The following is a 115,343-nucleotide window of genomic DNA, read 5'->3' as shown; positions in this document are numbered from 1 at the left end:
ACAGTGGTCGTAATTGCGTGACTGCCTATTCCGAGTTAGATATTCAACAAAGCCAACCTCAAGATGATTCAATAGAGCTGTTTTAAGGTGTTGCAGCGCGCTTAGCTGTGTTAAAATTGCCCACTATTTTTAGAGCCACATGAGAAGGTAAGATGAAGTTTGTTCGTTGGTTGTTAGGCCGCATCATTTTGTTTTTTGATTTTGTATTCACACCACGCAGTAAAAAGCGTCCGGCAGCAGAGCAAGCAGCGCTTGACTCAGTGACGTCACAATTTAAGCTTTATCAATTTAAAGCCTGTCCATTTTGCGTGAAGGTACGTCGTGCTATTAAACGCCAAGGTCTATCAGTTGAAACCCGTGACGCTAAAGGTAACGAGCAATTTCGCCAAGAGCTATTAGAGCAGGGCGGCAAAGTGAAAGTGCCTTGTTTACGTATTGAAGAAAACGGCCAAGTAACTTGGTTGTATGAATCAAACGATATCATTGCTTATTTAGATAAAGTCGCTGCATAAAGCGGCTTTTCACTTCGATTATAGCCCGTGCTGTGCTAGCATTTGGGCAAATTTTTAATTGTCTTTTGAGAGATATAACCATGACAATTCGCACCCGTGTTGCTCCGTCACCGACTGGTGACCCGCACCTAGGTACTGCATACATCGCATTATTTAACTACTGTTTTGCTAAGCAGCAAGGCGGTGAGTTTGTGTTACGTATTGAAGATACAGACCAAGTTCGTAGTACGCCAGAATCAGAGCAAGCTATTATGGATAGCTTACAATGGTTAGGCTTAAACTGGGATCACGGTCCAGATGTAGGCGGTGAGTTTGGTCCATACCGTCAATCTGAGCGTAGCGATTTATATAAGAAATTTGCGCATCAGTTAGTTGAACAGGGTAAAGCTTTTTACTGTTTTGCTACGAGCGAAGAACTAGACCAAATGCGTGAAGAGCAAATGGCCGAAGGCCTACGCCCTAAATACGATGGTCGTGGTTTAAATCTTTCTGAAGATGAAATTAAAGCAAATCTTGAAGCAGGTAAGCCTTACGTAATCCGTATGAAGATCCCAAGCGAAGGCACGTTCAAGTTTAACGATTATCTACGTGGCGAAATTGAGATCCCATGGGAAAATGTAGACATGCAAGTGCTACTTAAAGCTGACGGTTTCCCAACTTACTTCCTTGCCAACGTTGTTGATGACCATCACATGCAAATTAGCCACATTTTCCGTGGTGAAGAGTGGATCAATTCAGCGCCTAAGCTATTAAAGTTATACGAAGACTTCGGTTGGGAAGCGCCAGTACTAGGTCACTTACCGTTACTTCGTAACCCAGATAAGTCAAAATTATCGAAGCGTAAAAACCCAACTTCAATCAACTACTACAAAGAAATGGGTTACCTACCAGAGGCACTATTAAACTATTTAGGCCGTATGGGTTGGTCAATGCCTGATGAGCGTGAAAAGTTCACGTTAGCAGAGATGATTGAACACTTTGATATGAAACGTGTGTCGCTTGGTGGCCCTATTTTCGACATCGATAAGCTTAGCTGGTTAAACGGTATGTGGATCCGTGAAAACTTATCTGATGCTGAACTAATGCAACGTTTTGTTGATTGGAAGTTTAATACTGAGCTATTCGCTAAAGTATTACCAGAAGCAAAAACGCGTATTAATACGCTTTCTGATATGGTTGACCTTGCCGGTCACTTTGTCGGTGGTATTCCAAGCTATGATCCTGCGCTATTAACAGCAGGTAAAGCTGATGAAGATGTAATCCGTCAAGCATTACAGTTCTTCATCTGGCAATTAGAAGGTTTACGCAGTTGGGAAAAGCCAGCGATTTTTGCTATCGCAAAAGAAGTGGCGACTTTCCATGAATTGAAGATTAAAGACTTCCTTGAGCCAATTTTTGTGGCTATCACAGGTAAGACATCTTCAACTTCAGTACTGGATGCGATGGAAATTTTAGGTTCTGACTTATCACGTGCTCGTTTACGTGTTGCACTAGCACACCTTGGTGTGTCTAAAAAGCAAGCGAAAAAAATTGAGCGTGCATACCGCGATTATCCACAAGCATAATCGTGATAAAACTTCCAAAAACCGAGCTCTATGCTCGGTTTTTTGTTTTTAGCTGTAGCTGTTAAAAGTGCCTGCTTAGTAATAAATAAAGCGAAATAGTCCTCAGTAACTATATGTCTTACCTTTAGTCACTGGTAAAGTCTTTACAGCTTTCAATCCAGTAGCCATTGCCACCTCTATTTACTACTTCAAGTTTTAGTTGCTCAATAGCAATACTATTTATCTCAGTCGGGCTGTAGCCACCAGATTGCACTGAGCGTTCACCAAGACAACTAAATCCTTCAACATCAGCTAAGTATTAAGCGCCACTTTTCTTTTATATTCAGTAATATTGTAAGAAAAAACGAAATATTGATGCTTCTGTAGTAACTTTAATGTTAACAGTGTGTACAAAACGCTACACGAATGTACGACATTTTTAAAACCTCTTGTGGTTATATTGTAGTCGCAAGCAGTGAAATGGATTTTCACGTAGCTTGAATAATTACTCTAACTAACTATCCAGGGGATACTTTATGCAAGTGAAAACACTCTCGATTGCTGTTGCCGCAGCTCTCTATAGTGCCAGTGCTGCTCATGCAGTGGGTGTAGATAACAACCAAGTTAAACACCAATTAAAAGCACCGAATATCACATTTGAAGAAGTAAAAGCGTTTAGCAAAGAGTTTAACCAAGGTGACTCTAGCAACATGCTACAAAACGATGGTCTAAATGTTCAGCTAAATAGCAAAGCAAATAAATTTGCTGAAGAAGGCATTGATGGCGAGCATGTTTATATTATTCGTTTACGTGATAACTCAGTGGCACTTGAAGCCCGCGATTTAACCTCGCCATTATCACAATCACTTCAAGCACAAGGCGTTTCAAAAGTATTTGAAAAAGGTCAAGCAGCGGTCTCTGCCGTAACTGATTATCAAAATAAACTACTTTCAAAACAACGTACTGTAATGCAAAACGTGACAGCGGTGACTGGTCGTACTGAGATGCGTCGTCAATTCACTAAAGCATTAAATGGTTTCTCTGTAAAAATGACTGAGCAAGAAGCGATGCGCGTTGCAGAGCTTGGTGCAGTTGTTTCTGTGATGCGTTCGAAAAACTATGATCTTCTTTCTGATGAAGGTCCTAAGCATATCGGTGCGGATCAAATTTGGGATGGCTCAAGCGTTCCAAGTGGCATCAAAGGTAAAGGTGAAGGCCAAATCGTTGGTATTATCGATACCGGTATTAACTCAGATCACCCTTCATTTGCAGCTGTAGGTGGTGATGGTTACGAGCATGAAAACCCGTTTGGTCCAGGTGTTTATGTAGGTGACTGTGTTGAAGAGCCTGAAGAAATCCAATGTAACAATAAATTAATCGGTGTGCGTTCTTATGATGTGATCACGGATGCGTTTGATGCCATGATCCCAGGCTGGCCTGCAATTGGTGAAGATTACCAAGGTCACGGATCACATGTAGCTTCAACAGCAGCTGGTAACGTGGTTAAAGATGTACCGTTTATGCTTCCGAGCTTTGGTGAAAACACCGATGGTAATATCTTAAAAGAAGGTTTATTCCCTGAAATCTCAGGTGTTGCACCGCACGCAAATATCATTGCTTATCAAGTATGTTACCCATCAAGTGACGAATACGCAGGCTGTCCTGGCGAAGCACTCGTAGCGGGTATTGAAGATGCTATTTCTGATGGTGTTGATGTAATCAACTTCTCAATTGGTGGAGCCGATTCAAATGTGTGGGCCGATCCAGTACAACTTGCATTCTTAGCAGCGCGTGAAGCGGGCATTAACGTTGCCGCGGCAGCAGGTAACAGTGGTCAAGCATGTGGCGCGGCTGAGTGTTTTGGTTATTTAGATAATTCATCACCTTGGCTTGCACAAGTTGCAGCAACAACGCATGGTCGCACTGTGGCTGTTGAAACGGCCGTTGAATTTGCTGGCTTTGCAGATGAAACTCTGGGTTCAGAAGTACCTAGCTGGTCAGAAACAGGCCTTGTTGGTGGTTCAATTAATAGCGAAGAAATTACCGGTGTTGTTGTTTGGGCTAAAGATTACGAAGACGTCAATGGCTTTAAAGATTACAACGGTTACTGTACAGCAGATTACCCAGAAAATACCTTCAACTTCTACAAAGATGGTACTGAAATCGCGGGCGCGGCTGATGGTAGCACCAATGTTATTGTTATCTGTCAACGTCACGATCCAAATGATTCAGCAGCCAATGCGCGTACTGCAAAAGTTGATCACGTAAAAGCTGGTGGTGCAGATGGTTTCATCATGTTTAACCGCAACAGAGACCAAGGTACTGTAGCAGAAGGTTATTCATTACCAGGTGTTCACTTTACCTATGACCAATGGAATGGCGTTTATCCAGAAGATGGCTTAGAAGATTGGGTAGATAGCTACTCAGAACTTGGTCACATGATCACTATTAAGCCAACAGTGATTGAACGTCGTGTTGATGCTGAAGATGCTGATTGGTTAGCGACATTCTCATCACGAGGCCCGTCTTATTCTAATGTTGAAGTACTTGCTCCAACGCTTGCAGCTCCAGGTGTTGATATTTACGCGGCTTACTCTGATGAGCATCCGTTTGTGACTCCGCATGGTCAAGATTACGCTGCAATTAGCGGCACATCGATGGCATCACCGCATGTTGCAGGTTCTATGGCGTTACTACGTCAAATTCACCCTGAGTGGACCGCAGCTGAAATTCAATCTGCATTATCAATGACTGCTGAAAACGTGGTTAAATATCACCGTTTAAACAGCGAAAGTGATGTTGTAGCTGATGCGAAAATCTATCGCTCTGGCGCAGGTCGTATCAATGTTGCTCTTGCTGCTAAAGCGGGTTTTGTAATGGATGAAACAGCTGATAACTTCTTAGCTGCTGATCCATACAATGGTGGTACGCCACATAAACTTAACTTACCAAACCTTGTTAATTTCTCATGTGCACCTGAATGTCAGTGGGTTCGTACCATTAAAGCAACAGAAGATGGTACTTGGACTGTAAGCCACGAAGATGTTGAAAACTGGGCATTTGATGTAAACACACAAACAGCACAAAATGGTGTGAACATCGATATCTTCCCGAAAACTTTCACACTGAAAAAAGGTGAAACACAAACAATCATTGTTAAAGCATCAATCATGGATACTCAAGATTGGTTCAGTAACTCTGAAGTTGAGTTGCATACAAACCTTGTTTTCCAAGCTGAAGAAGCAGATATCCCTGATGCGCATTGGCCTGTGGCGTTTAAATATGATCGTGGTAACTTACCATCATCATTAGAGACGATAGCTCATTCAAATGAAGGGACTTATGTTGCTAAAGGTATTGTATTACCTAGCGTTGAAGCACCTGTAGCTCGTGCATATGAGCCAGTTAAAGCAGATATCACTACGGTAACTTTACCAAAAGACGATGACCGTACTTTCCCTTGGGCTATGAATCGCACTGATGATGTAGATGCGGCAGATATTTTAGATGAAGCAACATTTACTAAGTTTGTTACTGTGCCAGCTAATTCTAAACGTTTTATTGCTGAAACAGTCGGTGTTGAGTCAGAACTTGAAGGCACCTTGAACGTAGGTAACCCTATTTTATACGTAGGTAAAGACTACAACGGTGATGGTATTGTTCAGCCACAAGATGAAATTTTATGTGTATCTAACCATAAGATTTATAAAAACTTCTGTAATATAAACAACCCTGAAGAAGGTGAGTATTGGGTTGTAGCTTATAATACGAATCAATCGTCTGTTGATGCAGTTGAAGAAACCTTTGAGCTTGCTACAGCGGTTGTGTCAGACCAAGTTGCATCAGGTATGACTGCAAGTCTGCCAGGAAGTGATGGTCAAAATACTGTTGAAATGACAGTCGACTGGGACATGGACCTTGATGCCGATAGCGTGTACTACTCATTATTAGATGTAGGTACATCGGCTGTGAACCATGGCAACCTAGGTTCTATTCCATTTAAGCTTAACCGTGGCAATGATGTTGCACACCTTGATGCGCCATACACAGGTGCAAAAGTGGGTGATATGGTGCCATACACATTTGAAGTGTTAGCGAATAATTCAGGTGTAGACCGTGAGTTCTCACTAGAGCTTGATATCCCTGCAGGTTTGGATATCAAAGCAGAAAATGTCATGGTTTCAACAGCATCAGAAATCAACGTTGAAATTGCTGACGGTAAAGTGATTGTAACAGGCACACAAGCGGATACTCGTGATGTTGAACCTGATTATATCGTGACAGATAACATCACTGATGAAATGTGTCGTACGCCTGATTTTGGTAACTCTAACCCAGGTGGTTATGTCGATTTATCAGAGTTTGGTATCACGCCAATTCTATCTGGTTTCGATGAGAACAACCTTTATAACTCTCGCAGTGGTTATTCATTACCAATCGCAAGCTTCTATAATGGCGCATATGACACATTTAGCCTTTATAACAATGCTGAAAATACTAATATCCAAAACTCGATTATTCAAATTCGTGGTATGGGTACAGTAAATACTAATGGTAGCCGTTACTTCTACCCAGTACATAACCCGTTCCCTTATAACTCATTCCCATATGAGAACATGGGTCCATTATGGCGTGGCTGGGAGTTCACTGATAATGGCTTATTACGCTCTGTAATGTCAGTTGGCTTATCGTCTAACGAAGGTATTTCACTAGCAAGTACAACAACTGGCTGGGGTATTATTGAGTGGGATAACGCATCAGACTACGATGATCCAGTGTATGACCGCACAACAGGTAAATACACTTACACTAAACGTGATAACTCATTTGACTTCCAAGTGTTATTTAATGCAAATACACGCTTCGGTAAAGGTGAGCATGAAATTTACTATGCATACGATAACCTAGACTATGGGTCTACACGTCCTGCCGGTAGTATTGGTCTGCAAGGTTTCCGTGGTGCACAGTATCAATATGGTCCACTTGAAAACTACCGTGGTATTCAAATCGCTTATAACAATCTAGATGAAGTTATCAGCGATGGTTACGTGGTGTGTATGGACTATGTAGGTCCAGAGTCATCACAATTTGAAGTGACTGCTTGGGCTGAAGTTACGCCGTCTGCAGCAGGTCAAACACTTGAAGTTGCAGCTAAAGCAGCAATCTCTGGTCTGAATGACATGACTTCAACAGCAACACTGGCCATTCCTGGCAACATCACAGTGGTAGCGCTTGATGACATGGTAACAACAGAAGAAACACCGATTAGCTTCGAAGTTCATCACATTGATGAAAAGAACTCGAAGAATGAAATCTCGGTAATTTCTGACGACGTAACCTATGAAGTTGATGGCGATACAGTAACGATTACACCAAATGATAACTTCTCTGGTGAGACCGAAGTAACTGTAATGGTATCTGATATTGAATACCCATCAGATGCTGCAAGTACAACCTTTATGTTAACGGTTGAAGCAGTTAACGATGCACCAGTCGTTGCCGTTGAGGCGAGTGCTCAACAAGTGACTGAGGGCAGCGTTATCACCCTAGATGCATCAGCATCACATGATTTAGATAACGATGAGTTAACTTTCTCATGGGAAGGCCCAGGTACAATCGCAAGTCCAACATCAGCAATCACTGAAGTATCAGGTTTAACGGCTGGTGAGCATCAGTTTACTGTAACGGTAAGTGATGGTGTTGAACCGATGGAACTAGGTGTAGCTGTGACGGTAACGGCACAAGAGACAACCGTTGTTCCTGAAGAAAAAGCGAAATCATCAAGTGGTTCACTTGCATGGTTAACAGTTCTATTAGCTGGTTTTGCAGGTGTTCGTCGCCGCGTAAAACGAGGCTAAGTACTCCCTAAGTATGTTATGTGACAAAGGGCCTTCGGGCCCTTTTTTTGGCCTAGAAAATCGTGTTGTATATTTTAATAACCAAAAAGAATAACTAACAACTGAAAACCTATGTAGCAAAATGTACAGGCTATTTTATATTTTTTTCAGTGTGTTAGTTTGAAGATAGGGCGTAAATTAACAGTCTACGCCGCTTTGTTGGTCAAAAAAATTATACAATAAAGCGCGCAAGCGATATGATCGTCCCGGATTAAGTAAAGACTAAAGACTCTTTGGTAGTATTAAGTTGTCATAGTAATTGTTATTTATGACATAAAGGTGAATTGCGTTAATGAAGAAATTGTTTGGCTTAGTATGTTGTTTAACTGCATCCACTGCGTTTGCGCAGGCTGATGTTAAACAACCTCAATTAATTAAAAAGTCGACAATACATGCCAGTATCACTGTGGGTTACGGGGGCATTGAAAACCCGGTACTTGATGCAGACGATGTCACTTCGCCAATTCTGCCAAGCTTTGCTTATTACGGTGATAACTGGTATTTCGATGATTTCTCTGTTGGCTACAGCCTCTATGAAACAGAGAACTTCTACGTTGATTTACTTGGGCGCTTTAATGATGATGGTTTTTTCTTTGAGCTGGATGGGGTAGATAAACTCTATGCCACCGGTGTTGTTCGTTCGAGCTCTGGGCGACCTACATTACCTACCGCATCACCGATTAACCTAACGCCTATAGAGCGTGACCTTTCTTACATGGCGGGGCTGTCATCGGCAGTAAACGTGTATGATAATATCTGGTTAAGTGCTGCGTATGTCCATGATGTAACCAATGTTCATAATGGTTATGAAATCTTGCTAAACGGCTATCAAGTATTTGAACTGTTTTCTGGTACTGCTGGCATTGAGGCGGGTATTAATTATAAAAATGAAGAGCTGATCGATTATTACTACACGGTTAATCCATCAGAAAGCAAAACGCGTTTACTAAGCTACAATTTAGAAAGTGCCACGAACTTCTACTTAAAAGTAAGTTACGAATATCCTATTAGCGACAGTTTCAGCCTTGACTTCAAACTTAAGCACACATGGCTTGATAGTAACTTAGCTAACTCACATATGATCAATAAAAACGGTTATTTCTCAGGTTTTACGGGAATTACTTACCACTTTTAGGCCAACTAATGGTGATCTCTGCACCGCCTGTTTGCGAACTGTTAGCCAAGCTAATTTTACCGCCATGCCAACTGGCAATACGATACACAATATAAAGTCCTAATCCATAACCACTCGCTAGTTTATCTCCTTCACCTTGTTTAAAAGGCTCAATTAACGCATCCGCATTAATTGGTAAGCCAGGTCCATCGTCTGTAATGCTTATACTGTAATAGCCCGCTTGTTCTGTGCTACTTATATGGATAGAGTGTTTTGCGTATTTTGTGGCGTTGATCAGTAAGTTTTGTACCGCGATTGCCATAAAGCTTGCTTCGCAATAGGCTGTGTCTACTTCAAGCGCAGGAATGAATTTGAGTTCTTTGTATAAATCAAATTTAGCAATTTCTGTGTTGATCAGTTTAGCTAAGTTAACTTTCTCCTGATTAAACACACTTTGTTGGTGCTCTAAGCGAGCGAACGATAAGTACTGCTCTAGACGTAATTCAATCTCATCGATATCGCGTTCTATTTGGCTACTTTCTTGAGATTCCAAATCGGCAATCGACAAAGCAAATCGCATACGGGTAAGGGGAGTGCGAATTTCATGAGAAATAATACGCGATAAGTCATTATGTAGCTGAACAAACTTATTGATGCGCTCAGACATATGAGTGAAGGTGCTGGCTAATGGCGCAATAGATGAATTTGGTTTTATATCAAGCTCTATGCGTTGCGGTTTTTTACTAAAGCGATGAGCTGCGCGTTGTAATAAGCTCAAATCGCGAAATACTGGGCGAATGAATAATAAGATCATCGAACCAAGTAAAAAGTAAAAGGCAAAAAAAGCAAGCCAGTCAGTTTTGGCTTGCGAAATCAAAGAAATGGGGCCAACTTTTTGGATGCTGCCGTTATTGCCTTTGAGGTATATATACTGCTGATTGTTTTCGGTGACGCTGATAATGCCATCTTTATCGAATTTAGCTTGTAATGAATCAGGTAAAACAAGCTCGTTTTGGTTAAAGGAGCTGATCCTCGTTTCTTTTTGCTCAGCTATTTGAGCAAGTTCAGCAACACTTATTTGCACACTCGGTATGTGCTCAGAAAAAAACTGATTATAAAGCTGGCCAAAAGCTAAAACTAAGGCAATTAAGCTTACCGTGATAATTAAGTACAGCTTAAAAAATTGTTGCTTCATATTTTTGAAATATCCAAGCTGTATCCTTTACCTCGTACAGACTTGATATCTAGCGTTTCTTTTTGCTCGCTAATGGTTTCTTTAAGCTTTTTACGTAAACGGCTAATTTTTAAATCAATCGCTCGGTCAAGTCCGTCATACTCACGGCCAATAACATGCTTGAATAATACCTCACGAGAAACCGGTTCAGGGGTGTTTTTCGCAAGGTAGGCAATGATCTCAAATTCACTTTCATTGAGATTCAATGCTGTGTTATGAAAATAGATATCGCGTTTTTTACTATCGATACGCAAAATATCAATTTGGTGCGAAAAGTTATCTTGGCCAACAGTGTGGGCGATAATCGTTTTAACTTTGGCGAGTAACAGTTCAGGCTTAATGGGTTTTACAAGGTAGTCGTAAGCACCTAGGTTTAAGCCCTTAATTTGTGATTGCACAGAATCCAGTGCCGTTAGAAAAATAACAGGGCAACTGTACTTTTCTTTCAATTGAGAAATTAGCTCAAAGCCATTGCCATCCGGTAGCATCACATCACAGATGATCAGTGAAGGCATGAAGGTGATTTCACTGCTACGGTACGCCTCGGCAGTATTAAATACATCTATGGTATAGCCATGCTTTAACAAAAACGTTTGTATTAAGCTTGCTAATTTCACATCATCTTCAATTAAAAAAATATGCTGCATTATAAACTCCAGCCAAAGCGCCGTTTTATTCGGTAATCTTTAGCTTCATAGCTTGCTATTGACAGTAGTTGTTGCTTAACAACTTGATTGCTCAATGGATCAATTAATTTCACTGTAAGCGGATGCTCAGTCTTAACCGTTAATTTCTCGATAATTAAACCACCTTGTTTGTAACACTGCGTATACTGAGGACGCTGAGTTATTTCTAAACAAAGTTCTTTAAAGGGAGCAACACGAAAATGAATCTGTATATTAAACTCACAGGCTTTTTGTTTTGCATCTGTCACACACACGGTGGGTGAGACTTTAAAAAAAGGTTGCTCGGGACTGTCATCGCTTAAACAAAGCGACGAAAAGCAAAGACAAAAAAACAGTAATAGCCAACTAAATCGGTTTATCATTTAACCAAGTCTCTGTTTTTTAGAAGTCTTTTCTTCAAAGTAACAATAACCATCGAAAGCTGATGTAACCTGCCCAACTCACTTTGAGTACTCATTTTTTTGCCGTTTATTATAATTATTATTTATGCAGCCTATGAGTGGCGATTACACGATAAAAAAGCGTGTCTATCATACCTCATTTATCGTTATAGCTACAAATAGGTGCTATGCAAAGCCAGTAATTTCAACCTATTGGCGTATTTTCTTTATATTCTAAAGTTAGCTTGTTGTTTTAAAAGGGAAACTGAATTTATATTTAGTTTTAGCTAATAGTTTTTCACTAAATTTAGTTGGGCCTTAGTCTTTACTATTCTGCGTTATTTGTTAATTGTTTCGTACAAATTGATACAATTTAAATTTAGCCTATCAAAACCACTATTTTAGCTCATGCATTTAAACATATGCTGAGCGCGTGATTAATAATTAACAGATTCGACCTCTATTTTCATTTTATCTGGTAGTATAGTCAGGTTATAAGTAGTTTAAGCAGTGAACAATTATGTTAAGTCCTTATTATCAGCAACATGCTGATTACGTTTCTATCTCACGTGAGCAAGGCTGTCGTTTTGCCAAGTTAGTGGCTGATGATTTCAATCCTTTACATGATAAAGATGCCAAAAAGTTTTGTGTGCCGGGCGATTTACTTTTTTCGCTGGTTTTAAACCGCTATGGCATCAGTGAAAAAATGGAATTCACGTTTGCAGGCATGGTTGATGAAAATTCAAAGCTGACTTTCCCTGAAGGGGCTGATGAGTTTGCGATCACCGATGGCGAAAAAGTCATGCTAAAAGTGAAACGAGAAGGGGCTATTAGCCAATGTCCTGAGTTAACAAATAGCTTAATCAAAAACTATGTTGAGTTCTCTGGCACGACTTTCCCGCACGTGATTATTCCATTGATGGGGAAGCAGGATGTGATGATCAACCCAGCCCGCCCAATGGTGATTTACGAATCAATGCTGATTAACCTTGATCGCCTTGATATCAGCGCACCTGAATTACAATTTGCTGAGCCTGATTTTGAGTTTACTGGCAAACGCGGCAAAATCACGCTTCGCTTCAACCTGTTAGAAAATGGCGAAAAAGTAGGGTCGGGTGAAAAACACATGCTTGTGTCTGGCATTCGTGATTATTGCCAAGCAACAGTTGATGACCTAATTAGTTTTTATAATCAACGTAAAGAATCACTTAAACCAGCGTAATCTTTACAATTGCTACAAAGGGCGCTCATTGCGCCTTTTTTGTTGCTGATGTTCCGCGTACAATAGCGCTTTTATAGCCAAATGTACTTCAGACTATGTCAGTAGCGACCTTTTCAGAATTAAATCTTGACCCTGCATTGCTAACAGCCTTGCAAGAAGAGAATTATCACACCCCCACAGCAATTCAAGCGCAAACAATCCCACTTATTTTAGCGGGTGCAGATGTAATGGGCAGTGCACAGACGGGAACGGGCAAAACCGCCGCGTTTGTTTTACCACTACTGCATAATTTGTTATCTGCTGAAGTACTCCCTGATGCCGTTAAAGTCCTAATTTTAACGCCGACCCGTGAGCTCGCTCAGCAAGTATTTGCAAGTGTAGAGCGTTATGCAGCGCATACTGAAATAAAAGCAGCACTGGCTTATGGCGGTGCTAGTATTGGCCCACAAATTAAAGCCATAAAAGGGGCGCAGATTGTAGTGGCAACACCAGGGCGTTTACTTGATCATGTGATCAAAGGCAGTATTAAACTTTCCAGCATTAACGCCTTGGTATTCGATGAAGCTGATCGCATGCTTGATATGGGCTTTATTGACGAAATTAAACGCATCTTGCGCCATGTGCCAAAAGAGCGCCAAACTTTACTTTTTTCAGCCACATTTGACGACAGCATCTTTAAACTCAGTAAGCAGTTATTAAATGATCCTAAATTAGTTGAAGTGAATAAACGCAACTCAGCAGCGGTTGAAGTTGAGCAGCTAGTATATGCGGTTGATGAAGACCGTAAACGCGAGCTGGTATCACACATGATTGGCATGAAAAATTGGCAGCAAGTACTGATATTCACTCGTACTAAACAAACCGCCGATGTGCTTGCTAAAGAAATGTGTAAAGACGGCTTAAAAACCGAATCTATTCATGGCGATAAAAGCCAAGGTGCGCGTGATAAAGCACTGCAAAATTTTAAATCAGGTGCGACAAGAGTACTGGTTGCGACAGATGTTGCTGCCCGAGGTCTTGATATTGCCTCACTCAAGTATGTGATTAACTATGAGTTGCCTTATGTGGCTGAGGACTACGTACACCGTATTGGTCGAACAGGGCGTGCTGGCGAGAAAGGGATGGCGATGTCGCTGGTTAGCATCGATGAGCAGTGGCTATTGGACGAAATAGATATCTTACTCGACACAAGGCTCACGCCGCAGTGGTTACCAGGGTATGAGCCTGATTTAACCAAAGAGCCAAAGCAAGTTCGTAAAAATACGAATAAGGCACGCCGCTCTCGTGATAAAAAACGTATTTTAGGGCAAAAAAGTAGGAGACGTTCCTAAATCTGGCATATATTTATACTATCCTCCGGCTAAAGTTGAGAGTTTAGTATGTTAGAAGAGAATAAATGGACGTTCCGCCGCGCTGATAAACAGTTCTCCTTAGAAAAGTGGCAGAAAACAATTGATCTCATGACCGAGTTGTTTTCTGCTCCCGCAGGCTTCATCGTTCATAAAACAGATGATGTCTATCGTATTATCGTCTCCAGTGAGCAACAAGAAAATCCCTATGATGCCGGGGCTGAATTAAGCGCCGACGATAATATCTTCTGCAAAAAAGTACTGCGTGACATGGCACCGCTTTATGTTGATCACGCCAGTCAAGATAGTCAATGGGATGACAGCCCACTGGTAAAAGATGGTTTTGAGTCTTATCTTGGGGTGCCAATTAGCTGGCCAAGTGGTGATCCGTTTGGCACCTTTTGTGTTATGGATTTTAAACAAACCCATTATCAACAGAGCTTTTTAGAACTAATCGAGCAGCTTCGCGATATGGTTGAAGATGACCTTGCACTGTTAGACAACTTTACGCAGATGCGTGAAATTGCCATGCTCGATTCACTCACTAATATTTATAACCGCCGTGCAATAGATCTGCTTTGCCAACATAAATTAAATATATCGAAACGTCTTGGTTTTGATATTAGTTGTTTATTTATCGATATAAATAGCTTTAAACCACTCAATGATACGTATGGCCATGAAGTGGGCGATCTCGCACTGATTTGTTTAGCTGACACGATGAAAGAATGCCTACGTGAAACCGATATTATCGGCCGCTTAGGGGGTGATGAGTTTATTGCGTTATTGCAAGTTCAGCCCGGTGATTGCGTAGACAGCATCGCTGATAAGCTAAACACCACTTTCCAAGTGAATTTAGAGAAGAGGGGCATTCCTGTCACGAGCTTAAGTATTGGTTCAGGGGTAATAGCTCAGCCAAAAGAAAACTTTGCTGAGCTATTAAAACGAGCAGATGAAGACATGTATGAGAAAAAGCAAGCCTCTAAGGCTGCACGTTAAGCTATTTGCTTCTCAGCTAGGTTTAATTCCATGGTTGCTTTAAGTAAACGATAAAGGTTAATTGACGCATCAATTTCTTCTTTACGATTGGTTAAGCTCTCAATATTTAAACCTAGCGGTACATCTAAATGTGCGCAGCTTTGTAAAATTAAGTCGAGATTCTCACGGCAAATACGCACTGATTCACTCAATGTATTTGCCGAATCTAACATACGGTACTTAGTTGCTTCTGGTACTGAGATACCTAACCATTCCATAAACTCTAAGGTTTTTTCACCACCACAAGGGGTAAACGTTAGAATAATGCGTTTTGGTGTTGTGCCTTGTGCTTTACAGCTACGCGCATAGCTAGTGATCAAATCAATCGTTGCTTGAGCATTGTAAACCGCTTGCGAGATGAAAAACTTACAACCTTGTGCTGTTTTTTCAACTAAACGCTCATGTTCATTGCGTTTGCTGGCATGACGCTCTGCAATAGTAACGCCACCTAAAAATACATCATTGTTCTGTTTTGCCAGCGTTTTATATGCATCAGGTAGGCTTAATTTGATATCGCCATGAGATGATGGACTACCCACTAACACTAAGTTTTTTAGTTCAAAGTCGTTACGTGTTTCGTTTAACCACTCGGTAAACTCTGCTTCTCCACGCTGGGCAACACTTTTATAAGTGATCACATCAAGTTGCGACAAGCTACGTAGTAACTGACTGTATTCACGGGGATCTACCGTTTCTTTAAACGGAAAAGGACGCGGCTTTGCAATACGGCTACTTTCATCTTGAATGTCGTAGATGATTACACCATCGTATTCAATTTCGTGTAAACGACCAAGTAGCTTCTGAGCAATGGTCTCAAGCTGTGCTTTATCAGTACCTGACTTTGGTGGTGTGGTACCAATTAGGTAGACGCCTTGATTGGTGTCTTCAATTTTCTCTTGTAATGATAAAGCCATAATCCTCATTCCAGCTCGTGCTAATGTCTATGACAAATAATATAGCAGCCATTTAGACGTCTAGATAGATTTTTTTCTTGAAAGTTTTTCAATGACTATGAATTTTACTCAAGTTTAAAGCTGAGCGTTTCGCAAAATTGACACACCTGTTTACATAAATTATTGCTCTGACCCTCATATTTTCAGGCGCTTTGATGCATAATCAAGCAGCAATGATTATGAGAAAAATAACTAACAAGGGAACATTATGAAATTTAGATTATTAGCAACCAGTGTTGCTGTAACACTTGCTTTAAGTGGCTGCGCAAGTAACTCACAGTCAACTATGGTTAAAGAAGTCGAAATTGAGCAGCAAGTAAGCCAAGATGATAACCGTGTATTTAGCCAAGATTATCTATTAGAAGAGCTTGAGAATGGCCTTCGCGTGATGGTCGTTAAAACAGATTACCCTGATGTTGTGTCACTGCAAATTCCAGTATCGGTTGGTTCACGTAATGAGGTTGAAGCAGGTAAAACCGGTTTTGCACACTTCTTTGAGCATATGATGTTTAAAGGCTCTGAAAAATTCCCACAAGATGTGTATTCAGATATTTTAAAAAACTCAGGTGTTGATAATCGCGCGTATACGACTAACGATTACACTAACTATCACTTAAACTTCTCAAAAGAGCACTTAGATAAAGTGCTCGAAATTGAAGCTGATATTTTCCAAAACCTGACTTACAGCGAAGAGCAGTTCCGTACTGAAGCGCTGACTGTAAAAGGTGAGTATTTAAAGAATAATGCTAGCCCAATTCGTAAGTTACTTTCTGCGGTTCGTAACGAAGCATTCGAAAAGCATACCTATAAGCACACCACCATGGGCTTTTTCGAAGACATTGAAGCCATGCCTGATCAAATGGCCTATGGTAAAGAGTTTTTCGCTAAATTTTATAAGCCTGAGTATGTATCTTTAGTCATCGTAGGTGATGTTGATCCACAAGAAACCATGGCAATGGTGAAAAAGCATTGGGGTAATTGGAAAAAAGGCGATTACCAAGCAGATATCCCTGTTGAACCAAAGCAACAAGCCGCAAAATATGTACATGAAAAAAATGATGGTTTACCAGGCCACTGGTTGCTTGTGTCATACAAAGGCACTGCATGGGATCCTACTCAAAAAGACCGTGCCGCTCTTGATTTGATCTCACAGCTGTATTTCTCTAACAACTCGGCACTTTATCAAGAGCTTGTTGTTGATAAACAAATTGCCAGCCAAATGTTTACCTATAACCCAGATACTAAAGATCCGGGTTTACTACATGTTTTTGTAAAAGTCGAAAACGAAGCGGACCTTGCGAAAGCCCGTGATGCGATTAACCGTACTTATGCGCAAGCACGTACTGAGTTAGTTGATGCACAAAAGTTAGCGGATTTAAAATCAAACCTAAAATACAGCTTTATTAATGGTCTTGATTCATCGCAGTCAATTGCGTCAACGCTTGCAAGCTACATGCATTTTGAACGCGACCCTGAGGTTATTAACCAACTGTACGCAACTGCTGATAGCATCACGCCAGAAGATATCAAAGCGGTAGCAAACAAATATTTTGTTGATCCGAGCCGTACCACGGTGACAATGTCGGCGCTTGATAAAGTGGCTGGTTTTGAGCAAGAAGTTGATTTAAATGCCTTGGTTGCCAGTATTGAGCAAGCCCCAACAGAGCGTCACTTTAAAGTACTTGATAAAACCAATAGCTCACCACTGGTTGATGTTAACTGGTTATTTAATACCGGCGCAGCGGCTGATCCACATGGTAAAAAAGGTTTAGCAGCACTCACTGCAGCGATGCTAGCGCAAGGTGGCTCAGAAACGATGAGCTACAAAGATATTCAAAAAGCGTTATATCCACTAGCGGGAAGCTTTGGCTATCAAATCGATAAAGAGATGATTTCACTACGCGGCCGTGTACATAAAGACAATGCCGCGCAGTGGTATGCACTTGTTAGCGACCAGTTGTTAAACCCTGGCTTTAGAGAAGATGATTTTAAACGCCTGAAAAAAGAGCTTATTGATAGCATTAAAGCAGGTCTGAAAGCGTCAAATGACGAAGAGTTAGGTAAAGAAGTGCTATATCATCAGCTTTATAAAGGCCATCCGTATGAAAGCTATAACTATGGTGATTTATCAGATCTTGAAGCACTGACACTTGACGATGTAAAAGCGTTTTATGCTAACCAGTTTACTCAATCTAAATTAACAGTGGGTCTAATTGGTGCGATTCCGAGTGATGTTAAATCGACTATGCTAAAAGATTTAACATCGCTTCCGCAAGGTAAAGAAAGCCGCTTAACGATCCCTGATGCGCCAGAACTTAAAGGTCATCATGCAACGATTGTTGAAAAATCAGCGCAATCTACCGCTGTGTCATTTGGTTTCCCAATCGATACAATTCGTAGTAGCGATGACTGGACAGCGCTTTGGTTAGTGCGTTCTTACTTTGGCGAACACCGCAGCTCAAACAGCTTCTTGTATCAGCGTATTCGTCAAACCCGTGGTATGAACTATGGTGACTATGCATACATTGAGTACTTCCCACGCGGTATGTTCCAAACTAAACCTGATGCTAACTTAGGTCGTTCAGAGCAAATTTTCCAAGTGTGGTTACGTCCGCTTCGTTCTAATAACGATGCGCACTTTGCAACGCGTACGGCATTATTTGAACTTGATAAGCTAATTAAAAATGGCATCAGCAAAGAAGATTTTGAAGCGACTCGTAACTTCTTAATTAACTTTGTGCCACAAATGGTTGCAAGCCAAGATCGCCAATTAGGTTATGCGCTTGATAGTGAGTTCTATAACACTGAGAGCTTTGTTGACTATGTGCGCGGCAAGCTTGAAAAGCTAACCCTTGATGATGTTAACCGTGTTATTCGCGATAACCTGCAAACAGAGAATATTCACTATGTGTTTATTACTGGTGACGGCAAAGACATGCAAAAACGTTTAGTTTCAGAGCAAACATCACCTATGGTGTATAATGCTGAAAAACCAGCAGAACTTGTTGCTGAAGACAAAGTGATTGCTGACTATAAACTTGCAATACCAGCGAAAAACATTTCAGTACTTGATGTCGAAAAAGTATTTCAGTAATAACTGGATAAAAAAGCTCTAATCAATGCCCCTAATTAGGGGCATTGTTCTAGGTTTAATGGCTCGATGTTATCAGCAATTACAAGCTGATTTCGGCCAGCTTCTTTTGCTTGATAAAGCGCGTTATCAGCCATTTCAATGAGTAACATGGCATCATCAATGCTACTAGGGTAGATAGTTGCTAAACCAATACTAACCGTTAAGGGATGACCGGCAAGCTCTGGTAGTTGAAGCGTATTTAGCGCTGCCATAAACCGCGTCACGAGTTTTTGTGCTTGATGGCTTTGCGTATTACCGAGTACCAGTACAAATTCTTCACCGCCGTATCTAGCGCACAAGTCACCAGGTCTGCGAGTATAATCTGGTAATAGTTTTGCCACTTCTTTTAAGCAAATATCACCCACCAGATGACCAAAGTTATCGTTAAGAGACTTAAAGTTATCAAGGTCAATCATGGCTAACGACAAGGGGTGTTTTAAACGTGCACAGCGACTCCACTCTTGCTTATAAAAATCATCAAAATGACGTCGGTTAGCTATTAGTGTGAGGCCATCGATACGGGCGAGTTCTTGTACTTGCTGCTCGGCGATTTTACGTTCGGTAATATTTATATGGCTGATGACGATAAAGCGTTTTGATGCATGCTCGAAGGGCACTGCTCGCATTAAAAACCAACGCTTGTCGGTATTGCTATGACATGGATATTCTAGGTAATACTCGGTTAGTTGTTGGTTTATAACCTGACTAATACCAGATAAAGCTTGTGCACCAAACTCATCACCTTGCTGTGCAGCTGATTGACATATTGCGAGGTAGTTTTGCTCTTCCCACTGGGTATTACACTGGCAATTATTTTCATCGCCAAAAGTTTGCCAACTGCGATTCACAAATTGAATATCACCTTTCTCATCAATTACAACAATATGTTTTGAGATCGTATCGAGTATTGATTTTAGAAACTCTTTTGATTCAACCACATTCGTTCCTAGCCACTATCACTTTTTTAAGATTAGCAATAAATGCTGGGTTTTCACCGTGGTTTACATAAAAAACAATTAATAAGGTATTTGTAGGTGCTGATATGAAAAAACTGCCAGCACCTAGCTCAACGCTCAGTTCTGACAGTTATATTTTATTTATATGCTTAGAAATGCTAAAGCATTGCGCCAATTTTAACTGCTAGCGCAAATAGCATGGTTGCTATTACAAAGCCGATAAGTGTAGCGTAGCCGCGTTGTTCTTTGGTCATCTATCACTCCTAAAAAATAACAAATACCGTTGCCATACCAAGGGCAAAACTGACAAACGAAGAAGCCGCTACGATTGCAGCGAGATTTTGCTTACTCACTGCATGTGTTGTGCTTTGTTCTGATACTTCGTCATCGAGCTTAATAAGCTCACCTTGGCGCACTTCAAAAACTGCGCATAGGCCCATGGTGGTTTCTTTTGATGCCGCACCTTCTTTTTCAACTCGTTGAATGGTACGTAGGCTTACATCACAGGCATCGGCTAGTTGCTGCTGCGTCCAATCGAATTTAAGTCTAAGTGCTTTTATTGTATTTGGGTTCAGTTGCATTACTTACTTCCCAAGAAATGGTTCAATAAAAGTAACAACTGCATAACCCGATATTGCCCCACCAATAAAACAGCCTAAGGTAACCAAAGCTACTTGTTTTGGATTATCAGTAAGTGAGGTTTGTGTGCTCTGTTTAACTAATTTGTCAGCTTTATAAAACGAACATTCAAGCTTGCCTGTCAGTATATTTTTCATCTCGAATTTGACTGCATAAGCATTACCTTGGTAGCTAAAGTCATGATGGCTTTTAAAACCGAAGCTGCGTTTTTCACTTACCAATTCGTCGTTTACATATACTTTTTCTTTACCGCTCATGATGTGACCAAAGCAAGCGATTTGGTTGTCACCATCTTGAAAGTAAAATTTATAACCTAGCTTGTGTGAGTTTAGTACGTCGTTTTTCATCATCGTTTCCTTGTTAAGTTGATGATGTAAATTTAATGATTATTTTTGTTTTTTACGCCGTCAGCGATATGTCAGTGCCTATTTTGGCATATGACAGACAAGATGTCATATCTGTCTTGTTATTGAAAAATAAGCACTTTAATTAATTTGCTCGGCTAGAGTCAGAATTTGCTACTGTCATATGCGGTTGGCAAAAAAGCACAGTAAAAAGAGTAAAAATAGGTGTTGTTACTCTGGTTATTAGATATAACCAGAACAAATAAACAGCGGGTTAGTACATCTTGCTACAAATCCGTTAAACTTAAGGCTTAGCAGTTAGGTACAACCAGAAAGGCAAAATTATGCGTCATGAAATTTGGCAAAAGCTTCGAGATGAAGCAAACGAAGTCGTTTCCCGTGAACCGCTTTTAGCAAGTCACGTTTATTCGTGTGTGTTAAATCATGAATGCTTAGGTTCGGCGCTGAGCTTTATTGTTGCAAATAAACTTGCAGATGCGGTGGTATCAGCATTTACTATCCGTGAATTATTCGACCAAGCCTTTGTTAAATGCGATCTAATGCTGACGCATGTGGCTCATGACATAAAAGCAGTTAAAGATCGCGACCCTGCGGCCGATAGTTACTTAACTGTTATTTTGAACCTTAAAGGCTTCCATGCAATACAAGCACACCGACTCGCAAATTGTTTATGGCAACAAAACCGAAAAGAGCTTGCTCGCTTCATTCAAAGCAGAACCTCAGAAGTATTTGGCGTTGACATCCATCCTGCTTGTAAAGTTGGTCATGGTATTATGTTTGACCATGCAACTGGGATTGTAATTGGTGAAACAGCGGTTATTGAAGATAACGTATCGATTCTACAATCTGTAACCTTAGGTGGTACAGGTAATGAGCAAGGTGACCGCCATCCAAAAATTCGCGCCGGTGTATTGATTGGTGCGGGTGCAAAAGTACTAGGTAACATCGAAGTGGGAGAGGGGGCACGTATTGGTGCAAACTCTGTCGTGTTAAGTGCGGTTCCAGCACACACAACTGTGGTTGGCGTGCCAGCTAAAGTGGTCGGCAAACCGAGCTGTCCCTGTCCAGCAGAGAGCATGAACCAAAACTTTTTAGATGATGGTACGACTACCGCTAGTAATGCCTCCCACACCAGTGCTATGTTGTAGTTTTACACTTTAAAAGAGCAATGGAATTGTCTAAGTTATCCTTCGGATTAGCTGTTACAGCGTCATTTATTTGTGGCGCTGTCGCTATGTCACTTTTTCAACCTACTCCACAACAGCCACACACTTATCAGCAAGAATTTGTTGAAGAACAAATAGTTCAAGCACCAGAGCAGCAAGTCACTGCCATAGCGCCTGTTATTAATAAACAAGTCGCTGAAGTTAATTCATATAGCTCAGCAGCTGTTAGCAAAAGTGAGCTTGAGCAACAAATAGCAGAGTTAAAGTTACAAGTCGAAAATCAACAAGCGGTGATTGCTAGTTACCGTTCAAGTGCGATACCTCCACAGCAAATCGACTCACACCTGGATGAACTTTATACCTTGTTAGAAGAGCAATCTCGGGATGAGGCTTGGGCCTACCAAGTTGAAACAGCTATGAGTGATTTTTTAATCATGGCCGATTTACCAGTGCAACCACAGCTTAGTGTCTCAACATGCAAAAGCTCTGTGTGTCAGTTTAAGCTATTGCAACCAGAGGATGTTGATGATTTGCCAAGCCATTATTGGCGCAACATGACCGATAAAATGATGGAGCAAACCTGGTGGAAGCAATTTAAATTTACCTCCACCACCTCAAGTGACGATAGTCTAACAATCATTGCAAGCACGGAGTAATTTTATACAACTTTTGATTGCAGTTGACCATCAGCAAGCTCGGTGGTTATAAGCTCACCTACGCTTACATCGTTAACCGATTTTACTACGCCACCTTGTTGGTTTTTAGTAATGCTGTAACCACGAGCTAACACACTAAGTGGACTCACAGAATCTAAACGACTCGCTTGTAAAGAAAGCTGGTTTCGAGAACTTGAAAGTTGCTGTTGCATCGCTTGTGTAAGACGGGCATGTAATTGCGTGAGCTGATGCTCGCTTTTCGCTAACTGCTTTTCGGGTGAGCGTTGCATCAAACGTGGTGTTAGGTTAGCAAGTACTCGCTCATATCGCTGGATTTTGCCACTCATTGCGCTGTGTAAGGCCAAACTAAGTTCATCGAGTTTTTGCGCTTGTTGATTGAGTTGATTACGGGGATGGCATAGCTGCAAGCGATGCTCAAATTGAGTGGCAGTACTGCGTTTTACAGCTAAAGAGTGTTTAAAGGCATGATTTAAGTGCCTAACTAACTGCGTAACTTTGTTATGTAGCTCTTCGGTATTTGGACTAACTAGCTCGGCGGCTGCAGAAGGTGTTGCGGCGCGAATATCGGCAACATAATCACTGATTGTGGTATCGACCTCGTGACCAACGGCGCTAACAATAGGTAAGCGACTTTCAAAAATAGCGCGAGCTAGTTGCTCATGGTTAAAACACCACAAATCTTCGAGTGAACCACCACCACGACCTAATATAAGCACATCTACTTCGTTGCGCTGATTGGCGATGTTTATTTTTTCTATTAATTGGCTGTGGGCATCTGCACCTTGCACCATAGCTGGGTAAATCACGACTTCAAGCTGCGGAGCACGGCGTTTAAGTACCGTTAGAATATCGCGTATAGCCGCACCTGTGGCTGAGGTGATTACCCCAACACGATTAATATTAGTTGGTAATGGTTTTTTATGGGCTGAGCTAAATAGACCTTCGGCAGCTAAGCGCATTTTTAGCGCATCAAATTCTTGTTTTAATAAGCCTTCACCTGCAGGGGCCATATGCTCAACAATCAGCTGATAATCACCACGAGGTTCATATAAAGATACGCGGGCACGCACAGTTACTTGTGCACCATTGCTCGGGCGAAAAGTTTGGCCGCGATTATTGCCACGCCACATTGCCGCTTTTACCTGTGCTCGGTCGTCTTTTAAAGTGAAGTACCAGTGTCCAGATGCAGGGGCTATAAAGTTAGAAATTTCACCATTTAAGATAAGCGATGAAAAGCCTTGTTCTAAAACATGGCGAATTTCCTTATTTAGGCGCGAGACCGTGTAAACAGGCTGTGTTGATTGCGTAAAAGCCATTAAAAACCCCAGTAAAAAATTCTCTGTGTACTTTAACACAAATAAATGAATAATTTTATTTACTCGTGCTCACAACGCTGATAAAATTTGGCCGCAATTCCTTATACTCAGATCCACATGTGAGAAGTTGCACTATGCTAAGAATCGCTAAAGAAGCTCTTACCTTTGACGACGTACTTTTAGTACCAGGTCATTCTACTGTTTTGCCACACACGGCAAATATTTCAACTCGCTTAACGCGTGGTATCAATCTTAACTTGCCGCTAGTTTCAGCATCTATGGATACTGTAACAGAAGCACGCTTAGCGATTGCTTTAGCGCAAGAGGGCGGTTTAGGTTTCATCCACAAAAACATGACAATTGAAGAGCAAGCTAAAAACGTTCGTAAAGTTAAAACTTACGAAGCGGGCATTGTTTCTTTCCCTGTTACTGTGACTGCGGATCTTACAATTGCTGATGCTATCGCGCTTTCAGAAGACAAAGGTTTTTCAGGTTTCCCTGTAACCGACGCTGACAATAACCTTGTTGGTATTGTGACAAGCCGTGATATGCGTTTTGAAACGAAACTTGAGCAACCTGTTTCTACAGTAATGACGAAAAAAGAATCGTTAGTGACTGTTAAAGAAGGTGCAGACCGTGATGAAATCTTAGGTCTAATGCACGAGCACCGTATCGAAAAAATTCTCGTAGTTGATGATGCATTTAAACTCAAAGGCATGATCACTGTAAAAGATTATCAAAAAGCACAAGACAAGCCGCATGCATGTAAAGACGAGCAAGGTCGTCTACGTGTAGGTGCAGCTGTTGGTGTTGGCGCGGGTACTGATGAGCGTATCGCAGCACTTGTTGAAGCAGGTGTTGACGTATTACTTATCGATACATCACATGGCCACTCACAAGGTGTTATCGACCGTGTTGCACAAACACGTCAAGCATACCCAGATCTACAAATCGTAGCAGGTAACGTTGCAACAGCTGAAGGCGCGATTGCCCTTGCTGATGCAGGTGTTGATGCTGTTAAAGTTGGTATCGGCCCTGGTTCTATCTGTACTACTCGTATCGTAACAGGTTGTGGTGTTCCACAAATTACTGCTATTTCTGACGCAGTTGAAGGCTTAAAAGGCCGTGATATTCCTGTTATTGCTGACGGTGGTATCCGTTTCTCTGGTGACATCGTAAAAGCACTTGTTGCTGGTGCATCATGTGTAATGGTGGGTTCAATGTTAGCCGGTACTGAAGAAGCACCGGGTGAAGTTGAGCTATATCAAGGTCGTTACTACAAATCATACCGTGGTATGGGTAGCCTTGGTGCTATGGACCAAAAAGAAGGTTCATCAGACCGTTACTTCCAAAAATCGAACGAAGCAGACAAGCTTGTTCCTGAAGGTATCGAAGGCCGTGTTGCTTATAAAGGTCCTATCGCGACAATCATTCACCAACAGGTGGGCGGTCTACGCAGTGCAATGGGCTTAACTGGCTGTGCAACAATTGAAGAGTTAAATACTAAACCTCAATTTGTTCGCGTAACTTCAGCTGGTATGGGTGAGTCACACGTTCACGACGTGCAAATCACTAAAGAAGCGCCAAACTACCGCTTAGGTTAATTACCTTAAGGTATTGAAATTACATGGGCTAGCATTTGCTAGCCCTAATTTATTGATCATCTCCCTTTGGGAGAGCAGTTCCTGACTAACGAGATACTCCATGAGCAAAGACATTCACGATTCACGAATTCTCATTTTAGATTTTGGTTCGCAATACACACAGTTAATCGCACGTCGTATACGTGAGATTGGTGTTTACTGTGAGCTATGGGCATGGGATGTAACTGAAGAGCAAATCCGCGAATTTAATCCACAAGGTATTATTTTGTCGGGTGGCCCTGAGTCTACAACACTTGAAAACAGCCCACGTGCTCCTGAGTATGTATTTAACGCAGGCGTTCCAGTACTTGGTATCTGTTACGGCATGCAAACAATGGCAACGCAACTAGGTGGTAGCGTACACAGCTCTGATAAGAAAGAGTTTGGTTATGCGCAAGTTGAAAAAGTAGGTAACTGTGCGTTATTCGATGCTATCGAAGACCACATTACTGACGGCGGTGCAGGCGTACTAGACGTTTGGATGAGCCATGGCGATAAAGTGATGGAAGTACCAGAGACTTTCAAAACAACTGCTAAAACTTCAACATGTCCACATGCAGCAATGTCTTGGGAAGAAAAACGTTTTTACGGCGTACAGTTCCACCCAGAAGTAACTCATACTCACCAAGGTTTACGTTTACTTGAGCGCTTCGCGATTGATATCTGTGGCTGTGAAAAGCTATGGACACCAGCTAAAATCATCGACGATGCTATTGAGCGTATTAAGGAAACTGTAGGTGATGACGAAGTTATCTTAGGCTTATCTGGTGGTGTTGATTCATCTGTTGTTGCCATGCTTATTCACCGTGCAATCGGCGACAAACTAACGTGTGTATTCGTTGATAACGGTCTCCTTCGTTTAAACGAAGGTCAGCAAGTTATGGACATGTTCGGTAACAAGTTTGGCCTAAACATTGTTAAAGTAGATGCTGAAGATCAGTTCTTAGCAGACTTAGCAGGTAAGTCAGACCCAGAAGATAAGCGTAAAGCGATTGGTCATACCTTCATTAAAGTTTTTGATGAGCAAGCTAAAAAGCTGAAAAGCGCTAAATGGTTAGGTCAAGGTACTATCTACCCAGACGTAATCGAATCTGCTGCATCAGCAACAGGTAAAGCTCACGTAATCAAGTCTCACCACAACGTAGGTGGTTTACCAGACGATATGGAAATGGGCCTTGTAGAGCCGTTACGTGAGCTATTCAAAGATGAAGTACGTAAAATTGGTCTTGAGCTTGGCCTACCTTACGACATGCTTTACCGTCACCCATTCCCGGGTCCTGGTTTAGGTGTTCGTGTACTTGGTGAAATCAAGAAAGAGTACTGTGACTTACTACGTCGCGCAGATGCTATCTTCATCGAAGAGCTACACAAAGCTGAGCTATACCATAAAGTAAGCCAAGCCTTCACTGTATTCTTACCAGTTAAATCGGTAGGTGTAATGGGTGATGCGCGTAAATACGACTGGGTTGTATCACTCCGTTGTGTAGAAACAATCGACTTTATGACGGCACGTTGGTCACACTTACCTTATGAGTTCTTAGGTGTGGTTTCTAACCGTATCATCAACGAAATCGATGGTATCTCTCGTGTTGTTTACGATATTTCAGGTAAGCCACCGGCAACAATCGAGTGGGAATAATTTTATTATTCTGACCTGAATTGGTACAAAAACGGCGAATTAGCTTGCTAATTCGCCGTTTTGTTTATTTAAGAAGCAGTTAAACTAAAAACTGTGTTTTTTTACTTTACCTTTGAAAAAAGCTCTATATAATTCGTCGTCATTGCAGGGGCGTAGTTCCAATTGGTAGAACAGCGGTCTCCAAAACCGACGGTTGGGAGTTCGAATCTCTCCGCCCCTGCCATTTCTTCCTTCTTTACTTTAATCGCAAATCTCCCTATATTACTTGCTCTTAATCATGATTGAGTTGTTATGAATCCAAGTTACGCTGCGATATTCTCTGTACAATCTTTAGAGTTGAATCAACACTATCGAACTGCGCCTGATACTTCTGGCGAACAGATACCAAACACTCAACAAGAAACACTGACGCTTCCGTTACAGTTTCACCAAGACCTCGAAAAAGCATTTGCGCCGTTAGTGATCACTCAAATCGTTAAAACAGCAAGTATTAGCTGGCAAGAGGGCTGCTTAGGCTTACCAAGCGATAAGCTCAATGGCGAACAGAAAAAACAACTTTGGTCTTTAATCGGTGAACAACTTGATAAGCTTTAAACCTGTCGATGCAACCTATATTAGCCAGTTAATGGCTATCGAAAACGCCTGCCATAGTCACCCGTGGACAGAGAAAACCATGCTGTCGTGTTTAGCTGGGCGTTATTTTAACCTGGCCGCTTTTCAAGGTGATGAGATGCTAGGTTTTTATATCGGTGAACAAGCGGGCCCAGATTACACTTTAATGGATATTTGTGTTGCGCCGAAGTATCAAGGGCAGGGCATTGCTAAGCAGTTGTTAAATGCATTTATTGAGCACGGCGAGCAGCACCAAGCTGAAAACCTATTCTTAGAAGTGCGTGAGTCGAATGCTCCTGCTATTGGCCTGTACGAAAGCGCTGGGTTTTCACATATGTCGGTACGCAAGAACTACTATCCAACCGCGACAGGCAACGAAGACGCTATTTTAATGGGTATGAGCTTTAGCCTTTAAGATGCTTCTTCAAGGGCATTGATAAGCGCATCGTAGCATTGCTCCACCTGCTCAGTTTGATTACTGCGTAGCGCATTTTCAAGCTGACCCGCAGTCTTGTGAATAGCTTCAAAACTAAAACACCCCGCACTGCCTTTTAAGCTGTGTGCTAATGAACGTAGCGCTTCCCATTCTTTAGCGCGATACAACTGTACAACTTGGCTTAAATAATCAGGAAGTTTTGAGCGATAGTTGTCGTTAATTTGTTGGAATTTTTCACTTTTTAGTAAGTTTTCCCACTTGTTTTGACTATCTTTTTCAATGTGTAAGTAGCTTACAAGCACTTGCTCTAGAGCATCTTTGTCGATTGGTTTGGCGAGTGCTTCATCACAGCCCGCTTCAATATAGGTATCAACATCAGTTTTCATTACATTGGCCGTAAGCGCAATGATAGGGCCATCATAGGCTGCGTGACGTAGCATTTGCGTTGCTTCTAAGCCGCCCATGACTGGCATCTGCATATCCATGATGATCAGCTGATAATCATTAACTAATGCCATTTCTACTGCTTCAGCACCGTTTTTCGCGATGTCAGGCTCAAGCCCCCAAGTTTGTAACAGCAGTTTGATCAGCAACTGGTTATCTGGGTTATCTTCGGCCACTAGTATATTGGCATCAAAACTGTTTGCTGCAAATGAAAGCTGAACGTCTTTACTTGGCGATAGTTGCTCATAGCTATGAATAAAGGCCTCGTACTTAAGCTGTTCGGCATTTAAGTGAGCAGCAACTTGTACGGTAAAACAACTGCCGTTTCCAGGTTCACTAATCAGTTGTACATCACCACCCAATAACTGGGCTAAGTTCTTCGATATACACAAGCCAAGACCCGTACCACCAAAGCGGCGAGTTGTCGTCGCATCGGCTTGTTCAAACGGTTTAAATACCCGTTCGACTTCGCGCTCAGACATACCGATACCGGTATCTTGAATCGCAAATTGTAAATGCTGTTTTTCGCTGTTGTAGCTAATATCAATCGAGATACTGCCTTTCTCAGTGAACTTAACCGCATTGCTGGCAATATTGATCAAGATTTGTTTTAAACGTGTGGTATCGCTATTAATAGTTTTGGGTATTGGTAGCTTGTAGTTGATATTAAACGCCAGTTGCTTCTCATTAGCTAGTGGGCGAATAATCGAATCAATATCATGAATAAGCTGCACTACATTACATGGCCCGCGCTCAACGGCGAGTTTTTCAGCTTCAATTTTTGATAAATCAAGAATGTTATTGATGAGCTCAAGCAAGTGCTTAGAGTTACGTAAAATGGTGCTTAAATGCTGCTCATCATTCACCGCATCCTTGTTGTGCAGAAGTTGCTCTGTAAAGCCCATAATTGCGGTAAGTGGAGTACGAATTTCATGACTCATATTCGCTAAAAAGCGGCTTTTCAGTTGGTTTGCTTGCTCAGCTTGCGCAATGGCCACTTCTAGCTTGCTATTCATTGCTTCGAGGGCTTTAGTACGGCTCTCTACTTTTTCTTCTAGGTGATGTTTATATTCTTCAAGCTCGTCTTGGTAATGACGAATTTGGTTCACCATGTGATTAAAGTCATTAAAAAGCACACCAACTTCATCGTTTGTATGGGCGGGCAAATAAACAGATAAATCACCATCACCAACCCGGTGACTTGCAGCCCCTAATAATTCGACTGGGGTGAGTAGTAAGTTGCGCACCACAATGTAGATCAAAATAGGCAGTGAAATCACCGAAATAATAACAATTAATGCAGTAATTAAACTGATGGCTTTACCAGACTGATATAGCAAATCTTTGGGAGTGGTAGAGATAAAATAATCACCGTCGGTCATTTGTACCGCGTAGATGATGCGCTCTTCTTTATCGATACTCGACAGCTCAATACTGGCTAGTTTGCCGTAATCGGCCAAACTCTTAATTTGTTCAAGTTCGTATTCACTTAGGTAACTGCCGCGTAGGTCATAGTCTGAGCTAAATAAAATTTGCCCTTTAGTGGTCAAAAACAAATTTAGAGTGTTATTAAATGGCGCTTCTAAAATACTGGCATTTAATATCGACGGTTCAACATGAACAACAATAAACCCAAGTTGCTGCGGCTGTTTTAAGTAGTAATCAATATTATAAATGGGGTGCACAAAGTACAGGCTAGTTGAGCCATCTTCTTTGGAGATCATAAATTGCTGTTGGCGCAAATTTGATTGCAGTACTTGATCAAAAAATGGGTAACTTTTCGGCGCAGGGGTTAATTGGCTTGAATAAAATGCATCGCTTTTACCATCTGGGGCAACATAGTTAATACTTACAATGTCAGGGTAAGCTTCTGAATAACTTGCAAATACATTCATTAACTCGCCAAGGCGTTCAATGTATTGATTTTTTGATTCAGGTTCGCGGGCTAAAAAGTCTGCCAAAACTGGGGAGGTCGAAAGCAACCGGGTAATCGAGTGAAATGAGTCAATGTAATTGAAGATTTTTTGCTGCTGTTGCTCAACAAAGCGACTGACAATCAGCTCAGCTTGTTTTTTTGTTGAATTGGTCACATTGGTTAACGTAAAGCCACCTAAAAACAACAAAGGTAAGATCACTAATGGTGTGATATACCATAATAATCGAATACTGAGCTTACTGGTTTTCATGACCTAAATTGATATCCCTCCGTGCAATTTATCAATAGTATGCGTTACAACTTGATTACACAAGCTTAGCAAAAAAGTGAACAACGAAAATCCTCAACGAAAGGTGAATAATTACTTACAATCGCTGCTTTTTTGGCTAAGACAAACAAGGTATAATGCTCGGCAATTCTATTTTATTTTTACAGTGCGCACCGAGCTTTATAATTTATAAGGCAGTTAAGTGCGCTTTGTTATGACTAAAAGCAGCTTACATGTCTAATTTAACTACCGAAATTAATAAACGACGCACCTTTGCGATCATCTCGCACCCGGATGCGGGTAAAACCACTATTACAGAAAAAGTTCTGTTATTCGGACAAGCGATTCAAAAAGCGGGTACCGTAAAGGGTCGTGGCTCAAACCAGCACGCAAAATCAGACTGGATGGAAATGGAAAAAGAACGTGGTATCTCGGTAACTACGTCTGTTATGCAATTTCCTTACAATGAGCGTCTAGTTAACTTACTTGATACTCCAGGACACGAAGACTTCTCTGAAGATACTTATCGTACACTGACAGCGGTTGACTCATGCCTAATGGTCATCGACGCAGCGAAAGGTGTTGAGGATCGTACTCGTAAATTAATGGAAGTAACACGCTTACGTACCACACCTATCGTAACTTTCATGAATAAGTGTGACCGTGATATTCGTGATCCAATGGAGTTATTAGACGAAGTTGAAACTGAGCTAAACATTGCCTGTGCGCCGGTAACTTGGCCGATTGGTTGTGGTAAAGAGTTTAAAGGTGTGTACCACATCCACCGTGAAGAAACGATTTTGTATAGCACAGGTCAAGGCCACACAATTCAAGAAGTTCGCGTTATTAAAGGTTTAGATAACCCTGAGCTTGATACGGCGATTGGTAGCGAACTTGCTGAGCAGCTTCGTGAAGAGCTAGAGCTTGTCATTGGTGCATCACACGAATTTGATTTAGATCTGTTCTTAGCTGGCGAATTATCACCAGTCTACTTTGGTACAGCACTTGGTAACTTTGGTGTGGACCATGTTCTTGATGGCTTAACTGAGTGGGCTCCTGCGCCATTACCACGTGAAACAGAAGACCGCCAAGTTGCGGCAACTGAAGATAACTTCTCTGGTTTCGTATTTAAAATCCAAGCGAACATGGACCCTAAACACCGTGACCGTATCGCCTTTATGCGTATTGTATCTGGCAAATATAGCCAAGGTATGAAGATGAACCATGTGCGTATTGGTAAGCAAGTCAGTATTTCTGATGCGGTAACCTTCATGGCCGGTGATCGTGAGCGAGCGCAAGATGCTTACGCAGGTGACATCATTGGTTTACACAACCACGGTACAATTCAAATTGGTGATACCTTCACGCAAGGTGAAAAAATGAAGTTTGGTGGTATTCCTAACTTCGCACCAGAATTATTCCGTCGTATTCGCTTAAAAGATCCATTAAAACAAAAGCAATTATTAAAAGGCTTAGTTCAGCTATCTGAAGAAGGTGCTGTGCAAGTATTTAGACCGCTTATCAATAACGACCTTATCGTAGGTGCGGTCGGTGTACTACAGTTTGATGTGGTTGTTGCGCGCTTAAAAGCAGAATACAACGTTGATGCGATTTACGAAGGTGTGAGTGTTAACACTGCACGTTGGGTAAGCTCAGACGATACCAAAAAGCTTGAAGAGTTTAAGCGTAAGTGCGAAAGCAACTTAGCGCTTGATGGCGGCGATAACCTTACTTATATCGCGCCAAGCCGTGTAAACCTAAACTTGTCGATGGAACGTTATCCAGATATCAAGTTTAACCACACGCGCGAAAACTAATACGCTAAGTCTGCTTCAAATTTAAGTGCCCGTACAGCGGGCCATAAAGGTAAAAATTACAATGAATATTCGTACTCTTTTAATCGACAAAGCAATTGCTGCTATGGTTGCAGCAGGGTTACCTGAAGACACTAACCCAGCGGTAACACAAAGCACACGCCCACAGTTTGGTGATTACCAAATCAATGGCGCGATGGGCGCGGCTAAAAAATTAAAATCAAACCCGCGTGAACTTGCACAAAAAATTATCGATAACCTAGACCTTGCTGATATCGCAGAAAAAACTGAAATCGCGGGCCCAGGTTTTATCAACATTCACTTAAAGCCTGAGTTTTTATCAGCTAGCTTAAAAGCGGCAAACGAAGACGAAAAGCTAGCAGTTGCGCCACATGCAACAGCACAAAAAGTAGTTGTTGATTACTCATCACCTAACCTTGCTAAAGAAATGCACGTAGGTCATTTACGTTCAACCATCATTGGTGATGCAGTTGTTCGTGCTCTTGAGTTCCGTGGTGATGAAGTTGTTCGTCAAAACCACATGGGTGACTGGGGTACTCAGTTTGGTATGTTAATCGCGCATTTAGAAGATCAAATCAACCAAGGTGTAGACTTAGAGTCTGTAGCGCTGGCCGATCTTGAAACCTTCTACCGTGATGCGAAAAAACGCTTTGATGATGAAGAAGGGTTTGCCGACAAAGCCCGTAATTACGTTGTTAAATTACAAGGCGGCGACGCACACTGTGAAAAACTTTGGAAGTTATTCATTGCCACTTCTGTAAAGCATTCTGAAGAAGTTTATAAGCGTCTAAACGTAACACTTACGCAAGATGACATCATGGCAGAAAGTGCTTACAACAGTGAACTTGCAAACATCATCGCACTATTAAAAGATAAAGATATTGCTGTTGAGTCTGATGGTGCGCAAGTGGTGTTCTTAGATGAACTTGCTAATAAAGACGGCGAGCCTTCAGTGTTTATCGTACAGAAATCAGGTGGTGGTTTCTTATATGCAACAACTGACTTAGCTGCTTGTGATTACCGTTCAAATAAATTGGGTGCTGATCGCATCTTAATCTTTGTAGATGCACGTCAAAGCTTACACTTCAATCAAGTTGAGCTAACAGCACGTAAAGCAGGTTTATTACGTGATGAAACAAGTTATGAATTCTGCCCATTCGGCACCATGATGGGTGAAGACGGCAAGCCATTCAAAACTCGTACTGGCGGTACCGTTAAACTTGCTGACTTACTTGAAGAGTCTATCACTCGTGCCGCAGCTAAGCTTGCTGAGCGTGAGTCAGATTTAAGCGACGAAGAGCGTAGCGAAATTGCCCGTAAAGTAGGTATTGGCGCAGTAAAATATGCGGATCTTTCTAAGCACCGTACTAGCGATTATATCTTCAACTGGGACACTATGCTGAGCTTTGAAGGTGCGACAGCGCCTTACCTACAATATGCATACACACGTGTTCGCAGTATTTTCCGTAAATCAGGTATCGATGCTGCCTCATTAACAGCAGACGTTGCAATCAACGAGCCACAAGAAAAAGCGCTGGCACTTAAACTTCTTCAGTTAGAAGAAGTACTCGATTTAATGATCAGCGAAGCGACACCGCACGTATTATGTGGATACCTATACGAACTAGCAAGCCTATACATGACGTTCTACGAAGCATGCCCAGTTCTAAAAGAAGGCGTAGAGCCAAGTGTTCGTGACAGCCGTTTAGTACTGTGTAATTTAGTTGCTAAGACACTGAAGTCAGGATTGGATCTTTTAGGTATCGAAGTCATGGAGCAAATGTAATCTGCTTCGTGTAGTTCGCTTTAGCTGCGTTAATGAGTTTATTTAGCCTAAGTCACATACAAAACACGTATGCTCCTTGGCATAAATAAACTCATTGCCTTGCTAGCACTCCTACACTTGCAGAAAGTTTAAGAACTCAAAGGGATAAGTCGGTTTTCCGCCTTGTCTTAGGCTAAACTACTTAGGTGAATTCTGCTTCGTAGGTTGGGCAGATCGTAGCGAAACCCAACATAAATCGAAGGCCCTAGACTCTAGGCGCTAGGGGAGTAGCTTGTAGAACCTAGAACCTAGAACCTAGAACCTAGAACCTAGAACCTAGAACCTAGAGCCTAGCTTCGTAGGTTGGGTAGAGCGCAGCGAAACCCAACAAAATTGACAGCTCAACAACCTTGATTAATCTTTAGCTGATAGCTGATAGCTGATAGCTGATAGCTGATAGCTGATAGCTGATAGCTGATAGCTGATAGTAGCGATAGAGGGAATTTTATGAAACTTGAAGATATTCGCCGTGAATATTTACAGGATGGTTTATCTGAAGATATGCTTGATGCGTCTCCAATCAAGCAGTTTGAAAAATGGCTTGAGCAAGCTGTTGCCACTAATTTGCCTGATCCTACGGCGATGGTCGTCGCAACGGTTGATGAACATGGTCAGCCTTCACAGCGTATTGTGCTGTTAAAGCATCTTGATGAAAATGGCTTTGTGTTTTTTACCAATACCGGCTCGCGCAAAGCGCAGGAGCTTAAAGGTAATAACAAAATTTCTCTGCACTTTCCGTGGCACCACATGGAGCGACAAGTCATAGTCTACGGCGAAGCTAAACCCTTACCAACAACTGCTGTGGCTAAGTACTTTTTATCACGTCCTAAAGAAAGTCAGTTAGCTGCATGGGCATCTCAGCAAAGTCGTCCTGTGTCATCGCGTAAGGTACTAATGGAAACATTTGCGAAAATGAAGCAAAAGTTTTCAGAGGGTGAAATTCCACTGCCTGATTTTTGGGGAGGCTACTGTGTTGAGCCTACTAAAATCGAATTTTGGCAAGGTGGGGCACACCGCTTACACGACCGCTTTATGTATCAACGCCAAGCCGACGGTAGTTGGCAGTTTGGTCGTTTAAATCCGTAAATGCGTTTTATCGATTCCCACTGCCACCTTGATTTTGGCGAATTTGATGAGACTCGCACAGAGCTCATCAAGGCATGCAAGCAAGTAGGGATCGAGCATTTTATTGTGCCGGGTGTGAGCTTGGCACAATCTACAAAACTATTCTCTTTTGCTAAATCAGAGCCAAGTATTTCAGTTGCTTTAGGCTTACATCCTTATTTTTTATCTGACCACCAAACTCATCACCTCGCTGAACTAGAGCAATTAGCGAAAACCCATACTGGGCAGTTTATTGCCATCGGTGAGTGCGGACTTGATCGCAGTATCGACAACCTCGATAAACAAACGCAGCTTTTTGAAGGGCAGATAGAGCTTGCCAACCAACTCGCTTTACCACTGATTGTACATCACAGACAAAGCCATGACTTAATTGCTCGCTCATTTAAGCGCTGCAAGCCAAAGTATGGAGGTGTTATTCATGCCTTTTCAGGTTCAGAGCAACAAGCTCATAGTTATATTAAACAAGGGTTTAAGCTTGGTGTTGGTGGCGTGATTAGTTACCCGCGCGCTGCTAAAACTCGTAAAGTTATAAGTACAATTGAACCCCAGTATTTAGTGCTTGAAACCGACTCGCCATCAATGCCGCTAGCTGGTTTTCAAGGGCAGATTAATACACCACTTAAGGTGCGCGATGTGTTTGCTCATCTATGTGAACTTAAAGGCGTTACAGGCGATACAAAGCAGCAATTGGCTGCTAAACTCTATGATTCTTGCTCTGCACTTTTTTTGATGTAACGGTTGATTTGCCAGTGTTTTAAGCCGCGGCCTAACTGCCAAGTAAAAATACAGGTGATCACTAACATTAATAACACTTGGCGACCTAAATCATGAAAACTACTGTGGCTGGTCGCAATAGAAGCCTGCGTTAAATAGGTAATCGACACAAAACCAATTGGCCTTTCATCATCACTTATCACCGGTTCTACAAATGGAGTTTTAAGTTTGCTGATACCCGGCGTTGAGTCGGGTAATAAACCAAAAGTGTGGTGACTTTGCCAATTATCGCTGGCCGCAATTTGAATACCTTGTTGATCGTAAATCGTTGCCGCTAACACATACTCATCTTCAGCAATATGATTACATAGTGCATTTAACTCTGGTTTGTTTTTTTCTTGCAGCGGGGTTTTTGCATTTAATGCCATAAACTTGGTTAAGCTTATCGCGGTGCTGTCAGCACTATCATAAAGTAATTGGTGGCTTTGAAAGCTACTATTCATGGCAACCCAACTTAACAGCACAAAACAGGCTGCAGCCAAGCTCAAGCGCACAACACGTTGGCGATAAGTGGCTGAAAAGGGAATTTTAAGTTGGTTATTTTTCATAGTCACCGTATACGTTACTGACAGCTTTTAAATTTGATGGTACAACATGATAACTTTAACAGCCCCTTGAGTGCGAGTGCCAAATGCACGACCAAGGACAGACATAAGTCTAATGTGGAGCCACTATGTCACAGCTTAGCTTAGCTGCTACACCTTCAGCAAATTTAGCAGAACAAATCAGCCTAAATTGCTGGTATAAAATTGAAAACAAACACCTTATTACAACAGACTTTACGCCAAAAGCAAATCAAGGCGTGTTCAGTGTTGCCTTTGGTAATGAGCTTAATGCTGAGCAATTACTTGCTATTAGCGATTTTTTAGCAGCGCAAGGGTTTAGCAATTTATCGCTTTGTTGTTATCAGCCAATCTCAGACATGCCAGTAGCGTGGAGCTTTCATAGCGATACAACAACAGCACTAAGCCCTTTGGTATTAGTTGAGTTTGCTAAGCAATTGGGTATTCAATTGGTGCAATTAACTAATCCACCAACAGTGAATGAACCAGGTTTATTGCTGATGGATATGGACTCAACAGCTATTACTATTGAGTGTATCGACGAAATTGCGCGTCTTGCCGATGTGTATGATGAAGTTGCCGCTGTGACCGCGCAAGCAATGGCTGGTCAGCTAGACTTTGCACAAAGCTTAAAGCAGCGTGTCGCAAAACTAGAAGGTATCGATGTAGATTTAATTGACGGCTTAAAAGCGCGTTTACCTCTAATGCTTGGTGTGAGTGAATTATGCCAATACCTAAAAGCGCATAACTGGCATTTAGCGATTGCATCAGGTGGTTTTGTGCCATTTGCTGAGCAAGTACAGTCACTGCTTGATTTAGATGAAGTGCACGCTAATACCCTTGAGTTCAAAGATAATCGTTTAACAGGTAAAGTGATTGGCACTATTGTTGATGCTGAGGAAAAAGCCCGTGTACTTAAACGAATCGAACAAAAGCTGACATTAAACAACCGCCAAACTGTTGCTATGGGTGATGGTGCGAACGATTTGAAAATGATGGCTGCGGCAGGGCTTGGTGTTGCTGTGCATGGTAAACCTAAAGTAGTTGAGCAAGCACAAACTGCAATTAATGAAGGCTCATTACTGCAAGTTGCTTACTTACTCTCTCTACCGTTAGATTACTCGCTTTAACCAAGTCGCTTTGCGTTTACTCATTTCATTGATCAGCCTTCGGTCAATATCAAAATGGGTAAGCGCTTCTTCGGTTATATCAATTAAATCACCCACACCAGCTACTGCCCATAGTGCTTCTTCTAAGTCTTTTGCTTTATGTAATGCGTACTGACTAATATATTTGAGTTCATTCGCTAAGTAATCAATATCAGGGCGACCAGTTCGTGATACATATAAACGAAATACAAAGACTAAATCGTTTTTCAGCGCTTTTTTCACAAACAAAGTTTGTGGTTTGTAATCATCTTCACTAATACAGCGGCTGGTAATTGCATCGCTTATTTCGGCTTGGCGCGGATCAAAGCGAACAAATAGGGTAAATGGCAGAGGTGGATCTTGGCGACTACGGTCTTTGATCAACGGGGTGATCACTTCTGTAATTTGATCCGTTGATAAGAATCCGTCGATGCTGGTTGTTTCGTTCAATAACGCAAAATTTTGTAGTAGTACATGAAGTGGGCTTGGATATAAGCCTTGGCCAATAGCGCCAGCTTTAAAGTGGGCAGCTTCTTTATGTAAATAAAACGGGAATTGGCATACGCTTTTGGTCACCATATTTCTGAGTGCAGTTGATAGCCCCGGAATTTTAGGGGTTTCTTCACAAACACGTAATTTGTCTTTGTTGTTATCGATTAAGACAGTGAAAAACTTAATCGCCATATGCGGTAAGTCACCAACTTTATGCACTTTTAAATTTACCGTTGTTAGTGATTTACTTATAGCCATTACTTCATAAGCCAGATTTGTTAAATCGTGCTTTTTGGTAATTTTTTGCAAATCAGGCAAGTTTAGTTTGATGATATCGCCTTTTTTGAACTCAACCGGTTGGTCGCATTCAACTTGCAAGCCCATCACAGACAAATCACGAGTATGGCCTGTAATTGTTTGCTCATGATGTTCAATGCTGATAGCTGTTTTGTATAAATAGCGTTTATGAGCACGAAGGTTCACATACTCAAGCGCCACAGGCTCTAAATGAGGAGGCGTTTTATGCTTACTGTGACCAAACTGTTTAAGTTGGTTTACCGCATCTTTATTATAATCAAGCTGTTGGTATGTTTGTTGTTCAAACTTAGTACCCACCGAGGTCAAAATCAGTAGATATTTAACATCTTTAATCAACCCCTGCACCCGTGGTGTCGGTGGCTTATTTAGTTTTTCGATGTTTTTACCAGCACTGCTTGGTAGCGACAGCGGAATATACGAATCTTCCGGATGGCTTGGCATCAACTGAAGCTTAAAGCATTGCCAACTGTCTTTTTGGCTACCAAAGCCGAAAAATAAATCTCTCAGTTGTGGTTGGCTATCAAGCTCAGTTCGTGTAGCTGAGTAGTAATAAATTTTGCCAGCAACGGTATGAGTGAAGGTGTACAGGTATTCTTCTTTTACCGCATCTGGTGAACTGAGCAAGTGACCTAAACGTTGTTGATTGATAATGCTATATAAGCATGACAACTTACGCTCATCACAAAAATAGCGCTGAATAAAAATGTTATTTTCTGTGGTTAACGCAAGGCTAGGATATAGTTTGTCGCCTTGTAAGCTCAAAAAAGTATAAAGCGAGGTAACACGTGGAATGTAGTATTGCTCGTAGCCTTTCGATACAACCGCATCTAAGGTATTGTCTAGATTCACTTTATAGCGACGTTTATTACCGTGAATAAAGCTTTCTAAGAACTCATCAAACTTATCATTATTTTCAATAAAGGTGCGCTTTAAGCGTACATGGTTGTATTCACGGGATACTTTTTCTACCGCAACCACTTCGTATTGAATTCCGTTTTTTAAGCCCAGTTCAAAATCTTGCTCTAGGCCAACTAAGCGCAGACCAATTAATTGGCCTTTTTTAACTTTATACCGTGGTGCTAACTTGATTTTTGCACCACTTAAAGAGATATCAGAGGTGGAAGCTGCAACCTTATTGTCTTTATCTAGTTCAACGGTGATTTTAATTGAGTAGTTCATCCGCTCTTCGCGGCGACTTTCATAGGATGCAAACTTAATGACCTTGGCAGATTGTTCTGTGGCTGTACTATCGTCCGTTAACGCTTGTTCTGCGGCTTTTTTTTGCATTACGCGGTGATTGTTTTCGGTATTCATTACCGCTTCGTAAACGGCAAGGGTGTAACCACCGTGGCGCTTTATAGCATCTTCAAACACTTCAATGGCTGTATCGTCCATAAAGTGTTGCTTACCATCATATTCGTAGGGTTTGACTTGGCCGGTTACCTGGCCACGTAAATCAATAAAGCGTGCTACAGGCTGAGATAAGCGCGACATTTCCATTTTGATCAGAAACTGCTCTGGCTTTGTTAAGCTAGCTGTTTTTGATTTAAACAGTTTGTCGAACTGGGGAGTGCCTAAATGTGCCTTTAGTTCTTCAACTAGGCTTTCATATTTAAGCAGTATGTCTTCAGCCATTTATAAAACCATCACCGTCTATTTAAAAAAGTAGGTATACTAGCGGGCTATTGAAAGCCAAGCAGTGTAACTAGTTTTTTTTTTTATTAGTTATTGTTATATGTATTCGCCAATTAAATGGCAAGCACTGTAAAGTTTTATTTGTAAGCAAAAACTGTGCCCTTAACCATTTCTTAATTAAGCACTTAGCATGATTAAGCGTTTTTCATGGGGCAAGTTACAGCATATTATCTTTTGTGACTACAAAAGTGACTCTAGATTAATCACCTGAGTCATATGTTTTACTTTAGCTATTATATGCTTGAAAATACAGAAATAGTCACAAAACAGCGACCAAAATAGGTAAGGCCGAATGGCAAAATCAGCAAAAATCGAATTTGTCTGCACTGAGTGCGGCATGAACTATCAACGCTGGCAAGGTCAGTGTAAGTGTGGAGCGTGGAATACGCTGGCAGAATTTAAGCCTTCAGCGGGGCAATCGAAGCAAGCGGCAAGCCGTGCGGCAGTGGCAGGCTATGCCGGTATCGCTAGCGGTGGCTCAAAGAAAATCAATGAAGTTGCGACCACTGAGGCCGAAAAACGCCTTACAGAAATAGGTGAGCTAGACAGAGTATTGAGCGGTGGCGTAACCACAGGCTCTGTTAACATTATTTCTGGCGACCCTGGTGCCGGTAAAACCACCTTGCTGTCAGATTTAGTTGCACGTATGTCAAAGCTAATGCCTTCTTTATACTGCACAGCCGAAGAGTCTCTATCGCAGTTCAAAAACCGTGTGAATCGCTTACGTTTAGATTACAACGAAGATGAGCTTTACTTGCTGTCTGAAACCAGTGTTGAAGCCATCATTGAAGAGCTTGATAAAAACAAAATTAAGTTCGCGGTGATTGACTCAATTCAGGCCGTGGTAACAGAAACGGCAAATGGTAGCCCTGGTTCACCCTCACAGGTAAAAAGTGCAGCTCAGGCACTAACACAATACTGTAAGCAAAATGATGTAACTATGTTCATCATTGCTCATGTAAACAAAAATAACGAAATTGCTGGGCCGCAAACACTTGTACACATAGTCGATGCTTTATTACATATCGATACTAACGATGGGCAAATCAGAACCTTACGCGCTAATAAAAACCGTTTTGGCGATATCGATACCGTGGGTATTTTCAGAATGTGCGAGCGCGGAATGTTGAGCGTTGATAACCCAAGCGAAATCTTTTTATCTGGTTCTAGTACCGAGTCTCCGGGCTCTGCTATCACTTGTATCCGTAAAGGTAACCGTAACTTACTACTCGAAATACAATGTTTAACCACAGAAACCGAAGCCGAATTCCCGCAGCGGGTGTGTGTTGGCTTGAATATGAATCGTATCAAGATGCTAACAGGTATTTTACGTAAGCACACAAAAACAAAAATCTTCCACGATACTTTTTTCAACATTGTTGGTGGTTTAAAAATCGATGAGTCAGAGACTTGTATCGATTTAGCATTGGTAGCAGCACTTTTAAGCAGCTTGAACGAATTTGTTGTACCGCGTACCACCTGTATTATGGGTGAGCTAAGTTTAAATGGTGATGTAAGACCAATCGACAGCGGCGTACCTCGAGTTAAAGAAGCTGCGCAACACGGTTTTACTGAGATCTTTATTCCATATCGTAATTACCATAAATCAATGGAAGGCCTTGGTGCTAAGATCACCCCAGTAAAAACCGTGCATGAGCTATTGTCGTTAATAAACTAAATACAATTTGATACACTGATAAAAAATTTACACCAATTAAAGGAAATAAAATGAAGAAGTTAATTATTGCAGCGGTTGTTGCTGCGGCTGTCGGTGGCGTAGCTTACGCAAATTACGCAGCTACACAGGAAGTGAAAAAGGTGGTTGATAAGCAAATTAGTGCATTATCAATCCAAAGCGGTGTAGAAATTAAATACAGCGATATCTCAGCCAGTATTTTTGATAGCAGCATGCAGTTATCTGAGATCACGGTTTCAAATAGTTTAAGCAATGAGCCTGTCGCAACAATCGATAGCATTGATGTGTCGGGTTACGAAGTAGATGCAGTGCCGCCTCATACTGGTTTTGTTATGAAGAACTTTCGTTTTAGCGATGAATTTTTAGCGCAGCTGCCAGAAAACTCTAATAACAAGCTAGCATCAACAAGCTATAACGTTGACTCATCGCTTGATTATAATAAAGATTCAGGCGACAGCGACTTTGCTCTTAAAGTCACTGCAAATGAGGTGGCTGACGTTAACTTTAATCTTGGTTTAGCTAAAACCACAGCGCTGATGGAAGCATCACTTGCTGTGAGCCAGATGCAAAATGAAGCAGCTGATGGTCAGCTTACTTTAGAACAGCAGTTACAACAGCAATCGAAGATGATGGCAGCCCTCACTCAGTTAGAGCCACGTAGCATCAATATGTCGATTGCTGATGAAGGTGAGCTTAAAGCGGTCGTTGATAGCTTCTTAACTGCGCAAGGTATGACCCATGAGCAATTTAAGCAAGTCGTTGCGATGCAATTACAGCAAGTGCCAGTGAGCGAAGAACTTGCAACAGCGATTAGCAACTTTGTGAATGGTTTATCGTCTTTCTCAGTATCAGCTAAATTACCTGAAGGTAAAACTATGATGGAGATTAATCAGCAAATTCAAATGCTGATGGGTCAACCTGAAGAGCTTGCGAAATTCATCAACTTACAAGCAAGTGGCGAATAATCTCAAGCCTCTTCTGTAAACCTAACCTTAAAGTGACGAGTGATTTAACTTACTCACTTTAAGGTTGTTTTTTATCTGCATCACACCTTGGCTGTGCTCTAAAAACTTCTGTGCTAAAGCACGTTGAAAGCCTGTTTCTGCAATACCTTTTAGTTCAACAGTTTCACCTTCAACAATCACTTGTAAGTTTTCAATGTGAAAGTTAGGGTTACGAGTTAACTTCTGCAATGCCATTTGCTGTAAGCGCGGTTGCGCAGATGTGCTTGTTGTTAGCACACTAGTATTGGCGCTCACAGTCGTTGCGCAAGCAAGTAAAAACATACAACTCAATAAAGTAAGTACTACGGTTAATTTAAAGCGGCTCATACAATTCCCTCGTTAATCTAGTCTGCTGTGAACTATTGCTGAACCTGTTACAATTATTATTCCAATATTTAAGTTGTTGAATTTTATTGGTTTGTTTTTGTTGGTGTGATGTATGGGCAATAAAGTGTGAACTAATTACACAGTTAATAAGTAAAAAGGGTATGGCACAAAAATGCCGAGACAAGCTCGGCATTTTTACAGTAATGATGTTAAAGTTAAAACTAAAACTACTTCTTCTTCGTTTTAGCTTTGGCTTTTTTCTTTGCCTTCATTTTTACAGGATCTTTTTTCTTTTTAGATGGGATCTTCGCTTCTTTGTGCTGTGGCTCAAGCCCTTTAATTACTCGGCGTTTCAATTTTTGCTCAATGTAGCGCTCCACCTTACCAACAATTGCCACGTCATGAGCTTCAATAAATGAAATCGCAATGCCTTTTTTACCTGCACGACCAGTACGTCCAATACGGTGGACGTATACGTCTGCGGTACGTGGCATATCAAAGTTGATAACATGGCTGATATCAGCAACATCAATACCACGAGCAGCAACATCCGTTGCAACTAAGATATTGTTGCGACCAGAGTGAAAGTTCTCCATCGCTTTCATGCGCTTGTCTTGTGGCATTTCACCGCGTAACCAAGCTACACGAAGGCCCTCGTTGTTTAACTCACCAACTAATGTTTCTAGGCGCTCACGGGTTTTAACAAACACAATTGCTTTATGAATGTCGTCACCATTTAACGTTTCAACCAACATTTTTAGCTTGTGGTCGTAGTCATCAGCAAGGTGAACCCATTGATGGATTTTGCCTTTCTCTTTGCGTGAAGATTCGGCTTCAAGCAGTGCAGGGTCGTTTAAGATACGTTCTGCAAATAACTCAACGCTGTCACCTTCAAGGGTCGCTGAGAATAAGAAACATTGGCGGCGGTTACGTGCTTCATCACAAATGCGTAGCATTTCTTTACGAAAGCCCATGTCTAGCATGCGGTCAGCTTCATCAAGAATAAGCATTTCAACGTTTTCAGCATGGAAGTTCTCTGTTTCAAGGTACTCCATTAAACGCCCAGGTGTGGCAATGAGAATGTCGTTATTGCTTTCGAAAATTTCTCTGTGTGTCCCGTAGTTTATACCACCTGTTACAACCCCAATTTTAAGATGAGTTTGTGCTGCGAGTAATTCACATTGCTCATGAATTTGATAAGCAAGCTCACGGGTTGGTGTCATGATCAATACGCGCGCAAAGCCAGGATCGCGACGTGGGAAATCAAGCAAGTATTGAATTGCAGGGATCAAAAACGCGGCTGTTTTACCCGTACCAGTAGGGGCAGATGCCAAAATATCACGACCTTGAAGTGCTTCAGGGATCGCCTGTTGTTGAATACTGGTAGGCGTATCAAAACCCATTTTATTAATGGCATTTAACAGCTTGTTATCGATATCAAATTCAGAAAATTGCATAGAGTGACATAAATAGAGGACAATTGAGCCTAATTATACGCGTTAACGCGGCTGTGGTGAATGAAAAGGTGAAAAAATGTCAGGCTTTGTGTTTAAACAATTTACGGTAACGCAAACACGCACGGCGATGAAAGTATCGACCGATGGTATTTTGTTAGGGGCGTGGGCTGATTTAAGTGGTGCTAAGGGCATTTTAGACATTGGCACAGGCACAGGGTTGTTGGCGTTAATGGCAAAACAAAGAGCGCCTGAAGCAAAAGTAAGTGCCATCGAAATTGACGCGGGTGCCTGTAATGATGCTCGAGATAACTTTGCGGCTAGCCCTTGGCCAGAAATAAACCTTTTCGAAGGAGCTGTACAGTCGTTCAACGCAGCAGAGCCTTTTGATGCGATCATCACCAATCCACCGTATTTTAATGCGAGCCTAAAAGGTGAAAATGATGCTCGAAATACTGCCCGTCATACTGACGGCCTTAGCTTCAGCGAATTGATAGAAGCGTGTACTAGGATTAGCCACGGCAAAACGCTTTTGAATGTGATTTTGCCTTGCGTAGAGGCAAAACAATTCATTGCGGTAGCTGAGCAGGCAGGCTGGTACTTAAATCGCCATTGCTTGGTACGTACAACCGAGAAAAAACAACCAAGTCGTAGCCTGTTGTTACTCAGCCAAAACAACGGCGAATGTGATACATCATCGTTAACCATACATGCAGCTGATGGCAGCTATAGCCAAGATTATAAAGAGCTCTGTAAAGCTTTTTACCTAAAGATGTAATCGTTATTCAGCAATGCTCGCTTCAAGGCCATCTTCACTTAAAAGTAAAGTGTATGACTGCCCATATGATGCGTTGCAGATTGAGACTGGTTCATAAACTCGCTTATCTTCATCATTGAGCTTTGATACTTTTAAATCATCAGCGCAGTCATCAATGTGGTACCAGTAACTTAATTGATTTTGATATAAATTGACGATTTGATTTTCGATTTTTAAGCGAAGGTTTTCAGTTGCGAGAATACGTATAGCAAAAAAGTCATCTTTATCATCATTAGCTTTTTTGACGAGTGTTAAACGAAGCTTTTCTTCATTTTGCCAAGCCACAAAATGATAAGGTTGATTTTGCTCTACCTGATACATCTGTGTGGCTGAGTTAGTTATGTCGCTGTGATCGACTACATAAAATGAAATACGACTACGTTCATTGTGAGCATGTGTTACATCAATGGGAAGTGATTGCGATGCAAGCGTATCAATATAGTATTGAGAGTCTTTAACTTCTTGAGCATCACCAAACAGGTCAGTGTTTGCCATGTAATAGTCCACTTCTAAATCAGTGGTATTTACGAGTGTGTAATTGTTCTCATACATTTCATCGCCAAAGTTATGAGTTTCTTCAACTTCTAATTCATCACAACCAGTTAGCAAAATACTTGCGGCAATCATTATAGGTAGCGCACTTTTCATTGTTATTCCTTTTACAAATGAAGGAGCTGATTAGCATACTTATAAGTTATTGTACCTTTATTGGTTGTTAAATTGTACCGGTGGCTGTAATTGCATTACTTCATCAAGCTGAATTTGTTGCACATATTCAAGCTCTAATAGGGCGTCTAACACGGCTTTACTGTGCGACTTTTCTATTTCGGCACTGCAAAAGTCAATAATGCTAAAGCGGCGTTTTATCAGCAGGCCGTTGATGTCAGGTAAAGGATGTGTGGTTTCAATTAGCACGCGGGTTGTAGGGCAGGGATCGGCATAGCCTGAACGTAATAACTTTTTTAAATTAAACAAGTTATCATCAAGCCGACCCAGTTCAATGGCGGCTTTAGCGCTATCAGGAATAAATAATGGCTCAGCAAAGCGATTTATTTTTATTTCGCCCGTGGCGTTAATTGTAGCTACCTGATTACTGTCGTAACTGACAATATCACCGGTAATTAATGTGAATTGACTCATTGTGTTCCCTCGCAATGCTGTGTCGATTTCGGAGCTTAGAAAATGGTGTGTTTGGTTAAGCCCTGATATAGTGCCAAAGTCTTAAGTTTTATACGAGTTTTTTATGTTCCGTTTATCAATTGTTTTATCTGCCTTATTATTTTCTCAGTTGAGTTTTGCTGCATTGACGCCAGTGGGTCTTTGGAAAACTATTGACGAAGAAACGAATGAAGCGAAATCTTTAGTACGTATTAGTGAGCAAGATGGTGTATTGGTTGGTAGTGTTGAAAAAATCCTTAACCCAGCCAAGCAAGACGCAATCTGCGAAGAGTGTAAAGGTGATAAGAAAAATCAGCCAATTTTAGGGTTACAAATTATAGAAGGTGCTAAAGATGCCGGTGATGGTAGCTGGCAAGAGGGGGAAATTCTAGACCCAAACAATGGTAAAACCTATACCCTTAAACTAACACCACAAGAACAAGGTAAGGTACTTGAAGTACGCGGTTATATTGCATTTTTCTATCGTAATCAATACTGGCAACGCGTTGAATAATCATTAAAAAAGCCAAGCAATGCTTGGCTTTTTTATCCATGACTTACAAGCTTTCGCTGTACTCAGTCATGACTTGTTCAACCCAGCTTGCGATACGCTCATCGCTGAGCTCGTATTGACTGTCCTCATCAAGGGCTAAGCCAACAAATTGTTTGCCATCTTCAGTGAGTGCTTTTGAAGCCTCAAATTCATAACTTGCATCGTTAGGCCATTTGCCTAACAAGGTAATGCTTTGATCACAAATTTCATCGTGTAACATGCCAAGTGCGTCTTGGAACCACTGACCATAACCTTGTTGATCGCCCATACCAAACAGAGCCACGGTTTTGCCGTTTAGGTTAACATCTTTAATGTCGTCCCAGATTGATTCCCAATCTTCTTGCAACTCACCAAAATCCCAAGTTGAAATGCCGAAGATCACGAAATCAAATTGCTCTGCATTTTTTAATGGCTCATCTTTGATATTGTGAAGGCTCACTATATCGTGACCAATAATATCGCGAATTTTCTCTGCCGCTATTTCTGTGTAGCAGGTTGTAGAACCATAAAATAAACCAATCTGCATCGTATTTATCACTATGTATTTGCCTGATATGATAGGCGTAAGTTTACCGTAAGGTATAATCAATTGATACCTTGATAAGGATGAGAGTACGCGTGGCTGATAATAATTCACAAGCCCAAAAAGGTGTAATAACAGCAAATAACGCCGAACATTTAGAGTTATTTTTAGATACGCTGTATCTTGAGCAAGGAGTCAGCGAAAATACACTCGCCGCTTATCGCAGCGACCTTGAAAAGTTTTGCCAATTTTTAAAAGATAAAGACCTACTAGCTGTTCGCTCTGATGATATTGAAGCGTATTTAGCATACCGTGTTGATTTAGGGCTAAAGTCGCGCAGCACTGCACGAAGCATCAGTGCCCTTAAGCGTTTTTATCAGTATTTTGTGCGCGAAAAAGCCATTGCCGATTCGCCGATGGTCAATATTGCTCAGCCAAAAGCTGGGCAGTCATTACCAAAAACGCTGTCAGAAGCCGAAGTCGAAGCTCTGCTTGCAGCCCCAGACATAGAAGATCCTATGGGACTTCGCGATAAAGCCATGCTTGAGCTGTTATATGCTACTGGGCTTCGTGTTACTGAGCTGGTGGGACTCAGAATGGAGCAAATTAATCTGCGCCAAGCGGTGGTCTTTGTAAAAGGTAAGGGTAATAAAGAGCGTTTAGTTCCCCTAGGCGAAGAAGCAATGTACTGGCTTGAGCAGTTTTTAAAAGTGGGTCGTTCGCAAATGATTAAACATGCCACTGACTTTGTGTTCCCATCAAAGCGCGGGATTGGCATGACACGACAAACTTTTTGGCATCGCATCAAACACTATGCTATTTTGGCATCAGTTGAATCGCCGTTATCACCGCATACGCTCAGACACGCGTTTGCAACGCATTTGCTTAATCATGGGGCGGACCTTAGAGTCGTGCAAATGATGTTAGGTCACAGTGACTTATCAACAACACAAATTTATACCCATGTAGCGAATGAAAGATTGAAGTCGGTACACGAGCAACATCATCCACGTGCTTAGTGCAAGATTTTTAAAGATGTACCGGTCTATATAAAAAATGATCAGGATATAGGATATTTATGAAAAAGTTAGTTTTAGCCACAGCACTACTAGGCACAAGCTTAAATGTGTTTGCCAATGGCGTATCAACAACAGATGCTGCTGATGCCCCTATTATTGCTAAGTTTGCTGAATTAGGCGTAACCGTTAAGCAAATCAACCCAAGCCCAGTGGCAGGCCTTAAAGAACTAATTACTGATAAAGGCGTGCTGTACGCAAGCCCTGACGGTCAATTTCTAATGCAAGGAACACTGATTGACCTTAATAACCGAGTTAATCTAACAGAGCATGCACTGAGCGATGTACGTAAAGAAGGCATTGCTGAGTACGAAGACTCAATGATCGTTTACAAAGCGAAAAACGAAAAGCATTCAATCACAGTCTTTACCGATATTACCTGTGGTTACTGCCGTAAGTTACACCGTGAACTTGATGATTTCTTAGATGCGGGTATCACGGTTAAATACCTAGCTTTCCCACGTGGGGGCTTACGTGGTAAAGGTTACCAAGATCTAATGAATGTATGGTGTGCTAAAGACCCTGCTGAAGCGTTAACAGAAGCAAAAGCGGGTGCAGAAGTCGCAGACGTGCCAGGTTGTAACGCGCCAATTGCTGAGCATTACCAACTAGGTCAAAGCTTTGGTATGTCGGGTACTCCAGCAATTATTTTAGAAGATGGCACCATGATCCCAGGTTATCAATCAGCTGCGCAAATTAGCCAAGCGCTTGATGCCTTACCAAAAACATCTTCATAACTGATTTTTTAAACGAAAAGGCCTATTTTTCGTAGGCCTTTTTTATTTGTATTAAGCAAAGAAGTACCATTTCCGACATGGAAAAAATAATTCAAGCTCGTCCTCATGTTGATGATTCGCATTTACCACACCATTTACACCCTGTAATTAAGCAAATATATGCGACTCGACAGGTGCAAAGTGCCACCGAACTCGATAATAGCGCTGCGACATTACATGACTTTAAGTTGTTTAAAGATATCGACAAAGCTGTGGTGCTATTGCAACAAGCCCTCGCGGCTCAAAGTCGCGTGTTAATCGTCGGTGACTTTGATGCCGATGGCGCAACCAGCACAGCAACCTTAATGCAAGGTCTTGCTATGTTTGGCTTAAAGAACCTTGATTACTTGGTACCTGACAGATTCAGCCTAGGTTATGGCTTAAGTCCTGCGCTTGCTGAGCAAATAGTGACTATGCAACCCGAGCTGGTGATCACTGTTGATAACGGTATTTCATGTATAGATGGCATTGCAATTGTTAAGCAAGCGGGTATTAAAGTGCTGGTAACTGACCACCATTTGCAAGGTGAAGCTCTGCCAGATGCTGATGCCATCGTGAACCCGAATCGTCATGACTGTCAGTTTCCATCGAAATCAATAGCAGGCGTTGGGGTCGCTTTTTATCTGCTTATTGCTTTACGTAGCCACTTACGTGAACAAGGATATTTTCAGCACAACCCAATGCCAAATTTGGCTGAGTTACTTGATATTGTAGCCCTTGGTACCGTTGCCGATGTGGTCGCGCTTGATGCCAATAACCGAACCTTAGTCCATCAAGGTTTAGCACGTATTCGCAGTGGTAAAACACGCCCAGGTATCAGTGCCTTAATCGAAGTGGCAAATCGTAATGCTGCCCGTTTAAGTGCCAGTGACTTTGGCTTTTCATTAGCGCCACGCTTAAATGCTGCAGGGCGTCTTGATGATATGAGTTTAGGTATAGCCTGTTTGTTATCAAGCGATATAAATCAAGCACGCCGAATTGCCGGTGAGCTCGACAGCCTCAATCACGAGCGCCGTGAAATAGAGCAGGGCATGCAAACGGAGGCACAAGCTGTGCTTGACCGTTTAGCATTTAAAACTGAGTCAGTGCCTGATGCCATTTGTTTATATCAAGCTGATTGGCATCAAGGTGTGATTGGTATTTTGGCTGGCCGCTTAAAAGAAAAGTATCACCGCCCGACGATTATTTTTGCAGCGGGCGATAACGGCGAAATAAAAGGCTCTTGCCGCTCCATTGAAGGGCTGCATATGCGTGACTTACTTGAGCGAGTAAATACGCTCTATCCGCATTTAATCAGTAAATTTGGTGGTCATGCTATGGCGGCCGGGCTGAGTATCAATGAGCAATGTTTTACTGAATTTAAAACCGTGTTTGAGCAAATGGTAACAGACACACTCACTGAAGAGCATAAGCAAAGTATTTTACTTACTGATGGTGAATTACCTAATGAGTGCTTTTCGATGGAGTTTGCCAACTTACTAAAAAATGCCGGCCCCTGGGGGCAGCAATTTCCAGAACCAGTGTTTGAGCATGTATTCGAAGTGATACAGCAGCGCATTGTCGGTGAAAAACACTTAAAACTAGTTTTAAAACATCAGTCTGGACGATTAGTTGACGGCATTGCATTTGGTGTTGATGTGCGTGCATGGCCAGATACCGAAGTGCGTTATGTGAAAGCTGCTTATCAACTCGATATAAATGAATTCCGTGGTAAATTCTCGTTACAGTTGATTATTCGAGAGCTACAAAAAGCGACATAAAAATATCGTTATAATCGACATAAAAGGCTAATAAAACGCTCGGTTTTTTGTTAAAATCGGGCGTTTTTAATATTTGTAGATAATTTACCGTATTTATTGTCGATAACGGTGCGCGGTAAATCAGCCATTTTGGAGTAATGTACATGTTTGAAGTGAATCCTGTGATTAATCAAATCAAGGAAATTCGCGAACGTACTGAACTGCTTCGGGGGTACCTTTGACTACCCTCTTAAGAAAGAGCGGTTAGAAGAAGTTAACGCAGAACTTGAAGATTCAGCAGTGTGGAATGAGCCAGAGCGAGCTCAAGCACTTGGCCGTGAAAAGTCGGCACTCGAAGCTATCGTTGAGACCATTGATAATCTAGTGTCAGGTACCGAAGATGTTGAAGGTTTAGTCGAGCTTGCTGTTGAAGCAGAAGATGAAGAAACCTTCGCAGAAGCCGAAGCTGAATTAGGCGATTTAAACGCACAGCTTGAAAAGCTAGAGTTCCGTCGTATGTTCTCAGGCGACCATGACCAAAACGATGCTTACCTTGATTTACAATCAGGTTCTGGCGGTACCGAAGCCCAAGACTGGTGCAACATGCTACTACGTATGTATTTACGTTGGGGTGAAGCAAAAGGCTTTAAAGTTGAACTGGTTGAAGCAACTGATGGTGATGTGGCTGGTATCAAAGGCGCAACAGTGCGCTTTGTTGGCGAATATGCATACGGTTGGTTACGTACAGAAACAGGTGTTCACCGTTTAGTGCGTAAGAGCCCGTTCGACTCAAGTGGTCGTCGTCATACCTCGTTTGCATCGGCATTCGTTTACCCAGAAATCGACGATAATATCGAAATTGATATTAATCCGGCAGACTTACGTATTGACGTTTACCGCGCATCAGGCGCCGGTGGTCAGCACGTAAATACAACAGAATCTGCGGTTCGTATTACGCATATACCAACTAACACTGTTGTACAGTGCCAAAATGAGCGTTCACAGCACAAGAATAAAGACCAAGCAATGAAGCAGTTAAAAGCGAAATTGTTTGAGCTTGAAATTCAAAAGCAAAATGCTGAGAAACAAAGCCAAGAAGATGCTAAATCTGATATTGGCTGGGGTAGTCAAATTCGTTCATACGTACTTGATGACTCGCGTATTAAAGACTTACGTACAGGCGTTGAAAACCGTAATACACAAGCGGTTCTTGACGGCGACTTAGATAAATTTATTGAAGCCAGCCTTAAATCTGGCCTATAACCACCAAGCTAAAAAAGAGCTAAAAAATGACTGATCAAATCCAAGACGAAAATAAGTTAATCGCTGAGCGTCGTGGCAAATTAGACGCAATCCGCGAAAATTGCCCAGCCAACGGTCATCCAAACCAATTCCGTCGTGAACATTACACGGCTGATTTGCAAGCTGAGTTTGGTGATAAATCGAAAGAAGAATTAGTTGCTGAGCAACACGTTGTATCAGTAGCAGGTCGTATTCTTGCAAAACGTGGTCCTTTCCTTGCGTTACAAGACATGAAAGGCCAAATTCAAGCGTACGCATCAAAAGACGTACAAAAAGAATTAAAAGCAAAATATGGTCAACTTGATATCGGTGACATCATCGGTGTTAAAGGCGCACTAAATAAATCAGGTAAAGGTGACCTATACGTAGAAATGACAGAGTACGAGTTACTGACAAAGTCATTACGTCCGTTACCAGAAAAATTCCATGGTTTATCTGACCAAGAAACTAAATACCGTCAACGTTATGTTGACTTAATTACTAATGAAGCGACGCGTGAAACCTTCCGTATTCGCTCAAAAGTTGTTGAAGGTATCCGTCGTTTCTTAGCTGATCGTGACTTCATGGAAGTTGAAACGCCGATGTTACAAGTGATCCCGGGTGGTGCGTCTGCACGTCCATTCGTAACACACCACAATGCACTTGATATCGATATGTACTTACGTATTGCCCCTGAACTTTACTTAAAACGTTTAGTTGTGGGTGGCTTTGAGCGTGTATTCGAAATCAACCGTAACTTCCGTAACGAAGGTTTATCAACGCGTCATAACCCAGAATTCACAATGATCGAATTCTACCAAGCATACGCTGATTACATTGACCTGATGAACATCACTGAAGACATGCTACGTACTGTTGCGACAGACGTACTTGGTACACCAATTGTTGTAAACACAACGAAAGATGAAAATGGTGAAGTGGTTGATTCAGTAGAGTACGACTTTGGACAACCTTTTGCTCGTTTAACAATGAGCGAGGCTATCCTTAAGTACAACCCAGACTTTGATGCTGCGGTATTTAATGACCCTGAAAACCATTTTGAAGAACTTAAAGCGTACGCGAAGCAAGTACACGTTAAGATCCCAGAAAACTGCGTATGGGGCCCAGGTAAATTCTTATGTGAAATCTTCGAAGAGACAGCTGAGCATAAGCTAATTCAACCGACTTTCATTACCGCTTACCCGTGGGAAGTATCTCCACTTGCACGTCGTAACGATGAAAACCCGTTTGTAACTGACCGCTTCGAATTCTTCGTTGGCGGCCGTGAATTAGCAAATGGCTTCTCTGAGCTTAACGATGCACAAGACCAAGCAGAGCGCTTTACTCGTCAAGTTGAAGAGAAAGACGCTGGTGATGATGAAGCGATGCACTACGATGATGACTATATCCGTGCATTAGAATACGGCTTACCACCAACAGCGGGTGAGGGTATTGGTATCGATCGTCTAGTGATGTTATTTACTGACTCACCAACAATTAAAGACGTGATCCTATTCCCACACATGCGTCCTCAAGCTGATTAATCAGCTAAAAGTCTTGAAAACGCCGCTTTTTAGCGGCGTTTTTGTTATCAGAAATTTCTGATTTTTATTGCTCTCAATTTTAATACTCAATTGTAATTAGCTGATCTAAAAAGAAATGCTGAATTAGTCTTCCAACAAAGTTACTAAGTTGTAAAATTTTTCTACAAATACAAAGGCCAATAGTATTATTTTTAGCCAAGATATGACATCATTGCGCAATTCTCGTTCAATGTATAAATGGACTTAATAATAATGACTAAAAAGCCTTCGCCGTTGCCTACAGATACGAACAAAAGCGAGCATCAACGTGAAGATTTTTATCGTGCTTGCATAGCCGAATTCCAACAATTGGGTTATCAAGATCAATACCTCGCAGAGTTAACTGATGAACTAATCCCATTGACGGGTCTTGAGCCGTTGAGTGATAAAGAAAAAACGGCGAAAGGATAAACAAAAACAAGCTGTTTAGGCTCGTTATGGACAATCTATAACCATCTATGCTATTTTCCTTGAAAAGTGTTTGACATATTTCCTGAAATCTTTATTATACGCCCCACAAGACGGAGAGGTGGCCGAGTGGCCGAAGGCGCTCCCCTGCTAAGGGAGTATAGGGTTTGTAGCTCTATCGAGGGTTCGAATCCCTCCTTCTCCACCATTTTTCCTAAAATGGCATGTCTTGAAAGTAATATGTGTGGACGCGTAGCTCAGCTGGATAGAGTACCTGGCTACGAACCAGGCGGTCGGAGGTTCGAATCCTCCCGCGTCCGCCACTTTTTACTTTAACTCTGCATCGAGTATAAGATGTTAGTAAATTTGGTCGGAGGTTCACTCTTTCAAGAGACGTCCCGCAACCGCCACTTTTTACTTTGACTCTGCATCGAGTATAAACTTGAGTCTCTTGCTAAGAGAATAAATTAGCAATATTCAAATGTGCGTGTGGACGCGTAGCTCAGCTGGATAGAGTACCTGGCTACGAACCAGGCGGTCGGAGGTTCGAATCCTCCCGCGTCCGCCACTTTCTCTTAGAAAGTGACATAAGCCGACAAGCTGTCGGTTTTTTTGTGTCTTTAAGATACAGTCAATGCAAGACTTAAACATGCATCATCACACTGCGGACGCGTAGCTCAGCTGGATAGAGTACCTGGCTACGAACCAGGCGGTCGGAGGTTCGAATCCTCCCGCGTCCGCCACTTTTCTCTTAAGTAGAGTTAAAGTGACATAAACCGACGAAAGTCGGTTTTTTTGTGCCTGCAATTCGCGTAGGAGCGACTTCAGTCGCGAACATCACGCTCCCACACCCCAAATTAAACCCCAACTCAAAATGCAAAAATGCACCCCGTAGGCGTGAAACTTGTTTCGCGCGCATCACGATGCTGTCGCCATAAATGACGACCTACAGGTAGGAGCGACTTCAGTCGCGAACACCTCACTTCCACTCCACAAATAAAACCCCCAACTCAAAATACAAAAAATGCACCCCGTAGGCGTGAAACTTGTTTCGCGCGTATCAAGATGTAGTCGCCATGAATGATGATCTACACCTCTCACATCTTGCTATCTATCCCAGAATAACCATTTCTCTATATTAGGTTCATGCTCATGCATTATTTACATTTAACAGACAAAGGGTACAATCTCGCTAATATAATAATAATTAAACCAATATCCCTTGCGTCTATTTCATTTATTCTTTTTTTATTGCATTTTGCTTGGTTCGTTTGCTGCGCAAAGCGAGCCAGTTGCATCACAATCAACACCATTAAACCAACAACAAATCCAAGCACTCAAATTTGAATCTCCAATTAAAGCAGATTGGTTGTTTAGTACTTACCAAGAGTCCGTATTTAATTCATCAATTTTGGTCTTAGAGGCCGGTGATAAAAAGTCGCCGCCTTTGCTGCTTGTGCATGGTTTAGGCGTATTAGGTATGCAAGATTGGTTTGGGGTTATGCCTGAACTCACTAAGCATTATCATGTTATTGCGATTGATTTACCTGGTTTTGCTCACTCAGAAAGCCCCGAAGGGCGTTACTCTCCTCGCAATTATGCTGCTGTACTGGCGGAAGTGGTCGATCACTATATTGCTGAACCAACCACGGTTGTGGGTCACTCGATGGGGGGCGCGGTCAGCCTGTATTTTGCTGGCAAATACCCGGAGAAACTCAATAAACTGGTGCTAGTCGACGCAGCGGGTATCTTACATAAAGTGGCATTTATAAAGCCTATCTCCAACGTACCTAAGCCTAATACTAAGCTACCTAAATTTCTCTCAACTAAGTTAGCTCAGCTCAATGATTTTACAACCGGACTCATTGAAGAAGGGACGATTGATTCATACCTGACAGAGTTATTGCAGCGTAGTGATGGTGCGTGGAAGCTAGTAATGGGTGAAACACCAAATATGAATGCAGCGCTGAGTTTAGTTGAAGAAGACTTTAGCGAGATTGTCAGCAATCTGAAAATAGAAACACATATTATTTGGGGTGAAGAAGATGCCGTCGCTCCATTACGAACTGCAAAAGTATTGAACAGCCAGCTAATCAATAGTGATTTAGCTACTTTGCCTGATGTGGGTCATGTGCCAATGAAGCAACAGCCCAGCCAGTTTTTAGCTTTATTAAATAGTGCATTAACTGGGGAAGTTAAAAAGCCAGCCAGTGCAGAAGTTTCTGATAAACAAATCGAGACATTTCATTGTGAAGATCAGCACAGCCGCAAGTTTTCAGGCCATTACCGTCATATGATCATTGAAGACTGTAATAATGTGTTACTTAAAAATGTGGTTGCTGAATCTATCCGTATTAAAGATTCTTTAGTGAGATTAGAAAATGTAAGCTTATCAGGGGCTAAACTCGCTTTGAATATTAAGCGTTCTGTGGTTGAACTAACCAATGTCACTATTACGGCACAACAAGGTGTAAAACTGAATGAAAGCCGATTTGATGGTGCTGGTGTGCAAATCAATGCATCTGAGCATGCAATAAGCGTTGTCGATGACAGTAATATTATATTCTCGTTAAGTAGAATCCATAGCCCGATATACCAAGGTTTGGCACATGATGCCATAGAAGTAGAAAAAGGAATTATTGATGACCGCTTTAAATAGCATCCCTTTTGTTAAATTAGCAGCGTGCTCGCTGTTTTGTGTCGCTTTACTAAGTGGTTGCAAATCAACAAAGACTGAGCAACAACAATATGCTGATCTACAAGATAGTTTTAGTTATGAAACGTACAGGGGAGTGTCGAATACCAGTGTCGATACCATTGCTTATGGTTATAACAAACTGCAAAAAGAACAGTTAGAGCAAATAGGTGCAATTGAGCCAACACTGACTCATGCCATGATGAGCTACATTTTGAGCCTTGGTGTAAGTAAAGATTTTGCAATTGCAGAAAGCGACTTAGCGCTTGCTAAAGCGACTGATATGCGGGGTAAATATTTAGCATACAGTGCTCAGTCTTTAGCTTTTTATAACAAAGGCTGGCGTAAAATGGCTAAACAAAAAGCTGACTTCATTCGCACCGATCCTTTGTTTGCGACAGTGAGCCAGAGCTATCCAAAAGAGCAGCTTATTTCTTATCTTATTATTGGCAGTGTTGCAGTACGCGATGGTGACCTAGCGACAGCACAAAACATGTTTTATGTGATTGGTGAGCAGATTGAAAAACCCTGGTTACCAAGCTTAGCAAAAGCGTTAACGATAACCCTAAATGGCTCAACAATAGACTCATTAATCATGCTAAAAGATATCAGCACAGATCCCTCTTTAAACGGCTATGAACGTGAGAAAATAGCCGAGCTGATGGATGTTGCGCAAAGCAAATTAAGCGATAAAAAGAAGCGTCAAAAAATCACCTATATTGCTGACGATTTCTTTCTCGACCGCATTAAGGATAAAAGCTCAACGCTATATCGTGATTTGATCACTGACTTACAAAAATACACTGAGCAAGTTCTGTAATCTCTTTATAAGTTGAGTGTAGTTTCACACTCAACTTCACCTAAATCCTCACTGTTTCAAATCCTTTACGCATTAAAACCGAGTTAATTTGCTTCACGGTCAATTTGTGTTAGATTTAATAAAATATTCCAAAAATAATAACAAGTGGGAATTTTATTTTATGTATGCGAAAGGTGCATATCAAAAACGGCTGGCTATAAGTTGCGGCTTGATGCTTTTGACTGGTTGTGAAGCGAACACAGAAAAAGCCCCATTAACCGACCAACAATACTTTGAGCAAGTAATGTTAGCACCCGCTATTTTGCCAAAAGACTTATCTAATAGCGGCTGTTTATCACTCGAAAATGAAAGCAACCTGCAAGGTTATAAATCAGCGGCTGAGGTTAATTACCAGCAGGCGGGTTGGCAAAACAGAGTTGCGGCCGATTGGCAGTATTTTTTAGCCCCAGAGCAACCGGGCAAGCTACTCCTAATCGATTATCAAGTTCAATCTGGGCAATTAGCTTACCGGTATTTAAGTGACGGCAGCCACAATGAGTTGTATGAACCTTGGAGTTCATCAAAAATTCAAGCGTTTAGCGGTGCGCTGTCAAAAGTAAGGCAATCCCACCCAGAGCTTGGTGCAGCTTCTTTTGCCGGTGATATGGCACTGGCTGATTTGATCAGCAGTATTAATAGTTACGAAGCATTTGGCAAAGCCGATGGTAATTCAAATGCGATAGCCAGCTATTTTGTCAATGTGGCAGGGCGCGAATATTTACGTGGGCTTTTTAATGATGGCTGGCTAAAACTAGAGGATGAGCGTTTGTTATTTAACGGCGCATATGGCTCAGAGCAGTTTATTCCATCAGACGAATACTGGCATAACCCTGCCAATAATGAGCTTGATGCAAAGATACCTCGATACAAAGCAAGCAGTGATGATCCTGGCTATTTAGGGTATCGTTGTGAGAGTTGTGGTTTAACGGGCAACAAAGCAATGACCACACTTGCTCAAGCGGAATGGTTAAAACGTCTGGTTAGTCATCAGCGTGAACCAAGTACGCAAATGCCTTATTTACAAGCAAGTGATGTTGATGTGCTACTTAACGGCACAGGTCATACAGATGAACATGCTCCTGTAGGCGGTATGATTGTGGGTATCAGTCATATCGTTACAAATGCATTGGCAAATGTTATTGCGCCAAATGATAGTCGCTCTGCAAAAGAAGTGCTCGATAGCGCAACGAATGGGCAATGGCGTGTTTGGCAAAAAATTGGCTGGGGGCCAAGTGAAACGCGCTCCACCACAGAAACCGTAATGTTGGCACATGTGTGTTTAGGCAATTACCAAGGTGGTCGTGAGTTTACGTTTAGTGTACAGCAGTCAACTTCGGGGGCCGACGAAGCCAATTTGCCAATAGTCGGTAAGCAAATGCAGCAAAAGTTGCAGCATGCTTTTACAAAATTATTAGATTAACGCGTTCAATAAGAATTAAGGTACAGCTATGCGTCGTTCAATTATCGCTTTATCAATTACTTTAGGTGTTGCTTTTAGTGCACCTATGCATGCTGAGGGTTGGCAATCAGATGTTATCGGGGTCACGCACTCACAGCTTTCGCCCAGCTACTGGCTAGCACAAGGTGCATCGGCAAAAGTGATCATGACAGAGGCGCAAATTGCAGCCTTCAACGAGAAATTAATTAAAGAAAATAAATACATTGTTGATCCTCTTTCATTTCAAAAATCGCTCACTAAAGACGAGTTAACAAGCGCCATTCATTCGGCAAGTTCAATTCCAAAAAGCCCGCGCTTTTTTACCGACGGCCGCCAACTCACTGCGAAAGACTTTGCCAAATATCAGGAAAACTTAAACCTTAATAAGGTCGCAGATAACAATGAGGTACGTTTTGCTGTAGTCGTTAAGCGCACTGCATTACGTACTTTTCCAACTTGGGATCGGGTTTTAAATAGCGGCCTTGATCAAGACTTAGATCGCTTTCAAGAAAGCGGGATGTTTCCGGGCGAAGCGGTTGCTGTATTACATCAAAGCGCAGATAAAAAATGGTTGTTAGTACGTGCTTACAACTACCTAGCGTGGACGCCTGCCGAAGATCTTGCCTTTGCTGATGCAGATAAAATAAAAGCCTATCGTGAACAAGATGACTTCTTGGTTGTAACCGGTGCAAAAGTAAATACTGCTTATGTGCCAAATGATGAAGGCCTCTCAGAAGTTCAGCTCGATATGGGAGTGCGCTTACCATTAGTTGATAGTGAGCAAGTACCGTATTTGCTAAATGGTCAAAATAGCTATGCTAGCCATGTTGTACAGTTACCAACCCGCGATGAGCAAGGCCAACTTGTTATTAAACCTGCGATGATCAGTAAAACTGCCGATGTAAATTTAGGCTACCTAGACTACAACGAACAGAATCTAATTAAACAGGGCTTTAAGTTTTTAGGTGAGCGTTATGGTTGGGGTCATGATTATAATGGCCGTGACTGCACTGGGTTTGTTGGTGAAATTTATAAGAGCTTTGGCCTACTAATGCCGCGTAATTCAGGGCAGCAAGGCAGTAGTGAATACGGGCAAAATAATCGCTTTGATAAAAATACAGCGGCGGATGCTAAGTTGCCAAAGGTTAAAAACATGGCGATTGGCGATCTAATTTATATTCCGGGTCATGTAATGATGTACCTAGGGGAGCATCACGGTGAGCCTTATGTTATTCATGACGTTAAAGGCTTAGGTTATAACAAAGGCGATGGTAGTTTTTATAGTAGTGCCTTGAATGGGGTGTCGGTCACGCCATTATTGCCACTTAGATTATCTCAAGAAACCAGCTACTTAGATCGTATTTATAACATTAAGCGTATTCGCTAGAGGCCAATATGAAAATTAAAGCTGTTCGCTTTGCAAAGCTCAAAGTGCCATTAGTTACCCCATTTAAAACAGCACTGAGGGAAGTGAGTTTTATTGAGGATTTAGTGGTTTTAATTGATACCGAATGTGGCCAAATTGGCTATGGCTCTGCGGCCTCAACTCCGGTTATTACAGGCGATACCCATCAAGGAATGATAGCGGTCATTCAGCAGTTTATTGCCCCTAAATTAGTGGGGCAAGAAATCGAAAACATTAACCAGCTTACCCACATTATTCAATCAACGGTGGTTGGTAACAGTAGTGCAAAAGCAGCGTTAGAGTTGGCGGTTTATGACTTGTGGGGCAAGCTCTATCAAGCGCCTTTATATAAGTTACTTGGCGGTGGAAAGTCAGCGCTGAAAACCGATATCACCATTAGTGTCGGTAACATAGATAAAATGCTCAGTGATTGTCAGCGAGCGGTTGAGCAAGGTTTTGATGTATTAAAAATAAAAATCGGTAATAACCTTGATCAAGATATTGAACGAGTAAAAGCAATCCATGCAGGGTTTGCCGCTAAGGCGCAGCTGCGTTTAGATGTAAACCAAGGCTGGAATGCCAAGCAAACTGTGTTTGCACTACAGCAACTTGAGCAAGCAGGCGTGGTATTAGAGTTGGTTGAGCAGCCAGTAAAAAGCAGTGATATTCAAGGGCTCAAATATATTACTGAGCGAGTGAATACCCCGATTATGGCCGATGAAAGCGCCTTTTCACCGAAGCAAGTGATCCAACTTTTAGAGCTTGGCGCAGTTGATATTATCAATATTAAATTAATGAAAACGGGCGGCTTAAGCCGAGCAATTGAGATTGCTAATATCACAGCCCAATACCAAGCAGAGTGTATGATAGGTTGTATGCTAGAGGGCAGTATTGCCGTAGCTGGTGCTGCACATTTAGCCTCTGCCAAAGCACAGCAAATCAGTAAAATCGATTTAGATGGCCCAGCCCTTGGTCAGTATGACCCAGTGCAAGGGGGCGTTGAATTTAGCGGTCCACAAATACGCTTATCGGATGCCCCTGGTCTTGGCATTGAATCAATAACGGGGCTTGAACTTATTACAAACGGAGTATGGCCAGCATGAAAAAACTAGTCAGTCTTATTGCAGTTATGAGTTTATCGGCTTGTGCCAGCAAAGAGTTACCTAAACCTGTTATTGATAACAGTCATAAACAACTTGTGGTGGTGGTCGCTAATGATAGTGATGCCATTGATGCCACTCTTTATCGCTTTGAAAAAACCGCTGGCAGCTGGCAACAACAAGGCCAGCAACACGCGGTGGTACTAGGTCGTACTGGCCTTGCGTGGGGAGTGGGGCTGCATCCTGCACAGCCAGGTCAGCAAAAACAAGAAGGCGATGGTAAAGCGCCAGCAGGTATTTTTGAACTTGGTACTGCTTTTGGTTATTTAGATTCATTGCAAACGAACCTCAGTTATCAAGCAATGACAGCAAATGATTATTGTATCGATGTGAAAGGCTCACCGTTTTACAACCAATTGGTTGATAAAACACAAGTTGGTGAAGACGCCGTAAAAGACTCTTCAGAGTGGATGCGTCGTGATATATACAGCCAAGATAATCTTTATAAAAAAGGCATTGTTGTTAAGCATAACCCAAGCAATATCAATGGTGCGGGTAGTTGTATCTTTATGCATTTATGGCGGGCACCAAGTAAGCCAACAGCAGGTTGTACAGCAATGACAGAAAGCGATATGGATGCTCTACTTGCTTGGTTAGATGAGCGTAAAAAACCGTTATTAGTCAGCTTAACCAAAGCGCAATATCAACAAAAGCAAAGTCAGTGGCAATTACCTAACTTAGCTAAATAAAAATAATAAAATAAAAGTATTTTAATTTTGTCATAATGATGGAATAATATATTCCATCAAGGTTTGGGTTAGGATAATAAATGAGTGCAAATTACGCTTTTCTCGATTGGCTAGTATTCGCAAGTTACGGTGCAATTTTATTGCTAAGTGGCTGGTGGTTTAATCGCAAACGCGCTAACTCAAGCCAAGATTTTTTTCTAGGCGGAAATAGCATGCCAACTTGGATGGTGGCTATTTCTGTTTTAGCGACTTCGCAATCTGCGGCAACGTTTATTGGTGGGCCTGATCAAGGCTATCAAGGTGATTTTTCATATATTGCGACCAATATCGGCGCGTTTATTGCGGCATTTATTGTATCGGCGTTTTTAATTCCAAAGTTTTACCAGCAAAAAGTGTATACCGTTTACGAACTGCTTGAAAAACGTATCGGACCAAAAGCTAAGCGCCGTAGTGGCTTGATGTATTTATTTGGCCGTGTATTTGCCAGTGGCGCCCGTTTGTATATGGCAGCGATTGCTGTGGCGATGATTCTATATGGCAATATCGATGCCGACAGTGTGGTTATCGCAACTTTAGTACTGGCGCTTGCAGGTCTGCTTTATACCTTTTTGGGTGGCATTCGCAGCGTTATTTATTCTGATGTACTGCAAAGTATCGTTTATGTCAGTGCGGCTATTGCGGTTATCTGGTGCTTGCTGAGTGTTATTCCGGCTGATTTCTCAACCATAATTGCGACTTTGAGTGAGCCAAGTCCTGGTGCAGACTCAAAACTCGCGCTGTTTAAATTTGATTTAGATTTTGGCCCGTCAGGGGTATTTAACATGGCCTCTGTGTTAACGGGGTTTGTGCTGTTAAATATCGCCGCATTTGGTTTAGACCAAGATATGACGCAGCGCTTATTAACCTGTAAAAGTCCAAAAGAAGGCAGTAAAGCGTTATTACTATCGGTGGTGATGGTGATCCCGGTTATGGCTATTTTTATCTTTATTGGTTTGCTGCTTTATATTGTTTATCAGCAACCTGCATTAATGAATAACGAAGCTGGGCAAACGGTTGTACAAGAATTTAACGGCGAAAAAATCACTATCTTTATGTACTACGTATTAAACGAAGTACCAGCCGGGGTTAAAGGTTTAGTTAGCGTGGGTATTATTGCAGCTGCTATTTCTACTTTGAACTCAGGGCTTAGTTCGATGTCTTCAGTCATTGTACAAGATATCTATCGCCCGTATTTAGAAAAACATAACAAGCAAGTAAGCGATCATCACTTTGTAAAAGCGGGTCGTGTGGGTATGGCACTAGTGAGCCTTGCCTTAGCGCTGATGGCTATTCTTTGTTATTTCTGGCAGCAATACAGTGATATGCCATTATTAAAATTTGCGTTAAGTGTAATGGTATTTTCGTACAGCGGTTTGTTAGGTGTGTATTTTACTACCTTGTTCACCAAACGAGGCAGTGAAGGCTCAGTGTTAGCAGCGCTAATAGCGGGCTTTATGGTGACCTTATTAATGCAGCCGTACATGATTGACTGGTTACTACCCGAATCAATGCGCTTTTACTTAGGATTTACTTGGCAGCTATGCATAGGTACATTGCTCGCAACATTGGTGTGTTGCCTTGGTAAAGCGGCAGACGAGAAGAGTGCGTAAATGGCTGTACGCTATGTTTTAGCCATCGATGGTGGCGGCACCAAAGTGTTAGCAGAGCTAAAAGAGCAGGCAAGTGGCGCGACTTTTCGTGCCCAAGCGGGTTCGGCATCAATTTCGAATGATCTTGATTTAGCGTTAGAAAACATTGTTAAAGTGACCCGCGATGTATGCCAGCAAAGTGGCGCTGAGCCTAGTGAAATCGTCACCGTTATGGGGGTTGCTGGTGGCTCATCGCAGAGCCTTGCAGAGCAATTAACAGTGATGCTCAAGCTGGTGTATGAAATAGAATTTGCCAGTTTGCAAATTACCAGTGATGCAATTACGTCATTATATGGTGCTAATCTTGGTGAACCATGTGTGGTTATTGCACTTGGCACCGGTGCTGTTGGCGCACGATTAAACGCCCAAAAGCAAACTAAGTTGGTGAGTGGCTGGGGCTTTACCATTGATGATTTTGGCGGTGGTGCCCGCATCGGCCTGATGGCTGTGCAGCAACTATTAAACGATATAGATATTTATGATTTACCAAAAAGCCGATTAACGATTCGTTTGAGTGAGCAGCTAGGATGCACTCGTCAAACAATTAGTAGTTGGCTTAAACAAGCAAAACCCGCGGATTATGCAGCATTTAGCCCGTTGGTGTTTAGCTTACAAAGCGACTGTGAGGCGGCAAAAGCGGTTTTAACAGAGCACACCCAGTCGGTGGTTCGGTTAATAAATAAAAGCCGAGGTAACTCGCCGTTACCGGTGATTTTAATTGGTGGTTTGGCGAAAGTCAGCCAACCGTTATTGCCACTTGCCTTACAAAACGAATTATCTCCTTGTAAGGGAGATTCATTAACTGGTGCCGCCATTTTAGCGGCAAAGCATTACCATGACATTATTGAAAAAGGACAACCCAATGAGCCCTGAGCACGTCTTTAAGCAACAACGTGAGTTACTCGAAGAGTTAAACGGTATTGTCTCTGAAGGACAAAACCCAGACACTTTGGATATCGATCTGCTCAGCTCCACTGAGATCCTCACTAAAATCAATAATGAAGATCACAAAGTAGCGGGTGCCGTGAAACTTGTGATCCCACAAATTAGTGAAGCTGTCGATCATGTCGTTGAAGCATTTCAACAAGGTGGCAGGTTAATTTACATTGGTGCTGGTACCAGTGGTCGTTTGGGTATTTTGGATGCGGTTGAATGTGCGCCTACCTATAGCGTAAGCGATCAGCAAGTGCTCGGTATTATTGCTGGTGGTGACACCGCGGTTAAAAAAGCCGTAGAAGGCGCTGAAGATAGTACCACGTTTGCTATTATAGACTTAAAAAATGCCAATTTAACCAGTAAAGATGTCGTGGTTGGTATTGCCGCCAGTGGTCGTACACCGTATGTTTGCTCGGCAATAGAATACGCTAAATCACTTGGTTGTGTCACTGTAGGTGTCACTTGTAACCCTGATTCAGCGGTGATGCGTTTACCACAAATCGGCATTTGCCCTGTGGTGGGTGCTGAAGCTGTGACTGGCTCTACACGTATGAAATCGGGTACTGCACAAAAACTCGTACTGAATATGCTAAGCACAGCTAGCATGATCCGCACAGGTAAGGTGTATAAAAACCTGATGGTTGATGTGAATGCTAGTAATGAAAAGCTGCACGCTCGTGCTATTCGTATTGTGATGCAAGCAACAGATTGTACACAGCAGCAAGCAGTGGATGCATTAAAGCAAGCAGAGCAAAGCGCAAAACTGGCTATTTTAATTGTGTTAACCGGAAAACCAGCTCCTGAAGCAAAACAGTTATTGTCTAAAGCGGGTGGCTTTTTACGTAAGGCGGTTGAGGAATAATGCGTTTTTTAACTGTTTTATTTGTTAGTTGTTTTGCGCTTTTAGGTTGCCAAGAAGCGCCTGAAAATGTGCCTAAAAATGCACAGCCTTTACAGGTGGGCGCAGCCAATTTTCAAGCTTATGTACCTGCATTAACAGGGAAACGTGTTGGCTTGGTCGTTAATCAAACATCAGTGGTGAATGGTCAACATTTGGTTGATGCATTACTTGATAAAGGCGTTGTGGTTAGCAAAATATTTGCTCCAGAGCATGGCTTTCGCGGCGACCATGACGCTGGTGCTCACGTTAAAAGCACAGTAGATGCTAAAACCGGCATTGATGTTGTGTCGATTTATGGCAGTAATAAAAAGCCAAGCCCTGAGATGCTTGCTGATTTAGACGTCATTATTTTTGATATTCAAGATGTTGGTGTTCGTTTTTACACTTATATCAGCTCAATGCACTACGTGATGGAAGCTGCCGCTGAAAATGGTAAAGAGGTTGTGGTACTCGATAGACCAAACCCGAATATAGCTTATATGGATGGGCCTATCCTTGACCCAAAATTTCGCTCATTTGTTGGTATGCACGAAATACCTGTTTTACACGGTTTGACAGTGGCTGAGCTTGCTCAGATGATCAAAGGTGAAGGTTGGATAAATGACGCTGATAAGCTTAAGCTGAGTGTCGTGCCTGTTGCGAATTATGACCGCACTATGGCTTATGAGCTACCAATAAAGCCAAGTCCTAACTTACCAAATGCCCAATCAATTGCGCTTTATCCATCTTTGTGTTTCTTTGAAGCTACGCCTGTGACTATTGGCCGCGGTACTGATTTTCCGTTTCAAGTTGTCGGTTACTCGCCAGTTAAACTGGGCGAATTTAGTTTTACGCCTAGGGCGATTAAAGGCGCTTCAATGCACCCTAAATTCAAAGGGGTCGAAGTATTTGGTCAAGACTTACGAGATGCTGATATTCATGGCCTAGATTTAAGCTTGTTTATTTCGGTTTATCAAAAGCTAAGTGCGAATGAGCAAACGTTTTTTGAACGCGCTGATTTTATGGATAAACTTGCAGGGACTGATAAATTGCGTTTAGCCATTGAAGCAGGCCAAACTGAGCAGCAAATAAAGCAAAGCTGGCAAGCCGACTTAAGTGCTTTTAAACGCAAGCGCTCCCCGTATTTGCTGTATCAATAATAACTAGTTAACTTGTTGAATAAGAACGAGGCACTTGCCTCGTTTTTTTATGCCTATAAAAAGCTATGTTATATTCATGAACTTGATTTGTAAGGATATAGCATGAAAGTTCATTTAATTGCCGTATTTGCATTACTCGCTGGCTGTTCACAACTCCCAAACACTACAACAACTAACTCAACCGATGTACTCGATCTTCGTGATGATAAAAACGCAGCAGAGCAGCTGTGGACACTTAAACATGCAACAAAGCCCAGTTACCCTAAAGCAGCTTTAATATCTAAGCAGACGGGCTGTGCGCGCTTTATTATTACTATTGATAAACAAGGTAATACCACCGATATCCGTTTTGTAGAGAGCTTCCCAGAAGGACTATTTATCGATGTGTCGCGAGAGTCGCTTAAAACTTGGCACTGGCAGGCAAGGGAAAGTAACAGCAAATCGAGAGCGATTATTCGAACTGTGCAACTCGACTACTTTATGAAAGAAGCGAGTAATATGGATGCCGCAAAAGCATTTTGTACAATTTAAGCTTTTACTGTTTTTAAGGCATAAAAAAGGGCCGCAATAGCGGCCCCCAACAGGATTGATAAACTTAGAACTTGAAGTTAAACGACAGCTGCACTCGACGTGGGCTGTAGTAGTTGCGATACTCACCAAAGGTTTCTGACGAGACATAAGGGTTATTGTTATAACCTGTTTGACGGTCAAATACGTTGAAGATATCAGCGCGGAATTGTAGTTCCATGTCACCTGAGAATTTAAAGTCTTGGGTGTAGTTTAAGTCAAGTTGCCAGTGGCTTGGGCTACGACGGCTACCCGCAGGCTCGCTGTAACGTGTGGTACCACTTGAGTAACCGTAGATTGAACCATCCCATGCTTCCCAAGGTTTACCCGACTGGAATACAAAGTATGCACCGATGTTCGCATCCCATGGCACAGTGTAGTAACCATACACTTTTACTTTATGTGGCTTATCACCTGATAATGTACCGTATTTGTAATCCCAAGGGTAACGACCACGGCCATCGCCATAGTTTGATGAACCAATGAAGGTATTAGCATCTGTTGTTGCGGTAGTGTTATCTTGGTCGAAGTTACCGTAGTAATGGCTCCAAACATAAGAGGCATTGATGTAGCTGTTTTCACCTAGGTATTCAGCTTCGATGCTAGCTTCCCAGTACTTGGTTTCTCCGCCATCTACTTCGGCAATAACATAAGAAGAACCACCAATTTCATCACGGATTTCATCTAGGTTATCTACATATAAACCTTTATCTGCAATATGCTGTGGTACGCCATCAGCATCAACGCCAGAGTAGTCAGTTAAACGCGCATTGTTTGGCATATCTTCCCAGAAATGCGATGCCTTACGGTGACGAACATGAGCACGTAATACTAAATCAGAACCCACATATTTAGTGGTACCAAGTGTAAATTCTTTGATTTGACGAGGTGTTAAATCATCAGCAAATACTTTACCTGATGAGCCTTGACGTGGCTCTGCGTAAATTACGTTACCCGCTTCATCAAATTCAACTTCGATTTCGGCACGGGTATTACGGTCCCAAGATGCAGCACGCGCTAATGAGCTTGCTTCAGGGTTATACATTGAGAAGTTTGCAAATACTGAGTCTTGATCTGCATAATTCCAATTCACACCTAAACGCGGTTGGATCATATCTGACCAATCTGTTTGGTACATTTTGTATTTTTCGCCTGGTGCTAACTCATAACCAGAAAGCGTGCCAGATGCCGATTTAAGACCTTGGCCATACCAAGTATCGCGGCTTACGAGTACACCCACATTGTAAGTCCAATCACCTACTTCAATGGTATCGTTGATTTCGAAATTCAGTGTTTCCATTTCTGAGTTGATAGCAGAAACGGCGTCTTCACCAGCAACCAAGCTCATTTGTTGTACGCGAGCACGGTAAATAACCGGGGCAGAGCTGCCTTCTTCTAAGCTTTCATCGAGGCCGCCAACATAAGAGATTCTACCCCAACCGTTTGAAAGGCGAGACAGTACTTCTTTACTTTCTTTCCATTCACCACCTACATGTAACGTATGGTAAGTATCGCCCCAGCTAAATTCATGCTCTAGGTTTAATTCAAAGCTATCACGGTAAAAGTCGATATTATCGTATTGGTAATACGCACCAACACCGCCGCCGCCAAGCATTTCGCCGTTTTCAGTATAACCGTATTGTGCAATTAAAGGTGCGGCGCCTGCATTAAACGCAGCTATTTGCTCTGCTGTGTAGTTATCATCAGCATCTAATAAGCTTGGTACACTGAAGTAACCCATTTCAGTTAGGTTACTTAAGTCAAGTTGACCCGTTAACGATGGCACTACAGATAGTTCTGTATCAGGTGTGGTACCAGACTCTATTTCTAATTTACTGTACTGGAATGAAAGGGTTGTTGCATCACCTAAAAGCCATGAACCATCTAAGGTAAAGATATCTTGGTCAGCTACATCACCTGCAGATACACTGTCAGTTTCGTAAGCGCCAACTGAGCGACCTTCAATGGTCTTTTCTGAGGTACGCTGTGAAATATTAAGTAAAATATCGTCAGTAGGCGCCCAAGTTAACTTACCAAAGTATTCATCACGCACACTCTTATAGTCTTTTACTTCACCATAAGCAGTATCTTTATTAGTACGAGTTTCCTCAGGACGATAATAAGAAGTGTAGAAGTATAAAGAGTCCTCAATAAGCGGGCCGCCTAAACTTGCTGTTAACCAGCTTTTATCTAGCTCATAGCTTTCTTGGCCTGTTGGTGTTGCCACTAAACTCTTAGGTTGAACTTTGTATTCAACATTACCATGGAACTCGTCAGTACCAGATTTTGATACGGTATTGATTGAGAAACCGCCTGAGCGATTAAAACCAACGGCTTTTGCACCACCACGATCCATAGTTACGTAAGCAACGTCATGGGTTGATGGCTCTGATGCTAGGTTACCAAACATAGGTAAAGATACATCAACACCGTCAAAGCCGTACGAGTTATCAACACCTGAACCACCCGCAGACGGACCAAGAGTTGAGTTTTCAGATAGCTCAACACCTGGTACAAGTTTTAATAGGTCACGGTAATCTTGACCAACTGGTACGCTATTGATTGCTTCTTCACCAAGTGAGTTAGTCAGTGCAGACTTACCTTGGCGGAATAATTTACTGCCGGTAACCGTGATGACTTCAACGTTTTCGTTAGCACCACCCATAGTGACGTTTAGGCTCGAAGTTTGTTCAAGTAAAACGTCGACAGTCATAGTTTGAGTTACACCGTTTTTATCGGTGAAAGTCAGTTCATAAGTACCCGGTTTTAACTGCGGTAAGTCATAGCTGCCGTCTTCTCGCGTAACAACAGTACGTGGTTTTGGCATCACATTACTTTTTGCTGTTACTGTGATCCCCGCCAGTGACTGCTGTGCTTCTGGTGATGATACTTTACCTTTGATCCCCCCGGTTAGATTTGCAAAGGCTGGCGCGCTGGCGAGTGCTGCGGCCATAACAACACCTGTAAAGGCTGTTTTCTTTGCGCGAAGTGCATTGCTAGTCGCTTTCGCTATATAGCTCATTGCGAGTGTGGATGCATGTTGTTTCATTGTTTCCCGTCCTTATATTTATATGCTTTGCTGGACTACTTACCCAATTGAGACTTATGAACTTTAAAATTATGTTGCCCACATATTAAACAGGTGTTATTTAAGTTGGTCAAGAATATTTTTTCATTTAAAGGTTGGTTTTTAGGAATAAAATATATAACCGATTTTAGGTAAAGATCAGTAATGACTTGCTTTAACGGGGTGCTAATTTATTCTTAGTACAATTTTGTAAGAAATTATGATTTTAAAGTCAGTCGCTTATCGCAATTGTTTGGTAGTTTAGAGGAGAAAGAGGATTGGTAAACTGCACCCTAAATTAGGCATAAAAAAAGCAGCCTGAGCTGCTTTAAAGTGTTTATATAACCTTATTGAAGAAATTAGTTATTCTTAAATTCGCCAACAACTTCATTAGAATGTTCTAGTAACTTACGACCTTGGCGGCTTGACTGTGTTAGAGCAATAAACAAAATATCAATGACAAAATCTTGTGCCGTACGCGCTAAAATTGACGATAAACGTACAGACTCGCCTTCAGCAACCGAATAAAGTTTTACATCAGCTGAGTCAGCAACAAGGCTACTACCAAATTTAGTCACTGAGATCACCGAGCTTGAGTTTTTCTTAGCTTGTTTAACAACTTCGGCAATTTCGCGAGTCATACCTGACTCACTTATCGCGATAACCAAATCACCTTTTGAAAACGTCGCAACATACGCAAGTTGTGCATGGCCATCTGGCTCTGCAATAGCTGGCATACCGAGTTTTTGTAATTTATAAGAAAAATCTTTTGCGACCAGTGCTGAGCCACCTAAACCACAAATTAAAATGCGCTTTGCAGATTTTAATAGCTCTACCGCCTTTTCGACAGCTGGTGCTTCGTTGAGGTTTTTGGTTTCGGTTAACACCGCCAATTTACTGCTTAATAGTTTTTCGGCGATTTGCTCTAGCGAGTCATTCAGAGTGATCTTGCCATGTAGCTTAGGTTCGCTGCTTTCATCGTTAAGTGCATCAATTACCGCAAGTTTAAAAGCAGGGAAGCCTTTATAACCTAACTTTTGCGAAAACTTCACCACACTTGATTGGCTTACACCAACCACTTTTGCTAGTTCAACCGATGATAAATTACGAATGGCATTCGCTGAATTTAACGTAAAGTCAGCAAGCTTAGCTTCGCTGCTCGATAGAGATTGGCGTAAGGCTTTAATTTTTACAAAAGTAGACATAGGGCTCACTTTGTTTGCTTAACTTAGTCAAAGCGCAAAGCGATGGTTCTATTATAAACACAGGGCTTGGGCGCATTGTTTGCTTAACACGACGACTTATTTTTGTTTTAGCAGACCTAAGTTTGGAATATTTTTCTTAATTTAGATGGAATAATATAGTTTTATTCCATAATAGATACAACTCTAATTATTGAGATAGCTCTATTTTTAGTAACTTAGCGATAATGTATGCTTTTTATTCTTTAATTGTGAAATAAAATATTTTACATGTTAAGTGGGTGTTGCTACTGTATTGCTGAGAATCGTCAACGCTTAAATCATCAGGTATGAATCTGTTATGAGTTTTACCCCTTTGAAAACATTACTTAAACAGCTGTGTTATCTAAGTAGTGCGGCATTATTAGTAAGCTGTGCCAGTAATCCATATACCTATACACAATCAGCTAACTACAGCCATCGTGTTAAATTCTTAGTGATGCATTACACCGCCATTGATTACGAAAAATCATTGCGTGCGCTCGTGGATGAAGGGGGCTTAAGTTCACATTATTTATTACCTGAATCAGGCGACCCGAGTTACCCAAAAGATGAATTAGAAATTATTCAGCTGGTTGATGAAAGAGATAGGGCATGGCACGCCGGACGCAGTTTTTGGCAAGGCCGCGAAGATTTAAATGATCATTCTATTGGTATTGAAATTGTTAATGTACCAACCTGTCATATTCCTGAGCAAACTAAGCTTGCGATGGAAAATGACGCCAGTAAGTTATGTATTTTTCCAGACTATGATGCCAAGCAAATAGAGCTACTAATAAAGTTAAGCAAAGATATTCTTGCTCGTAACCCTGATATTGGCCCAACTCAAGTGATTGGCCATTCTGATATTGCCCCAAGCCGTAAGAACGACCCAGGCCCGCGTTTTCCTTGGTATCAACTGTATAAAGCGGGTATCGGTGCATGGTACGACAGCGACACCGTTGATAAATATTGGCAGTTATTTAGCGCATCAAAACCTTCAGTTGAATTAATGCAAAAAGCACTACGCAGTTACGGCTATGAGGTGATTGCAACGGGTCAGCTTGATTCGCAAACGCTAGATGCCCTAAGTGCTTTTCAAATGCACTTTTTACCTTGGCATGTAAGCGGTAATAGTGATGCCAGAAGTGCCGCTGTGCTATTTGCATTATTAGATAAATACTTTCCTAAAAAGTTAGAGCGATTATTTAAAGAGTATCAGCAGCAACAGCAAGCGGTTGAGCCTGCGCCAAAAACACTGGCCAATGCACAAGTTATAGCGCGTATACCAGCGCTTGATCCAAGCAGTCGCGCGCTTGTTAACGACCGAGGCACATTTACAGCCTATAAAGGTCGCGGTGAAATTATCATTGAAAACCAAGATGCAACCAGTGCTGATATTTTCGTAAATGGTGAAAAAATTAATATTGCTTCGCCATTAACAGCCGAAAAAATATATCAATACAGTTTGGCTAAACGCACCCGCGATGGCATAAACACGTATAAAGTAGAAAATGTATTGCCTGAAGGGGCAAGTTTAACCTTACGTTTCCCTTATCCAACGCTTGATAAAAACAGCGCTCAAAAGCGTTTTAGTGCCGTTGATGAATTAATTAATCAAGAGATTAAAGAGGGCTTTCCGGGTGCGGTACTCGCCGTTGTTAAAGATGGCAAGTTGATTAAACTAAGCCATTATGGGGCAGCTAAAAAGTACCATGCTGATGGCAGTGAGCTTACAAGCCCACAAGCTATGCAAAACGATACCTTGTTTGATATAGCTTCAAACTCAAAAATGTTTGCCACTAATTTTGCGCTGATGAAGCTTGCCAGCGAAGGGAAACTCGACGTAGAAAAGCCACTGTTTTATTACCTACCAGAATTTAGGGGCAGCGGCCGTGAACAGCGTTTAGTAAAAGATTTACTCACCCACAGTGCGGGTTATCCTGCGGTGGTTGATTTTCATCGTAAAGACAATAAATTTGGTGAGCGCTTTTTTTCTCAAAACAGCCTGCGTACTAAAAACCTACTGTTAACAGGTGTCCCTTTCGTGGCTGGTCGTAACGTAAAACACCTATACTCTGATATCGATTATATGTTGCTTGGTGTACTGGTTGAACGCATCAGTGGTATGGCGCTCGATACCTATGTAGAAAGCCAAATTTATCAGCCACTTGGTTTAACACATACGGTTTATAATCCATTGCAGAAAGGTTTTTTAGCATCGCAAATTGCTGCCACTGAGATTAACGGCAACACCCGAGGTGGTCGCATCGAGTTTGAAAATATTCGAACTGATGTACTGCAAGGTGAAGTACATGATGAAAAAGCATTTTATGCTTTAGGTGGTGTAGCGGGGCATGCAGGACTTTTTAGTACTGCCGGTGATTTGTCTGTGCTTATGCAAGTACTACTCAATGGTGGCGGCTACAATAATAAGCAAATTTTTACGCCACAAGTACTTGAGCAATTCACAAACTCCCAAGCAAGTGATGAGACTTATGGTTTAGGATGGCGTAGAGCGGGGCATCAAGCGCGTAAATGGCATTTTGGCCCTTATGCTAGCCCGCGGGCTTTTGGCCATACCGGCTGGACAGGCACCGTGACAGTTATTGATCCTGAGTATGACCTTGCTATTGTGCTATTAACCAATGCCCGTCATTCACCGATTGAAGGTTCGCAAGAAAATTACCAGTTTGTCGGCAAGCGTTTCGAAACAGGTAAGTATGGCTCTATTATCTCACTGATTTATGAGAGTATATTAAATCACTAGTCGAATTAAGTTGAGTTTGGTGGCAAAGCCATTAAGCTTAGCGAGTTTTCGCATAATAAAAATAAAATGTTGTTCTTAATTTAAAAGGGTTTTTATGTCTTGGTATTCAATTTTACCACCCTTGATTGCTATCTTAATTGTGTTTTGGCGCAAAGAAGTGATCATGGCGTTATTGGTCGCGGTTGCGTCGTCTGAGTTTTTGCTTGCTCTGAATGGTGAAGGTAATACCTTGTTTTTCACCTTTATCAACACTATTGAGCGAGTCATTGAGGTTGCCAGCTCCCCTGGTAATAGCCGCATACTTATTTTTAGTATCTTAATCGGTGCTTTACTTGCCTATATTCGTGAATCTGGCGGTGTAGCCGCCACGGTTAATTTGCTGATGAACAAAGGGGTGGCTAAAAGTAAGCGCCAAGTGGGCTACTTAACCATGTTCTCAGGTATTGCGGTATTCATTGAATCGAACTTAAGCGTATTAACCTCGGGAATTTTATCGCGTGGTTTATTCGATAAATTTAAAATGAGCCGAGCACGCCTTGCTTACATTATCGATAGTACCAGCGCACCTGTGTGTATTTTAATCTTGCTAAATGGATGGGGCGCATACGTACTGGGCCTTCTTGGCAACTACGAAATGGAAGAGTCTGCGGTTTCGGTATTGTGGGGCAGTATTGGCTATAACTTTTACGCCATTATCACTTTACTTATCGTGTTCTACACCATTACCTTTGACAAGGTACATGGCCCACTAAAGCAAGCAGAAGAAAACCTAGAGCAACAAGAAACCGAACTAACAGAAGAAGTGAAAGGTTCAAAAGCACGTTACATGCTTGTGCCTCTAATTACCTTAATTGGTAGTATGGTTGGTTTTATGTTCTGGACTGGCGATGGCGATATTGCCAGCGGTAGTGGTTCTAAATCAGTGCTGTATGCAACTATTTTAGCCTGTGTTGTGGCTTACTTCTTAATGATTAGCTCGCGTGAATTTACACACCATAAGCTGGTTGATATTGGCTTTAAAGGTATGGGTGAGTTACTGCCATTAGTGTCTATTGTATTGCTATCACTCACGTTAGGCGCGAGCTTGAAAGACCTAGGTACCGGTGTGTTTGTAGCAGGCCTAGTAGGTGATTTCTTACCAATTTATTTAGTTGTGCCAGTGCTATTTATTACAGGTGCGGTTATTTCATTTACTACAGGTACTTCATGGGGCACTTTCGCAATACTTATTCCAATTGGTGTACCGCTCATTCAAGCTTTAGGTTTACCACCTTCATTGGTTATTGCTGCTATTTTAGGTGGTGGCGTGTTTGGCGATCACTGCTCGCCAATCTCAGATACCAGCGCGGTATCGGCTATTGCATCAGGGTGTGATCTATTAACTCACGTAAAAACCCAAATGCCATACGCTTTATTCGGCGGCGCATTAACCTTCATTGCTTACCTAGTGACGAGTATTATTGTTTTATAAGTAATAGCTTTAAGCTTTAAGTTATAAGCAAAAAACCACAGAGAAGTCTGTGGTTTTTTATTGCTTGAATTTCGATGACTTGCATATTCAAGTCTGATAGCCGTCAGCCGTCAGCCGTCAGCCGTCAGCCGTCAGCCATAAGAAACCATCGCGCGAAATAAATTTCACGCCTGCGGTATTCCTTTACTCTTTGCCCTTGTAACTCGCTAACTCGTTGGGTTTCGCTTCGCTCTACCCAACCTACGATTTCGGTACAACCTTATAAACACCGACACCATCAACACCAAGATATAAATCACCATTAGGGTGGGTGGCTAGGCTGCGAACGCGACCTACACCTTCAAATACCTTGCTGTGGCCTGTTACTTTGTCACCATCAAGTTTCACCAAAACAAGGTGGCCAAACTTCATCGAACCTACGGCAATTTGGCCTTGCCACTGTGGGTATTTATCGCTGGTGATAAATTCCATTCCAGAAGGGGCAATTGAAGGCACCCAATACCAATCAGGTTGTTCCATTCCCTCGCGACTAGTTTCGTCGGTAATTTTTGTACCAATGTAGTTGATCCCATAAGTGATCTCAGGCCAACCATAGTTTGCACCTGCTTTAACTATGTTGATTTCATCGCCGCCACGAGGGCCATGTTCATGGCTCCAAATAACCCCCGTTTCAGGGTGCATTGCCATACCTTGCGGGTTACGGTGTCCATACGAATAAATGCTTTTGTGAGTTGTTTTATGGTCATAAAACGGGTTTGATTTAGGGATAGAGCCATCGCTATTGATACGGTGAATTTTGCCAGCATCATAGTCTAAGCTTTGTGGGTGAACGTCTCTTTTGCCACGGTCGCCAATAGAGAAGTACAAGTAACCTTCTTTGTCGAACTCAATACGCGAACCATAGTGTTTTGTTGTTTCAATATTTGGCTCGCCATCAAACAATAATTGCTGATCGACAAGAGCCATATCTTTAAAGCGGGCACGCATAATTGAGGTATTGTAACCCTCACCATCGCCCTCATAGCCCGAGTACGAAAAGTAAATCCAACCATTGTCGGCAAAGTTCGGATCAAGTTCTATATCTAATAAGCCTCCTTGACCTTCATCATGTACTTTAGGTGTGCCTTTAACTGCTTGCTCAACGAGTTTGCCATCACGAATCAATCTAAGCTCGCCACGTCGATCAGTAACGAGTAAGTCACGCTCGTTAAGCCAAGCCATACCCCAAGGAATTTGAATCCCTTCGCTTACTAATTCTAGTTTGTAGTTATTCGCACTGGCATCCAGTGGAATTTTTTGCTCTGGCTGAGCACAAGCTTGCAAGCTCGATAAGCTAATTGAGGCAATGATTAAACTGTTAAACAAAGACCTTTTCATGGTAACTCCATAATATTTAAACACGATGTTACTAGCCTAGCTGGTTCAGCATTAAATTGTTATTAACATTAGAGCAATGTGAGATTATTGGTAGGAAAAGCGAGGTAAAGGGCGGAGTATTAGCCGTCAGCCGTCAGCCGTCAGCCGTCAGCCGTCAGCCGTCAGCCGTCAGCCGTCAGCCGTCAGATCTGACATCTGATATCTAACTACGCGGGATAAACCCGCTGCTACTTAAAAGCTTGTAACTTTACTCCTGTAGCCCGCTAACTTGTTTTAAATCTGATAGCTGACGGCTGAAAGCTGATGGCTCGTTGAACCATCGCGCGAAATAAATTTCACGCCTACGCGGGGTAAACCCGCTGCTACCTAAAAACTTGCGACTTTCCCCTTGTAACTCGCTAACTTGTTGGGTTTCGCTACGCTCTACCCAACCTACGAGCTCGCTAACTCGTACACTTTTCCGTTTCATGGGTTAGCTGTTTGAGTGCGATGATTTGCCCTTGTTTGTTTTGGTCTAGGGCGAGTAGGTCTCCTTGGTGAATATGAGTATCTAGGGTGCCGTGTTTTTGTAGTTCTTCAAGGAGTGATTGTTTAATTTGTACTATGACATTTTGCTCGCAGTCAGCGATATACCAGTCGTTATCAACACTGACTAGACGGCCGGTGAAGCTGGTGCGGGCTTGGTGATTGGCTAATGCTTGTTGGTAGTTAGCATCTAGGTTTTGTTTTTGTTGTTTAAGATTACTCACATAGCTGCCTTTGGCGTCGAGTTCGTGTACTTCAAGCCATTGATAGTCCGATAAATCCACGGCATAAACATGGGTTAACTCGCGGTTGTTGTATTGCAGCATGACAAAACCAAGAATCGCTAAAGCAGCAAATACTCCGGTCATTTGCAGGCCTAAAAAGCGCTGTGGTCTTGGCATTGCCGACTGTGGCTTTTGCATGTGTACAAGCTCGTCGCTGCTTAAGCTGTGCTCTGCCTTACGTTTTTGAAAATGTACTTTTAAATCAGCATCGAGTTGCTCGTCGTTACGCTTCATGATGGCCTCCTAGTTGTTGTTTCAGGTTTTGACGGGCATATCGCAGCCGAGTTTTAATGGTCTCTGGGTTACTTTGTGTGATAGCAACAATGTCTTCGAGACTAAAGCCTTCTTGTTGTAAGGTCAGCGCTTCACGTTGTACAAAACTAAGTGCCATAAGTGCTTTATCAAAGGCTTCATAGTCGTAGTGATAACTTGCATCCTGAGGTTCGGTAAATAGTTGGTTGTCTTCTAATTCAACGAACTTTTGCTGCTTACGAAATTCATCAATTAATAAATTACGTGCTAATCGAAAAAGCCACGCTTTAGGGTTGTTCTGATCATTGTAAAAGTCGCGTTTATCAATGACTTTTAACCAGGTTTGCTGGCATATATCAAGGGCAAGATCTTTATCACTTTGTGTAACTAGGTAGTGATAAAGATCGTTCCCGTATTGAGCAACGAGTTGGTTAAGGTAACGGTTGTCGCCCGTTTTGGCATACTGCGCCAAACAATCTGTGCTTGGCTTGTCAAATAACCATGTCTTGATGCTCATTAGCATAGGCAGTTATCCATCTATTTTAAAATCAAGTTGAACGCTTTGGTTTGTTTGTAATTGTGCCACACCTTCAACAACTTTAGGGCGATATTTCCAACGTTTAATGGCGCGAATTGCTTCACGGTCAAATACCCGTTTAGGCTCGGCATCAATAATAACAGGGTCAATCACTTCGCCAGTCGGTGAAATGCTAAAGCTAATTTGTACCCAACCTTCAATGCCATCACGAGCTGCTACCGGAGGGTATTTAGGGTTTATACGCACAATTGGTGTCGCATCTCCTGTTGGTTGGTTAATGCTTTTGCTAAGCGTGTCGCCAATGTTATCGAATGTCATTGTTGGTGTTAAATCAGCTACTACAACGGTATCTGTCGTATCAATCGTTGGGCGTGGCGGTACTTTTGGTGGCATTTTAGCAACTGGCGGTGGCGGCAGTGTTTGCTTTACTTGTACTTTTGAGTCTTCCGGTACTTCATAAATTTCAACTGTGATATCTGGGCCTGTTTTAACATCGGCTCTTTGCTCAGCAGAAATTAAGTACTGCATAAATGCAAATGCTGCAAAGGTCATGACACCGCCACCAATAATTGCTGCGGTTGTCTTTAAAGCAGCATTGCTGTTATTCAAGCTTGCTGAGTTTAGTGGTAAAGTATGCATAGCCGTTCCTCTTTGGATAATTGCTTTCATAGCTAAAACGGCTGGCAAATAAAAAAGGGGTGAAATTTTTTTTCACTTTTTATTTTTCACAAGTTTTTTAGGTTGTTATGAAACTTATTCAAATAGATAAAGCCCGTTACCGTAAACATTTAAACCAAGTAATTATTGCTTGTGTAATTGCTTTAGCCGTTGGCAGTTTAGCCATTTCACAAACGTTAATAGCGTTATTTCCTGACCCCAGCGGTAGCCATTTTCATTGGAACCTATTAGGTGTTGTTGTGTGTAGTTTGCTGGTGGGCTTTGTGCTTAATAAATACCGCAATCATGATTACATGACTGAAATAGTCTATGTGTGGGAGCTTAAAAAAGCGCTGAATAAAATCACCCGTAAAATGCCAAAGTTAAAAGCAGCAGGGCGTGAGGGCAATGCAGATGCTTTATTAGCAATTCATTACAGCTATGCGGGGTCACGTTTGTTATGGCAGCTTGATGACAACACTATTACCATGGATGAGTTGGCAATTAAGCAGGCAGAGCTTGATAGTGTTGCAGATAAATACAACCTCTCGCTTGATGCAGAACGTTATGATGAGTCAATCTTAAAGCAATTTTAAGGACGAATAATGAAAAAGGTTTTGATTGTTTGCTTAGGCAATATTTGTCGTTCACCTACTGCTGAAGCGGTACTTCGTAGTCGTGCAAAGGCGTTGGGTGTCAATGTCAAAGTTGATTCTGCTGGCACCATTGGTTACCACCAAGGTAATCCACCAGATTCACGTTCAAAAGCAGCAGCCGAAAAGCGCGGTTATAGTTTTAAAGGCATCTATTCGCGACCAGTGACTCAAGCTGATTTTCATGAGTTTGACTTAATTCTCGCAGCCGACAAGCAAAATCTTGCTGATTTACAAGCCCAGTGCCCAGAGCGCTTACAATATAAGTTGTCGCTATTTTTAAGCCATGGTGATGCAGGGGAGAGTGAGATCCCAGATCCCTATTATGGTGGCGATCAAGGTTTCGAAAAGGTACTCGATTTAATTGAGGACGCAGCCGATAACTTGCTTAAAAAGTTATAAAAAGCTATGAAAAGGGTCGCATTGCGACCCTGTTATTTATCTTTTTATTTTAAAGTCTAATTGCACCCGAGAAGTTGCAGCAATGGCTTGACCATTTTCAAACTTAGGCGCATAACGCCATTTTTTCATTGCTTTTACTGCTTCTCTTTCAAATGCAGTACCACCTTCAGAGTCAACCACAGTTATGTTGTCTACAAAGCCTGACGGGGTTACTTCAAATTCCATCACGACAATGCCGTCTTCCATACGTTGTGCTTTTGACATTGGATATTTCGGCGGCACACGGTACAACGGCTCTTGTTCTTGGCTTTCTTTCCAAGGCACCATTTTCGCAATCGCTAAGCAATGTTTGGTTGCTTCGTCGCTTTTACCTGTTTTTTCGTATAAGTGAACTAGCTTTGAATGGGCGTTTAATTCGGTTTGATGATCAAAGTCTAGCTCTTGATCAAATACGCTAACTACGTGATTTAATCGCTCAATGGCGGTGCTGTATTTACGTTGGTTTTCTGCAAATGCGGCAACTAAAAAGTCTGCGCTAATACGATCGACAGCGTTATTTGGTAAGTTTTCTTGGTAGTACTTATCAGCTTCTTCAAGATATTCCTTTGCTGTGTAATAGCGCTCGCCACTGCCTTTATAAGCAAGGATACGAGCAGCGGTCATTTTTGCATCAGCAACAAGCTTGTCTGAGTTTTGTTTTTCAGCAATAGCAATGACATCATCAAGATACGTATCGGCGCGCTTAGCTGAGGAAGTTGATTCTGCCATGCCGATTAATGAATCATATACTTGTACACTTAGCTTGCCGTGGTTTTTTTCGAGTATTTCGTAGGCTGTGCGATATAACTCAAAGCGTCGCTCTTGTTCGCTTTTATCTAGGCTGTTTGCATAGTTAATAGCAAGATTGGCGGTGTTGTCGGCGCTTTCACCATAAATTTCTTTGCCAAGCTCAAACGCTTTTTTGGCAAGCTCGCTACTGTCTTGCTTATTTTCTACAGCAGCGACATAAGCGCGGTAGGTGTCGTTAAATTCTTGGGTGGTCGTTTCATTGGCAATGCCTTGCTGACTAAATAGTAATGCAACACATAAGGCAAGTGAGCTCTTTTTCATAATATTCCTTATTATTTTGCCCAGATAAGAGGGGATTAATACTTGTTGATGATAATCATTATCATCATGAGGTACAAGGTATCTAGTAATTTTTAATGTATCATTGTTTTTAATTTAAGCAAAAACAGTGATTAAGCTTAACCGGTCGCAGGTATTTATGAAAAAGCGCTCACATTGAGCGCTTTATTGTTAGATTATAAACTCGGGCAAATTCTGTTCATCAAACCAACCCGATATGTAATGCGACTCGTAAAGTCGCCAACAGTTATCTGACTCTAATCTTGCTGCTAACTGATAGTGAGCTGCATAAATTTTTTGATTGTTATCATTCACGGGTTTTTCGGGAATGATGCGGGCAATGATAAATCGAGCTGCTTTTTTATCTTGGCTAATCTCCATTTTGACCAACTCTGCAAAGTGCTGCCAAAATGGCGCAAGCAGTCTAAAGTTTTTTAAACTCCCTATAACACTTTCTCTACCAGATAAATCACCTAAAGGAGGAAAGCTTCCATGTATATCTTGGCTGTAGCAATCAATAAGTAAATTAATATCACAATTATCAACAGCAAATGCATACTTGTTATAGAGATCAATGAGAGCTTGCTTTGGCTCAGAGGCTTTAAACTTACGAATTAATGCCCATGGAGAGTGTAATTCACTCACAATTGTTGGTTCGCCATCAACTAGCTGCCAGCCCTGAACTCCAGGAAGCATGTTCCAGTTAGGAAGCAAGGATTGTTGTCCTTTATTCCAGTTAACCTGAAATTTAATGTGGTTAATAAGCCATTGCAGGTTTTCATGAACGAAATGAAAAATAAACGTACAACCACATAAAAAGCGTTTTTGCCCATGACTTACATCTACATAAGCGTAGCTGCTTGCTGCGGCAAAATCCTTTTTGTGTGCAGTAAACGTATTTGTAAATTCAGCACTCGTTGCATAGTTTTTGAAATCTTCACTTAAGGTTGTTGATACATGCTTTTGCCTATTTACAGAACCATGATGCTGGCTTTTGAAAATAATATCAGAGCTAAACAGCTTTGCTAACGAGTGCTTATCCGAGCGTAACCAGCTATCTTTAAACTGAGTTATTAAGTTTTCGAGCTGTTCTTGAGTACTCATACAGCAGGCTCTCTTTGCTCTTTTTCAAGAGCAGGAATAACAAAGTTACCCAATTCATCAATTACATCTTGGGCAGCCCTTCGAGAAGGTTTTAAGTTTAGCGCAATGTGTTTTACGCCAAGCTCTCTGTGTTTTAACAGTCGCTCAATAAGGGCATTTCGACCAATTCGTACAACGTTATAAAAACGCTGGTACGGGGCGTCTGGGTTTTTATCTAAATCAAAAAATGTCGCATAGCCGTAATGTGGGCTTGTGTTGCTATTGCTTGCAATTGATAGGTTGTTAATGATTTCACTGATGGCTTGTTCATTATCAACAGCCCAAATCCAAGCATTAACATTATTAGCCAACCACTCAAATGATTGCCTAGAACGACCAACGGCCATAACGGGTATTTGCTGGTTTACTGGTTTTGGATAAAGGTCAAGTGAACCATCAAGCTCGCCGTAATGTTGGCTAAGGTGTTTAGGAAAACTTTGTTGGTGTAATGTTTTGATAATTTCAACTGACTCTCTGTAGCGCTCAGCACGCGCGTTAAAATCGACACCAAAAGCCGGGTATTCAACTGGCCTATCTCCGGTTGAAACTCCTAACACAAAACGACCATTACTTAGATGATCAACTGAGGCTGCTTGTTTGGCAACCATGATAGGATCGCGTAATGGTAAAACTGCCCCTGCGGTGCCTAAAGTAATTGTATTTGTATGTGCAGCAATGAAACCTGCGTAAGTGAATGGATCAAGCATCTGCGCAGCATCACCAAAATTAGGATCATAAAAAGGCACATCCCTAAACCAAATACTGGCAATACCTGCTTGTTCAGCCTGCTTAGCCGTTGCTATATCAGCATTAAGGGTAGGGAAAGGGCTGCTAGGGTAAGCTTCAAGGGGAGTGAGCAACCCCAGCGTTAATTTGTTGTCGGCAAATACATTTGTAAAGCTAGTTGGTAGATTATTCATGTTACTGCTCTCCCGAATTCGCCGGCCAGACAACATCAAGTTTAGAGTGGCTAATGCGCCATTGACCGTCGATTTTTTCATAGCGATCTAAGTATCGGCCCACTAATAAAAGCGGAGATTCGCTTTGCTCCCTACTTGTAACAAAGTCAATTAGGTAGCACTCACCCTGTGCTGTCGTTTTATCTGTTAGCACTATTTGATGGTTCATCACTGCATGAACAAAAGGGAAGTGCTTTCTATTGTGGGTATCGAATTCATCATAAGCATTTTTTAATCCTTGCTTTATCTGTTCAATTCCATTCATTTCTCCCACTGTTACTTCGACTCGTGCGTCGCTAGTAAATACTTCTTCCATTTTATGAATTTGACCAGAGTCTAAAAGCTGACTGTAGTTTAAGCGAAGAGTTCGGATCTCTTCTTTTTCGAGTAAATCGAGAAGTTTGCGTTCGCTCATCATGTTTCTCTATTGCTGAATAAGTGAACACTATTTTATTGTCTTCTTTTTAAATGATAACCTAGCTAATATTCCATTTATTCTGTCCTGAGATTCCATAATGAAACCAGAAGATAGCCCTTTCTTTGGTATTCGAGAGTTTGTTGAAACACTACGCATGGGTACATTCACAGCAGCTGGTAATCGGTTAGGTTTAACAGGCTCCGCTGTTGGTAAAACTGTTACTAGGCTTGAAAGTAAGTTAGGTACAAAGCTACTGCATCGAACAACGCGTAAAATTATGGCAACCCCAGAAGGGCAGCATTATTTTGAAGGCTGGGTAAAAATACTGGTTGAAATAGATAGCCTAGAGCAAGCGGTCACTGCCGGTAGCCATAATGTTTCAGGGCAAGTAAAGCTTCACTTACCTGCGGCATTCGGCCGTAAGTATGTAATGCCAATACTATCTAAATTAGCAAACAAGTATCCTAAACTAGAGCTTGCGGTTCACTTTAGTGAAAGTCGTATCAATTTAATAAATGAAAATGTTGATTTGGTGGTACGTATCGGCACATTAGAAGATGATGCTGATCTGGTAGCAAAATTGTTGGGTTATCAAAAATTAACAGTGTGTGGTAGTCAAGATTATTTTGACCAACATGGTGTGCCAGACACTCCTGCGGATTTGCTCACTCATGATTGTATTATTGGCAGTAAGCGCTCTTCGCAGCCAACATGGTTGTTCAAAGATAGTAAAAAGCAGTCATTTAACCAGCTAATCAATGCCAGATATATGCTCAGTGATGGAGATGCAATGCTAGATGCCGCACTTAATGGTTTAGGTGTTGCACAATTACCTACTTGGCTTATTCAAGAGCAGCTAGATAGTAATAGACTAACTAGTGTTTTAGATACCTTTTCAGGTGCGGTTATGCCAATCAATGTTGTTTGGCCACGCTCAAGATATTTAAAGCTTAGTCAAAGGGTTATAATTGATGAATTAGCAGAGCAGTTTAAGCTTCAAGCATCACTATTTGGTTATTCTTCATAATTGTTTTATCTAGCCCTTTTAGTACGTTATTAATCAGCGCTGAGACACATCATAACACTGTTATTTTTATTATTTTGATAGGTGGTTGATAAAGGCTTAGCGGTTTATTGAGATTAAACTAATCTATTTTTTCGAATATCTGCAAAGGTTTATTTATTAATTTATTTTATTTCAAAGGCCTAACTCTAAAAAGTAGAGCTTTTAAGGTGTTTTTTTAGCGCCACTAAAGCGAGGCGCAAAGCTCGTATCTTGGGGTGGTTTGAGTGTATAATACTTGAATTGCTGGTAACTGCCTCAATATTAGTTATCACTCGTCGTATGTTGCATCCTTACAACCTTCAAGCTGTTGTAATCACATTTGCAGTATCGCATTTATTTTTTAATTTGGATTTGTCGTGGCGCAAGTAAGAGCAAGAGTCCAGCTGAATGTTGGCAAAAACAGTGATATCCCTGCAGAAATCGTATCTTTCAGTGGCTTAAATGATGGCCAAGAACATGTTGCTTTAGTGTTTAATCAAGCTGACACAGAGCAAGATGTCCCTTTAATTCGTATGCATTCAGAGTGTTTAACGGGCGATGTATTCCATTCATCACGTTGTGATTGTGGTGAGCAATTAAATGAGTGTATCGAGATGATGCACCAACAAGGCGGTATTTTACTGTATTTACGCCAAGAGGGGCGTGGCATTGGTTTATACAATAAAATTGATGCTTACGTACTACAGTCGCAAGGTATGAATACGTACGAAGCGAATAACCACTTGGGTTTTGCTGATGATTTACGTGATTTTTCAGACGCGGTATTAATGCTTGAAGCACTCAATCAAAAGCACGTTAAGTTAATGACTAACAACCCAAATAAGCTTAAAGCACTGCGTGATGCAGGTATTGAAGTTGATTCAGTGGTTGGCACTCATGCGCACATTAAAGCGGGTGTGGTAGGTAACCAAGCTTACCTCGAAACGAAAATCAAACATGGCTCGCACATGCTTGATATTAAAAAAATTAAAAAGCCTGAGTAAATTTCACTACAGGTGACTATAAACAAGTAGCGCACCCAGTTATACTCGGTGCGTTTTGTCGTTATTGAATGAGAAACTATGTCGATCGAAGTACGTATTTTTAAAGCTGATGCAGGCGTTAAATGGTTTAAAGCTGGATGGGAAATCTTTAAGCTGCAACCTTTGACTTTTATTTTAATGCATCTGCTAATCGTGATAATTAGCTTTTTGGCATTGCTGCTACCTTTACTGCAAGTTGTTGGTGCATTTGTAACCCCGTTTTTGATGGCAGGTTTTTATCAAGCTGTGTTAACTAAGCAGCAAGGCGGGACTATCAGCCAAGCTGATATTTTTAAGCCATTTAGTAATAAAGGAAACCGTATAGGTTTAGTGCGCGTCGCCGTGTATCAGATGGCGGCAGGTATTTTATTAGCCTTACTGTCTAATTTCATTTTTGCAGATGCCTACGCAGTTATTTCGAGTCAGACTTTCGATCCACAAAACCAATCACATATTGCAGATTTATTGGCAACCATTTCAATGGGGCAAGTTGCGGTATTCTTAGTGGCGATCTGTGTGTATTTAACCGCTTTTGCCTATGCAGTGCCTTTGGTTTATTTTCAAAAGCAAAGCAATATGTTTCAGGTTTTAAAAACCTCATTCATGGTGTTTTACCATAATATGGCGCCATTGAGTGTTTATGGCCTAATTTGCGCTGTTTTAATGGTGATCTGTATTCCTTTATCGTTTATTCCTCTATTGGTTTTAATGCCAATTTGTTACATTAGCTTCTTCGTGTCTTTTCAGGCTATTTTTATGCCGGTTGTGCCAAAAGGTGATGGCCAAACAAAAGCACCTGAAGCGCCGTCACAATCAGGACGCTTTGACGCGTAATGGATGATAAAGAACAAAAGTTAAAAAATTACGTACTTTGGTTATTGTCTCGACAAGATTATTCGCGTCGGGATTTAACGCGAAAGTTACAGCAAAAAGAGGCGACGCCCGAGTTCACAGAGCGCTTGTTAGATTGGTGTGAATCACACAATTTTATTAACGAACAGCGCTATTGCGAAGGGTTTGTACGCCGCCATTTAGCTAAGTATCATGGTGTAAAACGCATTCAGAGCGAAGCAATGGCAAAAGGGATAGACCGAGCACTATTAGATAAAACGCTCGAGGAGTTTGAAGTCGATTGGTTCGAACTCGCAAAGGACGCATATTTAAAGAAGTTTTCAAATTCAGGTAAAGAACTCGACCAGAAAGAAAGAGCGAAACGTGTACGCTACTTGATGTATCGAGGCTTTAATTACGAACAAATTGATTTTGCAATGCAAGCACAGCAATAAACGGGTGAGATTTTCACATGCAGCATATGACTACCGCACAGATCAGGCAACAGTTCTTAGACTTTTTTGCCTCTAAACAACACCAAATTGTTCCTTCAAGCTCGCTGATCCCGGGTAACGATGCCACGTTATTATTCAATAACGCTGGTATGGTGCAATTTAAAGATGTATTTTTAGGTGCGGAAAGCCGCCCTTATTCACGTGCAACCAGCTCACAACGTTGTGTACGCGCCGGTGGTAAACATAACGACCTTGAAAACGTAGGTTACACTGCACGTCACCATACATTCTTCGAAATGTTAGGTAACTTCAGCTTTGGTGATTACTTCAAGCAAGACGCAATCAAGTTTGCTTGGGAGTTTTTAACTGATGTTGTAAAACTACCTCAAGAAAAGCTACTTGTTACCATTTATCACGATGATGAAGAAGCCTTCAACATTTGGCACAAAGAAGTGGGTCTAAGTGAAGACCGTATTATTCGCATTGCAACCAGCGATAACTTCTGGTCAATGGGTGATACAGGTCCTTGTGGTCCATGTTCTGAAATCTTTTACGATCACGGTGAAGAAATTTGGGGTGGTCCTCCAGGTTCTCCTGAAGAAGACGGTGACCGTTTCATCGAGATCTGGAACCTAGTATTTATGCAGTATAACCGCCATGCCGACGGTACAATGGAGCCGCTTCCTAAGCAGTCTGTTGATACAGGTATGGGTCTTGAGCGTATCTCTGCAATTTTACAAGGCGTGCACTCAAACTACGAAATCGATTTATTCCAAGCTCTAATTGCAGCAGCGGCTAAAGTAACAAACGCACAAGATTTAGACGATAAATCGTTACGCGTTGTGGCTGACCACATTCGTTCGTGTGCGTTCTTAGTATCTGACGGCGTTATGCCATCAAACGAAGGCCGTGGTTATGTACTACGTCGTATTATTCGTCGTGCCGTTCGTCATGGTAATAAGCTAGGCGCGAAAGGTGCATTCTTCTACAAGCTAGTTGCTGCACTAATTGAGCAAATGGGTCAAGCGTACCCAGAGCTTGCTAAACAACAAGAAATTATCGAAAAAGTACTGCGTATCGAAGAAGAGCAGTTTGGTAAAACACTTGAGCGTGGTCTGGCTATTTTAGAAGAAAGCCTAACTGACATCGAAGGTGATGTGATCCCAGGTGACTTAGTATTCAAACTTTACGACACTTACGGTTTCCCAGCTGATTTAACGGCTGACGTTGCGCGCGAGCGTTTCATGACGATTGATGAGCACGGCTTCCAAGAGTGTATGGCTGTTCAGCGTAAGCAAGCACAGCAAGCAGGTAAGTTTGGTGCTGATTACAACCAACAACTTAAGTCTGAAAAACACACAGACTTTAAAGGTTACGATGCAGAACATTACACAGGTACTGTGGTTGAACTTTTCTCTGAAGGTCAATCGGTTTCAGTACTTGAAGATGGTCAAGAAGGTATCGCAATCTTAGACCGCACACCGTTTTATGCTGAATCAGGTGGTCAGGTTGGTGACACAGGTGTGTTAAAAGTTGCTGGCGGTGAGTTTGTAGTGACTAACACCACGAAACTTGGTAATGCATTTGCACACCATGGTCGTGTACAAGGCCGTATTGGTACAAACGATAAAGCAGAGGCAACAATTGATGCAGCTCGTCGCGATAGCATCAAGAAAAACCACACTGCAACACACATTTTACATGAAACGTTACGTCAAATTTTAGGTGAGCACGTAAATCAAAAAGGTTCACTTGTTGACCCTGAGCGTTTACGTTTTGACTTCTCTCACTTTGAAGCGGTAACAAAAGACGAATTACGCCAAATCGAGCGCGCAGTAAACGATGAAATCCGTCGTAACTTTGCTCTTGAAACTGAGCTAATGGCTATCGAAGATGCTAAAGCAAAAGGTGCAATGGCATTATTCGGTGAAAAATACGACGACGAAGTTCGCGTAGTAACCATTGGTGACTACTCAATCGAGCTATGTGGTGGTACTCACGTTAAGCGTGCAGGTGATATCGGTTTATTTAAAATCGTATCAGAAAGCGGTATCGCAGCCGGTATCCGCCGTATTGAAGCGGTAACAGGTGCTGAAGCGGTTGCTTATGTAAGTGAGCAAGAGCAACAACTAAACGATGTTGCAGCACTAGTTAAAGGTGATAGCAGCACAGTACTTGAAAAAGTAACGGCGTTACTTGAGAAATCAAAAGGCCTTGAGAAGCAAATTGCACAGCTTAACGACAAGCTAGCAAGTGCGGCTGGTGCATCGTTACTTGACTCTGTTGTTGAAGTGAACGGTATTAAACTACTGGTTGCTGATGTTGCAGGTACTGAGTCTAAAGCACTACGTGGCATGGTTGATGACCTGAAAACGAAGATTGGCTCAGGTGTTATTGCCCTTGGCGTAGCTAATGGCGATAAAGTAAGCCTAATTGCAGGTGTAACTAAAGACCTAACAGGTAAAGTGAAAGCCGGTGAGCTTGTAAATCACATGGCTGCACAAGTAGGCGGTAAGGGCGGTGGTCGTCCTGATATGGCACAAGCTGGTGGTACTCAGCCAGAGAACCTAGCTGCAGCCTTAGAAAGTGTAACTGGTTGGTTATCTGAGCGTTCTTAACTACTAGTGGCACTTATCGTCCAAAAATTCGGTGGCACCTCAGTTGGCTCAATAGAGCGAATTGAGGCAGTCGCCGACCTTGTTGTAAAAACCAAGCAACAAGGCCATCAAGTTGTGGTGGTACTCTCGGCTATGTCGGGAGAAACTAACCGTCTAATTAAACTCGCTAAACAAATCGATTCTCGACCTAGTGCTCGTGAGCTTGATGTATTGCTAACCACCGGTGAGCAAGTGTCAGTCTCTCTGCTGGCAATGGCTATCATCAAACGTGGTCACTCAGCGGTAAGCTTGCTTGCTGATCAGGTCAACATTCGCACCGATAATATGTTTGGCAAAGCGCGCATTGAAGAGATTGCTGCGACTCGTCTTAAGCATGAACTTGAGCATAACCGTATTGCCATTATAGCGGGCTTTCAGGGCCGTGATATTGAAGGCAATATCACTACGCTTGGTCGCGGTGGAACAGATACCTCTGCGGTTGAGATTGCAGGTGCTATCAATGCCGACGAATGCCAAATTTACACTGATGTTGATGGGGTATATACCACCGACCCGCGTATTGAACCAAATGCGCGACGTATGAGCCATGTCACCTTCGAAGAAATGCTCGAAATGGCCAGCCTTGGGGCTAAGGTGCTACATATTCGTAGTGTCGAAGCCGCAGGAAAATATAATATACCGCTCAGAGTGTTATCGAGTTTTAACCCGGATCAAGGGACCTTGATCAGTTTTGAGGAGCCGGATGTGCAAGCAAACATTGTGTCGGGTATCGCCTTTAATCGTGACGAAAGTCTGATTTACGTTAATGGCGTGCACCAAGGAACGGAAAACCTTGCAAAAATTTTGAAACTTTTTGCAGAATTCGGCATCGAAATAGATATGATTAATCAAGTTAATCATAACTTTGAAAAAATAGACTATGCTTTTACTGTGCACACGAATGATTTTGAGCAAGCGCTTGAAATTTTGACCAGTAACCAAGATGGTATCAGCGCAGAATCTATAAAAGGGATCAGCAATGTTGCCAAGGTGTCTGCAGTAGGTGTAGGGATGAAATCTCACTCTGGTGTGGCAAGTTTATTTTTTAATGCCCTTGCCGATGAAAACATCAAAGTGATGCTTGTATCGACATCAGAAATAAAGATATCAGTTTTAATTGACGAAAAGTATTTAGAACTGGCTGTACGTGCGCTACACAAAGTTTTTTTAACTGAAAATGAATAAGATCTAGAGTTTTTACTTACTTTTAAGTCTATATTTCATTAGAATGTTTTTGACGCGGAATCTTTTAATTTTTTGGAACATGGGAGCAATAGAATGCTAATACTAACTCGTAGAGTAGGTGAAACCCTTATGATCGGTGACGAAGTAACAGTTACTGTTCTTGGTGTTAAAGGAAATCAAGTTCGCATTGGTGTAAATGCACCTAAAGATGTATCAGTACATCGTGAAGAAATCTACATGCGAATCCAAGCAGAGAAATCTAACCCAAATCCGGGCAACGTTTAATCAGCGACAGATATTTTTAAGAGCCACTCACTGAGTGGCTCTTTTATTTAGTTCAGCTGTTATTTCATCATTTAGCGCTTGTTTAGAAATATATTGCATACCGCGCTGAGCCTTTAAAATATAACCTCGCTCAGTTTCAATGATCTCACTAATTTGTTGCCAGCTTAATTGGTAGCTTTTATGCGGGTTTTCGGCTTTAACGCCTTCATCATCAAATACGACAGTGACTTCGCTACCTGATGCACGACTCATCATTTGTCTTGCGACCCACCATGGGCGCTTGTAATAAAACGATAAGCACTCAACCACGGCAAGCATAATCATAAAGCTGCCTAAATAATGATTATCTAATTGATAAAAAGCCAACAAGCCTAAGGTTATTAATAATACCAACAACGGGTATTTGGGTTTGGCTTGAGATGAATAAGGTAAAGACTCATCAAAGCATTCGTAATAATACGGTTTATCTAATTTGTAAGTTGTACTTAATGTCATTCGTAGGCTCACTTAATTTGCTGGCGGCAGTTTAACATTGATAGAAAAAATCTTCTGTAGTTGGTTTTCATTTAGTTGTCATTGTGAGAGCTTAAGATATGCGTATTTTAAAGGTGTAAGTTGTATGTTTGTTAGTTCAATGTCATTAGCACTTGCAATGACCACAAATACTTTTTTAGTTATGGGCGATATGCCATACACCCCGATTGATGAAATCAATCTCGGCAAAGATGGAAAAATTGCCAAGGCAATCGCAGCAACACCTCATGGCTTTTTAATGCATCTTGGTGATATGAAATCAGGAGCGTTTGCTTGCACGAATAAGCTTTTGCAAACTAATAAAGCGTTATTGACGTCGTTGACCCCGCAGCCTTTTATTTACACCCCAGGTGATAATGAATGGACCGATTGCGACCGAGAAAAACTATCGGTGCGTTTTGATGAGCTTGAACGGCTAAGCTTTGTTAAAGGCTTGATGTTTGACGATGCTTATACAAAAAAAACACAACAACTTCAGGGTTATGCAACCCAAGCTGAAATGCTAGAAAATGCTCGCTGGCAGTTTGATGGCATTGAGTTTCGCACTTTGCATATACCGGGCACTTTTAATGGTCGCTCACAAATTTTAAAAAGTGATAAAAACGCGGCACTAGATGCCGCCGACAAACGTGATAAGTACAACTTAACTTGGTTGAAACAAGCACTTGTTCAGCAAGATGCTAAGGCCTATGTATTTGGTTTTCAGGCTGATATTTACCACCCGACCAGTAAACCCGCTTGCAGCGAGTCACAACGTTCTAATTGTGATGCATTTAGAGTGTACCGTGATGCTATCAGCGACTTCGCAAAGCACACCAATAAGCCTGTACTTGTAATGCATGGCGATACCGGCCCATATTGCCAGCAGCAGTTAGCGAGCAACTTAACGCGTTTAAATGTCCCCGGTGATTTTGCCGTTAGCGATGTAGCTAAGGTGAGTTTTATTGACGGCCAGTGGCATATAGCGAGTGTAACGACAAACGAGCCCCTCACAACGGGTTGTAAATGAAAGCTTAAAGTTAGCGAGTTTCTAGATAAAGAAGCTATCAGCTTTCAGCCGTCAGCTATCAGATTAAAACAAAAGAGCTCGTAGGTTGGGTAGAGCGGAGCGAAACCCAACAAGTTAGCGAGTTTCTAGGGGAAAGAGTAAAGTTATCGAGTTTGAGGCTCACGTAGGCGTGAAATTTATTTTGCGCGATGTTTCTTAAATCTACGTGTAAGTCGTAGGTCGGGCTTTAGCCCGTCAATGTTAGCGGTTATGTGTCGCCATAAATGACGACCTACATGATGTAGGGTAGAGCGGAGCGACACCCAACAAATTAATGAGTTTCTAGGGGGAAAGAGTAAAGTTGCGAGCCTAAGGTAGCTGCGGGTTTATCCCTCGTAGGCGTGAAATTTATTTCGCGCGGTTCTCTGGATTAATGCGGCTGTAGGTCGGGCTTTAGCCCGTCAATGTTAGCGGTTATGTGTCGCCATAAATGGCGACCTACATGATGTAGGGTAGAGCGGAGCGACACCCAACAAGTTAGCGGGTTTCTAGGGGAAAGAGTAAAGTTAGCAAGCTGCTTGACACAAGCTGCAGGCAGCCTAGAGTCGCTAACTCGCTAACTCGCTAACTCGCTAACTCGCTAACTCGCTAACTCGCTAACTCGCTAACTTACATACACAAAAAAGCGGCACTTGGCCGCTTTTCTTAAGTAAGGTGTGTTATTAGCAGTTAGTTTCTTCTGCGTTAACACCTTCTTTTACTTCTTCACATGCATCTTCAACTGCATTTTGTGTATCAGTAATTGCTTCATCAATACGCTCACCTGCGTCTTCAGCAGAGTTGTCTTCACAACCCATGATGAATAAACCTGAAAATAGGGCGATAGTAGCGGCTTTTAAAGTTGAATTTTTCATAATGAAATTCCTTGTAAATTTAAAATAAAGTAAGTGGTTATCTGCTTTTAACTACTTAGGGACACTGCCTCTAAGTGCTCCTGATACCAGCGAAATAACTAGTAATACTAAAAATATAAAAAAGATAATCTTAGCGATGCCTGCAGCGGCTCCTGCGATACCGCCAAAACCTAACACTGCTGCGATTAACGCGATAACTAAAAAAGTAATTGTCCAGCGTAACATAGTGGTCTCCTTGGCTATTTAAATTTTCTTAAGTTCGATGTAACTGAAGCGAGTTCTGTGCCAGAAGTTTTATTTTATATATTTCAATGGGTTGTGTGTTTTTGTCGTTCTTTATAGGGTTCATCATTTGGTAACTTTTACGAGTAAGCATGTAACTTATTCATAGTGATATTTTTTCATATTGAGATGAATGAGGAAAAAGAGAATTGCTGTGGTTATTGGTAAGACCAATTTAACTTTATTTTAAGTGGATAGCTCTAACGCCTTGTTGTGCGTGGTTTTTAGGCTTTTTACTACGGTTGGTTAATAGCTGAACATATAACGTCTGGCTATATTGACTATTTATATCATCTATAACGGGGCTTTAAATGCGCTAATAGTAGGGTGTTAATTATATGTGCGTCATGTTATTTTAAATTTAATTGGTTTTACCAATTTACAATGGTGCTATACAAATGAATTTTGTTTGTTATTATTGGTGCATAATTATTTAACAAAAATAACTTTTTATTTTAAGTAAGCGAGGGGAGTCGTATGGATATAGGTGGATTACTCACCACTGCGGCCAGTTTGATGGTGACAGGCATGGTAGGCGTGTTTGTTTTTCTGACTATTTTGATTTCAGCAGTCACTTTAATGTCAAAGGTAGTGGGTCGATTTGATGATCCTGCAACTGTAGAACCTACGCGTACAGCAAAAATTCAACCTCAACAGGGTGTGCCACAGGCACATATTGCAGCAATCAGCGCTGCAATTGCTCAATTTCGAAATAAACAAAAATAACGGGGCAGCTTAAACATGGCTAAATTAAAATTAACCGAATTAGTATTGCGTGACGCACACCAGTCTCTTTTGGCAACGCGTATGCGCTTAGACGACATGCTACCCATGGCAGAAAAACTCGATAATGCGGGTTATTGGTCAATTGAATCATGGGGTGGTGCGACGTTTGACTCGTGTATCCGTTATTTAGGTGAAGATCCTTGGCAACGTATTCGCGAGCTAAAAGCGGCAATGCCAAACACTAAGCAACAAATGCTACTTCGTGGACAAAATCTTCTAGGTTACCGTCATTATGCTGATGATGTAGTCGAAAAGTTTGTTGAGCGTGCCCACAAAAACGGTGTTGATGTATTCCGTATTTTTGATGCGATGAACGATGTACGTAACCTTGAAACTGCCATTAAAGCCGCAGTTAAAGTAGGTGCTCATGCCCAAGGTACTATTTCGTACACAGTAAGCCCAGTCCATACGCTTGATATGTGGCTTGAGCTGGCAAAACAACTAGAAGATCTTGGCTGTCATTCAATTTGTATTAAAGATATGGCGGGTTTATTAAAGCCATATGATTGCGAGCAGTTGATCAAAGGCTTAAAAGAAACTGTATCTATTCCTATCGCAATGCAATGCCACGCGACGACAGGTTTAAGTACTGCAACTTACCAAAAAGCAATCGATGCGGGTATCGATATGCTTGATACGGCTATTTCGTCAATGAGTATGACCTACGGTCATAGTGCCACAGAAACTATTGTTTCAATTGTAGAAGGCACTGAGCGTGACACCGGCCTTAATTTAAATGAGTTAGAAGAAATTGCCGCTTATTTCCGTGATGTACGTAAGAAATACGCTGCATTTGAAGGCAGCCTTAAAGGTGTTGATGGTCGTATCTTATTAGCCCAAGTACCTGGCGGTATGTTAACTAACATGGAAAATCAGCTTAAAGAGCAAGGTGCTGCTGATAAGCTTGATCAAGTATTACTTGAGATCCCGCGTGTACGTGAAGACTTAGGTTACATTCCTTTAGTTACACCAACGTCGCAAATTGTAGGTACTCAAGCGGTACTCAATGTACTGACTGGCGAGCGTTATAAAACCATCACTAAAGAAACTGCGGGTGTACTTAAAGGTGAGTATGGTGCAACACCGGCGCCAATGAATAAAGAGCTACAAGAGCGTGTACTAGAGGGCGCTGAAGCAATTACGTGCCGTCCTGCTGATAAGCTTGAACCTGAACTTGAGAAGCTTGAAGCAGAGTTATTAAGTGAAGCTAAAGAGCAAGGTTTAGAGCTTGCTGATGACGTGATTGATGATGTGCTTACTTACGCATTATTCCCTCAAATCGGCCTTAAGTTTATTAAAAACCGTAACAACCCTGATGCGTTTGAAGCAATTCCAACGGGTGAAGTCGCTAAGTCAGAAACTAAGCCAGCCTCTACAAGCCCTGCAAAAGCAGAGCAATACAGCGTTAAAGTTGATGGCAAAGTTTACGATGTAGTTGTAGCGCAAGGTGGTGAGCTCAAAGAGGTAACCCTAAAAGACAGTGAGTTAATTCCTCAGTCAGCTTCAGCGTCTGTTAGCGAAACCTTAAACGCGCCGTTAGCAGGCAATATTTTCAAAGTGAAGGTAAAAGCTGGCCAAACAGTAAACGAAGGTGATGTGGTTATCATTATGGAAGCGATGAAAATGGAAACAGAAGTTCGCGCTGCACACTCAGGCACAATAGCTGAAGTATTAGTAGCAGAAGGCGACTCTGTTGCCACTGGCGATGCGCTAATCGCACTGGCATAGGAGACAGAGGATGGATGGTGTTTTAAACCTCTGGCATGCCACGGGTATTGCTAACTTTACTTTTCCGGCATTGATCATGATTGCGGTTGGTTGCTTGTTACTCTATTTAGCAATCTCCCGTAACTTTGAGCCACTGTTGTTATTACCTATCGGCTTTGGGGCTATTTTAACTAATATCCCAGTTGCTGGGTTATCTGAGCCGGGTGGTCTTTTATATTACGTGTACCATATCGGGATTGACTCTGGGGTATTCCCACTTTTGATCTTTATGGGCGTTGGGGCGCTTACAGACTTTAGTGCCCTGATAGCAAATCCGCGTATGTTGCTGTTGGGCGCGGCTGCGCAGTTTGGTATTTTTGCTACTTTATTTGGTGCAATTCTACTTAACTTTATTCCTGGCTTTGAATTTTCGCTACAGGATGCATCGGCCATCGCCATTATTGGTGGGGCAGATGGTCCAACAGCTATTTTCTTAGCATCTAAGTTGGCACCTGATTTACTTGGTGCAATCGCAGTAGCGGCTTATTCATACATGGCACTTGTGCCAATTATTCAGCCGCCAATTATGCGCGCACTAACAACGCAAGAAGAGCGCGAAATTCAAATGCCGCAACTTCGTACAGTATCGAAAAAAGAGAAAATTGTTTTTCCATTAATGGTGCTTAGTTTAACTATCTTGTTTTTACCTGCGGCAACACCGCTGGTAGGTATGTTCTGCTTAGGTAACTTGATGCGTGAATCGGGCGTGGTTGATCGTTTAAGCAATAGTGCACAAAACGAAATCATCAACATTACCACCATTTTCTTAGGCTTAGCGGTAGGCTCAAAGCTTGCAGCCGATAAGTTCTTAACCGTAGAAACAATCGGTATTTTGGTGTTAGGTGCTTTAGCCTTTGCAATCGGTACAGCTTCAGGGGTGTTTATGGCAAAAGGTCTTAATAAGATCTCTAAATCGCCAATCAACCCATTAGTAGGCGCAGCCGGTGTGTCAGCGGTACCAATGGCAGCACGTGTGGTTAATAAGGTAGGCCTTGAGAGCAACCCGCATAACTTCTTGTTAATGCATGCCATGGGACCAAACGTAGCAGGGGTATTAGGAAGTGCCGTTGCAGCAGGTATTTTGTTAGCGATTGTTGGCTAACAACACGATTAAGTCGATTTACTTCCAACCGACTGGCGCAGTAATTTTACTGCGCTTTTTTTTGCCTATAGACTAGGGTCACCCTAAAGAAATTGTAGTTAAATGATAGTTGTGTAAGGAAGCCACCATGAATATCTTTATTATCTTACTATGCCTTTTTGTTGCTTTGGTTATTCTAATACCGCTACTTGAAAAGTATCAGTCTAAAATGGGGCTTGATGGCGCGACAAAGTATGCAAAGTACATTTGGCCACTGGTGATGATTTCGCTAATTATTCAACTTATCTATGTTCTTTTAAGGTAATAATTGTATTAACCCGCAGTGCCTTCAGTACTCGTTTTAGTAAAGTCTATAATAGTTTTAGCCGGATTTATTCTAGGCACAAAAAAGCCGCTTCAAGTTGAAGCGGCTTTTACATGTTTACCTAACTACTTATTTAACGCTAATTGTAACTCACGGTTACGCTGTAATTGAGCTAAGAAGTTATCAGCAATCGGTTTAAACTTAGCTAACTCATCGCGCGGTAGAGGCTCTGATTTAGGTAGTTTGACCGTTTTAGGGTTACGGTGAACACCGTTTACTAAGAATTCATAGTGTAAGTGTGGGCCCGTCACACGACCTGTTGCGCCAACGGTACCAATCTTCTGGCCTTGCTTCACTTTCTGACCAGTTCTAACCATCTTTTTGTCTAAGTGTAAGTACTTAGTCACATACTGTGTGCCATGGCTAATAAATACATAGTTACCATTGTATTTACTGTAGCCTGCTTTAATCACTTTACCATTACCCGATGATACAACTGGCGTACCGGTACGCGCTGCGTAATCAATACCGTTATGTGGTTTTACCGTTTTAGTCACTGGGTGTAAGCGACGAGGGTTAAAGCTCGAACTAATATACTTAAAGTTAACAGGCGCACGTAAGAAGGCTTTTTTCATGCTACGGCCTTCAGGCGTGTAGAAGTTACCATCAGTATGGCGAATAGCGGTATAACGCTCACCTTGGTTAATAAATTCTGCGGCAATAATTTTACCATCACCAATGTACTCACCATCAACATAGTGAGCTTCATAAATGAGACCAAATTGGTCACCTTTACGAATGTCATTAGCAAAGTCGACATCCCAACCGAAGATGTCAGCAAAATTCATAATTTGACGCTCGCTTAAACCTGCTGCAATGCCTGACGTCCAAAAGCTATTAGAGATCTCACCGCCAGCCGACTTACTTAGCGTTTCGATTTCTTTGCTATCGATAGAAGTGTCGTAGTTACCTTCGTCATTTAATGTAACGTATAAGGTGTCTGTTTTTGAGATCACATAACGTAGCTGAGCTAAAGAGCCATCTTCAGCTGTTGCAAAGCTTAAGATTTCGCCTGGGTGAATTTTTGTTAATTTACGAGTTTCTGCGTTGGTATTAACAAGTTTGTGTAATGTTTGCGCTGAGAAGCCCGCACGTTTAAAGATAAGTGCTAAATTATCGCCATTTCGTACTTCATGGTCGATAAGCTCGTATTCTGGAAGTTTTGCTGCTGCTTGCTGCGAATTAAGCTCAGTTAGTTTTTCGTTATCATCAACTTTAACTTGTAATTCGTAGCGTTTGCCAATTTCAAGTGCTTTTGCACTGTTATCCTTTGAAGCGGTGGCTTTTTCAGAAGGCAATAATGCCAAGCCAACAATAGCAGAAACCAAACCGAGAATAAGCAGTTTGTGTTTTTTGGGAAGTTTGTGCACTACGTGAACCATATCGTGCCTTTTCTGCTGTCAAGAAATTTAAATACTAATATCGCAGGATATACCTAAAATAGAGCAAATACCAGTGTTTTGTAGATTTAAACTGGCGCTATTTTACGCTAGAATTGCTCAGCGCGTTAAACTTTTTTGGTTAAAATTGCAGCAGATGCCTATGGTTAAACTAAATCTATATTAGTTAACTAAAGTACCTTCATTAAATTGCAATAACGCGGTATAAAGAACAATCATGCGCGCTGCCTTCAGGGCTGTTTCTTAAACTATTTAAGTTAGGCTTTTTTCTAGTGTCGCTTTTTGGTGCTAACTAGCTAAATTTTAAAGTTTTTAGCTCTATATTTATAACCCTGACAGGCCACCACGCCCCGGTAGCTGAATTTTTGGAGTAATACACAGTGGATTTACAAACCGCTCTAGCTGAGATAAAACGCGGTGCAGAAGAGATATTAATTGAAGACGAATTAGTCGAAAAGCTAAAGTCTGGTAAGAAACTTAAGATCAAAGCGGGTTTCGATCCAACTGCGCCTGATCTGCATTTAGGTCATACAGTTCTTATCAACAAAATGAAAACCTTCCAAGACCTAGGTCATGAAGTGATTTTCTTAATCGGTGACTTCACCGGTATGATTGGTGATCCAACGGGTAAAAACGTAACGCGTAAACCGTTAACTCGTGAAGATGTTTTAGCTAATGCTGAAACCTATAAAGAGCAAGTATTTAAAATTCTTGATCCTGCTAAAACAACTGTTGCATTCAACTCTGCTTGGATGGAGAACTTAGGTGCAGCAGGTATGATTAAACTGGCTGCGCGTCAAACAGTAGCACGTATGCTAGAACGTGATGACTTTAAAAAGCGTTATGCCAACGGCCAATCAATTGCTATCCACGAATTTTTATATCCACTGGTACAAGGTTGGGACTCAGTTGCATTAGAAGCTGATGTTGAGCTTGGCGGTACAGACCAACGTTTTAACCTATTAATGGGTCGTGAATTACAAAAAGACGAAGGTCAAAAGCCACAAACAGTACTTATGATGCCACTGCTTGAAGGTACTGATGGCGTTCAGAAAATGTCCAAGTCATTAGGTAATTACATTGGTATTACTGATGAGCCAAACGACATGTTTGGTAAAGTAATGTCTATCAGCGATGATCTAATGTGGCGTTACTATGACTTATTAAGTGCATTATCTATCGAAGAAATTGCTGCGCTTAAACAGCGTGTTGCTGATGGTGCAAACCCGCGCGACATCAAGATTGAACTTGCCAAAGAAATGATTGCACGTTTCCACAGTGAAGAAGCAGCCGAAGGTGCTCATCAAGATTTCATCAAGCGTTTCCAAAAGAATGCATTACCAGATGAGATCCCAGAAGTGACAGTAACAATTGCTGAAGACACTGTGTTTATTACTAATCTATTAAAAGAAGCTAACCTTGTAGCTAGTACGTCAGAAGCAATGCGTATGATTAAACAAGGTGCTGTAAAGATTAATGGTGAAGAGAAAGTAACGGATACTAAGCTTGAAGTTGCTAAAGGCACAACACAGATTTACCAAGTAGGTAAACGTAAGTTTGCTAAAATCACCTTAGCTTAATAAAGCTAATTGGTATAAAAAACCAGCTGCGGCTGGTTTTTTTGTGCTTATATTTTGATTAGTTTGTGAATAGGCTAATTACTTCAATCCCGACTATCAGTAGTAACCAAAATGCTTTCGCTTGATTTAAGCGATTCACTAAAGCAGGAATATCATCGGCATCTGGTAGGCGATCAGTCCCAACACGCATTTTATTAAAGCGCTCACCTTGGTAAAGGGCAGGGCCGCCTAACTGTACTTGCAAAGCAGCCGATGTAACACTTAACAGCCATCCTGTATTGGTTTGATAAAAGTGTCTGCCATAGTGTTTTATATAATGAATACATTGTTTACTGGCATTAGTTGCTGCAATCGTTAATGCAACTAATCGAGTGGGTAACCACTCCAATACAAATAGTAATTTAGCAATCGGAGCCAAAAACGGGTTGTTGGGTTTTAGGTTTTTTCGCCATGCCTGATGAATTAATGTGAGTAAGCGATAAACCAAAGCAAGGATAGCGCCGCCAAGTAGATAAAAGAATATAACGGCAAAATAATGCCGCGCACTTTGAAGCACCAGTGACTCCATGGTTGCTTTGCAAATGCCTGGGGCTGATAAACGTGATACATCACGGGCAACGAGGCTAGCTAGTAGCTCTCTTGCAGTCGCTTTTTGGTTGAGCTTGAGTAATCTGGCAATACGTAATGATTTCTTCTCTTGAGCGCGGCTACTGAGTAACAGATATAAAATTAAGCCATTTAATAGCTCAGGGTAAAAAGCAAACTCTAAAAACAGCACAACCAATGTCACTATCACTAAAATGGTGAGAGTAAAAGCTAAGGTTGAGGCTAAATATTGATAGCTTTTGGGGTTCGTTGGGTTGTATAAACGCTCGCTAAGCGCAGAGAAAATAACGGTTAAAAAGGTATTAGGATGATACCAACTAACCAAAGGAAAGAAGCGCTCAGCTAAGAGCGCTACAAAAAATACAATAATGTCCAAATGGTTTTGAACAATATTTGCAATCACCTTATAAACTCACCGATGTTAGCTTCTCTAAAAGAGCAACAACCATTTTAGATGAGTTGATAGATGCAGTTTCGATATACTCTTCAAATGATTGCGGCGACTCTTTGCCAGCAATGTCAGACATTGAACGAATAACAACAAATGGTGTTTCTAGCACATGACAAGCTTGTGCAATTGCTGCACCTTCCATTTCTACTGCAAGCATAGTTGGGAATTCAGCACGTGTTTTTTCAATTCGTACCGGGTCACACATGAATGAATCACCAGTACAAATTAGGCCAATCATGGTTTTAACATCGCTGATTTGACTTACGCTTTGCTCTGCCGCTTCAATCAGTTTAGGGTGCGCAGCAAAGCCAGCTGGCATTTGTGGTACTTGACCGATTTCGTAACCGAATGCAGTTACGTCTACATCATGGTGACGAACTTCTGAAGAAATAACCACATCGCCTACATTTAGCGATGGCTCAAAACCACCTGCAGAACCTGTGTTGATCACACAATCTGGACTGAAGTTATCGATTAGTAGTGTTGTTGCTACTGCAGAAGCCACTTTACCAATACCAGATTGAACTAAAGTAACTGTGTTACCCGCTAGTTCACCGGTGTAAAAGGTAAAACCAGCTTTAGTCATGATGCTTGGGTTTACCATTGCTTCGCGTAAGATTTTTACTTCTGGCTCCATCGCGCCAATAATACCAACGTGCATAATATTTGATTCCTTAGATTGAATAGGATGATTATACCTAAAAATGCCTGAAACAAACAAAAAAGCAGACCTTAAAGTCTGCTTTTGCCAATATTGTGACAGGTTATATTTCTGCAAGCGCCGTTGAGTGTGCTTTTGCTTGTGATGGTGATAATACCGCAGGTTTAGTAATGCGGTTGCGTGCAGGTCTTGCAGGCGCTGCTGCAGGTTTACCAAGTTTAAACATGATTGCATCACGTACTTCTCTTGGTTGATAGCCTGATTTTACCTTCATGCGAATATGCGGGATGCCCGCCGCTTCTAATGCGCCACTAACAAACCAATCACGTTGTGCTTTATGGCCGTCGCGGTTGGTGTTATTTACTAAATCAACAGCGGCAACAATAGTAAGTTTGTCTTTGTCGATAAGTACGTAATCTAACTGTTTGTTTTTGGCTTTAGCCATTGCAGCACGTTTTGCTTTGACAGATAAGCCTTGCTTGCAGTCGATTAAATCAATGAGTTTAACGCGGCTGACGATTTTATATTGGTCGCCTACAGCACGTTCTAGAAGATGTAAAAAAGCACTCTCAACTTGCGTAAAAACAGTTTGCTTACGAGTGAAAGGGTAAGGGTTTCCGCCTTCATCGGTAAACTTTGACGCAACAACAGAGGCTACTACGACTAAAACTAAAATTGATAATAAAGCGAATTCCATACGGTAACTCCACAACAACAAATTGACACTGAAAATTAAAAGCAATTAGCGTGCCTAAGTGTGTGGAGTCACCAGAAATTTTTAAGCTGTGTATCCGCCAGTAACCCCTTTAACAGCGATAGCTACTGCGTCGTGGGCATGAAGTGATTCGTAGTGATTTATTTGCAGCCAATAATCGGCGTAGTTTTGCTGTTCTAGTAAGCCTTTAATTTTACGTGCAGCATCTTCGCAGAACATGAGGTTTTGACCATTTAAGCGGGCAAACTCTTGCTCATCTTCACGTTTAACTGCCGCTTGTACTGGCGTTTTTAGCTCAGCTTCTAAAGCATCAATTAAGCCAACCACATCAAAACTGTCAATTTGGCTGTCGAGTTTTACTTTCACGTTTGCAATTGAACGCTGTGAGTGTGGTGTAGCAACAATGCCGTCTGTTGTGCCTAGCCATTCTAAAACAGTTTGCTTATCAATGTTTTGCTCAGCAAATTTTTCGCTAAAGGCATTTTGAATTAATTGACGAGCAAGAGCCGCTGAACATGGGCATGTAGACGAGTAAGTAACATCAACCATTAACTCAAAGCTTACAATGCCTTGGTTGATCTTAGCGATCAAATGAACAGGGTAGTTTTTCCAACCTACTTTGCCACTTAATAAAGATTTACGACGCAGAGGTAGCTCAAATTTAAATTCGATTTGTGCTTGGTCACTTAAATCATCATGGCTGCTAATAAAGGCATCAAGAGCTTGTTTAAGAGTTTGTGGATTAACTTGCTGCTCGGTTGATAAGGTATCAAGGGCTAAAAATAGACGCGACATATGAATGCCTTTTGCGTCTTCTTTATGCAAGTTTACAAAAGCGCGTGCCTTGGCAATTACATTTACAGGGGCAATATTGCGAGTTTCAAAAATGAAAGGAAGTTCAATTTCGCCCATGCCAACCCAGTCTAATTTACCTGTTTGTAAGGCGGGAGCCGTATCAGCAATATCTGGCATTGTGGTTTGCATGGTAATACTCATTCTTTGCAATTATTAAAGCGCGGTATTTTACATGAAAAAATATAAAAAAGCGGCGTTGATGAAAAAATTCTATGTTTATCGCACAATATGAATATTTCTAAAGGAATAGTGATAAAATTAGCTATGCTGTTTTTTTTCGATTATGTGCCTAAGCTTTATATATGATTGATTCTTCTTTGAGTCCGTGGGCTCGCACTCTCTCAAGCTTTATTTCTAAGTACGGTGAGTTTAAAACTGCCGCCGCCTGTTATGCCTTATTATTGGTCATGTCGCTGATCTTATCGTGCATGTTTTATTATGTTGCAGTTGGAACGGTGACTTTAGTTGATGTTTTGGCCGTGATGTTCTTCACTGCGGTGGTATCGCCGATTTTAATCACTGTACTGCTTAACTCAATTCGCCAATTAGAAGCTTCTTATAGCTACCTAGATAGCGCAACCAAACAAGAAAAACTGCTTAACCAAACGCTAAAAGACAACATCAGTCGCTTAAACGAAGAGATTGATGAGCGTAAAATGGCGTTTCATGCCAAGCATAGAGCGATTGAAGAGCTTAGACGCGAAATCGCCGAGCGTAAAAAAACTCAACAAGAGCTTGCGCAACAAGGCATGCTATTGCGCTCTATTGTCGACTCATCTCCCGATTTATTTTATTACCGCGATAACAATGGTGTATTTGCTGGCTGTAATAAAATGTTTGAACAAGTGATAGGTAAAAGCAGCGATGAGTTAATCGGTAAGAGTGTTGAAGAAATCTACCCAAGTGATTATTTACCAGAAGTACTGCGCACCGACAAAAAAGTATCTCAAACCCACCAAGCTCTTACACTTGACGTTGAATACCCCGTTGATGGTGAAAAGCGCTGGTTTGAAATGCGTAAGCTACCTTTTATTAATGAAAAAGGTGAGTACATAGGTTTACTTGCCTTTGGCCGTGATATCACCAGTCGTAAAGAGGCAGCTCAAGCCCTTGAAGCAGCTTATAAAGATAAAGGTAAGTTCATTGCAACTTTAAGCCATGAATTAAGAACGCCGCTTAACGGTATTGTGGGTTTAACCCGCATGCTACTTGATACTGAACTCGATAAACAGCAACGTAGTTGGTGTAATACGGTGTTTTCAAGTGCTGAAACCCTTGGCAATATTTTTAACGATATTATCGACTTGGATAAAATTGACCGTGAGCAGCTCGATATTGTTGCTGACTCAGTTAATGTGGCCGATTTTATTAATGACGTAGTGAATTTTGCAGGCTTAATTGCTGAACAAAAAGGTCTTGAGTTCAATATTAAACGTAAAGGCACACTGGATGTTTACGCGTCTCTTGATCCGACCCGTTTACGCCAAGTTGTTTGGAACCTTATCAATAATGCCGTTAAGTTTACTCAGCAAGGCCATGTAGAGCTTGAATGTCGTCGTGAGAATCGTGCCGATGGTCCGTGGTTAGTGATGCGTGTGAGCGACACGGGTCAAGGTATTCCACAAGAGCAGCTGCATCGTATTTTTGACATGTACTACAAAGCACCAGATATCAACGGCACTAATGCTATTGGCTCTGGTATCGGCCTTGCGGTAACAAAAGCACTTGTTAGCGCAATGAAAGGTGAAATTAATGTCAGCAGTACTGAAGGTGAGGGCAGTGTTTTTGTTGTTGAAATACCGCTTAAGCTTTGTATTGCGCCTACCGAGCAAAGTTATGCGGTACGCAGCTTAAACATTCTTTTAGTAGAAGATGTGCCGCTAAATGCTGAAATTGCTACTAACTTACTTGAGCAGCGTGGCCACGAAGTTATTTGGGCTGAAACTGGTGAGGATGCGCTGTCGTTTGTTTACACAGAAGATGACTTAGACCTAGTTTTACTTGATATGCAATTACCTGATATCAATGGTGATGAAGTTGCTCGTCAAATTCGTGACGATGAACACTTTGATAACTTACCAATCGTTGCCTTGACTGCCAACGTGCGTAGCGCCGAAGAAGAGCTTGCTGGTATTAATATTCAAGGCGCACTCGCTAAGCCTATCAACACCACAAAACTCGATAAAATGCTCGGTGAGTTATTTGATATCAAGCAGCAACAAAACTGTCAGCCTGAGCCAATCAAAGCAGTAGCTGAAAAAGACTTATCGGGTATTCGTGTTGAGCTGCTCGATATAGAAACCATCGAAGACTTTGTAGGCTCAATGGGGCTGGTTATATTTAATCGCAGCTGTGAGTTATTTAATAAGTTAAACCCTCAGTACCAAACTGAGCTGGCAGATGCGTTAGCGGCAGATGATAGAGAAGAGTACAAATCGGTGGCACATAAATTAAAAGGTGCAGCTGGCTCTGTAGGCTTAAACGATGTGCAGTTACATGCTAAGAAGATGGAACATGGGGCGCTTGAAGAGAGTAGCGAAGAGTTACAGCAGTGGCTTGAAGAATTAGCAGTGAAAATAAATGAAGGGCGTGACGCCCTCCAATTATTCTTACAACAGTTAGAAGATTAATTCTAATTAGCTGTCGATTTTACCAATGAAACGATAGCCTTCACCATGGATGGTGCTGATCAGCTCAGATGTGCTGTTATCGCTTTCAAAGTGTTTTCTGATACGACGAATTGTTACGTCTACAGTACGGTCGTTAGCGCGAAGCTCACGGCCAGTCATGTGCTTGATTAATTGCTCACGGCTGAAAATACGGCCCGGTGAGTCAAGCATTAAGCGTAGCGCGCGGTATTCACCTTTAGGTAAACGTTTAGCGTCGCCGCTTGGAGATGTTAAACAACGGCTGTTTTCATCAAGTTCCCAACCGTTAAATGTGATAACACCATTTGTTTCGATATTCGCTTCTTCGCCACCTAGGGCTGTGCGCGAAATAAGGTTACGAGCACGAATAGTTAATTCGCGAGGGTTGAATGGTTTAGTGATGTAATCATCAGCACCAATTTCAAGACCTAAAATGCGATCAACGTCGTTGTCACGACCTGTTAAGAAAATTAAACCAACGTTACGTTTTTGACGTAATTCACGCGCTAAGATTAGCCCGTTTTTACCTGGTAGGTTGATGTCCATAACTACAAGGTTCACATCATCATTATTTGTAAGCTTGTCATGCATATCATCGCCATCAATGGCTTCAATAACTTTGTAACCTTCAGCTTCAAATAAACTAACGAGGTTTAGTCGAGTTACGTCTTCATCCTCTACGATCAGAATGACTGGCGTTTGCATTGTATATTAACCTTTTCGGAAATTTTATTTACAAAAATTCGGTATTATCAAGCAAAACCGAATACTAGAGATTATAGGATTAGATCCAATTGTTAACAAGTAAAATCAATTTGGATAAAACTTAGCCATAGCTAACAATCGAGATTGCACTTTAAAGTTATGCTGCAATACGTGCTGCTTATTGATATACAGTCGGATTTTATTTCCTTCTTGAACCAGAGAGGCTATACCGCCATTTTCTAAAAAGCTGATACTTTCACCTATTGTTAAAGTATCCAATGAAATTGTATCGGTCCAAAGTGGAAGTATATCATTTTCTAATGTTTCATCAATGTATGTGATATCACAAACTTGAGAAAGTTCAGAAATTTGCTGGGTTTTTTTCACTAATATAACGTTAATTGGTTTTTTGTTAATTTGCAGTTCATTTCTATCTTTAAGGAACGCTCCAGGACCTTTATCTAAGTCATAAAAACAAAATGAAATAGGGGGAGGGTTCACTTGGTCATTAAACTTCGTGAACTTAGCAATTTGATACAAAAAGGCTGATTTAACTTGGTCCGGTGATTTGGCAAATGCAGGGCATACAGCAAGCAAAGCTAATAAGATACAACTCACTAATCTCATTACGCTGCACCTTCTTGCAATGGCAGAGTAATAATAAAGTGAGCCCCTTCGTCTGCTAGCTCATCGTATACGATGCTACCACCAAGTGCTTGAGTCACTAAGTTATAAACTAGGTGCATGCCCAAACCACTGCCACCTTCACCACGTTTAGTAGTTACAAATGGGTCGAAAATACGTTTGCGAATTGATTTCTCAACGCCAATACCGTTATCGAAGTAGTGAATACTCAAGCTACTTTCGTTGCGATCAACATTAAAGGTGATTTCGTTATTTTGATCATCACTAAATGCATGAATCACCGAGTTACTTAATAGCTGCTGTAACACTTGTTGTAACGGCCCAGATTTGGTTTCTATACTAATGTCATTGCTACAGTTAATCGTAATTTTAGGATTACGATATTGAATCTCTGAGCGCATCGACATCACCACATCATTTAATAAATCATTTAAATTGATTTTGGTGCTGACTTCTACATCTTGATTAACAGCCACTTTCTTAAAGCTAGATACGAGCTCAGCTGCACGGTTAAGATTGCGATAGATAAGATCGAGGTTTTCAATGCCGTCATTAATAAAGCGTTTTAAGTGTGCTGAAGTTAAAGTTTTTTGTTCAAACTGCGCGTGAATTTCTGCCAGCTTGTCACGTAACAGCGTTGAGCCTGTAATACCTAACCCAATAGGTGTGTTAACCTCATGAGCAACACCTGCAACCATTTGCCCCAGTGACGCCATTTTCTCATTTTCGACGATTTGGTTTTGGTATTGGTGCATACGCTCAAGGGTATTGAGCAGCTCTTGGTTAGCCTCACGTAATGCGATTGTGCGTTGGTTTACTTTTTCTTCAAGGCTTTGGTTAAGCTGTTTTATTTCTTGTTTGTCTTTTTCGTGGCGCTCAATTTGTTTTTGAGTGCGCGAGAGCATGATATTTAAGCTGCCCGCTAGCTGGTTTATTTCATCAATATTGGTTTTTTGTGCGCGAGTATCATAGTTATGGTTTTTCGATACGTCCTGTAGCAGGTTACTTAGCTCATCAATAGGGTTTGCAATACGTTTTTGAATACGTCTAGCGACAAAATACACCAGTACTAAAACGAACAGGGTCAGTAAAATATCGATGATAATTTTACGATTAATATATTGGTTTAACCTGTCTAAGCCGCCGCGAACGTAAACATAACCGATGGTATCCCCTTCGTATACGATAGGGGTTATTAGCTCTATATCTTTATCTGTGAAGCGTGGCTCTAACAGGTTATCTATGCTGCCAACTTTAATGGGTACTGGTGGTGTACGGTTGGCATTAAAGCTACTAAAAAACACCGGCTCGTTAGATAACTCATCGATTGAGTAGATATGGATGTTTTTAATAAGCGGCACAGATTCAAATGACTTTAAGCGCTCAGATTCGGTTTCGTTATCATCAAACAGCACGGTGATTTGGGCGTTGTAGGCAATTATTTTCGATAAAATAGAGATCTTATCGACAATCAGCGACTTTTGCTCTTTTACATCTAGGTAGGTCGAAATAGAAATAGACAAAGACAAGCATAACGCAGTGACTAGCATTACCGCATTGGTCAACGCTTTACGAATACTTGTTTGTGTCGAAAATATCGGCATGCGCTATAGAAGGCCAGAATTTTTGTTATTAGTAAGAGTTTAGTCTAGCAAAGACATTTGAAAGTAACTAAATATTTTAAAAAATATTTTTGCTACGAATAAGCTATTTACTCAACTTTTATTTAGCTGAGTAAACGGCAAATTTAGTATTTTTGAAATCTGTGCTGTATTGGCCAAATTGTGCTTCTAAAATAGGTGGGTATTTTAAGAAGCTGTTTGCAACTATGGTCAATTTACCTTGCTTGCTCAAGTGTTGCTTTGCTGAGCTAAGAAATGCTTCGGCAATGGTGTAATCTGTGGCAATCCCCGTATGGAACGGTGGGTTACTGATGATTAGATCAAATTTACCATTAATATCAGTTAAGCCATCACTCAAAATCGCTTGGCCTTTGAGGTCATTTAACGCAAGTGTTTGCTCAGTGGCATAAGTTGCAAGCGCACTTACATCGCTACATACAAATTCAAGCTCAGGCTGCTTTAAACCTAAGTAAGTAGCAATAATGCCTGCGCCACAAGCAAAGTCGAGTACTTTACCCTTGCTAACAGTTGGCGCATTATTCAGAAGTACCGCAGTGCCTACATCAAGCGCACCGTGGTTAAATACCCCTGGCACACTGATCGCAGTAAATTCAATATCGCCGGCTTTTACTTGGAATTGTTTGTGGTAACGGCTGATAGCAAAGTTATCGTTTAGCGTAAGCTCAGAGAATAAATACAGAATACAGTGCTTGGCACTATCGATCTTGTTACTAAAACCACAGTGGTCTTTTAGTTGTTTCTCTGCTGATTTAACACCGCTTTTATTTTCACCTACTACAAATAGTTGCGCATCTTGATGACAAACAGCACGAATGTTATCAAGGCTCATTTGTGCTTCTGGCTTTGCTTTTGGGTAATAGTAGATAACTAAATCGTAGTTACCATTTGGAATAGTGTGATCAACCACTGCATGTATACCGGCTATTTTACTGGCATACATGGCATTTGCGTGGTTATAACTGAACGCAGTAATTTTTGCGTCGGGATTTAGCGCTTTAAGTTCGCGTAAAAAGCCATCTTGCTCAAAGTTAACCACTAAAATCGATTGTCCAACAAGTTCGTCTTCATTACGAAGCAATAGTAAACTTGGGTTGGTTAACTTACTCATGCTGCTTTACCTTTTATTACTTAGTACGCTCGAACATTAGATCCCATACGCCGTGACCTAAACGGTGACCGCGCTGCTCAAATTTTGTCAGTGGACGTGAATCTGGGCGAGGAACGTAATCGTTAGTTTCTGATTGGTTTTTGTAACCTTCAGCCACTTGCATTACTTCTAGCATATGCTCTGCATAATTTTCCCAGTCAGTGGCCATATGGAAAACACCGCCAATTTTTAATTTGCTACGTAATTTTTGTGCAAACTCTGGTTGTACGATACGACGCTTATGGTGACGTTTTTTATGCCATGGATCAGGGAAGAATAATTGCAGCTTAGATAAGCTTTCATCGGCAATACAGTCAGCAAGCACTTCAACCGCATCATGCTCGAATACGCGTAAGTTTGTTACACCAGCTTCATCGGCATCCATTAAACAAGCACCTACACCTGGGCGGTGAACTTCAATACCAATGAAGTTAAGTTCTGGTGCGTTTTTAGCCATTTCAACTAGCGATTTGCCCATACCAAAACCGATTTCTAGTACCACATCGTTATCGTTACCAAACACTTCTGCTAGGTTTAGCATGCCATTTTTGTGCTCAAGGCCCATAGTTGGCCAACACTTCTCGATGGCTGCCGCTTGGCCTTTTGTTAGGCGACCTTCGCGCTTAACGAAACTACGAATCGTGCGGATGTATTTACCCTCTTGCTTTGCTTGCTCGAGGTTTGGGTTACTTGAGTCACTCATATATTTTGGCCTGATTAAAATACTGACTATAGAAAAAGGTTGCGTATTATCCCTGACCTGCGCCTTGAGTACAATAGTCAAGGGCTGTTTATCTTTCGAGATTAATATTGCGACCATGTACGAGCAATTTAGACAGAGCAGAGCCTCTTCGGCTTGCTTGGCCTAACTAACTGCAATAGACTTGGCCGAAATGAGCTTCAGCAAGTAAAGATGTTATTTTGAATTTAAGCAATAAGGAGTCAACCTGGTTTGCAAACCAAGTGGTTGACTGGTACCACCTTCACGGTCGTAAAACTCTGCCATGGCAGCTAAATAAAACCCCTTATAAGGTATGGATCTCTGAGGTTATGCTACAGCAGACCCAAGTAGTAACTGTTATTCCTTACTTTGAAAAGTTTATGCAAAGCTTTCCTGACATCATTGCGCTTGCTAATGCCGATGAAGATCAGGTGCTTCACCATTGGACTGGGCTTGGCTATTACGCCCGTGCGCGCAACTTACATAAAACGGCAAAAATAGTTCGTGATAAATACCAAGGTAAATTTCCAACCACGCTTGAAGAGGTGATGGACTTGCCGGGTATTGGTCGTTCAACTGCTGGGGCAATTTTGTCTTTATCACTTGGCCAACATCATCCAATTTTAGATGGTAATGTTAAACGAGTACTGGCACGCTTTTTTATGGTTGAAGGCTGGTATGGAGTGAAAAAGGTCGAAAATCACCTTTGGTCATTATCATCGCAATTAACGCCTAAAGAGTCGGTCACTGAGTTTAATCAGGCAATGATGGATTTAGGCGCAAGTCTTTGTTCGCGGAGTAAGTTTGACTGTGAGCCTTGCCCTTTAAATAGTAAATGCCTTGCTTTTAAAGAAGGTAAAGTTAAAGAGTTCCCGCATTCAAAGCCGAAAAAGGCTGTGCCGAAAAAGTCATGTCATCAGCTTATAATAGCCTGCGATAATAAAGTACTTATGGAAAAGCGCCCAAGCTCAGGAATATGGGGTGGTTTATTTGGCTTTTTCGAGTTTAGCGAATTAACTGAGCTAGAAACATTTTTAGCCCAGCATGGTTTATCAACTAATACGCAGGCAATGGAAGCCTTTACCCATGTGTTTTCGCATTTTGAGCTGACTATCAACCCCTATGTTTTAACCTTGCCGAGCATTCCTGATCTTATAAATGAGCGGCAACTAGTTTGGTATCCGCTTGATGAGTCAGTTGAGGTTGGCCTTGCAGCCCCAACGAAAAAGCTGGTTAAACAATTAAGCGCAATAGATTACAATAGCATCACGCAATAAGAGTAGAGAGCAATTATGGCACGCACAGTATTTTGTCAAAAGTTACAAAAAGAAGCTGAAGGCTTAGGCTTCCAACTATACCCAGGTGAGCTTGGTGAAAAGATTTTCAACAACATCAGTAAAGAAGCATGGGGCCAATGGCAGCACAAGCAAACAATGTTGATCAACGAAAAACACCTGAACATGATGGATCCAGAGCACCGTGCTTTTTTAGAAGAGCAAATGGTAGGTTTCTTATTTGAAGGTAAAGACGTGGAAATTGAAGGCTACCGTCCACCAGAAAAATAAACGAAGAAATTAAAAGTAAAAAGGGCCAATAGGCTAATGCTGATCAGTTAAGAAGTTGATCAGTTGACCGATCAGAATGATCATGCACAATCC

General features: G+C 41.6%; 100 protein-coding genes and 5 tRNA genes (1 of these 105 running past the window's edge). 65 read left to right on the top strand and 40 right to left on the bottom strand.

Features of this window, described 5'->3' with window-relative positions; translation table 11 throughout:
- The 3 genes from VRK28_RS05330 to gltX all read left to right on the top strand — a co-directional run.
- A protein-coding gene (locus tag VRK28_RS05330; RefSeq protein WP_062564872.1) for a GGDEF domain-containing protein crosses the window boundary here: on the top strand, nucleotides 1–86 show its 3' end. Its footprint begins 886 nt before the window's first position; 86 of the gene's 972 nt are visible here — the last part of the coding sequence; its start codon lies off the left edge, out of view; its stop codon occupies nucleotides 84–86.
- A 66-nt stretch (nucleotides 87–152) separates the two neighbouring features.
- Nucleotides 153–512: a glutathione S-transferase N-terminal domain-containing protein gene (locus tag VRK28_RS05325; protein WP_054560852.1), complete on the top strand. Its 360-nt coding sequence runs from the start codon at nucleotides 153–155 to the stop codon at nucleotides 510–512.
- Nucleotides 513–592: 80 nt separating this feature from the next.
- Nucleotides 593–2,077 carry a glutamate--tRNA ligase gene (gene gltX, locus VRK28_RS05320; RefSeq protein ID WP_054551203.1) on the top strand — a complete coding sequence of 495 codons (1,485 nt, stop codon included), beginning with the start codon at nucleotides 593–595 and terminating at the stop codon, nucleotides 2,075–2,077.
- Between the two features lie 124 nt (nucleotides 2,078–2,201).
- Here gltX and VRK28_RS05315 read toward each other — a convergent pair whose 3' ends face one another.
- Nucleotides 2,202–2,330 carry a hypothetical protein gene (locus VRK28_RS05315; protein ID WP_269407463.1) on the bottom strand — a complete coding sequence of 43 codons (129 nt, stop codon included), beginning with the start codon at nucleotides 2,328–2,330 and terminating at the stop codon, nucleotides 2,202–2,204.
- 262 nt (nucleotides 2,331–2,592) lie between these two features.
- Between VRK28_RS05315 and VRK28_RS05310 the strand changes: the two genes are divergently transcribed.
- A complete protein-coding gene (locus VRK28_RS05310; RefSeq protein WP_062564873.1) occupies nucleotides 2,593–7,914 on the top strand; it encodes a S8 family serine peptidase in 5,322 nt (1,773 codons plus the stop codon).
- Between the two features lie 331 nt (nucleotides 7,915–8,245).
- The gene (locus VRK28_RS05305; RefSeq protein ID WP_062564874.1) at nucleotides 8,246–9,088 is read left to right on the top strand and encodes a MipA/OmpV family protein; all 843 of its coding nucleotides are present in this window, start codon (nucleotides 8,246–8,248) and stop codon (nucleotides 9,086–9,088) included.
- On the opposite strand, the gene VRK28_RS05300 is transcribed toward VRK28_RS05305, so the two are convergent.
- Genes VRK28_RS05300 through VRK28_RS05290 form a run of 3 tightly spaced genes read right to left on the bottom strand, consistent with a single transcriptional unit; the run spans nucleotide 9,072 to nucleotide 11,349 of the window.
- Nucleotides 9,072–10,262, bottom strand: a complete 1,191-nt coding sequence (locus tag VRK28_RS05300; RefSeq protein WP_062564875.1) for an ATP-binding protein — start codon at nucleotides 10,260–10,262, stop codon at nucleotides 9,072–9,074. The two genes, VRK28_RS05305 and VRK28_RS05300, sit on opposite strands and share 17 nt — an antisense overlap.
- Nucleotides 10,259–10,948, bottom strand: a complete 690-nt coding sequence (locus tag VRK28_RS05295) for a response regulator transcription factor (RefSeq protein ID WP_054560845.1) — start codon at nucleotides 10,946–10,948, stop codon at nucleotides 10,259–10,261. The genes VRK28_RS05300 and VRK28_RS05295 overlap by 4 nt, the downstream gene beginning before the upstream one ends.
- Nucleotides 10,948–11,349 (bottom strand): DUF3019 domain-containing protein, encoded by a 402-nt coding sequence (locus VRK28_RS05290; protein WP_062564876.1) that lies wholly within the window; start codon nucleotides 11,347–11,349, stop codon nucleotides 10,948–10,950. The genes VRK28_RS05295 and VRK28_RS05290 overlap by 1 nt, the downstream gene beginning before the upstream one ends.
- A 538-nt stretch (nucleotides 11,350–11,887) precedes the next feature.
- On the opposite strand from VRK28_RS05290, the gene VRK28_RS05285 reads away from it, so the two are divergent.
- The 3 genes from VRK28_RS05285 to VRK28_RS05275 all read left to right on the top strand — a co-directional run bounded on the left by VRK28_RS05285 (nucleotide 11,888) and on the right by VRK28_RS05275 (nucleotide 14,937).
- Nucleotides 11,888–12,589 carry a DUF3581 domain-containing protein gene (locus VRK28_RS05285; protein ID WP_062564877.1) on the top strand — a complete coding sequence of 234 codons (702 nt, stop codon included), beginning with the start codon at nucleotides 11,888–11,890 and terminating at the stop codon, nucleotides 12,587–12,589.
- A 95-nt stretch (nucleotides 12,590–12,684) separates the two neighbouring features.
- Nucleotides 12,685–13,920 (top strand): DEAD/DEAH box helicase, encoded by a 1,236-nt coding sequence (locus VRK28_RS05280; RefSeq protein WP_062564878.1) that lies wholly within the window; start codon nucleotides 12,685–12,687, stop codon nucleotides 13,918–13,920.
- A gap of 48 nt (nucleotides 13,921–13,968) precedes the next feature.
- Nucleotides 13,969–14,937: a sensor domain-containing diguanylate cyclase gene (locus tag VRK28_RS05275; RefSeq protein ID WP_062564879.1), complete on the top strand. Its 969-nt coding sequence runs from the start codon at nucleotides 13,969–13,971 to the stop codon at nucleotides 14,935–14,937.
- Here VRK28_RS05275 and VRK28_RS05270 read toward each other — a convergent pair.
- Entirely contained in the window at nucleotides 14,934–15,890 is a 957-nt protein-coding gene (locus tag VRK28_RS05270) for a methylenetetrahydrofolate reductase (RefSeq protein ID WP_062564880.1), read from the bottom strand. The two genes, VRK28_RS05275 and VRK28_RS05270, sit on opposite strands and share 4 nt — an antisense overlap.
- A gap of 247 nt (nucleotides 15,891–16,137) precedes the next feature.
- Between VRK28_RS05270 and VRK28_RS05265 the strand changes: the two genes are divergently transcribed.
- The gene (locus VRK28_RS05265) at nucleotides 16,138–19,023 is read left to right on the top strand and encodes a M16 family metallopeptidase (RefSeq protein ID WP_062564881.1); all 2,886 of its coding nucleotides are present in this window, start codon (nucleotides 16,138–16,140) and stop codon (nucleotides 19,021–19,023) included.
- A gap of 35 nt (nucleotides 19,024–19,058) precedes the next feature.
- Here the strand turns inward: VRK28_RS05265 and VRK28_RS05260 are convergent, their stop codons facing one another.
- The 3 genes from VRK28_RS05260 to VRK28_RS05250 form a co-directional block, all read right to left on the bottom strand.
- Nucleotides 19,059–20,000 (bottom strand): sensor domain-containing diguanylate cyclase, encoded by a 942-nt coding sequence (locus VRK28_RS05260; protein WP_062564882.1) that lies wholly within the window; start codon nucleotides 19,998–20,000, stop codon nucleotides 19,059–19,061.
- 281 nt (nucleotides 20,001–20,281) lie between these two features.
- Nucleotides 20,282–20,599 (bottom strand): helix-turn-helix transcriptional regulator, encoded by a 318-nt coding sequence (locus VRK28_RS05255; RefSeq protein ID WP_062564883.1) that lies wholly within the window; start codon nucleotides 20,597–20,599, stop codon nucleotides 20,282–20,284.
- 3 nt (nucleotides 20,600–20,602) lie between these two features.
- Nucleotides 20,603–21,007, bottom strand: a complete 405-nt coding sequence (locus VRK28_RS05250) for a hypothetical protein (RefSeq protein ID WP_062564884.1) — start codon at nucleotides 21,005–21,007, stop codon at nucleotides 20,603–20,605.
- A 338-nt stretch (nucleotides 21,008–21,345) separates the two neighbouring features.
- Between VRK28_RS05250 and cysE the strand changes: the two genes are divergently transcribed.
- Together cysE and VRK28_RS05240 are read left to right on the top strand one after the other, a co-directional pair.
- Nucleotides 21,346–22,170: a serine O-acetyltransferase gene (cysE, locus tag VRK28_RS05245; RefSeq protein ID WP_054560835.1), complete on the top strand. Its 825-nt coding sequence runs from the start codon at nucleotides 21,346–21,348 to the stop codon at nucleotides 22,168–22,170.
- Nucleotides 22,171–22,256: 86 nt separating this feature from the next.
- A complete protein-coding gene (locus VRK28_RS05240; RefSeq protein WP_062564885.1) occupies nucleotides 22,257–22,844 on the top strand; it encodes a hypothetical protein in 588 nt (195 codons plus the stop codon).
- A 2-nt stretch (nucleotides 22,845–22,846) separates the two neighbouring features.
- On the opposite strand, the gene xseA is transcribed toward VRK28_RS05240, so the two are convergent.
- The gene (gene xseA, locus VRK28_RS05235; RefSeq protein ID WP_062564886.1) at nucleotides 22,847–24,181 is read right to left on the bottom strand and encodes an exodeoxyribonuclease VII large subunit; all 1,335 of its coding nucleotides are present in this window, start codon (nucleotides 24,179–24,181) and stop codon (nucleotides 22,847–22,849) included.
- A gap of 134 nt (nucleotides 24,182–24,315) precedes the next feature.
- Here xseA and guaB point away from each other — a divergent pair, with 134 nt between their 5' ends.
- The 5 genes from guaB (at nucleotide 24,316) to rimI (ending at nucleotide 28,490) form a co-directional block, all read left to right on the top strand.
- Nucleotides 24,316–25,785, top strand: a complete 1,470-nt coding sequence (gene guaB, locus VRK28_RS05230) for an IMP dehydrogenase (RefSeq protein WP_054551225.1) — start codon at nucleotides 24,316–24,318, stop codon at nucleotides 25,783–25,785.
- A gap of 100 nt (nucleotides 25,786–25,885) precedes the next feature.
- Entirely contained in the window at nucleotides 25,886–27,463 is a 1,578-nt protein-coding gene (guaA, locus tag VRK28_RS05225; protein ID WP_054551226.1) for a glutamine-hydrolyzing GMP synthase, read from the top strand.
- A 146-nt stretch (nucleotides 27,464–27,609) separates the two neighbouring features.
- Nucleotides 27,610–27,686: transfer RNA gene (locus VRK28_RS05220), tRNA-Trp, on the top strand.
- 68 nt (nucleotides 27,687–27,754) lie between these two features.
- Nucleotides 27,755–28,057, top strand: coding sequence for a hypothetical protein (locus tag VRK28_RS05215; protein WP_062564887.1), 303 nt, complete (start codon nucleotides 27,755–27,757; stop codon nucleotides 28,055–28,057).
- Nucleotides 28,044–28,490 (top strand): ribosomal protein S18-alanine N-acetyltransferase, encoded by a 447-nt coding sequence (gene rimI, locus VRK28_RS05210; protein WP_054551230.1) that lies wholly within the window; start codon nucleotides 28,044–28,046, stop codon nucleotides 28,488–28,490. Before VRK28_RS05215 ends, rimI begins: the two co-directional genes overlap by 14 nt.
- Here rimI and VRK28_RS05205 read toward each other — a convergent pair.
- Nucleotides 28,487–31,141, bottom strand: a complete 2,655-nt coding sequence (locus VRK28_RS05205; RefSeq protein WP_055020975.1) for a hybrid sensor histidine kinase/response regulator — start codon at nucleotides 31,139–31,141, stop codon at nucleotides 28,487–28,489. The genes rimI and VRK28_RS05205 overlap by 4 nt on opposite strands.
- Nucleotides 31,142–31,392: 251 nt before the next feature.
- On the opposite strand from VRK28_RS05205, the gene prfC reads away from it, so the two are divergent.
- From prfC to VRK28_RS05185, 4 genes are all read left to right on the top strand, one after another.
- Nucleotides 31,393–32,976 carry a peptide chain release factor 3 gene (prfC, locus tag VRK28_RS05200; protein ID WP_054551232.1) on the top strand — a complete coding sequence of 528 codons (1,584 nt, stop codon included), beginning with the start codon at nucleotides 31,393–31,395 and terminating at the stop codon, nucleotides 32,974–32,976.
- A 61-nt stretch (nucleotides 32,977–33,037) separates the two neighbouring features.
- Entirely contained in the window at nucleotides 33,038–34,780 is a 1,743-nt protein-coding gene (argS, locus tag VRK28_RS05195; protein ID WP_062564888.1) for an arginine--tRNA ligase, read from the top strand.
- 486 nt (nucleotides 34,781–35,266) lie between these two features.
- On the top strand, nucleotides 35,267–35,905 hold the full coding sequence (pdxH, locus tag VRK28_RS05190; protein ID WP_055020972.1) for a pyridoxamine 5'-phosphate oxidase: 639 nt from the start codon (nucleotides 35,267–35,269) through the stop codon (nucleotides 35,903–35,905).
- Nucleotides 35,906–36,679 carry a TatD family hydrolase gene (locus VRK28_RS05185; RefSeq protein ID WP_062564889.1) on the top strand — a complete coding sequence of 258 codons (774 nt, stop codon included), beginning with the start codon at nucleotides 35,906–35,908 and terminating at the stop codon, nucleotides 36,677–36,679.
- Here VRK28_RS05185 and VRK28_RS05180 read toward each other — a convergent pair.
- Nucleotides 36,646–37,266: an AhpA/YtjB family protein gene (locus VRK28_RS05180; protein ID WP_054560826.1), complete on the bottom strand. Its 621-nt coding sequence runs from the start codon at nucleotides 37,264–37,266 to the stop codon at nucleotides 36,646–36,648. The genes VRK28_RS05185 and VRK28_RS05180 overlap by 34 nt on opposite strands.
- Before the next feature lie 125 nt (nucleotides 37,267–37,391).
- Here VRK28_RS05180 and serB point away from each other — a divergent pair, with 125 nt between their 5' ends.
- The gene (gene serB / locus VRK28_RS05175; RefSeq protein ID WP_269408872.1) at nucleotides 37,392–38,411 is read left to right on the top strand and encodes a phosphoserine phosphatase SerB; all 1,020 of its coding nucleotides are present in this window, start codon (nucleotides 37,392–37,394) and stop codon (nucleotides 38,409–38,411) included.
- On the opposite strand, the gene VRK28_RS05170 is transcribed toward serB, so the two are convergent.
- A complete protein-coding gene (locus VRK28_RS05170; RefSeq protein WP_332393604.1) occupies nucleotides 38,394–40,874 on the bottom strand; it encodes a PilZ domain-containing protein in 2,481 nt (826 codons plus the stop codon). The two genes, serB and VRK28_RS05170, sit on opposite strands and share 18 nt — an antisense overlap.
- 352 nt (nucleotides 40,875–41,226) lie before the next feature.
- On the opposite strand from VRK28_RS05170, the gene radA reads away from it, so the two are divergent.
- Both radA and VRK28_RS05160 read left to right on the top strand, forming a co-directional pair.
- Nucleotides 41,227–42,612 carry a DNA repair protein RadA gene (gene radA, locus VRK28_RS05165; protein ID WP_063528732.1) on the top strand — a complete coding sequence of 462 codons (1,386 nt, stop codon included), beginning with the start codon at nucleotides 41,227–41,229 and terminating at the stop codon, nucleotides 42,610–42,612.
- Between the two features lie 50 nt (nucleotides 42,613–42,662).
- Nucleotides 42,663–43,595 (top strand): hypothetical protein, encoded by a 933-nt coding sequence (locus VRK28_RS05160; protein ID WP_062564892.1) that lies wholly within the window; start codon nucleotides 42,663–42,665, stop codon nucleotides 43,593–43,595.
- A 27-nt stretch (nucleotides 43,596–43,622) separates the two neighbouring features.
- Here the strand turns inward: VRK28_RS05160 and VRK28_RS05155 are convergent, their stop codons facing one another.
- The gene (locus VRK28_RS05155; protein ID WP_062564893.1) at nucleotides 43,623–43,961 is read right to left on the bottom strand and encodes a BON domain-containing protein; all 339 of its coding nucleotides are present in this window, start codon (nucleotides 43,959–43,961) and stop codon (nucleotides 43,623–43,625) included.
- Between the two features lie 227 nt (nucleotides 43,962–44,188).
- The gene (gene srmB / locus VRK28_RS05150) at nucleotides 44,189–45,418 is read right to left on the bottom strand and encodes an ATP-dependent RNA helicase SrmB (protein WP_063528733.1); all 1,230 of its coding nucleotides are present in this window, start codon (nucleotides 45,416–45,418) and stop codon (nucleotides 44,189–44,191) included.
- Between the two features lie 76 nt (nucleotides 45,419–45,494).
- Between srmB and VRK28_RS05145 the strand changes: the two genes are divergently transcribed.
- Complete coding sequence (locus tag VRK28_RS05145; RefSeq protein WP_130166551.1) at nucleotides 45,495–46,193, top strand: tRNA1(Val) (adenine(37)-N6)-methyltransferase; 699 nt, start codon at nucleotides 45,495–45,497, stop codon at nucleotides 46,191–46,193.
- Between the two features lie 3 nt (nucleotides 46,194–46,196).
- Here the strand turns inward: VRK28_RS05145 and VRK28_RS05140 are convergent, their stop codons facing one another.
- Both VRK28_RS05140 and VRK28_RS05135 read right to left on the bottom strand, forming a co-directional pair.
- Complete coding sequence (locus VRK28_RS05140; RefSeq protein WP_130166552.1) at nucleotides 46,197–46,880, bottom strand: hypothetical protein; 684 nt, start codon at nucleotides 46,878–46,880, stop codon at nucleotides 46,197–46,199.
- 57 nt (nucleotides 46,881–46,937) lie between these two features.
- Nucleotides 46,938–47,372 (bottom strand): hypothetical protein, encoded by a 435-nt coding sequence (locus tag VRK28_RS05135; protein ID WP_058585703.1) that lies wholly within the window; start codon nucleotides 47,370–47,372, stop codon nucleotides 46,938–46,940.
- Nucleotides 47,373–47,475: 103 nt separating this feature from the next.
- On the opposite strand from VRK28_RS05135, the gene VRK28_RS05130 reads away from it, so the two are divergent.
- On the top strand, nucleotides 47,476–47,904 hold the full coding sequence (locus tag VRK28_RS05130) for a DUF2147 domain-containing protein (protein WP_130166553.1): 429 nt from the start codon (nucleotides 47,476–47,478) through the stop codon (nucleotides 47,902–47,904).
- A 43-nt stretch (nucleotides 47,905–47,947) separates the two neighbouring features.
- On the opposite strand, the gene fldB is transcribed toward VRK28_RS05130, so the two are convergent.
- Nucleotides 47,948–48,469: a flavodoxin FldB gene (fldB, locus tag VRK28_RS05125; RefSeq protein ID WP_054551247.1), complete on the bottom strand. Its 522-nt coding sequence runs from the start codon at nucleotides 48,467–48,469 to the stop codon at nucleotides 47,948–47,950.
- 128 nt (nucleotides 48,470–48,597) lie between these two features.
- Between fldB and xerD the strand changes: the two genes are divergently transcribed.
- The 21 genes from xerD to VRK28_RS05020 all read left to right on the top strand — a co-directional run bounded on the left by xerD (nucleotide 48,598) and on the right by VRK28_RS05020 (nucleotide 68,770).
- Complete coding sequence (xerD, locus tag VRK28_RS05120; protein ID WP_408002930.1) at nucleotides 48,598–49,485, top strand: site-specific tyrosine recombinase XerD; 888 nt, start codon at nucleotides 48,598–48,600, stop codon at nucleotides 49,483–49,485.
- A 59-nt stretch (nucleotides 49,486–49,544) separates the two neighbouring features.
- The gene (gene dsbC / locus VRK28_RS05115; RefSeq protein WP_054560813.1) at nucleotides 49,545–50,279 is read left to right on the top strand and encodes a bifunctional protein-disulfide isomerase/oxidoreductase DsbC; all 735 of its coding nucleotides are present in this window, start codon (nucleotides 49,545–49,547) and stop codon (nucleotides 50,277–50,279) included.
- A 77-nt stretch (nucleotides 50,280–50,356) separates the two neighbouring features.
- Nucleotides 50,357–52,078, top strand: coding sequence for a single-stranded-DNA-specific exonuclease RecJ (gene recJ, locus VRK28_RS05110; RefSeq protein ID WP_332393603.1), 1,722 nt, complete (start codon nucleotides 50,357–50,359; stop codon nucleotides 52,076–52,078).
- 143 nt (nucleotides 52,079–52,221) lie between these two features.
- A protein-coding gene (gene prfB / locus VRK28_RS05105; RefSeq protein WP_105181232.1) for a peptide chain release factor 2 occupies nucleotides 52,222–53,320 on the top strand; the annotation gives its coding sequence in 2 pieces (ribosomal slippage) (nucleotides 52,222–52,296 and nucleotides 52,298–53,320; 1,098 coding nt in all).
- 26 nt (nucleotides 53,321–53,346) lie between these two features.
- Complete coding sequence (gene lysS, locus VRK28_RS05100) at nucleotides 53,347–54,882, top strand: lysine--tRNA ligase (protein ID WP_063528740.1); 1,536 nt, start codon at nucleotides 53,347–53,349, stop codon at nucleotides 54,880–54,882.
- Between the two features lie 252 nt (nucleotides 54,883–55,134).
- Complete coding sequence (locus VRK28_RS05095) at nucleotides 55,135–55,332, top strand: hypothetical protein (protein WP_055020963.1); 198 nt, start codon at nucleotides 55,135–55,137, stop codon at nucleotides 55,330–55,332.
- 112 nt (nucleotides 55,333–55,444) lie between these two features.
- Nucleotides 55,445–55,537 (top strand) — tRNA-Ser (locus tag VRK28_RS05090).
- A 38-nt stretch (nucleotides 55,538–55,575) separates the two neighbouring features.
- Nucleotides 55,576–55,652, top strand: a tRNA-Arg gene (locus VRK28_RS05085).
- A gap of 168 nt (nucleotides 55,653–55,820) precedes the next feature.
- A tRNA-Arg gene (locus VRK28_RS05080) sits at nucleotides 55,821–55,897 on the top strand.
- Nucleotides 55,898–55,995: 98 nt separating this feature from the next.
- Nucleotides 55,996–56,072: transfer RNA gene (locus tag VRK28_RS05075), tRNA-Arg, on the top strand.
- Between the two features lie 479 nt (nucleotides 56,073–56,551).
- Entirely contained in the window at nucleotides 56,552–57,988 is a 1,437-nt protein-coding gene (locus tag VRK28_RS05070; RefSeq protein ID WP_156426463.1) for an alpha/beta fold hydrolase, read from the top strand.
- Nucleotides 57,972–58,844: a hypothetical protein gene (locus tag VRK28_RS05065; RefSeq protein ID WP_062564901.1), complete on the top strand. Its 873-nt coding sequence runs from the start codon at nucleotides 57,972–57,974 to the stop codon at nucleotides 58,842–58,844. The genes VRK28_RS05070 and VRK28_RS05065 overlap by 17 nt, the downstream gene beginning before the upstream one ends.
- Nucleotides 58,845–59,055: 211 nt before the next feature.
- Nucleotides 59,056–60,303 carry a hypothetical protein gene (locus VRK28_RS05060; protein WP_253049020.1) on the top strand — a complete coding sequence of 416 codons (1,248 nt, stop codon included), beginning with the start codon at nucleotides 59,056–59,058 and terminating at the stop codon, nucleotides 60,301–60,303.
- Between the two features lie 28 nt (nucleotides 60,304–60,331).
- The gene (locus VRK28_RS05055) at nucleotides 60,332–61,708 is read left to right on the top strand and encodes an SH3 domain-containing protein (protein ID WP_062564903.1); all 1,377 of its coding nucleotides are present in this window, start codon (nucleotides 60,332–60,334) and stop codon (nucleotides 61,706–61,708) included.
- Between the two features lie 8 nt (nucleotides 61,709–61,716).
- A complete protein-coding gene (locus VRK28_RS05050) occupies nucleotides 61,717–62,829 on the top strand; it encodes a mandelate racemase/muconate lactonizing enzyme family protein (RefSeq protein WP_062564904.1) in 1,113 nt (370 codons plus the stop codon).
- Nucleotides 62,826–63,575, top strand: a complete 750-nt coding sequence (locus VRK28_RS05045; protein ID WP_082710872.1) for a L,D-transpeptidase family protein — start codon at nucleotides 62,826–62,828, stop codon at nucleotides 63,573–63,575. Before VRK28_RS05050 ends, VRK28_RS05045 begins: the two co-directional genes overlap by 4 nt.
- An 80-nt stretch (nucleotides 63,576–63,655) precedes the next feature.
- Nucleotides 63,656–65,224 (top strand): sodium:solute symporter, encoded by a 1,569-nt coding sequence (locus tag VRK28_RS05040; RefSeq protein WP_062564906.1) that lies wholly within the window; start codon nucleotides 63,656–63,658, stop codon nucleotides 65,222–65,224.
- The gene (locus VRK28_RS05035) at nucleotides 65,225–66,136 is read left to right on the top strand and encodes a BadF/BadG/BcrA/BcrD ATPase family protein (protein WP_062564907.1); all 912 of its coding nucleotides are present in this window, start codon (nucleotides 65,225–65,227) and stop codon (nucleotides 66,134–66,136) included.
- A complete protein-coding gene (murQ, locus tag VRK28_RS05030) occupies nucleotides 66,126–67,061 on the top strand; it encodes an N-acetylmuramic acid 6-phosphate etherase (RefSeq protein ID WP_062564908.1) in 936 nt (311 codons plus the stop codon). Before VRK28_RS05035 ends, murQ begins: the two co-directional genes overlap by 11 nt.
- Nucleotides 67,061–68,239 carry an exo-beta-N-acetylmuramidase NamZ family protein gene (locus VRK28_RS05025; protein ID WP_062564909.1) on the top strand — a complete coding sequence of 393 codons (1,179 nt, stop codon included), beginning with the start codon at nucleotides 67,061–67,063 and terminating at the stop codon, nucleotides 68,237–68,239. Before murQ ends, VRK28_RS05025 begins: the two co-directional genes overlap by 1 nt.
- A 102-nt stretch (nucleotides 68,240–68,341) precedes the next feature.
- Nucleotides 68,342–68,770: an energy transducer TonB gene (locus tag VRK28_RS05020; protein WP_062564910.1), complete on the top strand. Its 429-nt coding sequence runs from the start codon at nucleotides 68,342–68,344 to the stop codon at nucleotides 68,768–68,770.
- Between the two features lie 64 nt (nucleotides 68,771–68,834).
- Here VRK28_RS05020 and VRK28_RS05015 read toward each other — a convergent pair whose 3' ends face one another.
- Together VRK28_RS05015 and VRK28_RS05010 are read right to left on the bottom strand one after the other, a co-directional pair.
- Nucleotides 68,835–71,855: a carboxypeptidase regulatory-like domain-containing protein gene (locus VRK28_RS05015; protein WP_062564911.1), complete on the bottom strand. Its 3,021-nt coding sequence runs from the start codon at nucleotides 71,853–71,855 to the stop codon at nucleotides 68,835–68,837.
- Nucleotides 71,856–72,232: 377 nt separating this feature from the next.
- Nucleotides 72,233–73,078, bottom strand: a complete 846-nt coding sequence (locus tag VRK28_RS05010) for a MurR/RpiR family transcriptional regulator (protein ID WP_054560797.1) — start codon at nucleotides 73,076–73,078, stop codon at nucleotides 72,233–72,235.
- Between the two features lie 337 nt (nucleotides 73,079–73,415).
- On the opposite strand from VRK28_RS05010, the gene pbp4b reads away from it, so the two are divergent.
- Nucleotides 73,416–75,863 carry a penicillin binding protein PBP4B gene (gene pbp4b, locus VRK28_RS05005; protein ID WP_082710873.1) on the top strand — a complete coding sequence of 816 codons (2,448 nt, stop codon included), beginning with the start codon at nucleotides 73,416–73,418 and terminating at the stop codon, nucleotides 75,861–75,863.
- Between the two features lie 94 nt (nucleotides 75,864–75,957).
- Nucleotides 75,958–77,334, top strand: a complete 1,377-nt coding sequence (locus VRK28_RS05000) for a Na+/H+ antiporter NhaC family protein (protein WP_054560796.1) — start codon at nucleotides 75,958–75,960, stop codon at nucleotides 77,332–77,334.
- Between the two features lie 240 nt (nucleotides 77,335–77,574).
- On the opposite strand, the gene VRK28_RS04995 is transcribed toward VRK28_RS05000, so the two are convergent.
- The 4 genes from VRK28_RS04995 to VRK28_RS04980 all read right to left on the bottom strand — a co-directional run bounded on the left by VRK28_RS04995 (nucleotide 77,575) and on the right by VRK28_RS04980 (nucleotide 80,949).
- Nucleotides 77,575–78,711 (bottom strand): PQQ-dependent sugar dehydrogenase, encoded by a 1,137-nt coding sequence (locus tag VRK28_RS04995; RefSeq protein WP_062564912.1) that lies wholly within the window; start codon nucleotides 78,709–78,711, stop codon nucleotides 77,575–77,577.
- 443 nt (nucleotides 78,712–79,154) lie between these two features.
- Nucleotides 79,155–79,754: a hypothetical protein gene (locus VRK28_RS04990; RefSeq protein ID WP_062564914.1), complete on the bottom strand. Its 600-nt coding sequence runs from the start codon at nucleotides 79,752–79,754 to the stop codon at nucleotides 79,155–79,157.
- On the bottom strand, nucleotides 79,744–80,295 hold the full coding sequence (locus tag VRK28_RS04985) for an RNA polymerase sigma factor (protein WP_062564915.1): 552 nt from the start codon (nucleotides 80,293–80,295) through the stop codon (nucleotides 79,744–79,746). Before VRK28_RS04985 ends, VRK28_RS04990 begins: the two co-directional genes overlap by 11 nt.
- A gap of 6 nt (nucleotides 80,296–80,301) precedes the next feature.
- Nucleotides 80,302–80,949, bottom strand: a complete 648-nt coding sequence (locus VRK28_RS04980; RefSeq protein WP_062564916.1) for an energy transducer TonB — start codon at nucleotides 80,947–80,949, stop codon at nucleotides 80,302–80,304.
- A gap of 107 nt (nucleotides 80,950–81,056) precedes the next feature.
- Here VRK28_RS04980 and VRK28_RS04975 point away from each other — a divergent pair, with 107 nt between their 5' ends.
- Together VRK28_RS04975 and VRK28_RS04970 are read left to right on the top strand one after the other, a co-directional pair.
- A complete protein-coding gene (locus VRK28_RS04975) occupies nucleotides 81,057–81,563 on the top strand; it encodes a DUF3087 domain-containing protein (RefSeq protein WP_058585678.1) in 507 nt (168 codons plus the stop codon).
- A 9-nt stretch (nucleotides 81,564–81,572) separates the two neighbouring features.
- Entirely contained in the window at nucleotides 81,573–82,022 is a 450-nt protein-coding gene (locus VRK28_RS04970) for a low molecular weight protein-tyrosine-phosphatase (protein WP_062564917.1), read from the top strand.
- A 36-nt stretch (nucleotides 82,023–82,058) separates the two neighbouring features.
- Here the strand turns inward: VRK28_RS04970 and VRK28_RS04965 are convergent, their stop codons facing one another.
- The 4 genes from VRK28_RS04965 to VRK28_RS04950 form a co-directional block, all read right to left on the bottom strand.
- On the bottom strand, nucleotides 82,059–83,132 hold the full coding sequence (locus VRK28_RS04965) for an energy transducer TonB (protein ID WP_062564918.1): 1,074 nt from the start codon (nucleotides 83,130–83,132) through the stop codon (nucleotides 82,059–82,061).
- 189 nt (nucleotides 83,133–83,321) lie between these two features.
- Nucleotides 83,322–84,254, bottom strand: coding sequence for a nuclear transport factor 2 family protein (locus VRK28_RS04960; protein ID WP_062564919.1), 933 nt, complete (start codon nucleotides 84,252–84,254; stop codon nucleotides 83,322–83,324).
- Nucleotides 84,251–85,213, bottom strand: a complete 963-nt coding sequence (locus tag VRK28_RS04955) for a TIGR03571 family LLM class oxidoreductase (RefSeq protein WP_062564920.1) — start codon at nucleotides 85,211–85,213, stop codon at nucleotides 84,251–84,253. Before VRK28_RS04955 ends, VRK28_RS04960 begins: the two co-directional genes overlap by 4 nt.
- Nucleotide 85,214: 1 nt before the next feature.
- A complete protein-coding gene (locus tag VRK28_RS04950; protein WP_062564921.1) occupies nucleotides 85,215–85,670 on the bottom strand; it encodes a nuclear transport factor 2 family protein in 456 nt (151 codons plus the stop codon).
- 97 nt (nucleotides 85,671–85,767) lie between these two features.
- Between VRK28_RS04950 and VRK28_RS04945 the strand changes: the two genes are divergently transcribed.
- The 7 genes from VRK28_RS04945 (at nucleotide 85,768) to csrA (ending at nucleotide 93,171) form a co-directional block, all read left to right on the top strand.
- Nucleotides 85,768–86,697, top strand: coding sequence for a LysR family transcriptional regulator (locus tag VRK28_RS04945; protein ID WP_062564922.1), 930 nt, complete (start codon nucleotides 85,768–85,770; stop codon nucleotides 86,695–86,697).
- A 395-nt stretch (nucleotides 86,698–87,092) separates the two neighbouring features.
- Entirely contained in the window at nucleotides 87,093–87,719 is a 627-nt protein-coding gene (locus tag VRK28_RS04940) for a GTP cyclohydrolase II (protein ID WP_062564923.1), read from the top strand.
- Between the two features lie 78 nt (nucleotides 87,720–87,797).
- Nucleotides 87,798–88,592 carry a BPSS1780 family membrane protein gene (locus VRK28_RS04935; RefSeq protein WP_062564924.1) on the top strand — a complete coding sequence of 265 codons (795 nt, stop codon included), beginning with the start codon at nucleotides 87,798–87,800 and terminating at the stop codon, nucleotides 88,590–88,592.
- A complete protein-coding gene (locus VRK28_RS04930; protein ID WP_054551279.1) occupies nucleotides 88,592–89,044 on the top strand; it encodes a regulatory protein RecX in 453 nt (150 codons plus the stop codon). Before VRK28_RS04935 ends, VRK28_RS04930 begins: the two co-directional genes overlap by 1 nt.
- Before the next feature lie 17 nt (nucleotides 89,045–89,061).
- Entirely contained in the window at nucleotides 89,062–91,662 is a 2,601-nt protein-coding gene (gene alaS, locus VRK28_RS04925) for an alanine--tRNA ligase (protein WP_058585668.1), read from the top strand.
- A gap of 6 nt (nucleotides 91,663–91,668) precedes the next feature.
- Nucleotides 91,669–92,886: an aspartate kinase gene (locus tag VRK28_RS04920; protein WP_058585667.1), complete on the top strand. Its 1,218-nt coding sequence runs from the start codon at nucleotides 91,669–91,671 to the stop codon at nucleotides 92,884–92,886.
- A gap of 93 nt (nucleotides 92,887–92,979) precedes the next feature.
- A complete protein-coding gene (gene csrA / locus VRK28_RS04915) occupies nucleotides 92,980–93,171 on the top strand; it encodes a carbon storage regulator CsrA (protein ID WP_036970495.1) in 192 nt (63 codons plus the stop codon).
- A 27-nt stretch (nucleotides 93,172–93,198) separates the two neighbouring features.
- Here csrA and VRK28_RS04910 read toward each other — a convergent pair whose 3' ends face one another.
- On the bottom strand, nucleotides 93,199–93,666 hold the full coding sequence (locus tag VRK28_RS04910) for a YcxB family protein (protein WP_130166576.1): 468 nt from the start codon (nucleotides 93,664–93,666) through the stop codon (nucleotides 93,199–93,201).
- A 124-nt stretch (nucleotides 93,667–93,790) separates the two neighbouring features.
- Between VRK28_RS04910 and VRK28_RS04905 the strand changes: the two genes are divergently transcribed.
- Nucleotides 93,791–94,714, top strand: coding sequence for a hypothetical protein (locus VRK28_RS04905; protein WP_062564926.1), 924 nt, complete (start codon nucleotides 93,791–93,793; stop codon nucleotides 94,712–94,714).
- Nucleotides 94,715–95,415: 701 nt separating this feature from the next.
- On the opposite strand, the gene VRK28_RS04900 is transcribed toward VRK28_RS04905, so the two are convergent.
- A complete protein-coding gene (locus VRK28_RS04900) occupies nucleotides 95,416–95,607 on the bottom strand; it encodes a hypothetical protein (RefSeq protein ID WP_054551284.1) in 192 nt (63 codons plus the stop codon).
- A gap of 51 nt (nucleotides 95,608–95,658) precedes the next feature.
- Nucleotides 95,659–95,832, bottom strand: coding sequence for a DUF1328 domain-containing protein (locus tag VRK28_RS04895; RefSeq protein WP_064971747.1), 174 nt, complete (start codon nucleotides 95,830–95,832; stop codon nucleotides 95,659–95,661).
- Nucleotides 95,833–96,366: 534 nt separating this feature from the next.
- Between VRK28_RS04895 and VRK28_RS04890 the strand changes: the two genes are divergently transcribed.
- Genes VRK28_RS04890 through VRK28_RS04880 form a run of 3 tightly spaced genes read left to right on the top strand, consistent with a single transcriptional unit; the run spans nucleotide 96,367 to nucleotide 99,544 of the window.
- Entirely contained in the window at nucleotides 96,367–96,615 is a 249-nt protein-coding gene (locus VRK28_RS04890; RefSeq protein WP_062564927.1) for an OadG family protein, read from the top strand.
- Between the two features lie 15 nt (nucleotides 96,616–96,630).
- On the top strand, nucleotides 96,631–98,403 hold the full coding sequence (gene oadA, locus VRK28_RS04885) for a sodium-extruding oxaloacetate decarboxylase subunit alpha (RefSeq protein ID WP_055198140.1): 1,773 nt from the start codon (nucleotides 96,631–96,633) through the stop codon (nucleotides 98,401–98,403).
- Nucleotides 98,404–98,413: 10 nt separating this feature from the next.
- The gene (locus tag VRK28_RS04880; protein ID WP_062564928.1) at nucleotides 98,414–99,544 is read left to right on the top strand and encodes a sodium ion-translocating decarboxylase subunit beta; all 1,131 of its coding nucleotides are present in this window, start codon (nucleotides 98,414–98,416) and stop codon (nucleotides 99,542–99,544) included.
- Between the two features lie 429 nt (nucleotides 99,545–99,973).
- On the opposite strand, the gene VRK28_RS04875 is transcribed toward VRK28_RS04880, so the two are convergent.
- Nucleotides 99,974–101,290, bottom strand: coding sequence for a peptidoglycan DD-metalloendopeptidase family protein (locus tag VRK28_RS04875; protein WP_062564929.1), 1,317 nt, complete (start codon nucleotides 101,288–101,290; stop codon nucleotides 99,974–99,976).
- 398 nt (nucleotides 101,291–101,688) lie between these two features.
- Here VRK28_RS04875 and tyrS point away from each other — a divergent pair, with 398 nt between their 5' ends.
- Nucleotides 101,689–102,888 (top strand): tyrosine--tRNA ligase, encoded by a 1,200-nt coding sequence (gene tyrS, locus VRK28_RS04870; RefSeq protein WP_054560777.1) that lies wholly within the window; start codon nucleotides 101,689–101,691, stop codon nucleotides 102,886–102,888.
- 58 nt (nucleotides 102,889–102,946) lie between these two features.
- Here tyrS and VRK28_RS04865 read toward each other — a convergent pair whose 3' ends face one another.
- The 4 genes from VRK28_RS04865 to folE2 form a co-directional block, all read right to left on the bottom strand.
- Complete coding sequence (locus tag VRK28_RS04865) at nucleotides 102,947–103,897, bottom strand: cobalamin biosynthesis protein CobD/CbiB (RefSeq protein WP_058585663.1); 951 nt, start codon at nucleotides 103,895–103,897, stop codon at nucleotides 102,947–102,949.
- Nucleotide 103,898: 1 nt separating this feature from the next.
- On the bottom strand, nucleotides 103,899–104,606 hold the full coding sequence (gene mtnN / locus VRK28_RS04860) for a 5'-methylthioadenosine/S-adenosylhomocysteine nucleosidase (RefSeq protein WP_054551291.1): 708 nt from the start codon (nucleotides 104,604–104,606) through the stop codon (nucleotides 103,899–103,901).
- Nucleotides 104,607–104,709: 103 nt separating this feature from the next.
- A complete protein-coding gene (locus tag VRK28_RS04855; protein WP_062564930.1) occupies nucleotides 104,710–105,303 on the bottom strand; it encodes a DUF2726 domain-containing protein in 594 nt (197 codons plus the stop codon).
- An 81-nt stretch (nucleotides 105,304–105,384) separates the two neighbouring features.
- The gene (folE2, locus tag VRK28_RS04850) at nucleotides 105,385–106,305 is read right to left on the bottom strand and encodes a GTP cyclohydrolase FolE2 (protein WP_062564931.1); all 921 of its coding nucleotides are present in this window, start codon (nucleotides 106,303–106,305) and stop codon (nucleotides 105,385–105,387) included.
- Nucleotides 106,306–106,478: 173 nt separating this feature from the next.
- On the opposite strand from folE2, the gene arcB reads away from it, so the two are divergent.
- Complete coding sequence (gene arcB / locus VRK28_RS04845) at nucleotides 106,479–108,806, top strand: aerobic respiration two-component sensor histidine kinase ArcB (RefSeq protein ID WP_062564932.1); 2,328 nt, start codon at nucleotides 106,479–106,481, stop codon at nucleotides 108,804–108,806.
- 6 nt (nucleotides 108,807–108,812) lie between these two features.
- On the opposite strand, the gene arcA is transcribed toward arcB, so the two are convergent.
- The 5 genes from arcA to trmB all read right to left on the bottom strand — a co-directional run bounded on the left by arcA (nucleotide 108,813) and on the right by trmB (nucleotide 113,667).
- Entirely contained in the window at nucleotides 108,813–109,529 is a 717-nt protein-coding gene (gene arcA / locus VRK28_RS04840) for a two-component system response regulator ArcA (protein ID WP_054551295.1), read from the bottom strand.
- A 105-nt stretch (nucleotides 109,530–109,634) separates the two neighbouring features.
- Nucleotides 109,635–110,156, bottom strand: a complete 522-nt coding sequence (locus VRK28_RS04835) for a YfiR family protein (RefSeq protein WP_062564933.1) — start codon at nucleotides 110,154–110,156, stop codon at nucleotides 109,635–109,637.
- Nucleotides 110,156–111,778: an ATP-binding protein gene (locus VRK28_RS04830; protein ID WP_062564934.1), complete on the bottom strand. Its 1,623-nt coding sequence runs from the start codon at nucleotides 111,776–111,778 to the stop codon at nucleotides 110,156–110,158. The genes VRK28_RS04835 and VRK28_RS04830 overlap by 1 nt, the downstream gene beginning before the upstream one ends.
- A 118-nt stretch (nucleotides 111,779–111,896) precedes the next feature.
- Nucleotides 111,897–112,925 carry a 16S rRNA (guanine(1207)-N(2))-methyltransferase RsmC gene (gene rsmC / locus VRK28_RS04825; protein WP_062564935.1) on the bottom strand — a complete coding sequence of 343 codons (1,029 nt, stop codon included), beginning with the start codon at nucleotides 112,923–112,925 and terminating at the stop codon, nucleotides 111,897–111,899.
- A gap of 16 nt (nucleotides 112,926–112,941) precedes the next feature.
- On the bottom strand, nucleotides 112,942–113,667 hold the full coding sequence (trmB, locus tag VRK28_RS04820; protein ID WP_054560769.1) for a tRNA (guanosine(46)-N7)-methyltransferase TrmB: 726 nt from the start codon (nucleotides 113,665–113,667) through the stop codon (nucleotides 112,942–112,944).
- 218 nt (nucleotides 113,668–113,885) lie between these two features.
- Here trmB and mutY point away from each other — a divergent pair, with 218 nt between their 5' ends.
- Nucleotides 113,886–114,962, top strand: coding sequence for an A/G-specific adenine glycosylase (mutY, locus tag VRK28_RS04815; protein ID WP_290442234.1), 1,077 nt, complete (start codon nucleotides 113,886–113,888; stop codon nucleotides 114,960–114,962).
- Between the two features lie 15 nt (nucleotides 114,963–114,977).
- A complete protein-coding gene (locus tag VRK28_RS04810) occupies nucleotides 114,978–115,250 on the top strand; it encodes an oxidative damage protection protein (RefSeq protein WP_036970432.1) in 273 nt (90 codons plus the stop codon).
- The last annotated feature ends 93 nt before the right edge of the window (nucleotides 115,251–115,343 follow it).

Source organism: Pseudoalteromonas sp. P80D2 (assembly GCF_036680945.1).
Lineage (GTDB): Bacteria > Pseudomonadota > Gammaproteobacteria > Enterobacterales > Alteromonadaceae > Pseudoalteromonas > Pseudoalteromonas shioyasakiensis.
The sequence above is the reverse complement of the archived record's forward strand: the minus strand, read 5'-3'. Positions and strand labels throughout refer to the sequence as shown.

Bases quoted from the DNA above. Each gene is read 5' to 3' on its own strand.
- VRK28_RS05325 (WP_054560852.1), top strand. From the start codon at position 153: ATGAAGTTTGTTCGTTGGTTGTTAGGCCGCATCATTTTGTTTTTTGAT.
- gltX (WP_054551203.1), top strand. From the start codon at position 593: ATGACAATTCGCACCCGTGTTGCTCCGTCACCGACTGGTGACCCGCAC.
- VRK28_RS05310 (WP_062564873.1), top strand. From the start codon at position 2,593: ATGCAAGTGAAAACACTCTCGATTGCTGTTGCCGCAGCTCTCTATAGT.
- VRK28_RS05305 (WP_062564874.1), top strand. From the start codon at position 8,246: ATGAAGAAATTGTTTGGCTTAGTATGTTGTTTAACTGCATCCACTGCG.
- VRK28_RS05300 (WP_062564875.1), bottom strand. From the start codon at position 10,262: ATGAAGCAACAATTTTTTAAGCTGTACTTAATTATCACGGTAAGCTTA.
- VRK28_RS05295 (WP_054560845.1), bottom strand. From the start codon at position 10,948: ATGCAGCATATTTTTTTAATTGAAGATGATGTGAAATTAGCAAGCTTA.
- VRK28_RS05290 (WP_062564876.1), bottom strand. From the start codon at position 11,349: ATGATAAACCGATTTAGTTGGCTATTACTGTTTTTTTGTCTTTGCTTT.
- VRK28_RS05285 (WP_062564877.1), top strand. From the start codon at position 11,888: ATGTTAAGTCCTTATTATCAGCAACATGCTGATTACGTTTCTATCTCA.
- VRK28_RS05280 (WP_062564878.1), top strand. From the start codon at position 12,685: ATGTCAGTAGCGACCTTTTCAGAATTAAATCTTGACCCTGCATTGCTA.
- VRK28_RS05275 (WP_062564879.1), top strand. From the start codon at position 13,969: ATGTTAGAAGAGAATAAATGGACGTTCCGCCGCGCTGATAAACAGTTC.
- VRK28_RS05270 (WP_062564880.1), bottom strand. From the start codon at position 15,890: ATGGCTTTATCATTACAAGAGAAAATTGAAGACACCAATCAAGGCGTC.
- VRK28_RS05265 (WP_062564881.1), top strand. From the start codon at position 16,138: ATGAAATTTAGATTATTAGCAACCAGTGTTGCTGTAACACTTGCTTTA.
- VRK28_RS05255 (WP_062564883.1), bottom strand. From the start codon at position 20,599: ATGCAACTGAACCCAAATACAATAAAAGCACTTAGACTTAAATTCGAT.
- VRK28_RS05250 (WP_062564884.1), bottom strand. From the start codon at position 21,007: ATGATGAAAAACGACGTACTAAACTCACACAAGCTAGGTTATAAATTT.
- cysE (WP_054560835.1), top strand. From the start codon at position 21,346: ATGCGTCATGAAATTTGGCAAAAGCTTCGAGATGAAGCAAACGAAGTC.
- VRK28_RS05240 (WP_062564885.1), top strand. From the start codon at position 22,257: ATGTCACTTTTTCAACCTACTCCACAACAGCCACACACTTATCAGCAA.
- xseA (WP_062564886.1), bottom strand. From the start codon at position 24,181: ATGGCTTTTACGCAATCAACACAGCCTGTTTACACGGTCTCGCGCCTA.
- guaB (WP_054551225.1), top strand. From the start codon at position 24,316: ATGCTAAGAATCGCTAAAGAAGCTCTTACCTTTGACGACGTACTTTTA.
- guaA (WP_054551226.1), top strand. From the start codon at position 25,886: ATGAGCAAAGACATTCACGATTCACGAATTCTCATTTTAGATTTTGGT.
- VRK28_RS05215 (WP_062564887.1), top strand. From the start codon at position 27,755: ATGAATCCAAGTTACGCTGCGATATTCTCTGTACAATCTTTAGAGTTG.
- VRK28_RS05205 (WP_055020975.1), bottom strand. From the start codon at position 31,141: ATGAAAACCAGTAAGCTCAGTATTCGATTATTATGGTATATCACACCA.
- prfC (WP_054551232.1), top strand. From the start codon at position 31,393: ATGTCTAATTTAACTACCGAAATTAATAAACGACGCACCTTTGCGATC.
- argS (WP_062564888.1), top strand. From the start codon at position 33,038: ATGAATATTCGTACTCTTTTAATCGACAAAGCAATTGCTGCTATGGTT.
- pdxH (WP_055020972.1), top strand. From the start codon at position 35,267: ATGAAACTTGAAGATATTCGCCGTGAATATTTACAGGATGGTTTATCT.
- VRK28_RS05185 (WP_062564889.1), top strand. From the start codon at position 35,906: ATGCGTTTTATCGATTCCCACTGCCACCTTGATTTTGGCGAATTTGAT.
- VRK28_RS05180 (WP_054560826.1), bottom strand. From the start codon at position 37,266: ATGAAAAATAACCAACTTAAAATTCCCTTTTCAGCCACTTATCGCCAA.
- serB (WP_269408872.1), top strand. From the start codon at position 37,392: ATGTCACAGCTTAGCTTAGCTGCTACACCTTCAGCAAATTTAGCAGAA.
- VRK28_RS05170 (WP_332393604.1), bottom strand. From the start codon at position 40,874: ATGGCTGAAGACATACTGCTTAAATATGAAAGCCTAGTTGAAGAACTA.
- radA (WP_063528732.1), top strand. From the start codon at position 41,227: ATGGCAAAATCAGCAAAAATCGAATTTGTCTGCACTGAGTGCGGCATG.
- VRK28_RS05160 (WP_062564892.1), top strand. From the start codon at position 42,663: ATGAAGAAGTTAATTATTGCAGCGGTTGTTGCTGCGGCTGTCGGTGGC.
- VRK28_RS05155 (WP_062564893.1), bottom strand. From the start codon at position 43,961: ATGAGCCGCTTTAAATTAACCGTAGTACTTACTTTATTGAGTTGTATG.
- srmB (WP_063528733.1), bottom strand. From the start codon at position 45,418: ATGCAATTTTCTGAATTTGATATCGATAACAAGCTGTTAAATGCCATT.
- VRK28_RS05145 (WP_130166551.1), top strand. From the start codon at position 45,495: ATGTCAGGCTTTGTGTTTAAACAATTTACGGTAACGCAAACACGCACG.
- VRK28_RS05140 (WP_130166552.1), bottom strand. From the start codon at position 46,880: ATGAAAAGTGCGCTACCTATAATGATTGCCGCAAGTATTTTGCTAACT.
- VRK28_RS05135 (WP_058585703.1), bottom strand. From the start codon at position 47,372: ATGAGTCAATTCACATTAATTACCGGTGATATTGTCAGTTACGACAGT.
- VRK28_RS05130 (WP_130166553.1), top strand. From the start codon at position 47,476: ATGTTCCGTTTATCAATTGTTTTATCTGCCTTATTATTTTCTCAGTTG.
- fldB (WP_054551247.1), bottom strand. From the start codon at position 48,469: ATGCAGATTGGTTTATTTTATGGTTCTACAACCTGCTACACAGAAATA.
- dsbC (WP_054560813.1), top strand. From the start codon at position 49,545: ATGAAAAAGTTAGTTTTAGCCACAGCACTACTAGGCACAAGCTTAAAT.
- recJ (WP_332393603.1), top strand. From the start codon at position 50,357: ATGGAAAAAATAATTCAAGCTCGTCCTCATGTTGATGATTCGCATTTA.
- lysS (WP_063528740.1), top strand. From the start codon at position 53,347: ATGACTGATCAAATCCAAGACGAAAATAAGTTAATCGCTGAGCGTCGT.
- VRK28_RS05095 (WP_055020963.1), top strand. From the start codon at position 55,135: ATGACTAAAAAGCCTTCGCCGTTGCCTACAGATACGAACAAAAGCGAG.
- VRK28_RS05065 (WP_062564901.1), top strand. From the start codon at position 57,972: ATGACCGCTTTAAATAGCATCCCTTTTGTTAAATTAGCAGCGTGCTCG.
- VRK28_RS05060 (WP_253049020.1), top strand. From the start codon at position 59,056: ATGCTTTTGACTGGTTGTGAAGCGAACACAGAAAAAGCCCCATTAACC.
- VRK28_RS05055 (WP_062564903.1), top strand. From the start codon at position 60,332: ATGCGTCGTTCAATTATCGCTTTATCAATTACTTTAGGTGTTGCTTTT.
- VRK28_RS05050 (WP_062564904.1), top strand. From the start codon at position 61,717: ATGAAAATTAAAGCTGTTCGCTTTGCAAAGCTCAAAGTGCCATTAGTT.
- VRK28_RS05045 (WP_082710872.1), top strand. From the start codon at position 62,826: ATGAAAAAACTAGTCAGTCTTATTGCAGTTATGAGTTTATCGGCTTGT.
- VRK28_RS05040 (WP_062564906.1), top strand. From the start codon at position 63,656: ATGAGTGCAAATTACGCTTTTCTCGATTGGCTAGTATTCGCAAGTTAC.
- VRK28_RS05035 (WP_062564907.1), top strand. From the start codon at position 65,225: ATGGCTGTACGCTATGTTTTAGCCATCGATGGTGGCGGCACCAAAGTG.
- murQ (WP_062564908.1), top strand. From the start codon at position 66,126: ATGAGCCCTGAGCACGTCTTTAAGCAACAACGTGAGTTACTCGAAGAG.
- VRK28_RS05025 (WP_062564909.1), top strand. From the start codon at position 67,061: ATGCGTTTTTTAACTGTTTTATTTGTTAGTTGTTTTGCGCTTTTAGGT.
- VRK28_RS05020 (WP_062564910.1), top strand. From the start codon at position 68,342: ATGAAAGTTCATTTAATTGCCGTATTTGCATTACTCGCTGGCTGTTCA.
- VRK28_RS05015 (WP_062564911.1), bottom strand. From the start codon at position 71,855: ATGAAACAACATGCATCCACACTCGCAATGAGCTATATAGCGAAAGCG.
- VRK28_RS05010 (WP_054560797.1), bottom strand. From the start codon at position 73,078: ATGTCTACTTTTGTAAAAATTAAAGCCTTACGCCAATCTCTATCGAGC.
- pbp4b (WP_082710873.1), top strand. From the start codon at position 73,416: ATGAGTTTTACCCCTTTGAAAACATTACTTAAACAGCTGTGTTATCTA.
- VRK28_RS05000 (WP_054560796.1), top strand. From the start codon at position 75,958: ATGTCTTGGTATTCAATTTTACCACCCTTGATTGCTATCTTAATTGTG.
- VRK28_RS04995 (WP_062564912.1), bottom strand. From the start codon at position 78,711: ATGAAAAGGTCTTTGTTTAACAGTTTAATCATTGCCTCAATTAGCTTA.
- VRK28_RS04990 (WP_062564914.1), bottom strand. From the start codon at position 79,754: ATGAAGCGTAACGACGAGCAACTCGATGCTGATTTAAAAGTACATTTT.
- VRK28_RS04985 (WP_062564915.1), bottom strand. From the start codon at position 80,295: ATGCTAATGAGCATCAAGACATGGTTATTTGACAAGCCAAGCACAGAT.
- VRK28_RS04980 (WP_062564916.1), bottom strand. From the start codon at position 80,949: ATGCATACTTTACCACTAAACTCAGCAAGCTTGAATAACAGCAATGCT.
- VRK28_RS04975 (WP_058585678.1), top strand. From the start codon at position 81,057: ATGAAACTTATTCAAATAGATAAAGCCCGTTACCGTAAACATTTAAAC.
- VRK28_RS04970 (WP_062564917.1), top strand. From the start codon at position 81,573: ATGAAAAAGGTTTTGATTGTTTGCTTAGGCAATATTTGTCGTTCACCT.
- VRK28_RS04965 (WP_062564918.1), bottom strand. From the start codon at position 83,132: ATGAAAAAGAGCTCACTTGCCTTATGTGTTGCATTACTATTTAGTCAG.
- VRK28_RS04960 (WP_062564919.1), bottom strand. From the start codon at position 84,254: ATGAGTACTCAAGAACAGCTCGAAAACTTAATAACTCAGTTTAAAGAT.
- VRK28_RS04955 (WP_062564920.1), bottom strand. From the start codon at position 85,213: ATGAATAATCTACCAACTAGCTTTACAAATGTATTTGCCGACAACAAA.
- VRK28_RS04950 (WP_062564921.1), bottom strand. From the start codon at position 85,670: ATGATGAGCGAACGCAAACTTCTCGATTTACTCGAAAAAGAAGAGATC.
- VRK28_RS04945 (WP_062564922.1), top strand. From the start codon at position 85,768: ATGAAACCAGAAGATAGCCCTTTCTTTGGTATTCGAGAGTTTGTTGAA.
- VRK28_RS04935 (WP_062564924.1), top strand. From the start codon at position 87,798: ATGTCGATCGAAGTACGTATTTTTAAAGCTGATGCAGGCGTTAAATGG.
- VRK28_RS04930 (WP_054551279.1), top strand. From the start codon at position 88,592: ATGGATGATAAAGAACAAAAGTTAAAAAATTACGTACTTTGGTTATTG.
- alaS (WP_058585668.1), top strand. From the start codon at position 89,062: ATGCAGCATATGACTACCGCACAGATCAGGCAACAGTTCTTAGACTTT.
- csrA (WP_036970495.1), top strand. From the start codon at position 92,980: ATGCTAATACTAACTCGTAGAGTAGGTGAAACCCTTATGATCGGTGAC.
- VRK28_RS04910 (WP_130166576.1), bottom strand. From the start codon at position 93,666: ATGACATTAAGTACAACTTACAAATTAGATAAACCGTATTATTACGAA.
- VRK28_RS04905 (WP_062564926.1), top strand. From the start codon at position 93,791: ATGTTTGTTAGTTCAATGTCATTAGCACTTGCAATGACCACAAATACT.
- VRK28_RS04900 (WP_054551284.1), bottom strand. From the start codon at position 95,607: ATGAAAAATTCAACTTTAAAAGCCGCTACTATCGCCCTATTTTCAGGT.
- VRK28_RS04895 (WP_064971747.1), bottom strand. From the start codon at position 95,832: ATGTTACGCTGGACAATTACTTTTTTAGTTATCGCGTTAATCGCAGCA.
- VRK28_RS04890 (WP_062564927.1), top strand. From the start codon at position 96,367: ATGGATATAGGTGGATTACTCACCACTGCGGCCAGTTTGATGGTGACA.
- oadA (WP_055198140.1), top strand. From the start codon at position 96,631: ATGGCTAAATTAAAATTAACCGAATTAGTATTGCGTGACGCACACCAG.
- VRK28_RS04880 (WP_062564928.1), top strand. From the start codon at position 98,414: ATGGATGGTGTTTTAAACCTCTGGCATGCCACGGGTATTGCTAACTTT.
- VRK28_RS04875 (WP_062564929.1), bottom strand. From the start codon at position 101,290: ATGGTTCACGTAGTGCACAAACTTCCCAAAAAACACAAACTGCTTATT.
- mtnN (WP_054551291.1), bottom strand. From the start codon at position 104,606: ATGCACGTTGGTATTATTGGCGCGATGGAGCCAGAAGTAAAAATCTTA.
- VRK28_RS04855 (WP_062564930.1), bottom strand. From the start codon at position 105,303: ATGGAATTCGCTTTATTATCAATTTTAGTTTTAGTCGTAGTAGCCTCT.
- folE2 (WP_062564931.1), bottom strand. From the start codon at position 106,305: ATGCAAACCACAATGCCAGATATTGCTGATACGGCTCCCGCCTTACAA.
- arcB (WP_062564932.1), top strand. From the start codon at position 106,479: ATGATTGATTCTTCTTTGAGTCCGTGGGCTCGCACTCTCTCAAGCTTT.
- arcA (WP_054551295.1), bottom strand. From the start codon at position 109,529: ATGCAAACGCCAGTCATTCTGATCGTAGAGGATGAAGACGTAACTCGA.
- VRK28_RS04835 (WP_062564933.1), bottom strand. From the start codon at position 110,156: ATGAGATTAGTGAGTTGTATCTTATTAGCTTTGCTTGCTGTATGCCCT.
- VRK28_RS04830 (WP_062564934.1), bottom strand. From the start codon at position 111,778: ATGCCGATATTTTCGACACAAACAAGTATTCGTAAAGCGTTGACCAAT.
- rsmC (WP_062564935.1), bottom strand. From the start codon at position 112,925: ATGAGTAAGTTAACCAACCCAAGTTTACTATTGCTTCGTAATGAAGAC.
- trmB (WP_054560769.1), bottom strand. From the start codon at position 113,667: ATGAGTGACTCAAGTAACCCAAACCTCGAGCAAGCAAAGCAAGAGGGT.
- VRK28_RS04810 (WP_036970432.1), top strand. From the start codon at position 114,978: ATGGCACGCACAGTATTTTGTCAAAAGTTACAAAAAGAAGCTGAAGGC.